At 63.4% G+C, this 84,351-nt stretch carries 77 protein-coding genes and 4 pseudogenes; 36 read left to right on the top strand and 45 right to left on the bottom strand.

Annotation, left to right across the window (positions count from 1 at the left end; translation table 11 throughout):
* The 6 genes and pseudogenes from IB241_RS27625 to gspG all read right to left on the bottom strand — a co-directional run.
* Positions 1-221 (bottom strand): annotated as a pseudogene (locus IB241_RS27625) (hypothetical protein); the annotation flags it as partial.
* Complete coding sequence (gene gspD, locus IB241_RS25485) at positions 218-2,509, bottom strand: type II secretion system secretin GspD (protein WP_192300943.1); 2,292 nt, start codon at positions 2,507-2,509, stop codon at positions 218-220. The pseudogene IB241_RS27625 and the gene gspD, both read right to left, overlap by 4 nt.
* Entirely contained in the window at positions 2,506-3,009 is a 504-nt protein-coding gene (gene gspM, locus IB241_RS25480) for a type II secretion system protein GspM (RefSeq protein ID WP_192300942.1), read from the bottom strand. The genes gspD and gspM overlap by 4 nt, the downstream gene beginning before the upstream one ends.
* Positions 3,002-4,048 carry a type II secretion system protein GspL gene (gene gspL / locus IB241_RS25475; protein WP_192300941.1) on the bottom strand — a complete coding sequence of 349 codons (1,047 nt, stop codon included), beginning with the start codon at positions 4,046-4,048 and terminating at the stop codon, positions 3,002-3,004. The genes gspM and gspL overlap by 8 nt, the downstream gene beginning before the upstream one ends.
* Entirely contained in the window at positions 4,045-4,914 is an 870-nt protein-coding gene (gene gspK / locus IB241_RS25470; protein ID WP_192300940.1) for a type II secretion system minor pseudopilin GspK, read from the bottom strand. The genes gspL and gspK overlap by 4 nt, the downstream gene beginning before the upstream one ends.
* 8 nt (positions 4,915-4,922) lie before the next feature.
* Entirely contained in the window at positions 4,923-5,372 is a 450-nt protein-coding gene (gene gspG, locus IB241_RS25465) for a type II secretion system major pseudopilin GspG (RefSeq protein WP_192300939.1), read from the bottom strand.
* 149 nt (positions 5,373-5,521) lie between these two features.
* On the opposite strand from gspG, the gene gspI reads away from it, so the two are divergent.
* On the top strand, positions 5,522-5,887 hold the full coding sequence (gene gspI / locus IB241_RS25460) for a type II secretion system minor pseudopilin GspI (protein WP_192300938.1): 366 nt from the start codon (positions 5,522-5,524) through the stop codon (positions 5,885-5,887).
* Here the strand turns inward: gspI and IB241_RS25455 are convergent.
* Positions 5,874-6,305 carry a type II secretion system protein N gene (locus IB241_RS25455; protein WP_192300937.1) on the bottom strand — a complete coding sequence of 144 codons (432 nt, stop codon included), beginning with the start codon at positions 6,303-6,305 and terminating at the stop codon, positions 5,874-5,876. The two genes, gspI and IB241_RS25455, sit on opposite strands and share 14 nt — an antisense overlap.
* A gap of 91 nt (positions 6,306-6,396) precedes the next feature.
* Between IB241_RS25455 and gspH the strand changes: the two genes are divergently transcribed.
* Together gspH and IB241_RS25445 are read left to right on the top strand one after the other, a co-directional pair.
* Positions 6,397-6,849, top strand: coding sequence for a type II secretion system minor pseudopilin GspH (gspH, locus tag IB241_RS25450; protein WP_192300936.1), 453 nt, complete (start codon positions 6,397-6,399; stop codon positions 6,847-6,849).
* Entirely contained in the window at positions 6,846-7,571 is a 726-nt protein-coding gene (locus IB241_RS25445; RefSeq protein WP_192300935.1) for a type II secretion system protein GspJ, read from the top strand. The genes gspH and IB241_RS25445 overlap by 4 nt, the downstream gene beginning before the upstream one ends.
* Positions 7,572-7,577: 6 nt before the next feature.
* Here IB241_RS25445 and IB241_RS25440 read toward each other — a convergent pair whose 3' ends face one another.
* Genes IB241_RS25440 through IB241_RS25430 form a run of 3 tightly spaced genes read right to left on the bottom strand, consistent with a single transcriptional unit; the run spans position 7,578 to position 9,710 of the window.
* Positions 7,578-8,504: a FecR family protein gene (locus tag IB241_RS25440; RefSeq protein ID WP_192300934.1), complete on the bottom strand. Its 927-nt coding sequence runs from the start codon at positions 8,502-8,504 to the stop codon at positions 7,578-7,580.
* A gap of 37 nt (positions 8,505-8,541) precedes the next feature.
* Complete coding sequence (locus IB241_RS25435) at positions 8,542-9,087, bottom strand: RNA polymerase sigma factor (protein ID WP_192300946.1); 546 nt, start codon at positions 9,085-9,087, stop codon at positions 8,542-8,544.
* Positions 9,084-9,710 carry a secretin and TonB N-terminal domain-containing protein gene (locus tag IB241_RS25430; RefSeq protein ID WP_225595725.1) on the bottom strand — a complete coding sequence of 209 codons (627 nt, stop codon included), beginning with the start codon at positions 9,708-9,710 and terminating at the stop codon, positions 9,084-9,086. The genes IB241_RS25435 and IB241_RS25430 overlap by 4 nt, the downstream gene beginning before the upstream one ends.
* Before the next feature lie 216 nt (positions 9,711-9,926).
* Between IB241_RS25430 and IB241_RS25425 the strand changes: the two genes are divergently transcribed.
* Together IB241_RS25425 and IB241_RS28050 are read left to right on the top strand one after the other, a co-directional pair.
* Positions 9,927-10,238, top strand: a complete 312-nt coding sequence (locus IB241_RS25425) for a hypothetical protein (RefSeq protein ID WP_192300932.1) — start codon at positions 9,927-9,929, stop codon at positions 10,236-10,238.
* A 156-nt stretch (positions 10,239-10,394) separates the two neighbouring features.
* A pseudogene (locus IB241_RS28050) lies at positions 10,395-10,502 on the top strand (manganese efflux pump); the annotation flags it as partial.
* A 159-nt stretch (positions 10,503-10,661) separates the two neighbouring features.
* On the opposite strand, the gene IB241_RS25415 reads toward IB241_RS28050, so the two are convergent.
* Positions 10,662-11,729 carry an NAD(P)-dependent alcohol dehydrogenase gene (locus IB241_RS25415; RefSeq protein WP_192300931.1) on the bottom strand — a complete coding sequence of 356 codons (1,068 nt, stop codon included), beginning with the start codon at positions 11,727-11,729 and terminating at the stop codon, positions 10,662-10,664.
* 147 nt (positions 11,730-11,876) lie between these two features.
* Between IB241_RS25415 and IB241_RS25410 the strand changes: the two genes are divergently transcribed.
* Positions 11,877-12,695 carry an alpha/beta fold hydrolase gene (locus IB241_RS25410; RefSeq protein WP_192300930.1) on the top strand — a complete coding sequence of 273 codons (819 nt, stop codon included), beginning with the start codon at positions 11,877-11,879 and terminating at the stop codon, positions 12,693-12,695.
* A 59-nt stretch (positions 12,696-12,754) separates the two neighbouring features.
* On the opposite strand, the gene IB241_RS25405 is transcribed toward IB241_RS25410, so the two are convergent.
* The gene (locus IB241_RS25405; protein WP_192300929.1) at positions 12,755-13,150 is read right to left on the bottom strand and encodes a DoxX family protein; all 396 of its coding nucleotides are present in this window, start codon (positions 13,148-13,150) and stop codon (positions 12,755-12,757) included.
* Positions 13,151-13,233: 83 nt separating this feature from the next.
* Positions 13,234-14,109 carry a LysR family transcriptional regulator gene (locus IB241_RS25400; RefSeq protein ID WP_192300928.1) on the bottom strand — a complete coding sequence of 292 codons (876 nt, stop codon included), beginning with the start codon at positions 14,107-14,109 and terminating at the stop codon, positions 13,234-13,236.
* Between the two features lie 112 nt (positions 14,110-14,221).
* Here IB241_RS25400 and IB241_RS25395 point away from each other — a divergent pair, with 112 nt between their 5' ends.
* Together IB241_RS25395 and IB241_RS25390 are read left to right on the top strand one after the other, a co-directional pair.
* Positions 14,222-15,454, top strand: coding sequence for a YbfB/YjiJ family MFS transporter (locus IB241_RS25395; RefSeq protein WP_192300927.1), 1,233 nt, complete (start codon positions 14,222-14,224; stop codon positions 15,452-15,454).
* Positions 15,451-16,437 (top strand): NAD(P)H-quinone oxidoreductase, encoded by a 987-nt coding sequence (locus IB241_RS25390; RefSeq protein ID WP_192300926.1) that lies wholly within the window; start codon positions 15,451-15,453, stop codon positions 16,435-16,437. Before IB241_RS25395 ends, IB241_RS25390 begins: the two co-directional genes overlap by 4 nt.
* 167 nt (positions 16,438-16,604) lie before the next feature.
* On the opposite strand, the gene IB241_RS25385 is transcribed toward IB241_RS25390, so the two are convergent.
* Both IB241_RS25385 and IB241_RS25380 read right to left on the bottom strand, forming a co-directional pair.
* Entirely contained in the window at positions 16,605-17,726 is a 1,122-nt protein-coding gene (locus IB241_RS25385; protein WP_192300925.1) for an alkene reductase, read from the bottom strand.
* Between the two features lie 79 nt (positions 17,727-17,805).
* Positions 17,806-18,483, bottom strand: coding sequence for a type 1 glutamine amidotransferase domain-containing protein (locus tag IB241_RS25380; protein WP_192300924.1), 678 nt, complete (start codon positions 18,481-18,483; stop codon positions 17,806-17,808).
* Between the two features lie 157 nt (positions 18,484-18,640).
* Between IB241_RS25380 and IB241_RS25375 the strand changes: the two genes are divergently transcribed.
* Complete coding sequence (locus IB241_RS25375) at positions 18,641-19,585, top strand: GlxA family transcriptional regulator (RefSeq protein WP_192300923.1); 945 nt, start codon at positions 18,641-18,643, stop codon at positions 19,583-19,585.
* Here the strand turns inward: IB241_RS25375 and IB241_RS25370 are convergent.
* Positions 19,563-20,069 carry a GNAT family N-acetyltransferase gene (locus IB241_RS25370; protein ID WP_192300922.1) on the bottom strand — a complete coding sequence of 169 codons (507 nt, stop codon included), beginning with the start codon at positions 20,067-20,069 and terminating at the stop codon, positions 19,563-19,565. The genes IB241_RS25375 and IB241_RS25370 overlap by 23 nt on opposite strands.
* Positions 20,070-20,247: 178 nt before the next feature.
* Between IB241_RS25370 and IB241_RS25365 the strand changes: the two genes are divergently transcribed.
* Entirely contained in the window at positions 20,248-21,120 is an 873-nt protein-coding gene (locus tag IB241_RS25365; RefSeq protein WP_192300921.1) for an undecaprenyl-diphosphate phosphatase, read from the top strand.
* Positions 21,121-21,270: 150 nt separating this feature from the next.
* Here IB241_RS25365 and IB241_RS25360 read toward each other — a convergent pair whose 3' ends face one another.
* The 5 genes from IB241_RS25360 to IB241_RS25340 form a co-directional block, all read right to left on the bottom strand.
* Positions 21,271-22,233, bottom strand: coding sequence for a Dyp-type peroxidase (locus IB241_RS25360; protein ID WP_192300920.1), 963 nt, complete (start codon positions 22,231-22,233; stop codon positions 21,271-21,273).
* A gap of 50 nt (positions 22,234-22,283) precedes the next feature.
* Entirely contained in the window at positions 22,284-23,102 is an 819-nt protein-coding gene (locus IB241_RS25355) for a sugar phosphate isomerase/epimerase family protein (protein WP_192300919.1), read from the bottom strand.
* Position 23,103: 1 nt separating this feature from the next.
* Positions 23,104-24,303: an NAD(P)/FAD-dependent oxidoreductase gene (locus tag IB241_RS25350; RefSeq protein ID WP_192300918.1), complete on the bottom strand. Its 1,200-nt coding sequence runs from the start codon at positions 24,301-24,303 to the stop codon at positions 23,104-23,106.
* Positions 24,304-24,305: 2 nt separating this feature from the next.
* A complete protein-coding gene (locus tag IB241_RS25345; protein ID WP_017735293.1) occupies positions 24,306-24,626 on the bottom strand; it encodes a MocE family 2Fe-2S type ferredoxin in 321 nt (106 codons plus the stop codon).
* A gap of 75 nt (positions 24,627-24,701) precedes the next feature.
* A complete protein-coding gene (locus IB241_RS25340; RefSeq protein WP_225595723.1) occupies positions 24,702-25,835 on the bottom strand; it encodes a fatty acid desaturase family protein in 1,134 nt (377 codons plus the stop codon).
* A 161-nt stretch (positions 25,836-25,996) separates the two neighbouring features.
* Between IB241_RS25340 and IB241_RS25335 the strand changes: the two genes are divergently transcribed.
* The gene (locus tag IB241_RS25335; RefSeq protein ID WP_192300917.1) at positions 25,997-27,046 is read left to right on the top strand and encodes a LacI family DNA-binding transcriptional regulator; all 1,050 of its coding nucleotides are present in this window, start codon (positions 25,997-25,999) and stop codon (positions 27,044-27,046) included.
* A gap of 24 nt (positions 27,047-27,070) precedes the next feature.
* Here the strand turns inward: IB241_RS25335 and IB241_RS25330 are convergent, their stop codons facing one another.
* On the bottom strand, positions 27,071-29,032 hold the full coding sequence (locus IB241_RS25330) for a sigma-54 interaction domain-containing protein (RefSeq protein ID WP_192300916.1): 1,962 nt from the start codon (positions 29,030-29,032) through the stop codon (positions 27,071-27,073).
* A gap of 186 nt (positions 29,033-29,218) precedes the next feature.
* Here IB241_RS25330 and IB241_RS25325 point away from each other — a divergent pair, with 186 nt between their 5' ends.
* Genes IB241_RS25325 through IB241_RS25315 form a run of 3 tightly spaced genes read left to right on the top strand, consistent with a single transcriptional unit; the run spans position 29,219 to position 31,945 of the window.
* The gene (locus IB241_RS25325) at positions 29,219-30,223 is read left to right on the top strand and encodes a Gfo/Idh/MocA family oxidoreductase (RefSeq protein ID WP_192300915.1); all 1,005 of its coding nucleotides are present in this window, start codon (positions 29,219-29,221) and stop codon (positions 30,221-30,223) included.
* Positions 30,220-30,999 carry a TIM barrel protein gene (locus IB241_RS25320; protein ID WP_192300914.1) on the top strand — a complete coding sequence of 260 codons (780 nt, stop codon included), beginning with the start codon at positions 30,220-30,222 and terminating at the stop codon, positions 30,997-30,999. The genes IB241_RS25325 and IB241_RS25320 overlap by 4 nt, the downstream gene beginning before the upstream one ends.
* A 19-nt stretch (positions 31,000-31,018) precedes the next feature.
* Positions 31,019-31,945, top strand: a complete 927-nt coding sequence (locus IB241_RS25315) for a sugar ABC transporter substrate-binding protein (protein ID WP_192300913.1) — start codon at positions 31,019-31,021, stop codon at positions 31,943-31,945.
* A gap of 156 nt (positions 31,946-32,101) precedes the next feature.
* Here the strand turns inward: IB241_RS25315 and yghU are convergent, their stop codons facing one another.
* Positions 32,102-32,935, bottom strand: a complete 834-nt coding sequence (gene yghU / locus IB241_RS25310; protein ID WP_192300912.1) for a glutathione-dependent disulfide-bond oxidoreductase — start codon at positions 32,933-32,935, stop codon at positions 32,102-32,104.
* A gap of 132 nt (positions 32,936-33,067) precedes the next feature.
* Between yghU and IB241_RS25305 the strand changes: the two genes are divergently transcribed.
* On the top strand, positions 33,068-33,664 hold the full coding sequence (locus tag IB241_RS25305) for a glutathione S-transferase family protein (RefSeq protein WP_192300911.1): 597 nt from the start codon (positions 33,068-33,070) through the stop codon (positions 33,662-33,664).
* A gap of 152 nt (positions 33,665-33,816) precedes the next feature.
* Here IB241_RS25305 and IB241_RS25300 read toward each other — a convergent pair whose 3' ends face one another.
* Positions 33,817-34,584, bottom strand: coding sequence for an SDR family NAD(P)-dependent oxidoreductase (locus tag IB241_RS25300; RefSeq protein ID WP_192300910.1), 768 nt, complete (start codon positions 34,582-34,584; stop codon positions 33,817-33,819).
* A 137-nt stretch (positions 34,585-34,721) separates the two neighbouring features.
* On the opposite strand from IB241_RS25300, the gene IB241_RS25295 reads away from it, so the two are divergent.
* Positions 34,722-35,870, top strand: coding sequence for an aldose epimerase family protein (locus IB241_RS25295; protein WP_192300909.1), 1,149 nt, complete (start codon positions 34,722-34,724; stop codon positions 35,868-35,870).
* Between the two features lie 116 nt (positions 35,871-35,986).
* Here IB241_RS25295 and araH read toward each other — a convergent pair whose 3' ends face one another.
* The 7 genes from araH to IB241_RS25260 all read right to left on the bottom strand — a co-directional run bounded on the left by araH (position 35,987) and on the right by IB241_RS25260 (position 44,375).
* Entirely contained in the window at positions 35,987-36,955 is a 969-nt protein-coding gene (gene araH / locus IB241_RS25290) for an L-arabinose ABC transporter permease AraH (protein WP_192300908.1), read from the bottom strand.
* A 9-nt stretch (positions 36,956-36,964) separates the two neighbouring features.
* Complete coding sequence (gene araG, locus IB241_RS25285; protein WP_192300907.1) at positions 36,965-38,467, bottom strand: L-arabinose ABC transporter ATP-binding protein AraG; 1,503 nt, start codon at positions 38,465-38,467, stop codon at positions 36,965-36,967.
* The gene (locus tag IB241_RS25280; protein WP_192300906.1) at positions 38,464-39,468 is read right to left on the bottom strand and encodes a substrate-binding domain-containing protein; all 1,005 of its coding nucleotides are present in this window, start codon (positions 39,466-39,468) and stop codon (positions 38,464-38,466) included. The genes araG and IB241_RS25280 overlap by 4 nt, the downstream gene beginning before the upstream one ends.
* A gap of 85 nt (positions 39,469-39,553) precedes the next feature.
* Entirely contained in the window at positions 39,554-40,417 is an 864-nt protein-coding gene (locus tag IB241_RS25275) for an SMP-30/gluconolactonase/LRE family protein (protein ID WP_192300905.1), read from the bottom strand.
* Between the two features lie 38 nt (positions 40,418-40,455).
* Entirely contained in the window at positions 40,456-42,036 is a 1,581-nt protein-coding gene (locus IB241_RS25270; protein ID WP_192300904.1) for an aldehyde dehydrogenase (NADP(+)), read from the bottom strand.
* 10 nt (positions 42,037-42,046) lie between these two features.
* Positions 42,047-43,036, bottom strand: coding sequence for an AraD1 family protein (gene araD1, locus IB241_RS25265; RefSeq protein ID WP_192300903.1), 990 nt, complete (start codon positions 43,034-43,036; stop codon positions 42,047-42,049).
* A gap of 16 nt (positions 43,037-43,052) precedes the next feature.
* The gene (locus tag IB241_RS25260) at positions 43,053-44,375 is read right to left on the bottom strand and encodes an MFS transporter (RefSeq protein ID WP_192300902.1); all 1,323 of its coding nucleotides are present in this window, start codon (positions 44,373-44,375) and stop codon (positions 43,053-43,055) included.
* 192 nt (positions 44,376-44,567) lie between these two features.
* Here IB241_RS25260 and IB241_RS25255 point away from each other — a divergent pair, with 192 nt between their 5' ends.
* Positions 44,568-46,304: an IlvD/Edd family dehydratase gene (locus tag IB241_RS25255; RefSeq protein WP_192300901.1), complete on the top strand. Its 1,737-nt coding sequence runs from the start codon at positions 44,568-44,570 to the stop codon at positions 46,302-46,304.
* A gap of 48 nt (positions 46,305-46,352) precedes the next feature.
* Positions 46,353-47,075, top strand: coding sequence for a FadR/GntR family transcriptional regulator (locus IB241_RS25250; protein ID WP_017739605.1), 723 nt, complete (start codon positions 46,353-46,355; stop codon positions 47,073-47,075).
* Positions 47,076-47,197: 122 nt separating this feature from the next.
* On the opposite strand, the gene IB241_RS25245 is transcribed toward IB241_RS25250, so the two are convergent.
* From IB241_RS25245 to IB241_RS25235, 3 genes are all read right to left on the bottom strand, one after another.
* The gene (locus IB241_RS25245; protein WP_192300900.1) at positions 47,198-48,568 is read right to left on the bottom strand and encodes a hypothetical protein; all 1,371 of its coding nucleotides are present in this window, start codon (positions 48,566-48,568) and stop codon (positions 47,198-47,200) included.
* A 127-nt stretch (positions 48,569-48,695) separates the two neighbouring features.
* Positions 48,696-50,831 (bottom strand): TonB-dependent siderophore receptor, encoded by a 2,136-nt coding sequence (locus tag IB241_RS25240; RefSeq protein WP_192300899.1) that lies wholly within the window; start codon positions 50,829-50,831, stop codon positions 48,696-48,698.
* Between the two features lie 212 nt (positions 50,832-51,043).
* On the bottom strand, positions 51,044-52,135 hold the full coding sequence (locus tag IB241_RS25235; protein ID WP_192300898.1) for an NADH:flavin oxidoreductase/NADH oxidase: 1,092 nt from the start codon (positions 52,133-52,135) through the stop codon (positions 51,044-51,046).
* Positions 52,136-52,215: 80 nt separating this feature from the next.
* Here IB241_RS25235 and IB241_RS25230 point away from each other — a divergent pair, with 80 nt between their 5' ends.
* The 5 genes and pseudogenes from IB241_RS25230 to IB241_RS25215 all read left to right on the top strand — a co-directional run bounded on the left by IB241_RS25230 (position 52,216) and on the right by IB241_RS25215 (position 56,504).
* Positions 52,216-52,527 carry an ArsR/SmtB family transcription factor gene (locus IB241_RS25230; protein ID WP_192300897.1) on the top strand — a complete coding sequence of 104 codons (312 nt, stop codon included), beginning with the start codon at positions 52,216-52,218 and terminating at the stop codon, positions 52,525-52,527.
* Positions 52,528-52,612: 85 nt separating this feature from the next.
* On the top strand, positions 52,613-53,503 hold the full coding sequence (locus IB241_RS25225) for a bestrophin family protein (RefSeq protein WP_192300896.1): 891 nt from the start codon (positions 52,613-52,615) through the stop codon (positions 53,501-53,503).
* Between the two features lie 42 nt (positions 53,504-53,545).
* Positions 53,546-54,733, top strand: a pseudogene (locus IB241_RS28045) (cache domain-containing protein); the annotation flags it as partial.
* 345 nt (positions 54,734-55,078) lie between these two features.
* Positions 55,079-55,594: pseudogene (locus tag IB241_RS28040) on the top strand (methyl-accepting chemotaxis protein); the annotation flags it as partial.
* A 94-nt stretch (positions 55,595-55,688) separates the two neighbouring features.
* Positions 55,689-56,504: a DeoR/GlpR family DNA-binding transcription regulator gene (locus IB241_RS25215; RefSeq protein ID WP_192300894.1), complete on the top strand. Its 816-nt coding sequence runs from the start codon at positions 55,689-55,691 to the stop codon at positions 56,502-56,504.
* Positions 56,505-56,671: 167 nt separating this feature from the next.
* On the opposite strand, the gene otnI is transcribed toward IB241_RS25215, so the two are convergent.
* The 5 genes from otnI to ltnD form a co-directional block, all read right to left on the bottom strand.
* Positions 56,672-57,445 carry a 2-oxo-tetronate isomerase gene (gene otnI / locus IB241_RS25210; protein ID WP_192300893.1) on the bottom strand — a complete coding sequence of 258 codons (774 nt, stop codon included), beginning with the start codon at positions 57,443-57,445 and terminating at the stop codon, positions 56,672-56,674.
* Positions 57,446-57,460: 15 nt separating this feature from the next.
* Positions 57,461-58,921 carry an SLC13 family permease gene (locus IB241_RS25205; protein WP_192300892.1) on the bottom strand — a complete coding sequence of 487 codons (1,461 nt, stop codon included), beginning with the start codon at positions 58,919-58,921 and terminating at the stop codon, positions 57,461-57,463.
* Between the two features lie 91 nt (positions 58,922-59,012).
* Positions 59,013-59,657 (bottom strand): aldolase, encoded by a 645-nt coding sequence (locus tag IB241_RS25200; RefSeq protein ID WP_192300891.1) that lies wholly within the window; start codon positions 59,655-59,657, stop codon positions 59,013-59,015.
* The gene (gene otnK, locus IB241_RS25195) at positions 59,654-60,946 is read right to left on the bottom strand and encodes a 3-oxo-tetronate kinase (protein ID WP_192300890.1); all 1,293 of its coding nucleotides are present in this window, start codon (positions 60,944-60,946) and stop codon (positions 59,654-59,656) included. The genes IB241_RS25200 and otnK overlap by 4 nt, the downstream gene beginning before the upstream one ends.
* 10 nt (positions 60,947-60,956) lie before the next feature.
* Positions 60,957-61,931 (bottom strand): L-threonate dehydrogenase, encoded by a 975-nt coding sequence (gene ltnD / locus IB241_RS25190; RefSeq protein WP_225595722.1) that lies wholly within the window; start codon positions 61,929-61,931, stop codon positions 60,957-60,959.
* 196 nt (positions 61,932-62,127) lie between these two features.
* Between ltnD and IB241_RS25185 the strand changes: the two genes are divergently transcribed.
* Both IB241_RS25185 and IB241_RS25180 read left to right on the top strand, forming a co-directional pair.
* Positions 62,128-64,536: a glucose/quinate/shikimate family membrane-bound PQQ-dependent dehydrogenase gene (locus tag IB241_RS25185; protein WP_192300888.1), complete on the top strand. Its 2,409-nt coding sequence runs from the start codon at positions 62,128-62,130 to the stop codon at positions 64,534-64,536.
* 56 nt (positions 64,537-64,592) lie between these two features.
* Positions 64,593-65,858, top strand: coding sequence for a carbohydrate porin (locus IB241_RS25180; protein ID WP_192300887.1), 1,266 nt, complete (start codon positions 64,593-64,595; stop codon positions 65,856-65,858).
* Here the strand turns inward: IB241_RS25180 and IB241_RS25175 are convergent.
* Both IB241_RS25175 and IB241_RS25170 read right to left on the bottom strand, forming a co-directional pair.
* The gene (locus IB241_RS25175) at positions 65,855-66,553 is read right to left on the bottom strand and encodes a lysophospholipid acyltransferase family protein (RefSeq protein WP_192300886.1); all 699 of its coding nucleotides are present in this window, start codon (positions 66,551-66,553) and stop codon (positions 65,855-65,857) included. The two genes, IB241_RS25180 and IB241_RS25175, sit on opposite strands and share 4 nt — an antisense overlap.
* Positions 66,554-66,565: 12 nt before the next feature.
* Positions 66,566-67,126: an acyl-homoserine-lactone synthase gene (locus IB241_RS25170; protein WP_318652613.1), complete on the bottom strand. Its 561-nt coding sequence runs from the start codon at positions 67,124-67,126 to the stop codon at positions 66,566-66,568.
* 199 nt (positions 67,127-67,325) lie between these two features.
* Here IB241_RS25170 and IB241_RS25165 point away from each other — a divergent pair, with 199 nt between their 5' ends.
* Complete coding sequence (locus IB241_RS25165; RefSeq protein ID WP_192300885.1) at positions 67,326-68,039, top strand: autoinducer binding domain-containing protein; 714 nt, start codon at positions 67,326-67,328, stop codon at positions 68,037-68,039.
* On the opposite strand, the gene IB241_RS25160 is transcribed toward IB241_RS25165, so the two are convergent.
* Positions 68,036-69,205, bottom strand: coding sequence for a XylR family transcriptional regulator (locus tag IB241_RS25160; protein WP_192300884.1), 1,170 nt, complete (start codon positions 69,203-69,205; stop codon positions 68,036-68,038). The two genes, IB241_RS25165 and IB241_RS25160, sit on opposite strands and share 4 nt — an antisense overlap.
* A 139-nt stretch (positions 69,206-69,344) precedes the next feature.
* Between IB241_RS25160 and xylA the strand changes: the two genes are divergently transcribed.
* From xylA to IB241_RS25135, 5 genes are all read left to right on the top strand, one after another.
* Positions 69,345-70,661 (top strand): xylose isomerase, encoded by a 1,317-nt coding sequence (xylA, locus tag IB241_RS25155; RefSeq protein WP_192300883.1) that lies wholly within the window; start codon positions 69,345-69,347, stop codon positions 70,659-70,661.
* Positions 70,662-70,850: 189 nt separating this feature from the next.
* Entirely contained in the window at positions 70,851-71,843 is a 993-nt protein-coding gene (xylF, locus tag IB241_RS25150) for a D-xylose ABC transporter substrate-binding protein (protein WP_192300882.1), read from the top strand.
* 5 nt (positions 71,844-71,848) lie between these two features.
* Positions 71,849-73,399: a D-xylose ABC transporter ATP-binding protein gene (xylG, locus tag IB241_RS25145; RefSeq protein WP_192300881.1), complete on the top strand. Its 1,551-nt coding sequence runs from the start codon at positions 71,849-71,851 to the stop codon at positions 73,397-73,399.
* On the top strand, positions 73,400-74,536 hold the full coding sequence (locus tag IB241_RS25140; protein WP_192300880.1) for a sugar ABC transporter permease: 1,137 nt from the start codon (positions 73,400-73,402) through the stop codon (positions 74,534-74,536).
* Between the two features lie 479 nt (positions 74,537-75,015).
* The gene (locus tag IB241_RS25135; RefSeq protein WP_192300879.1) at positions 75,016-75,312 is read left to right on the top strand and encodes a DUF6124 family protein; all 297 of its coding nucleotides are present in this window, start codon (positions 75,016-75,018) and stop codon (positions 75,310-75,312) included.
* Between the two features lie 116 nt (positions 75,313-75,428).
* On the opposite strand, the gene IB241_RS25130 is transcribed toward IB241_RS25135, so the two are convergent.
* Positions 75,429-76,928 (bottom strand): CoA-acylating methylmalonate-semialdehyde dehydrogenase, encoded by a 1,500-nt coding sequence (locus tag IB241_RS25130; protein ID WP_192300878.1) that lies wholly within the window; start codon positions 76,926-76,928, stop codon positions 75,429-75,431.
* Between the two features lie 122 nt (positions 76,929-77,050).
* On the opposite strand from IB241_RS25130, the gene IB241_RS25125 reads away from it, so the two are divergent.
* The 4 genes from IB241_RS25125 to IB241_RS25110 all read left to right on the top strand — a co-directional run bounded on the left by IB241_RS25125 (position 77,051) and on the right by IB241_RS25110 (position 80,761).
* Positions 77,051-77,989 (top strand): LysR family transcriptional regulator, encoded by a 939-nt coding sequence (locus tag IB241_RS25125; RefSeq protein ID WP_192300877.1) that lies wholly within the window; start codon positions 77,051-77,053, stop codon positions 77,987-77,989.
* Between the two features lie 68 nt (positions 77,990-78,057).
* Entirely contained in the window at positions 78,058-79,002 is a 945-nt protein-coding gene (locus IB241_RS25120; protein ID WP_192300876.1) for an ornithine cyclodeaminase family protein, read from the top strand.
* The gene (locus tag IB241_RS25115; RefSeq protein ID WP_192300875.1) at positions 78,999-80,132 is read left to right on the top strand and encodes an NAD(P)/FAD-dependent oxidoreductase; all 1,134 of its coding nucleotides are present in this window, start codon (positions 78,999-79,001) and stop codon (positions 80,130-80,132) included. Before IB241_RS25120 ends, IB241_RS25115 begins: the two co-directional genes overlap by 4 nt.
* Complete coding sequence (locus IB241_RS25110; RefSeq protein WP_192300874.1) at positions 80,132-80,761, top strand: transcriptional regulator; 630 nt, start codon at positions 80,132-80,134, stop codon at positions 80,759-80,761. Before IB241_RS25115 ends, IB241_RS25110 begins: the two co-directional genes overlap by 1 nt.
* A 171-nt stretch (positions 80,762-80,932) precedes the next feature.
* Here the strand turns inward: IB241_RS25110 and IB241_RS25105 are convergent, their stop codons facing one another.
* Together IB241_RS25105 and IB241_RS25100 are read right to left on the bottom strand one after the other, a co-directional pair.
* Complete coding sequence (locus IB241_RS25105; protein ID WP_192300873.1) at positions 80,933-81,709, bottom strand: ABC transporter substrate-binding protein; 777 nt, start codon at positions 81,707-81,709, stop codon at positions 80,933-80,935.
* 104 nt (positions 81,710-81,813) lie between these two features.
* Positions 81,814-82,836 carry a LacI family DNA-binding transcriptional regulator gene (locus IB241_RS25100; RefSeq protein ID WP_225595720.1) on the bottom strand — a complete coding sequence of 341 codons (1,023 nt, stop codon included), beginning with the start codon at positions 82,834-82,836 and terminating at the stop codon, positions 81,814-81,816.
* Between the two features lie 188 nt (positions 82,837-83,024).
* On the opposite strand from IB241_RS25100, the gene IB241_RS25095 reads away from it, so the two are divergent.
* Positions 83,025-83,984, top strand: coding sequence for a sugar phosphate isomerase/epimerase family protein (locus IB241_RS25095; RefSeq protein WP_192300872.1), 960 nt, complete (start codon positions 83,025-83,027; stop codon positions 83,982-83,984).
* The last annotated feature ends 367 nt before the right edge of the window (positions 83,985-84,351 follow it).

Genomic DNA, 84,351 nt, shown 5'->3' with positions numbered 1-84,351 from the left:
TTCCATCTGAATACATGGAGATCCAAATGTGGGAGCGGGCTTGCTCGCGAATGCGGTGTGTCAGTCAACTCATTCATTGGCTGATCCACCGCATTCGCGAGCAAGCCCGCTCCCACAGTTTTGACCCAGTTCATCCCGCCCATTTCGGTCGGCTCTAAGGCCGCCGCGCTCTGGCTTTTGATCTGGGATCGCCCCGTAAAACCACGCTGGCCGACGATCACTGCGGCACCGCCCGAATCACCGCCCGCGGCCCCTGCTGCCCGCCCGGGATCGCCTTCTCCACCGACGGTAACTGCGGCGCCTGCACATCCGGCATCGCCCAACTATGCTCCGGCTGCAACCCACCCTGTGCCCGACGCATGAATTCATAACGGTTCAGCGTGATACTGCGCCCCGCGCCACTGTCACGAATGATGTAAGGCCGCAAAAACACCATCAGGTTGGTCTTGTTCACACTGCGCTTTTCATTGCGGAACAGCGCACCCAACCCGGGAATATCCGACAACCACGGCACCGCATCATTGCTCTGGCTGTAGCCATCCTGCAGCAACCCGCCAAGCACCATGATCTGCCCGTCATCCAACAGGATGCTGGTATCGATCGCCCGCTTGTTGGTCACGGTGCCCGCCTCCACCGAGGCCCGCGAGTCGACGCTGCTGACTTCCTGGTAGATGTCCAGCTTGACCGTGCCGCCTTCGGAAATCTGCGGCCGCACATTCAGCTTGAGCCCGACTTCTTCACGCTGCACGGTCTGGAACGGGTTGTTGCTGGTGCCGCCACCGCCGGTCACATAGCTGCCGGTGACAAACGGGATGGTCTGGCCGACAAAGATGCTTGCCGCTTCGTTGTCCAGGGTCAGCAGGTTCGGCGTCGACAGCACGTTGGTGCCGCCCTTGCTCTTCAAGGCGCGGGCCAGGACCTTGAGGTCGAGCACCTTGCCGATGCCGGGGATGTCCACGCTGCCGTTGACCAGGCCGATGTTCAGGCCCTTGGGCAACACGTCGATGCTGGTCTTGCTGGTGGGCGTGGCGTTCACGCCGCTGCCGCCCAGGTTGACCCCGCCAAAACCGCCCTTGCCCCCCAGGTTGCCGGCCTGCCACTGCACCCCGAACTCGCTGGCATCGTCCTCGCCGACCTCAACGATCAGGCTTTCGATCACCACCTGGGCGCGACGCTGGTCGAGCATGTCGATGACTTCGCGCAGGTTGCGGTATAGCGGGTCCGGGGCGGAAATCAGCAAGGTGTTGGTGGTGGCGTCGGCCTGGATGGTCACACCGCCGGCACTGAAGGCGGTGTCTTGATCCTTGGTAGTGCCGGTGCCGCTGGTTTGTTTGTCCTGGGCATAGCTGGACTGCACGCCACTGCCGGTGGGCGTGCCGCTGCCGTTTTGCGCGGCGCCGCCCTGGGTGTTCTGGCCATTGCCACCCATGGCACTGAGCTTGCCCCGCGCTTCATCGCTGACGCCGGACTCGCTCTCGCCGGTCAACAACCCACGCAGCGACTGGGCCAGCTTGCCCGCCTGGGCATTGCGCAGGTACACCACGTGCATATTGCTCGGGTTGCTCTGGGCATTGTCGAGCTTATAGATCAGGTTGCGCGCCAGCTCGGTGCGCTCGGGGCTACCGGAACGGATGATGATCGAGTTGGAGCGCGGGTCGCCGACCACGTTGATCTTCTGGGTCTGGTCGGCGCCTTGGGTGTCGAGCAGTTCGGCGACCATCGCGGCGATGTCCACGGCGATGCCGTTCTGCACTTTCACCACGTCGGTATCGATGGCGCTGGGGGTGTCGATGCCGTTGATGATCTGCGCCACGCGCGCGAGGTTTTCCGCGTAGTCGGTAATGACAATGCTGTTGTTGCCGGGGTAGGCGTTGATCGGGTTGTTCGGCGACACGATGGGGCGCAGCACCGGGATCAGGTTCACCGCGTTTTCGTACTGCAAGCGGAAGGTGCGGGTCTGCATGCCGCTGCTGCCGGCGCTGTAGATCGGCCCGCCGAGCAATTTGGCATCGGCTTCGGGCACCACCTGGGCGACGCCGCCCACGTCCACCACGCTGAAGCCCTGCATGCGCAGCGCCGCCAGCAGCATGTCGTAGGCCTGGTGCGCCGGCACCTGGCCTTCGCTGACCAGGGTCAGGTTGCCCTTTACCCGGGGGTCCACCAGGAACTGCTGGCCGGTGGCACGGGACAAGGCGCGCACCACCGCCTGGATGTCGGCGTCGACAAAATTGAGCTGCACCGGCTGGTCACCCAGTGGGTTGCGTGCCTTGAGCACCGCCGGGGCATGACCACGGGCGCTGCTGGTGATCGGATGTTGCACGGCGGGCTTGGGCGCCAGCTCGCGCTGGCGCTCCAACGCGCTGTCGCCGCCGCTGCGCCGGGTGTCGGCAAGGGGCTGGCCGAGTTCGCTGTCCACCAGCAACGGCTTGGTCGATGGGCTGTTGCATGCACTCAGGGCCAGCAACAGCAACGGCGCGGCCAAACGGAAAGGGGGGACTGACCACTTCATGAAGCTTCCTTAGCGCCAAGCGCCTGATCCATGCGAACGGTCCCGGACACAGTGCCGGCCGAGTTGTCGAGGGCATCCGGGGCACGCTGTAAACGCGCCGCGGACACCTCCAGGGAAAACGAACGGGGGCTGCCCAACAGCCAGTCCACCACGGCGTCGGCCGGGGCGTTGTCGAAGGTCAGTTGCCAGCCGCCGGGGGCCTGCGCCTGCAAGTGGTAGTGACCTTGCAGACCCGCGCTGTCGAGGGCCTGGCGCAGCGTCGCTTCATCGGCCTGGCGCGGCGCGGCGACGCCTTGCAACAACACCTGCAAGGCTTCGGCCTGGGCGCGCAGCTTGGGGGTTTCGACCTGCCAGTAAGCGATCTTTTTCAACGCTGGTTGGACCAGCACCAGCCAGGTCAACAGGCTCGCCAGCACCAGCCCGGCGCCACTCAGCAAGCGTTTTTCGCGCAGGGCCAGGCCGCTCCAGAACACACGCCATCGAGCCTTCCACTTATTCATCGCTGGCTCCCGCTACGGCCGGGCCGATGCTCCAGCCGTGTTCTTCGCGAGTCGCGGCAAACCCGGCCTGGGCCAGGGCGGCCTGCCACTCGGCCTGGGCTACCGGGTTGCGGGTGTCGGCGAGCAATTGCAGGTACAGGCGGCCCTGTTCAAAGGTCAGGCGCTCGACGCTGGCCACCATGAACGGCAGGTTGCTGCCCGCCAGTTGCAGCAGGCTGGAAAAGCGCTGGCCAGCATCGGCACCCGCGCCGCTCTGGCGCGCCGCCAATTGCTGGCGCGCCTGCTGCAACGGATTGAGCACCACCGGCAACTCGGGAAACGCCTGGCGTACTTGCTGGCTCATCAACGTCTTGAGCCGCAGGCCTTCGTCGACCTGGCGCGCCGCGTAAAGGTTGAGGCCCAAGGTCCAGATCGCGACAGCCAGCGCGACACACGCCAGCGCCCTGCCCCAGCCGCCGCTCGGCGTATGGCTGAGGCCTGCGTGCAAGCCCCAGCCGGGCACGGCGCCGCTCCAGCGTTGCGCGGCGTCCACCAGCGGCCTATCCAACGGTGGCTGGCCCAACGGGTGCACCGCGCCTTGTTGCAGGCTGTCACGTGTCAGCAGGTAGCCTTCGTCCAGCGCCGCCGTGCCGACCGGCAAGGCATAGGGCGCCGGGTACAGGCCGCGCAGTTTCAGTTGCAATTGGGCCAGGCGCTCCAGCCCGGCCTTGGGCAGCCACGCCACCTGCACACCGCCGTCGCTGTCACGCGGGCCGTGGGCTACGTGCATCTGTTCCACCGCACCGAGGATCAACGCTTGCGCGGCGCAGGCCACGGCGGCGGTGGTTTTCGCCGCGGGCAGTGGCGGCAATTCCAGGCGGGTGAGCAGGCTGTCACGAGGATGCAGAAAGCACTCCAGCGCCTGTCGACGATTGCGCAATTCGGCCAGGCTGGCGTAGCCCTCATCAATCACCACGCCACGCTCCAGCCAGGCGAATTTGACTTGGCTGTCGGCACTCAATTGCTCCAGTGGCGGCAAGCCAATGCGCAGGCGCTTCATACGCCCACCCGCGACCAGATCACTTGCGGTTGGCGGTCTTCGGGGCGGTGCAGCAACGCATCGATCGTGACCCGGCGTTGCTCACGCCGCGCCTGGCCCTGCACGCGAAACCACTCGCTGGTAATCCCCACCAACACCGATTCCACAGCGACCTGCGGCAAGTGCAGGCGGTTGACGAAATCCCCCCGGTTGATAAACCAGCGCCCGCTGTCGCGCTCGGCCACCAGCCCCTGGGCCTGGGCCAGGCTCAGTTGCGGCACCACAGCACTGAGCACTTCGGCGCTGGCGGTGTTGCCGTTGACCCAGGTCTGGCCGGGCAACACGCTGATATACGCCTGCAAGCGGCGCAACAGTTGCGGGTCGAGGCCTTCGATTGCGCTCAACTCATCCAGACTGCGCAGCATCGGGTATTTGGCCGGTACTTCATACGAGCCGATCACCCGCTGGCTGATGCGCCGGCTCACGGCAGGGTCGACGCCCAGCGTGCGGCACAGGCGTTCAAAGCCCTGCAACTGCTCGTTATCCACCTGCTGGCGATTGACCAGGTTGCGCAGGTTGAACTTGCCCTGCTCGTCGTCGATGCGCCCTTCGAACACGCCGCCCTGCACCCGTGCCCACGGCTGGTCGAGACGGGTCAGCACATCCTTTTGCCGCGCCTCCCAGAGCATCTGCCGGCTGCGCTCCAGGCTGCCCTGCAACAGCCATGTGCCCTGCAGGCGCAACTGCTCGGCCTCCAGGCTGCGGGTGAACACGGTCTGGCGGGTGAGCATGGCGCCGGCCAGCACCGCCACCACCGCCGCGATCAGCAACGCGCTGATAATCGCCATGCCGCGCTGCTTCGCCGCTGTGGGCGAATGCCGTTTCATGGCGCGCCTTACAACTGCCAGGAGCCGATGTCGGCGTTCACGCCGTCGCCATCCGGTTGGCCATCGGCGCCGAGGGAGAACACGTCGATCTCGCCGTTGGCGCCCGGGTTGAGGTAGTGGTACGGATGGCCCCAGGGGTCGTTGGGCAAACGGTCGAGGTAGGCGCGCCAGCTGCCGTTTTTCGCATCGGCCGGGCGCTCCACCAACACGTTGAGACCCTGGTTCATGCTCGGGTAGGTACCGTGGTCGAGGCGATAGAGTTTCAGCGCCTGCATCAACCCGCCGATGTCCTGCTTGGCGGCTGTGGCGCGCGCCTGGTCCGGACGGTCGAGCACCTTGGGCACCACCATCGCCGCGAGGATGCCAAGGATGACCACCACCACCATGATCTCGATCAACGTGAAGCCACGCTGGCCGCGACGGCTCTGCATCAGGGACTTCAGGGGCGCGATTTCCATCTCGACATTCCTTGGCTTGAGTGCATTTCGAGGCCGCAGTGTTGCAAGAACACATGTCAGTCGTATTGAAAATCCTCGGGAGTTTCGGTCGCCAATCGGTCAACTCGCGGCGTTAGTCTGCGGGCCTGTTTCCCCGGTTTGAGAGCGCCATGCACGGCCGTCGCAACGAGAGCGGTTTTACCCTGATTGAAGTGCTGGTGGCGCTGGCGATCATTGCCGTGGCCATGGCTGCCGCCGTGCGCGTGGCCGGCTTGATGACCCAGAGCAACGGCCTGCTGCGCGACAAGTCCATGGCGTTGCTGGCGGCGCAGAGTCGCCTGGCGGAGCTGCGCCTGGAAGGCGGGCTGCGCAGCGGCAAGAAGACGTTCGAGTGCGATCAGGGCCGCCTGAAGCTGCGCTGCGAGCAAACCATCAATGCCGATGGCCGACTGTTTCAGGTCGCGGTACGAGTGCTCGATGCCAGCCGCGAAGCACCGCCGCTGGCGTGGTTGCAGACGCAGGTCATGGCCGAGTGAGGCGCGGCAACGCGGGGCCGTCCGGCAGCTTTTCGAGGTGGACGCGAACCTTCTCGCCCGCACGTTCGATCTCCACGGCATCGCCCTCGATGGCCGTCAACCGCACGCCGGGGCTGAGGCGTTCACCCAGTAAAAAGCTGCGCGGCGGGCCGTCGTTGAGGCTGAGGATCGCCACCGCACCACGGGCTCCGGCAAGCACGCCGGTGACTTTGACCTGGGGCGTCGTCGCCACATTGGAAAACCACTGCAACGCCGGATTATCGCTGCGTGCGGCCAGCGCCTGGGGTGTGGCCGGTGGCGTGCTGGATTCGGCGGATGTGAGCAGCAGCGGCGCCCAGATGGCGACGCCAGCCAACGCCGCCAACACGCCCAGGGCCTGCACGCCATGGGCGGGTGAAACACGAAGGGTAAATGCCATGGGGGACCTCCTGTTTGTCCGTGGCCTCAGCCTACAGGCCAATTCGCACGTTTTTATTTCACAACCTCGCCAGTTCTCCAGGTGCCGACCGATGAAACAGCAAGGCTTCACCCTGATCGAACTGATGGTGGTGCTGGTGATCATCGGCATCGCCAGCGCCGCCATCAGCCTGACCATCAAGCCCGACCCGCTGCAGCGGCTGCGCAAAGACGCCGAGCGCCTCAGCCAACTGCTGCAAATCGCCCAGGCCGAAGCCCGCGCCGACGGGCGGCCGATCACCTGGCGCGCGGATGCCAAGGGTTATCGCTTCAACCGGCGCAGCGATGATGGCGCGGGCGTGGACGCGTTCCAGGGCGACAGCTCATTGCGCCCGCGCCTGTGGGACAGCACACCGATGCAGATCAACATCGAGCCGCGACAAACCCTGGTACTCAACGCCGAATGGATCAACCCACCCCTGCGCGTAGTGCTGTCGGACGGGCAACACAGCCTCAGCCTGCAACGCGACCCCGCCGGCCTGCTGCGCGTGGTGAGCCAGCCATGAATAATCCTGTAGTGAGCGGGCTTGCCTCGCGCTGGGTGGCGAAGCCGCTCCAAACCCAGGCACCGCGGTATTCCCCAGACGCCGCAGCGCGGGGCAAGCCCGCTCACTACAAAGGCAATTTGTCGGTTCATGCAGCGCAACGGGGCTTCACCCTGATCGAAGTGATGGTGGCGATCATGCTGATGGCGCTGGTCAGTGTGATCGCCTGGCGCGGGCTCGACAGCGTCACCCGTGCCGACCAGCACTTGCAGGCCAGCACTGAACAGACCGAGGCGCTGCTGCGGGCGCTGAACCAGATGCAACGCGACCTCAGCCTGCGCGCCAGCGTCGAACTGACCGCGCCCGAGGCGCCAAAAGCCGAGGGGCTGGCCGCGGTGACTGTGCGCAGCTCCGACAGCAAGGGCTTTCGTCTGGAGGTGATCCGCAGCGCACCGGCGCTGGGGGACGGCCTGCAACGCGTGCGCTGGTGGCTCAAGGGTGACGCGCTGTACCGCGCCGCCGCACCCGCACGGGATCGCTTCCCGCTGCCGGCGGCAACGGATGGGGTGAGGGTGCTGGCGGGCGTCAGTGACTTGCAGGTACGGGTGTGGGAGCAGGACAAGGGCTGGCGGCAGTTGAGCGGCAATCGGCGGGACGACCCATTGGGGCTGGAGATCAGCCTGGTACGCCAGACGCCCCAGGGGGTTGAGCGCTATCGGCAGGTGGTGGGGCCGCTGAAGTAAGGCGGCTCAGCTCAACAACACCACGCCACCCGGCAGTTCCGTGCACTTGGCGCCGTACGCATCGCGAATCAACAAGGCCACCCCGGCCAGTTGCTGCAAGCTGAAGCGGGCCTGCACGCGACGCTGGCCCAGCTGCTTGTTGAGCAGCACCAGCATGCCCGGCCGGTAGCGGTTGATCTCGTCCACCACCGTGGCCAGCGTGGCGTTGTTGAACACCAGCACCTGCTCGCGCCAAGCCACCACAGCCTGGGTATCCACCGCCACCACAGCACCGATCCCCCCTGCGCCATAGGTCAATTGCCGGCCGCTGCCCAGGCTGACGCTGTTGCCGCCCACGTCCACCGACAGCGAGCCTTCGATGCAGGTGACGCACACCGTCTGGTCAGTGTTGCGCACATTGAACCGCGCCTGGGCCGCACTCACCCAACCGGCGCCGGCCTGGACCTTGAGCGGCTGCGCCAGGTGGGCGACCACTTCGACTTCGCCTTCGAGCAATTCAATGCCCGGCCCGATCCGGCTGATGCGTGTCTGCGTATTGAGCTCCAGGCTCACGCCGTCGCTCAACAGCACTTGGCGCTGCTCGCCGACTTCGGTGCGATAGTCCGCCGTGAGCCCGGCAAAGCCGCCCGGCGTCCCCACCCGCACCATCACCACGGCGGCCGAAGCGGCAATCGCGCCACCGAGGAATGCACGGCGGCCGAAGCGACGCGGCTGCGTCGCCTGCTCAAGGGCCGGGGCGAGTTGCTGCCACAGCACTTTGGCCTGCTCGAACGCCTGGGCATGTTCCGGGCTCTGCTCGCGCCAGGCCTGCAAGGCCTTGGCATCGGCCACGGTGGCGCGGCCCGAGGTCAGCAGGAGCAGCCAGTCGCGGGCTTCGTCATGCAGGGGGCTGGCGGATGTTTCCCGGGCGGTGGAGAGGCTAAAAATGTTCAAGCGCGCACATACTCACGGTTTTATCAGGGACTCGACACTAAGACGGTTTTCCGGCCCCGGGACCGAACCGCTGAATCACTTTTCTTTCCAGACGCTTGGCGCAATGGCCAAGGGCGGCCTTGATTTCCTTCTCGACCATGCGCGTGGAGATGCCGAAACGCTGGGAAATTTCCAGGTGCGGCGCTTCTTCCAGGCGGGCGGCGATCAGGATTTTGCGCCGGCGGGCCGGCAGTTCGTAGAGCGCCTTGACCAGGGACTGGATCTCACGCTGGCCCCCCACCACCCGCGACGGGTCCTGGGCTTCGTCGGCGGTTTGCAGCAACTCTTCGACCTCGCTGCCGGTGAGCAGCCGGGCGTCGGCCTGGCGGCGGTCGGCGGCGATGTTCAGGGCCATGCGGTACAGGTAGGCGTTGGGTTGTGCAAGGTTCGGCGGCATGTCCATGCGGTCGACCCGCAGGTAGGTTTCGTGCAGCACGTCGTTGGCCAGGTCCTCCGAACCCAGGCGCTTGCGCAAACGCACCTTGAAGTCCTCATAGGACGCCAGGAACAAGCTGACCATCGTACTGTGCCCGGTATTTTTCATCCGCCCGAGGCTCCCTTCGCTGCTGTGCATTCCATGCGTGTTCCTGTTGTGTCGGGCATCAAAAGTAAAGTCACCGGCTGGCGCAGCGAGCTGGGCGCCGGGCGTTCGACCCGCGCCGCGCCCAGGCTGCGCACCAGTGCTTCATCGCGTTGTGCGTCGCCGGTGGAGCTGACCAGCCGGCTGTATTGGATCACCCCGTTCGGGTTGACCCACACCTGGACCAACGCCCGGAAACTGCCAGGCCGGGTCAGCGGCGAACGGCACAGGCTGGCCTCGATGGCTTGCTGCAAGGCGGTGGCATAACTGTTGTTGATCCGCGCTGCATTCCGCCGCTCGCGGGTGTGACTGACCTCGGGCACCTGCAAGGTGAACGCGTCACTGCGCGCATAACGCGCCATCAGGCCACTCCCGGTGAGCAACATCGCCAGTGCCTCCTGCGCCGTGAAGCGCCCATGCACGCCGATGGAACGCCGACCCCGGGTGAGTTCGCGATCAACCAGCACCGCCATGCCGGTAGCGCGGCTGTAGGCTTGCAGGGCGTGTTCCAAGTCTTGGGGCGGCAGGTCCAGCAGCAACCCTGGCTCTGCCTGTGCGGACGCCGCCCCCGTCAGCAGCAACAGCAGGACCCAGGCGCAAACGGCGCGCCTCCAGCCCCCCTGTTCACCTCCCGCTCTGCATCGCTGCACGGCCGACGTGTCCTCGAAAACCGTCATCCTGAGGCCAGTTTATGAACCTGATGTTACGGTGATAGCAAAAAAAACATCACGGTGACGACAAGCCCGCTGCATTACACTTTCAAACCTAACCGGCCCACCCCTCGGGCCTGCCAGGAGGCCCCGATGAAGCTAGTCCCGACCCTCGCCAGCCTGCTGCTGTGCGCCGCCCTGCCCCTGCTCGCCCATGCCGACAACGCGGCACGCACCTGCACCGAGGTGTCGGTGGATGGTTACAAGGCACCCGACTATGGCTGCCTGAGCCAACAGATGGGCGGTGACACAGACGCGACCAAGGCGGCGAAGAAAAACCGCGAGGCGCAACAGATCCCGATCGAAAAACGCCCGCCGAACGCGGTGGGTCTGGCCACCCCGGCCGCCACGGGCGTGCGCATGGGCAATACCTTCGGCAACTCGGTCAAGCCGCAACGGCCTTGAGCCTGTTGACGAAATATTCATCTTTGCCTGCCTATGATCGCCCCCCTCGTTGAGGAGTAACCGTGTCCACCGACGCCTTCGCGCCGGCCTGATCTTTGGCGTGATTGAAGCCATCACACCGATGGTCGGCTGGGCCATCGGCCATGCCGCCACGCGCTGGGGCGAAAGCTGGGCACCGTGGTGGGCAAGCGTGCGCAGATGGTTGGCGGGGTGGTGTTGATGCTGGTGGGTGCGACGATTCTGTATGAGCACCTGTCGGTCTAAGCAACAGCGCTGAGCAAACATGTGGAAGCGGGCTTGTGTGGGAGCGGGCTTGCTCGCGAATGCGGTGGATCAGTCAACATATCTGTGTCTGATACACCGTCTTCGCGAGCAAGCCCGCTCCCACATTAAGCCCGCTTCCACCTGGGACTTACGGTGTTACTAGGCAGCGTTGCGCTCTTTTTTCAGGCTGTCCATATCGATCACAAAGCGGTATTTCACATCGCCCTTGAGCATCCGTTCATACGCCTCATTGATGCCCTGGATGTCGATCATCTCCACATCCGAGACAATCCCATGCCTGGCACAGAAATCCAGCATGTCCTGGGTCTCTTGGATCCCGCCGATCAACGAGCCCGCCAGGCTGCGGCGCTTGAAGATCAGGTTGAACACCGACGGCGACGGGTGCGGGCTGTCCGGCGCGCCGACCAGGGTCATGGTGCCGTCACGCTTGAGCAGGTTGAGGAAGGCATCGAGGTCGTGGGGCGCGGCGACGGTGTTGAGGATGAAGTCCAGGCTGTTGGCGACCTTGGCCATCTCGTCCGCGTTCTTTGACACCACCACCTGGTCGGCGCCCAGGCGCAGGCCGTCTTCGCGTTTGTTTGGCGAGGTGGTGAACAAGGTCACGTGGGCGCCCATGGCGTGGGCGATCTTTACCGCCATGTGGCCCAGGCCGCCGAGGCCGACCACGCCGACCTTCTTGCCGGGGCCGACCTTCCAGTGGTGCAGCGGCGAATAGGTGGTAATGCCGGCGCACAGCAGCGGTGCCACGGCCGCCAGGTTGGAATCGTCGTGGGAGATGCGCAGCACAAACTTCTCCTTGACCACGATGCTGTCGGAGTAGCCGCCAAACGTGTTTTCGCCACCAAATACCGGGCCGTTGTAGGTGCCGGTGAAGCCGTTCTCGCAGTATTGCTCTTCGCCCTCGGCGCACGACGCGCAGTGTTGGCAGCTGTCGACCATGCAACCGACACCGGCGAGGTCGCCGACCTTGAAGTGCTTCACGCCTGCGCCCACCGCCGTGACACGGCCGACGATTTCATGGCCCGGCACCGACGGGTACAGGGTGTTGTTCCATTCGTTGCGCGCGGTGTGCAGGTCGGAGTGGCAGACGCCGCAATAGAGGATGTCGATCTGCACATCCTCCGCCCCCGGCGCGCGGCGTTCGAAGGTGTAGGGCTTGAGGGCATCCTTGGCGTTCTGCGCGGCGTAGCTGTAAGTCTTGGCCATTTCGTTCACCTGTGTGATCGGACAGTGGAAGTCAGTGGACCAGCATAGACGCTGAACCGTTCAACCGAGCACACCCGTACAAGCCCTTTGTCCGATTTCACGCAATAGTGAACTACAGTTCTCTTCCCACCCACCCAGGAGTTTTCCATGAGCACATTCGTTGCCAAAGACGGCACCCAGATCTACTTCAAGGATTGGGGCAGCGGCCAGCCCGTGTTGTTCAGCCACGGTTGGCCGCTGGATGCGGACATGTGGGAATACCAGATGGAGTACCTGAGCAGTCGCGGCTACCGCACCATCGCCTTCGACCGCCGTGGCTTTGGCCGCTCGGACCAGCCCTGGACCGGCAATGACTACGACACCTTTGCCGACGACATCGCGCAGTTGATCGAACACCTGGACCTCACAGACGTGACCCTGGTCGGCTTCTCCATGGGCGGCGGCGACGTGTCGCGCTACATCGCACGCCATGGCAGCGCCCGTGTGGCCGGCCTGGTGCTGCTGGGCGCGGTGACGCCGATCTTCGGCCAGCAAGCGGATTACCCCCAAGGCGTGCCGCTTGATGTATTTGCCGGGTTCAAGGCCGAGTTGCTCAAGGACCGTGCGCAATTCATCAGTGATTTCAACACGCCGTTCTATGGCCTCAACAAGGGCCAGGTGGTCTCCAACGGCGTGCTGACCCAGACCTTGCAGATCGCGCTGATGGCGTCGCTCAAGTCGACCGTGGATTGCGTCACCGCCTTCTCCGAGACCGACTTCCGCCCGGACATGGCCAAGATCGACGTACCGACCCTGGTGATCCACGGTGACGGCGACCAGATCGTGCCGTTCGAAACCACCGGCAAAGTGGCCGCCGAGCTGATCAAGGGTGCCGAGCTGAAAGTCTACAAAGACGCGCCCCACGGCTTTGCCGCGACCCACGCCCAGCAGTTGAACGAAGACCTGCTGGCCTTCCTCCAGCGCTGAACCAGGGTCAACAGCCTACCTGTGGCGAGGAAGCTTGCGCCCTCGCCACAGGCAATGCGCTACGTGTTGACTGCCGGGCGTTGGCCCAACGCCAGGCGCCCTGGCCCGCTGATCAGCAACGTGGTGAAGATGATCAGCAACAACCAGCCAAACTGCGCCTCGAACAGCGTCCACTCGGGATGCACCACCAGCAACGCGATCAACAGCACCGCAAGAATCGGCAGGCACGCCAGCCGCACCAGCACCCCGGCAATGATCAGCAACGGGCACAGCACCTCGGCGAAAATCGCCAAGGCCAGGGTGATAGGCGCACCGAGGTGGAACGGGTCTTCGATCAGCTTCAACTGCTCGCTGTAGTTGAGCAACTTGGGCAGGCCATGCACCCACAGCAAAAACAACGCCCCGCTGGCCCGCAGGAACAACAGCCCCAGATCCTGATACTTTGATTCGTGCATATGCGCTCCGGTGTGAGTTGACCTTCTGTCGCGGTCGATTCTGTCGACAGGCGCGCGCGCACGCTTGCAAGCCTGTGCTGACCTCACTCCCCCGTGCCGGCAAACGCCGCGACGATTTCATCGATCACCACCCGCACCCGTGCGGTGTGGCGCAGGTCGGCGTGGGTCACCAGCCATACGTCGTAGGGCGTCGGTCGCGTGCGCTGCGGCCACAGGCGCACCAGGCCGTCGCGCTCACCGCTGGCCACCGGGATTTCACCGATGCCGATGCCGGCGGCAATCGACCGGCGCACCAGCAGGCTGGAACTCAAGGCGGCGACAATGCGCCCACGGCCCAGCGGCTCGGACACCAGCGTCAGGTCCTTCTGGTGTTGCAGATAGGGTTGATAGACCACCAGGTCGTGGCCGTCGAACAGGCTGCCGGGCTCGGGCACACCGTGACGCTCGACGTAGCCTTGGGAGGCAAACAAGCCCACCGGCCAACGGGCGATGCGCCGGGCGATCAGGTCGGGGTTGTCCGGGCGCGTGTTGCGCACCGCGATGTCGGCTTCCCGCTTGGCCAGGCTGAGGATCTGGGTGGACGCGTCCAATTGCACGCGTACGTCGGGGTGTTTGTCGTGCAAACAGGCGATGGCCGGGATCAGGAAGTCGATGGCCAGGGAGTCGGTGGTGCTGACCCGCACAGTGCCGGTCAGGCGCTCATCCAGGCCCTGGATCTGGCGTTGCAGATCAAGGGCCGAGCGTTCCATTTTTTCCACCGAGAGCAAGGCCGCCTCGCCAACGGCGGTCAGTGCGTAGCCCTCGGAGGTGCGCAGGAAAAGCGTCGCGCCCAGGGATTTTTCCAGGGCATTGACGCGCCGGCCAACGGTCGCCTGGTCCACCCCCAGCACCCGCGCCGCCCCGCGCAGCGTGGATTCGCGGCAAACCGCGAGGAATACCCGTGCATCGTCCCAATTCATGCGTTTCTCCAGTGCTGCATATATGCATCAGTGTGAAGCTTAATCGCAGCATTATTGCATCGATAATCCTGGCTATGCTGGGCGCCAGAGAAAAATACCCAGGACCGCCCCCATGCATGACCTCCACGCTTGTGCTCGTCGCTCGATCTGGCTGCCGATCTTCGCCGGCCTGTGTGCCAGCCTGGTCAGTATTGGCCTGGCACGTTTCGCCTACACGCCACTGATCCCAAGCCTGATCCAGGCCCACTGGTTCAGCGCCAGCGATGTGGTGTACCTCGGCGCCGCCAACCTGGTGGGCTATTTGATCGGTGCGCTGATCGGCCGGCCCCTCGCCCAACGGACTTCCAACACCACCGCGTTGCGCCTGATGATGGTCGCGGTGACCCTGGCGTTCTTTGCCTGCGGCTTTCCGTTGTCGGTGGCCTGGTTCTTCGGCTGGCGCCTGCTGTCGGGGGTGGCCGGTGGCGCAATCATGGTGCTGGTGGCGGCGACGGTGCTGCCCCATGTCCCGGCAGCGCGGCGGGGCTTGGCAAGCGGTGCGATCTTCCTCGGGATCGGCCTGGGGATTGCCGGTTCAGGCACCCTCGTGCCGCCGCTGTTGCGCCTGGGCCTGCAGCAGACCTGGTTCGGCCTCGGCCTGTTGGCATTGGTGCTGACCGCCGCAAGCTGGTTGGCATGGCCCCACGGCACGCAGCAGGAACCCGCACCACCGGCACACGCGCCGCTGCCCACCCCCGCCGGTGTGTACCTGTTGTTTGCCCAATACGCCTTTATGGCGGCGGGCCTGGTGCCGGCCATGGTGTTCCTGGTGGACTACGTGGCCCGTGGCCTGGGGGATGGCCCGCAGGTCGGCGCGATGATCTGGGTGATGTACGGGCTGGGCTCGATTATCGGGCCGGTCACCTATGGGTACCTGGCTGACAAACTCGGGGCCCGCGCCAGCATTCGCCTGGTCCTGGTGGTGCAGGCGCTGGCCGTCGGGCTATTGCCCTTCGCCGGCTCGTTCACCGCCCTGGCGCTGCTGGCGGTGATCCTTGGCTCGTTCCCACCGGGCATCGTGCCGCTGGCCTTGGCGCGGGTGCATGAATTGCTGCCCGACCATCACCAGCAACAGCTCGCCTGGAGCCGTGCAACGGTGTCGTTCGCGACATTCCAGGCACTGAGCGGGTTTGCCTATTCAGCCTTGTTCAACAGCAGCGGCGGCGACCATGGGTTGTTGTTCATGATTGCAGCCGGGGCGATCGTGGTCGCGCTGATGCTGGAACTGGGTATGTTGCAACTGAACCGCCGACCGTCCGCTACGGTCCCACCCCATACGCTTACCGCTACAGGACTTGCAAAATGACCCTGCCTACCGACATGACCCTGATTGAAATCACCACTCCCGGCGACCCCGAAGTGCTCAAGCCACGCCAGGTCCCCGTGCCCACCCCGGGCGCCGGCGAAATCCTGATTCGCGTGCACGCTGCCGGGGTCAACCGCCCCGACGCCTTGCAACGCGCGGGCAAGTACCCGATGAAGCCCGGCATGAGCCTGATTCCCGGCCTGGAAGTGGCGGGTGAAGTGGTGGCACTGGGCGACGGGGTCAGCGCCTTCGCCCTCGGCGACAAGGTTTGCGCCCTGACCAACGGCGGCGGCTATGCGCAATATTGCGCGGTGCCTGCCGGCCAGGCGTTGCCGATTCCCGAGGGCCTGTCGTGGCTTCAAGCCGCCGCGATCCCGGAAACCTTCTTTACCGTGTGGGCCAACCTGTTTGGCATCGGTGGCGCGCACAAGGGTCAGCGCGTGCTGATCCATGGCGGCACCAGCGGCATCGGCACCACCGCACTGATGTTGTGCCGCGAATTCGGCATCCAGGCATTTGCCACCGCCGGCAGCGCCGAGAAATGCGCGGTCATCCGCGACCTGGGCGCCGAGGCGATCAATTATCGTGAGCAGGACTTCGCCGAAGTGATCGGTGCCCAAGGCGTGAATGTGATCCTCGACATCATGGGCGCCTCGTACCTCAACACCAATCTCAAGGCCTTGAGCATGGATGGCCGCCTGGTGATGCTGGGCTTTCTCGGCGGCACCAAGGCCAATGACGTGGACTTGCTGACCATCCTCGGCAAACGCGCGATTGTGACCGGCTCACTGCTGCGCACGCGGACTGCGGATGAAAAAGCCGCCATCGCCGCACAACTGCGCGAACACGTGTGGCCGGCGCTGTCAGCCGGGCGTTGCCTGCCGATGATCGATCAGGTGTTTGAGTACACCGACGCCGACAAGGCCCATGCGCGGATGGAAGGTGGGGAGCATATCGGCAAGATTGTGTTGAGGGTGATCTGAACCCGCACAAATCCAATGTGAAAAGCAGGCTTGTGTGGGAGCGGGCTTGCTCGCGAAGACGGTGTATCAGACACAGATACTTTGACTGAACCACCGCTTTCGCGAGCAAGCCCGCTCCCACATTTGATCTCCCACATTTGATTTGCTGTGTATTGAAGGCCGCCGTTTTAACGGTAAGTCGGGTAATCGATATAGCCCTGCTCCGAACCCCCGTACATGCCTTCGACCCGCAGCGGGTTCAGCGGCCAGCCATTGAACAGGCGTTGCGGCAGGTCCGGGTTGGCAATGAATGGGCGGCCAAACGCGATCAGGTCCGCCAGCCCCGCTTGCACCAGTTTCTCGCCACGCTCGGCGGTATAGCGTCCGGCGTAGATAATGCGGCCGCTGAAGCTGTCACGCAGCGCACGCCGGAAGCTTTCCGGCAATTGAGGTGCGTCGTCCCAATCCGCCTCGGCAATGGAAACGTAGGCGATGCCCGCCGCTTCCAGCATTTTGACGGCTTCGATGTAAGTGTGATGTGGGTCTTCTTCCACCAGGCCGATGTACACGCGGTCCTGGTCGGTGCCACTGAACAACGGCGAAAAACGCACGCCCAGTCGATCCGGCCCGACCGCATCGCTGACCGCCGCGACAATCTCGCGCAGGAAACGCAGGCGGTTATCCAGCGAACCACCGTATTCGTCATCGCGCTGATTGGAATGGGCCGAAATGAACTGGTTGACCAAATAACCATTGGCCGAATGAATCTCCACCCCATCGAACCCCGCCGCCATCGCGTTGCGCGCGGCCTCGGCATACAAGCCGACCAGGTCCTTGACCTCTTGCGTATCCAACGCACGCGGCACTGGCGGTTGCACCAGTTCACCTGCGCCCGGCGCGGTTTCGATGAACGCCTTGACCTGTTTCGGCTGGATCGCCGACGGCGCCACCGGAGCTGCGCCGCCTGGTTGCAACGCGTGATGGGAGACGCGCCCCACATGCCACAACTGAGCAAAGATCACCCCGCCGTCAGCATGCACGGCGTCGGTGACGGTGCGCCAGCCATCGACCTGCGCCGCGCTGTAGATCCCCGGCGTCCACGCATACCCCTGGCCACGGGGCTCGATCTGCGTGCCCTCGCTGACCATGAAGCCGGCCGACGCACGCTGGCGGTAATACTCGGCCATCAAGGCGGTGGCGATGTCACCGGGTTGGGCGCTGCGCTGGCGGGTCAACGGCGGCAGCACAATGCGGTTGCCCAGTGTGTGCCGACCCAGTTGCAGTGGGGTGTTGAGAATATTGTCTGTCATGTGCGGTTTTCCAAATCCTGGACGAGCAAAAGCCTTGGCGACTCCTCGGGAGCCGCCAATCAAAAGGTAATGAATGAACTTACGCGGTGAGTTTCAGCAGCGCCTTGGCCACATCGCTGGAGCTGCCCGGGTTCTGCCCGGTGACCAGCAAACCATCGACGATCACAAAGGATTGCCAGTCGGCGCCCTTCTCGTACTTGCCGCCGAGTTTCTTGAATTCGTCTTCAACCAGGAACGGCACCACATCGGTCAATTCCACCGCGGCTTCTTCCGAGTTGGAGAAGCCGGTGACGCGACGCCCCTTGATCAGCGGCTCACCGTTGACTGCCTTGACGTGACGCAGCACACCCGGTGCGTGGCAGACGAAACCAATCGGCTTGCCGGCGCGTTCGAAGGACTCGATCAGCGCGATCGACACCGGCGACTCCGCCAGGTCCCACAACGGACCGTGGCCACCTGGGTAGAACACCGTGTCGAAATCGGTGGCGTTGACCGCATCCAGCTTCAACGTATTGGCCAAGGCCTGCTGCGCGGCCGGGTCGGCGGCGAAGCGGTGGGTCTGTTCGGTCTGGAAGTCCGGCAGGTCGCTGACCGGGTCCAGCGGTGGTTGCCCGCCGGCCGGGGATGCCAGCACCACCTCGGCACCGGCGTCCTTGAACGCGTAATAGGGTGCCGCAAACTCTTCGAGCCAGAAGCCGGTCTTGCGGCCGGTGTCTCCCAACTGATCGTGAGAGGTCAAAACCATCAATACTTTCATTGTCGAGTGCCTCGGGATGAGTGTGGGTTGAAGCTTAGGAGCCTGGGTTGCACGGCACAACGTCATATCCGCAAGGTTTTCGGACATGCACGGTGGCGGTTGCCGTTTGCCCGCCGCGCGCGGACAATTCCACCTCCCCTGCCCTTGGAGAGATGCGATGCACAGCGTGGCGCTGCTGGTTTACCCGAATTTTGAGTGCCTGAGCCTCAGTGTCGGCTCGGTGTTCGAGTGCGCGAACCTGCTGCGTGGCGAGCCGGCCTACGAGTTTCACCTGGTGTCGGAGCGTGGCGGCGCGGTGATGACCTCCCAGGGGTTCTCGGTGAACACCACGCCGATCCGCGCCGAAGGCTATGACACGCTGATCGTCGGCGGCTACATGGAGTTCCGCCTGCCGGAGGCCAACCTGCTGGAATTGGTCAAGGCCGCTGCCGTCCAATCGCGGCGTGTTGCATCGCTGTGCATGGGTATTTTCGTGTTGGCCGACGCCGGCCTGCTGGAAGGCAAGCGCACCACCACCCATTGGATTCACGCCCCGGCATTTCGCAAGCGCTACCCGCAGATTCAATTGGAAGAAGACCGCTTGTTCGTGGTCGACGGCCAGATCTGGACCGGCGCCGGCATGAGCGCCGGCGTGGACATGGCCCTGGCCATGGTCGAGAACGACCTGGGCAGCGACCTCGCGCGGCGCATCGCCCGCAAACTGGTGATCGCCCAGCGGCGCGGCAGCGAACAGTCGCAGCTGTCGGCCCTGCTGGAGCTGGACCCCAAGTCAGACCGCGTGCAACTGGCCCTGGCCTATGCCCGCGAAAACCTGACCCACGATCTGTCGGTGGACGCCTTGGCCGATGTCGCACGGCTCAGCCCGCGCCAGTTCAGCCGGGTGTTTCGTGAAGAAACCGGCCAGACCCCGGCCAAAGCCATCGAATCGCTGCGGGTGGAAGCCGCGCGGACGCTGATGGAGACCAGCCGCCACCCGGTGGAAGTGGTCGCCCGCGAAACCGGCTTCGGTGATCGCGAACGCATGCGCCAGGCCTTCCTGCGCGCCTTCGGCCAGCCGCCGCAGGCAATGCAGCAAGCGTTTAATGCAGCGCCACCCGCGTGATCAGGTAGTTCACCAACTGCGGTTCGTCATCCAGTTCAAGCAGTTGCACCGGGCGCGGCAGGTTATCCAGCACCGTGCGCCAGAACGCCTGGGACACTTCGTCCTGGTCATAAAAACGCACCAGCCAGTTGGATGCGCCACTGCACAGCACCTGGGTGGCGATAGCGCGCCCGATGCCTTTGCGCCGGTAGCGCTTGAGGATAAACAGGTCGGCCAGCTCCAGCGCATCAATGCCGGGCAACTCGCTGCCTTCGATCAGCAGGAAGCCGGCGATAAAACCATCCACCAACAACAGGTTGGCGCTCCACTGCGGGTCTTGCCAGTAGCGCGCCAGGTGTTCGTCATGGATGTAGAAACGGCCGTCCCCTTCGACATCTTCCTGTTCCCAGTCCGACGACTCATAGGCGTAGTACTGGTAGAGATTGCGGATCAGCTCGGCGGCTTCGGGGCCGGTCTGGATCAGTTCGACGGTGGTTTCGGACATGGGGCTCTCGGTGAAAAAATGCAGGGCGCCATTGTTCACAAAACCTTCGCGCAGGCCAATACATTGTCCAACCTTTCTGTTTGCTGAACCGATTGCGGATTTACCCTGCCCTGGCCAAATTCCTGAAACATTTAGAATAGACTTCGCGCAAATCCCCCTTTTCTCAAGGACACGCACCGTGACCAACGTCTGTTCCGCCGGCCTGGATGTGGGCTTTGCCTCCCTGGACTACTTGCAGATCTTCATCCTGGGCGTGATCCAGGGCATTACCGAGCTGCTGCCGGTGTCGTCCACCGCCCACATGCGCGTGGTCCCCGCCCTGCTCGGCTGGCAGGACCCAGGCTCGGCGTTTTCGGCGGCGATGCAGCTGGCGGCGCTGGCGGCGGTGGTCAGCTATTTCTGGCGCGACGTGCACCAAGTCACCACCGGCAGCATCGGCGCAGTGCGTCGGGGCGACTACAACGACCGCTGGTTCAAGCTGGCCGTGGCGATTGTGCTGGCGACGATACCCATCGGGATTGCCGGGTTGGCGCTGTCTTCGACCTTGAACGCATGCAACTCGCCGTTGCGTGGGTTGATGGTGATCGGCATTTCCTGCGTGGTCATGGCGGTGCTGCTGGCCGTCGCAGAAGTACGCGCACGCCACACCCGGGAGATGGGTGAGATGCGCCTGCGCGATGCGCTGATCGTCGGCATTGCGCAGATTGGTGCTTTGATTCCGGGGGTATCGCGCTCGGGTTCCACCCTCACCGCCGCACTGTTCCTCAACTTCAAGCGTGAAGAAGCGGCGCGTTTCTCCTTTCTGCTGGGCCTGCCGGCCATTGCCCTCGCCGGGTTGAAGGAGCTGTGGGTACTGCTGCGCGCCGACTTGCCCGCGCATGCCTGGCCGCATCTGTTGTTTGGCCTGGTGGTGGCGAGCGTCTCGGCGTTTTTTGCGATCTGGGGGCTGATGAAGTTTTTGGAGCGGTTCTCGACCTGGCCGTTTGTGATCTACCGGGCGTTATTGGGGGTGTTTCTGATTGTGGCGGTCAGCACTGGCCTGCTGAGCTGACTCCATTGCGAAAGCACATCCAATCCAATGTGGGAGCGGGCTTGCTCGCGAAAGCGGTGGATCAGTCAACCTATTCAGCGACTGGCACACCGTATTCGCGAGCAAGCCCGCTCCCACAAAAGCCCGCTCCCACAGTTGGACTGAGTTGTTTTAGAGGCCGCCGCTTCGATCGGCCAGTTCTTCCAGCAGGTCAGCCGACGGCACAAAAAACAACCCACCCGTCACCGCCGTACTGAAATCCAGCAAGCGGTCATAGTTGCCTACCGGCCGCCCGACAAACATATTCTCCAGCATCAATTCCAGCGGCTGCGGCGAGCGCGCGTAGCCGATGAAATAGGTGCCGAACTCCCCCGCCCCAGGCCGCCCAAAGGGCATGTTGTCGCGCAGGATCTTCACCTCATTGCCGTCCTCGTCGGTAATCACCGTCAGCGCACTGTGGGCGTTGCTCGGCTTGGCCTGGTCATCCAACTCGATATCCGCCAGCTTGGTGCGCCCGATCACCTTCTCCTGGGCCTCCACCGTCAGGCCGTTCCAGGCGTTCATGTTGTGCAGGTACTTCTGCACCAGCACGTAGCTGCCACCGCGGAATTCGCTGTCCTCATCACCGACAAGGGTGAAGCCTTCGGCCTTGCGCCCCACCGGGTTCTCGGTGCCGTCGACAAAGCCGATGATGCTGCGCATATCGAAGTAGCGGAAACCCTGGACCTCGTCCACCACCTTGACGCTATCCCCCAGCGCCGCCATCAACTGGGTGGCCAGTTCGAAACACAGGTCCATCTGCTCGGCGCGGATATGCAGCAGGATATCCCCCGGCGTCGCGACGGCCATGCGCCCCTGCACCCCAAACTCGCGAAACGGATGCAGCGCCGCCGGGCGTGGCGCACCGAACAGCCGGTCCCAGGCATCCGAGCCAAACCCGCAGACACAGGTGAGATTGCCGTCCGGCACGCGCTTGCCCACCGAGCGCACCAACCCGGCGATGTCGGCGCACCAGGCGCGCACCGTATCGACATTGCCGGGCGTCAAGGTGGCGACCATGAAAATTGCGCTGCGGGTGATCGGGTGGCACACCGACTGCGGTTCCAGAGGTGGCAAAACAGAGGATGGGGTCATGGTGAACGTCCAGACTAAAGGGCGAGATTAAACCCGCGCAGATTAGCAGATCATTTCTGACAGTTGCGCCACACCTCGCGGATCAACGCTTGCAGCTTCAAGGCCTCGCTCCAGCGATCACTGATCTCGCGACCGTCTGCGCCGGTGATGGCATACGGCGGCGGGCCCAGCTCGCAGGTGAAGGACAGGCTGTGCGGCGTGTCGGGCCGCGCCAGCCAGTCTTCGATCCCGTAGCGCCACCACTCGGTGAAGCGCTGCACCCAGGGTTGGTGCTGGGGAAAGTCCAGCGAAACCTGCACCTGTTCACTGCTCGCCACACGCCCATGAAACCCCCAACTATGGCGCAGGATCGTGCGGATCTGTTCATCGTCTTCCACGGCACCCGGCTCCGGCAGTTCGCGCCCGACCACGTAGTGGGACAGGTCGGCCAGCAGCTGCAAATCCGGCATTTGCGCGAGCAGATCGAGGGTGAAGTGCAGGTCGTTGGTCAGCCGATAACGGTGGGTTTCCAGCAGCACCGGAAAGTCCACCTGCTCGGCCAGGCGCTGCCAGCCTTCGACCAAGCGTGCCGCCTCGGACTGCGTACGCGGGCGCACGTCGGCCTGCAAAGTGAGATGGTGACAGCCGTAGCGGCTGATCACATCCAGTGCAGCGGCCAGGTCATCCACCGATTGCGGGAACAGTTGGCCCTCGATCTGCAAGCCCCTGGCCGAGGCGGCGGCGTGCAGGCGGGCGACATCGGCGGGCTTGCAGTAGTGGTCGGTGATGCCGTCGAAACCCGCAGCTTTGATGCGGTCCAGTTGCACGTCCAGAGGGCCGGGCTCGGTTTGCATCGCCCACAGGGATTGGAATACCAGGAATTGGCGCATCTCAGCCTCGCAGCAACTGTTTGAGGGACACTTCGGGGTCGGCCAGGCTGGCCGTGTCGAGCGCGATATGCGCGCCGATCAGGCGTTCGCAGAGCTTGATGTCCTTGGCCGCGCCGTTGCCGGGCGCCCAACCGCAAGCGCCTTGCATGCGGGACTCGGCGTCCAGGTAGAACAGCAACAGCGCGCCGCCGGGCAATGGCCGAGTGACCACAGTCGGCGTCATCACGCCCACGGTGAGCAAGCCCCAATCGTACTGGTCGGACCAGAAACCGGGCAGCGCATCGAAGGGCAACTGGCGCCCGAGCAGGTTCAACGCCGCATGCCGGCCCTGGGCTTCGGCGTTGCGCCAGGTTTCCTGGCGCTGGTACAGGCCGTCGAGGCGGAACTCACATACATCGCCCGCCGCATAGATATGCGCCGCGCTGGTGCGCAACTGCGCATCGACACGAATACCCTGCCCCACTTCCAGCCCGGCCGCCGCCGCGAGTTCGATGTTCGGCTGCATGCCGATGCCCACCACCACCAGGTCGCACGGCAACAACTGCCCATCGACCAACTGCACGGCATCGGCCTGGATCGATTCCAGTGCCACGTTCAAGCGCACATCCACCCCGTGCTGGCGATGCAACGCCAACAGCGCCGCCGAGATCACCGGCGGTAATACCCGCCCGGCCAGGCGCGGCCCGGCTTCCAGCAGCGTCACCTCGCAGCCCAGGCCACGGGCGGTCGCCGCCACTTCCAGGCCGATAAACCCGCCACCGACCACCACCAGCCGTGTGCCGGGCCGCAGCGCGCCGCGCAAGGCCAAGGCTTCATCGTGGGTGCGCAGGTACAACACGTTGGCCTGGGCCTGGGGCAAACGCCGCGCCCGGCCGCCAGTGGCCAGCAACAGGCCGGCGTAAGCCAGCCACTGGCCGTCGGCGAGTTGCAGGCGCTGTTGCTCGGGCTGCAAATGAGTCACCGGGTTGGCGGCGATATGTTCGATGTTCAACGCGGCCAAGCGCTCGCGGTCGCACAGGCTGTAGCCGGCCAGGTCCACGCAGCCTTGCAGCAACCCCTTGGACAGCGGCGGCCGTTCGTAGGGCAGGTGCGGTTCATCGCCGATCAGGATCAGGCGTCCGGTGTAGCCTTCTTCGCGCAGGGTCAGCGCCGCACGGCCGCCGGCATGGCCGGCGCCGACGATAATCAAGGGCGCGTTCATCGTCACACCGTGACGGCGAGCAACACCCGCCCCGCTTCGACCCGTACCGGGTAGGTCTTGAGGTTGACGCACACCGGCGCGCCCATGGCTTTGCCGGTACGGTAATCAAAGCGTCCGTTGTGCTTGGGGCATTCGATCACGTGGTCCATCACCAGGCCGTCGGCGAGGTGGATTTTCTCGTGGGTGCACAGGCCGGCCGTGGCAAAAAATTCATTCTCGGCCGAGCGATACACCGCATAAGTGTGTGCGCCATGGTCGAAGCGCAGCACGTCTTCTTCGTCAATTTCGCCCACGGCGCAGACGTCGATCCATTGATCGTTCATGGTAGTTCCTCGTGGTGAACGAGCTTGTTGTAGTGAGCGCGCTTGCTCGCGCAGGGCTGCGAAGCGGCCCGAGGATCAGCTATCGGGATTTGTCTGGAAAAACGCGGGGGCGTCATTGGGGCTGCTTCGCAGCCCAGCGCGAGCAAGCTCGCTCACTACAACAGGCGCGCCGGGAATCGGGCGTTGGATGAAGTAGGTGGGGTCGCTGCGTTGCTTCCAGATCGTCGGCAGGATTTCCTTGTAGGCCTCGAAGAGGTTGGCGTACGGCGGCGGGCAGTCACCGCGGATCTCTGCGTGCAGTTGCTCGAGGGCGTGGTACGGCACCATCGGGTACATGTGGTGTTCGAGGTGGTAGTTCATGTCCATGTAGATAAAGCGCAGCACAGGGTTCATGTAGATGGTGCGGCAATTGCTGCGGTGGTCGAGGACGTCTTCGGCGAGGCCCACGTGCTGGGTCAGGCCGAACAGGTAGCCGAGCCAGGCACCGTAGATGCTCGGCAAACCGATCAGCATCAGCGGCAACCAGCTGTGCAGGTACAGCGCGGTGCCGATGACCACGGCGTAGATCGCCAGCCAGACACGGGCGGCGCGGAATACCTTGGGCCACTCGGACTCAGGAATGAAGTCGGCCTCCTGGGCACTCATCTTGCCGGCGGCGTGACGCGCCACGCCGCTGAAGGTTTTCCAGGCCAGGGGCAGGTTGAACAGGCTCAGGCACATCATCAGAAAGCTCGGCGGGCGCGGCTCGACGATCTCCGGGTCGCGGCCGACGACGATGGTGTCGGTGTGGTGCCGCGCATGGCTCCAGCGCCACACGTGGGGCTCGAAGATGCACATGAAGCTGGCGACCTGATAGAGCACGTCGTTCATCCAGCGGGTCTTGAACGCGGTGCCGTGGCCGGTCTCGTGCCAACGCGGGTTGGACGCCGTGCCGTAGAGCACGCCATACACCATGAAGAACGGCACGCAGGCCCAGGAGCCCCAGAACCAGTAGCCGCCAAAGCCGCTGGCAAACAGCGCGACGAACCACAGGGCGGTGTCGCGCAAGGCCGGGCCGTCGCGGCGTTGCATCAGTTCTTTCATGCGTTTACGGGAAATCGGTGATTGATACCAGCTGGCCGAGACCAGGCCTTTTTCAGCGGCGCGGGCGGCTTCGGGGCCAGTGAGGCTGTAGTCGCGCCGGGCGGTGTGAGCGGTGTGTTCAGGCATTGTTATTGTTCTCCGCAAGCGTGGGGTTCAGGTGCCTTGCCAAACCCACGATAGAGAAGCGCTAAATCGCCCTCAAGGCCTTGAATCCATTCCCTATCAAGCTATCATCCAGGCCCAGCGGGGCTTGATAGTTTTCTATCAAGACGCATCAAGGGCTTGCCATGAACAACCATAAACGCCCAACCATTGCCACCGTGGCCGCTCAGGCGGGCCTCAGCGTGGCCACCGTCGACCGGGTCTTGAATGCGCGTGCGCCGGTCAATCCCGATACCGCCGAGCAGGTGTTCCAGGCGGCCGAAGCCGTGGGCTATTTCGCCGCGCGGCTGATCGGCCAGCGCATTCGCGAACGGCGGCCGACCTACCGTTTCGGTATCCTGCTGCTGGCCACCGCCCAGGCGTTCTACGCCACCCTGGCGCAGTCGATTGCCGAGGCGGCGCAGCAACACGCCGGGGCCAACCTGACCTGCCAGTTCGAGTACATCGTCGAGCGCACACCGAGCGTGATCGCTGCGCAGATCGAACAACTCGCGGTGCAGTGCGACGGCCTCGCCGTGGTCAGCTTCGCCCATCCACTGATCAATGCCACGTTGGCGCAGATCCGCGCCGCCGGCGTGCCGGTGGTGGCGCTGCTGTCGGACATCCACGAACAAGCCCTTGAGCCTTACGTGGGCCAGGACAACCACGTGGTCGGCCGCACCATGGGCTGGTTGCTCGCACGCACCTGCGGCGCACGCAAAGGCAGCGTCGGGATCTTGCTCGGCGGCCACCGTTTCCTCGGCCACCAGGCCCGCGTCGAAGGCCTGCACAGCTACCTTGCCGAACACGCGCCGGGGCTCAAGCCGTTGGAGCCGTTGATCAACCTGGACAACTGCGACATCACCGAAGAGGCCACCCTCGACCTGATCACCCGCCATACCGACCTGCGCGGCCTGTGCGTGGTGGGCGGCGGTGGCGACGGCATCATCAGCGCCCTCGCGCAACTGCCCAAGCGCCCGGCGCTGTGCTGCATCTTGCAGGAGTCCACCGAGCTGTCGCGCCAGGCGTTGAGGCAGGGGTTGATCGATGTGGCGATGGACTCGCAACCAAAGCTGACGGCCACGGCGCTGGTGCAATTGATGGTGGAGTTGCAGACCGCCGAGGCGTTCGATCCGGTGCGGCATCGGGTGCACATACCGCCGCAGATTGTCACTTCGGAAAACATCTGCGCCTGACACACAGTTTGATCGGTGCGAGGCTCAATGATTGCGAAAATCCGCGGCATTCAGGCCGAACCGGCTCATCTTGTTGTACAGCCCGCCCCGCGACACATTGAGCTGCCGCGCCGCCAGGCGGATGTTGCCGCCGGTGCTCTGCAGCGCGGCGACGATGGCGTGCATCTCGAAGCTGCTCAGTTGCTGGGCAGGTGGCGGCTCGGGCAATCGCATAGGCGTGCGCGGGCGCGTGTCCAGGGGCAAATCAATCGGTTGGATCAACTCGCCCATGGCCAGGTTGGTCGCGCGCTCGATGCTGTTTTCCAGCTCCCGCACATTGCCCGGCCAGCTGTAGGCCGTGAGCAACGCCAGCGCATCCGGCGCAAACCCCTGCACCGATTTACGCAATGAGCGAGCGCAGCGCATAAGGAAATGCCGTGCCAGCAAGGGAATGTCTTCGCGGCGCATGCGCAACGGCGGCACGGTCAGGTTCAACACGTTGAGGCGGTAGTAAAGGTCTTCGCGAAATGCGCCTTCGGCCACCGCCTGGCTGAGGTTGCGGTGGGTCGCGGCGATGATGCGCACGTCCACCTGCCGCGAATTTTTCGCGCCGACACGGGTGACTTCGCCCTCCTGTAATACCCGCAACAGGCTGACCTGGGCATCGAAGGACATGTCGCCAATCTCATCCAGAAAAATCGTGCCGCCATCCGCCAACTCGAACTTGCCCGCTGAACCGCCCCTCGTCGCGCCGGTGAATGCCCCTTCGACATGCCCGAACAGTTCGCTTTGCACCAGGTCACGAGGGATCGCGCCGCAGTTGACCGCTACGAATGGGCCATTGTGGCGCTCGCTCGCGTTGTGGATCGCCTGGGCGAACAGCTCCTTGCCGGTGCCGCTTTCACCGAGGATCAGGGTGGTGGCGTCACTGCGACTGGCGATGCGCCCCAGGTGCAGCGCGTCCTGGATCGCCCGCGAGCTGCCCTGGATGGTGTCGAAGGTGTAGCGGGCCTGGGTGCTGATGATGCGCCGGGTGATTTCGCGGATACGCCGGTTCTCGCGCAGCGACACGATCACCCCGCCCTGCTCCAGCGGGCACACCGAGACCAGGCAGGCGAGCTGGCTGCGGTCGTGCAGGTGGAAGGTGCAGTCGAGGTCGCGCACCGGCTCACCCAGGGAGTCGCTCAACTCACTGCGGCCCAGGTGCTGGAACGGGCGGCCGATCAGCTCCAGGCCGACCCCGAACAATTGCCGGGCATAACGGTTGAGCGCCTTGATGCAGCCGCGTTCATCCAGCACCACCAGGCCTTCGTTGAGCACTTCGAGGACGGTTTGCTGTTCTTCCAGCAGCGCTTGCAGGGCCATCTGCCGCGACACGGCTTCGGCCGCCGCTTGCACGGTGCCCAGGGTGTGGAAGTGAAACCAGCCGGGCTCGGCGGTGAGGGTCAGCATGGCCAGGGTTGTGCCCTGGGCATTCTTGATCGGCGCGGCAGCGCAGTGCATGCGCCGCTCGCGCAGGCCGCTGGCGAAATTTTCCTCGGCCAGCACATACACCAGACGATCCTCGGCCAGGGCCAGGCCGGTGCAGTTGGTGCCTTGCACCGACTCCAGCAGGCGACTGCCCACCGGGGTGATATCCAACCCGCAGAAATACAGGGTGGTGCCGTCGGCGTCGGTGAGGTTGATGTGCCCACGCGGGTTGTAGGCCAACAGGCCGTGCATGACTTGCGCGGCGGCGGTGATCAGCACGCGGTGGGCAGCCAATGTGGCGGCCAGGGCGTCGGCGCCGACAAAACGATAGCTGGCGTCCGCCGGGTCGATCCCCGCCGCGACGCTGCGCCGCCACGAATCCCAGATCACCTGCCGTACCGCCGCCGGGCGTTTGCCTTCGCCACCCTGGCAAGCGCGCCACGCCTGCTCCAGCGCCGCGACGGGGCCATCGTTCAGCGCGGCGGGCCCCAGGGCGGTGAGGTAATCGAGGTCTTGCACGCTGAACGTCATGCTCATAGGGAGGGGTCCGTGTTCATAATTTCGACATGTCAGTATAGGCATGTCATTTAAATCAACACATTTTGTTTATTCGCAATATTTAATCGTTATTTATCAAATACTTATAAACTGGCACAGGCTTTGCTCTTACCTCCTTGCCGATCAGGACCGTCCTGAGGCCAACAATAAAAAAGGGGTAATTGCATGACTACACAGAACATCCGCCTGGGCTTGATCGGTGCCGGCCGCATGGGCAGCTTCCACGGCCTGACCGCCGCACGGCACATCCCCGGCGCCAGCCTGGTGGCGATTGCCGATCCGACGCCGGGCCAAGCCGCCCGCCTCGCCGCCGAGCTGGGCGTGGCCAAGGTCTACACAGACCCGCAACAACTGCTCGACGACCCGGACATCGACGGCGTACTCATCGCCGCCCCCGCCCACAGCCACGCCGAACTGGTGATCAGCGCCGCCCGCGCCGGCAAGGGAATCTTCTGCGAAAAACCCATGGCCATCACCCTCGATGAAGCCGACCGCGCCATCGCCGCCGCGGCCGATGCCCGTGTGCCGTTGCAGGTTGGCTTCAACCGGCGCTTCGCCAAGAGTTTTCGCACCGCCCACCTCGATGTCGTCGCCGGCCGTATCGGCACCCCGCAGCTGCTGCGCTCGCTGACCCGCGACCCGGCGCTGAACAACCCGGCGGCCTCGCCGCAGTGGGTGATCTTCCTCGAAACCCTGATCCACGACTTCGACACCCTGCGCTACCTCAACCCTGGCGCCGAAGCCGTGCAAGTGCACGTGATGGCCGACGCGTTGATCGCGCCTGAGTACAAGAGCAAAGGCTTTCTTGACACCGCCGTGGTCACGATCCGCTTCGACAACGGTGCGATTGCCACCGCCGAAGCCAACTTCCAAGCCGTGTATGGCTACGACGTGCGCGGCGAAGTGTTCGGCAGCGCGGGCATGCTGACCATGGGCGGCGTCAACGAGTCCGACCTGGTGCGTTACCTGGCCCAGGGTATCCAGGCCGATACCCAGCGCCTGGACACCGACCTGCTGCGCGACGCCTATATTGCCGAGCTCAACCACTTCGCTGATTGCCTGCGCAGCGGCGCCAAACCCCTGGCCAGCGGTGAAGATGCCCGCGCCGCCCTGGCGATTGCGCGGGCGTGCATCGAGTCGTTCCAGCAAGGCCAGGCGGTGGCGGTATGAGCCCGTTCAAACTGGCGATCAGTGCCGAGATGGTGTTTCTCGAACTGCCCTTCATCGAGCGCGTAAAGCGCATCCATGCACTGGGTTTCAGTGCCGAGATCTGGAACTGGACCGACAAGGACATCAGCGCCCTGGCCGCCACCGGCGCCGACTTCACCTCGATGACCGGCTACATCAGCGGCACCCTCACCGACCCCGACGGCATCCGCCGATTGCTCGACAGCGCCCGCGAATCCCTTGGCGTTGCCGAACGTTTGAAGTGCCCGAGCCTGAACCTGCACGGTACCGGCCTGGGTGACGGCGGCCTGCCCGTGCAGCCGGTCAGCCACACCAGCGGGCGCATGTGGTTGAGCGCCTGCAAGACCCTGGAAAAAATCGCCCGCCTGGGCGAAGACGCCGGCCGCGTGTTTCTGCTGGAAAACCTCAACACCGCGGTCGACCACCCCGGCACGCCGTTCGCCCGCGCCGAGGACACCCTGGCGCTGATCGAGGCGGTGGGCAGCCCGCACCTGAAGCTGAACCTGGACCTGTATCACGCGCAGATCGGCGAAGGAAACCTGATCGAACTGATCCAGCGCGCCGGCAGCGCGATCGGCGAAATCCAGGTCGCCGACGTACCGGGGCGCAAGGAGCCCGGCACGGGTGAAATCCACTACCCTGCGATTGCCAGGGCCTTGCATGCCATGGGCTACCGCGGCGTGGTCGGCCTCGAAGGCTGGGCCAGCGGCGACAGCGAGCTGGCCCTGGAGCGATTCCGCCAAGCGTTCACCCTATAACAATAAAAGGAACACCCCTATGAACCGCTACTCGTTGATTGTTGCCTCGCTGTTGCTGCTGGTCAGCCCCTGGTCATTCGCCGATTACCGCATCGGCGTGAGCATTGCCCGGGTCGACGACAATTTCATGACCTACGTGCGCAACGGCCTGGAAACGGCCGCCAGGCAACAGGGCGTGCAGATCCAGTTCGAAGACGCCCAGGGTGATGTGGTGCGCCAGCTCAATCAGGTCGAAGGCTTCCTGAACCAGAACGTCGACGCAGTGATTGTGCTGCCGGTGGACACCTCCGCCACCGCCAACATGACCCGCGCCGCCGTGGCCGCCCACAAGCCGCTGGTGTACGTCAACCGCCACCCGGATGAGCGCAGCCTGCCCAAGGGCGTGGTCACCGTGGCCTCCAACGACATCGAGGCCGGGCAGTTGCAGATGCGCTTTCTCGCCGAGAAACTGGGCGGCAAGGGCAATGTGGCGATCATCATGGGCGACCTCGCCCAGAACGCGACCCACGACCGCACCGAAGGCGCCAGGCAGGTGCTCAAGGACTATCCCGGGATCAAGGTGGTGGAGCAGCAGAGCGCCGAATGGCAACGCAACAAGGGCATGGACCTGACCAGCAACTGGCTGCTGGCGGGGACGCAGTTCGATGCGATTGTTGCCAACAACGACGAAATGGCGATCGGCGCCGGGATGGCGTTGCAGCAGGCGGGGAAAGCCAAGGGCGAAGTGGCGATTGTGGGGATCGATGGCTTGCCGGATGGCTTGGCGGCGGTGAAGCGTGGGTTGCTGGCGGCGTCAGTGTTCCAGGACCCAAAAGCCCAGGCAGCCAAAGCCGTGGAGTCGGCGATCAGGATGATCAAGGGTGAAGCGATTGAGTCAGAGGTGTGGGTGCCGTTTGAGCTGATCAAGCCCGAACAGGTCGCGATCTACGAGCAACGCTACCAATAGACTGATGTGTGCAGATCCAACTGTGGGAGCGGGCTTGTGTGGGAGCGGGCTTGCTCGCGAAGACGGCGTGCCAGTCAGCGGATTTGTCGACTGATACACCGCATTCGCGAGCAAGCCCGCTCCCACACAAGCCCGCGCCCACCTTTTACAACTGCGTTAATCAAGATCGCTGGCGTCATGGCGCTCGGCCAGTTGCTCGTGCGGCTCACCGGAAACCCGGTTCACCCTACGCCCACGCTGCACCGCCGGCCGTGCATCAATCGCATCGGCCCAGCGTTGCACATGCTTGTATTCATGCACCGACAAAAACTCCGCCGCACCGTACAAACGGCCTTTGACCAAACCACCGTACCAAGGCCAGATCGCAATATCGGCGATGGTGTATTCATCTCCGGCAATGTACTCGCTGACTGCCAGGCGCTGGTCCAGCACGTCGAGTTGACGCTTGGTTTCCATGGCGAAGCGGTTGATCGCGTATTCCATCTTGCTCGGCGCATACGCATAAAAATGCCCGAAACCACCGCCCAGGTACGGCGCGCTGCCCATCTGCCAGAACAACCACGACAGGCACTCCGCCCGGGCCGCCGGTTCAGTGGGGAAGAACGCACCGAACTTCTCGGCCAGGTATTGCAGGATCGCGCCAGACTCGAACACGCGAATCGGCGTGGCGCCGCTGCGGTCCTGCAAGGCCGGGATCTTGGAGTTCGGGTTGAGGCCGACAAACCCGCTGCCGAACTGGTCGCCGTCACCGATCTTGATCAGCCAGGCGTCGTATTCCGCACCGCTGTGCCCCAGGGCTAGCAGCTCTTCGAGCAGGATCGTGACCTTCTGCCCGTTGGGCGTGGCCAGGGAATACAACTGCAACGGGTGTTTGCCCACCGGCAGTTGTTTCTCATGGGTAGCACCGGCGATGGGCCGGTTGATGCTGGCGAAGGTGCCGCCGTTTTCGGTGTCCCAGGTCCATACTTTCGGGGGTACGTAGTCGGTCATGCTGACTGCTCCATAGGCGTTTACGATCAACGAATTCGTAGGCCATCTTACCCATTGACGTCAGATATTGCGCAGGCCTATCACCTGCCCTTACTCTCTTGGGCCAATGACGTAGTGAGCAATGGAGGCTTCATGAAATTGATCGGCATGCTGGACTCGCCGTACGTACGCCGCGTGGCCATTTCCCTGGAGCTGTATGGGGTGGCATTCGAGCATCAATCGCTGTCGGTGTTCAGCACCTTCAACGAATTCTCCCAGATCAACCCGGTGGTCAAGGCCCCTACCTTGGTGCTGGACGATGGCACGGTGTTGATGGATTCCAGCCTGATCCTGGATTACCTGGAAAACCTGGCCCCGGCCGACAAAAAGCTGCTGCCCCTGGCCCCAAAGGCACGCGCCCATGACTTGCAAGTGCTGGGCCTGGCGCTGGCCGCCTGCGAGAAGAGCGTGCAGATCGTCTATGAACACAACCTGCGCCCCGCCGAGAAGTTGCACGCGCCATGGCTGGAGCGGGTCACGGGGCAATTGCTCGCGGCGTATTCGTTGCTGGACAAGCACGTGGCCGACAGTGACGTGCTGAACCAGGCCAGCCTTACGGCTGCGGTGGCGTGGTCGTTCAGCCAGTACACCGTGGCGTCGGTGGTCGATGCCCAGGCATTCCCCAACCTGAAACGCCTGGCCGAGCGACTGGAGCAACACCCTGCCTTCAAGAAATACCCCATCGAATAAACACCCCCTATCCACCTGTAGGAGTGAGTTTGTGTGGGAGCGGGCTTGCTCGCGAAGGGGGAGTGTCAGTTACTGGATTTACCGACTGGTACACCGCCTTCGCGAGCAAGCCCGCTCCCACATGAGTGCTTTGTTGACTGGAAGATTGAGGATCAGACCCACCCACCATCCACGATAAAGTTCTGCGCCGAACACATCGCCGAGGCATCCGAGGCCAGAAACAACGCCATGTCGGCGATATGTTCCGGCAACACACTGCCCGGCAGGCACTGGCTGCGGCTGATCAATTCCTTCGCCGCGTCGTCGACCCACATCGCCAGTTGTTTCTCGGTCATCACCCAACCCGGCACCAAGGTGTTCACGCGGATCCGGCTCGGCCCCAGCTCTCGCGCCAACGCACGGGTCATGCCGTGGGCGGCAGCCTTGCTGGCGGCGTACACGGGGTAGCCGGCCGAGGCCATCATCCAGCCGACCGAACCGAGGTTGATGATCGCCCCGCCGCCCGCGCCTTTCATCATCGGCACTACGGCCTTGGCGGCGAAGAAGGCGTGCTTGAGGTTCACCGAGATGAGCCGGTCGAAAGTGTCCGAGTCGACCTCTTCCAGGGTGTGACGCACGTCATTGGCGGCATTGTTCACCAGCACGGTGATCGGCCCCAGGGAGTGTTCGAAACGCGCGATGGCGGCCTTGTAGGCGATCTCGTCAGTGATGTCGCACTGCACGAATTCCACCGTATGCCCCCGTGAGCTCAACAACGCCGCCAGGCGTTCGCCCTGGCTTTGGGCGCGGTCCACAAAGCCGACCTTGGCACCCTGGGCGGCAAACGCGCGCACCATGAATTCACCAATGCCCGAGGCGCCGCCGGAAATCAGCACGGTCTTGCCTTCTAGGTCGGGGTAAACGGCGTGTGTGGTGGTCATAAAATGCTGCCTCGTCTAATTAGTCTTATTTTATTTTGCAAAAACCTGTTTAAAGGCTATAAATTCGCTGTCCAACAGACAAAATATCGCACATTAGTAGAACTATTCCACTCAAAACAACAAAAGGAAGTTCGACCATGAAGCACCCTCGATACCTGCTCTCGGGCCTGGCCATGTCCATGCTGATCGCCAGTGGCGGCACTCAGGCGGCAGGCCTGAGCAGCGAGCACAAACCCTTCGGTAAAACCAACGACGGCACCGCCGTCGAACAGTACATCCTGCGTAACAGCCATGGCATGCAAGCCACGGTGATCACCTACGGCGGCGTGTTGCAGGCGCTCAAGGTGCCGGACAAACACGGCAAGGTCGAAGACGTGGTGCTCGGCTTCGACGATGTGCAGGGCTACCAGGCCGGCACGGCGTTTTTTGGCGCGACCATCGGGCGCTTTGGCAATCGCCTGGCCGGCGGCGCGTTTGAACTCGACGGCAAGCGCTACCAAGTACCGCTCAACGACGGCCCCAATGCGTTGCACGGCGGCGCCCAGGGCTTTGACAAACATGTGTGGACCGCCACGCCAATCAAGGCCAAGGACTCGGTGGGCGTGACCCTCACCTACCTGTCCAAGGACGGCGAGATGGGCTTCCCCGGCAACCTCAAGACCGAAGTCACCTACCGCCTCAACGACAACAACGAACTGCACATCGACTACAAGGCCACCACCGACAAACCCACGGTGCTCAACCTGACCAACCACAGCTACTTCAACCTGGCAGGCGCAGGTAATGGCGACATTCTCAAGCAGGTCGCCACCCTGCACGCCAGCCATTACACGCCGGTCAATGCCACCCTGATCCCGACAGGCGAACTGGCGCCCGTCAAGGGCACGCCGATGGACTTCCTCACGCCGACGCCAATTGGGCAGCACATCAAGGACGATCATCCGCAGCTCAAGTTTGCCGAGCCCAAGAGCGGTGGGTTTGATTTCAACTGGGCGCTGGATAGCAAGGGCGACGTGAAAAAACTGGCGGCCGAAGTGCGTGATCCTGAGTCGGGACGGCGCTTGCAGCTGTTTACCACGGAGCCTGGGGTGCAGTTTTATACCAGCAACTTCCTCGATGGTTCGGTGAAGGGTAAAGCCGGCAAAACGTATCTGCATTGGAGTGGGTTTACGTTGGAGACCCAGCATTTTCCGGATGCGCCCAACCAGCCGAACTTTGCATCCACCCGCCTGAACCCAGGCCAGACCTACACCCAGAACACCATTTTCAGATTCACCGCGGACTAAAACTGTGGGAGCGGGCTTGCTCGCGAATGCGGTGTGTCAGTCAACACATTTGAATCTGATACACCGCATTCGCGAGCAAGCCCGCTCCCACATTTGGTTCCTCACATGGCTTGGAGTCAGCGTTGTTTCATGCGGTCGATGACGACTGCCAGCAACAGGATCGAGCCACGGATGACGTACTGGTAGAACGTGTCGATGTTCTTCAGGTTCATCGCATTCTCGATGATCGCCAGGATCAACACCCCGGCGATCACGTGACGGATCATGCCCACCCCACCACTCAACGACACCCCGCCCAGCACGCAGGCCGAGATCACGGTCAGCTCGAAGCCCTGGCCAATCATCGGCTGGCCAGAGGTCATGCGTGACGCCAGGATCACCCCGGCCAGCGCGCCGATCAGGCCGTGCACGGCGAAGATGAGGATCTTGGTGCGATCCACGTTCACCCCGGCCAGCAGCGCGGCCTCCGGGTTGCCGCCAATGGCCATGGTGTTGCGCCCGTAGGTGGTGTAGTTGAGCAGCCAGCCGAAGAACAGGAAGCACAGGATGGTGATCAGGATCGGCACTGGCACGCCCAGCAACTGGCCGTTGCCGAAGACGAAGAACTGTTCCTGGGACACGCCCACCGCCTTGCCGTTGGCAAAGATGTAGGCCAGGCCGCGCACGATCTGCATGGTCGCCAAGGTGGTGATCAGCGCGTTGACCCGCAACTTGGCGATGACGATGCCGTTGATCAGCCCGACGACCAGGCCCATCAGCAATGCCGCGCCGATGCCGAGCAACACGCTGTCGGTATCGCGCATCACGATGGCCGCGACCACCCCGGCACAGGCAATCACCGAGCCCACCGACAGGTCGAAGTGCCCCGACGCCAGGCAGAACAACATGGTGCAGGCGGCGATGCCCACCGTGGAAATCGCCAGGCCCAGGCCGCGCATGTTCAGCGGTGAAAGGAAGTTGTCGATAAGCAAGGCGCACAGCAAAAAGATGCTCACCGCCGCCAGCAGCATCGCCCAGTTGTCGAGCAGTGCGCGCACATCCAGGGGTTTGCGTGCCGTGGGCAGCGCGTTGTGTTGAGTGGTCATGGTTCTCTCTCAGTTCGCCAGGCTGCGCGGCAGGGCCAGTTGCAGCAGGTTGGATTCAGTGGCGTGCGCGCGGGTTTGTTCGCCGCGCAGCGCGCCTTCGCACAGCACCAGGATGCGGTCGCTGATGCCCATCACTTCCATCAGGTCGCTGGACACTACGATCACCGCAATGCCCTGGGCTGCGAGGTTATGGATGATCTGGTAGATCTCGGCCTTGGCGCCGATATCGATACCGCGGGTGGGTTCGTCGAGCAGCAGCACCTTCATCGGCATCGACAGCCAGCGGCCGAGAATGGCCTTCTGCTGGTTGCCGCCGGAGAGGTACATGATCTTCTGCTCGGCATTCGGCGTCTTGACCTTCATCGCCTTGATCTGGTGCTCGGCGTTGCCCTTTTCCCAGCCGTCACGCAACAACCAGCCGAACGCCGAATGGGCGCCACGGGCGCTGATGTTGATGTTCTCGGCGACGCTGGACAGCGGGATGATGCCTTCCTTTTTGCGGTCTTCGGGGCACAGCAGCACCCCGGCGGCGATGGCATCGCGCGGTGAGCGCAGTTGCAGCGGCGCGCCGCACAGTTCCAGGCGACCGGCGCTGGTGCGCTCTAAACCGCTGAGCAGACGCAACAGTTCGGTGCGCCCTGCCCCGACCAGGCCGAACAGGCCGAGAATCTCGCCTTTGCGCACGTCAAAGCTGATCGGTTCACGCAAGCCGGGGCCTTGTAAACCGTCGGCCTTCAACGCCACTTCGCCGTGGTCACGCGGGCGGTAATCGTAGATGTCCTGGATGTCGCGCCCGACCATGCACGTCACCAACTGGTCATGGGTCAGCGCGCTCATGTCATCGAAGGTGCGCACGAAGCGGCCGTCCTTGAACACCGTCACCGCGTTGCAGATGCGGAACACTTCTTCCATGCGGTGCGACACGTAGAGCACCACTTTGCCCTCGTCGCGCAGACGCGTGATGATCGCCATCAAGCGGTCGATCTCCCGCGCCGACAGGCTGCTGGTGGGCTCGTCAAACGCGATCACATGGGCGCCACGGGACAGCGCCTTGGCGATTTCCACCAGTTGGCGCTGGCCCAGGGACAGCCGGCCGAGCTTTTCGGCCGGGTCGATTTCATCCGCCAGGCCCTTGAGGCAAGCGAGGGCCTGCTGGCGCAGCAAGCCCCGATTGACCACGCCGAACCGCGACGGCAAATGCCCGAGGAACAGGTTTTCGGCGACGGTCATTTCCGGCACCAGGTGCAGCTCCTGGTGGATCACCGCCACGCCGTTGGCGATGCTGTCGGCGGCGCATTTGAAGGCCATGGTCTGCGCGCCGATGTGCAGCGAGCCGCTGTTGGGAATGTAGGCGCCGCCAAGGATTTTCAGCAGCGTCGACTTGCCCGCACCGTTCTCGCCCATCAGGGCGTGCACCTGCCCCGGGTGGGCGGTAAAGCTGATGCCATCCAGCGCCTTGACCCCGGGAAAGGTCTTGCCGATGCCGTCAAAGCGCAGGGCCGCAGCGGTCATTGCCACAACCCGATTTTGGTCAGTTCTTCCTTGAAGTTGTCGCGGGTGATCAGCGTCACTTCATCCATGGCGGTGTACTTCGCCGGTTCCGTGCCCTTGGTGACCCAGTCGAACATCATTTTCGCGGTGTTGTAGCCCTCGATATGCGGGCTCGGCAGCATCGAACCGAAGAAACCACTGTTCGGCTTTTTCAGCTCGCCGATGGCGTCGGTGCCATTGATACCGATGCCGATCACGTTGGCCGCCTTGAAGCCGGCGCTTTCGGTGGCGCGCACGCCGCCAAGCACGGTGTTGTCGTTCATGCCGCCGATGATCAGGTTTTTCGCGCCACTGGGCAGCTTGACCAGGGCCGAGTTGGTCGCGTCCATGCTACCGGGGACGTCGAGGGTCTTGGCCGCCGTGAACAGGATGTGATCCTTGGGCATGCCGGCCTCTTCCAGGGATTTGACCGAGCCGTCGGTGCGTTTCTTGCCGGTGTCGAGTTCGTTGAAGGTGTTGATCACCGCGTAGGTGTCTTTCCAGTCCCAGCCACGTTTTTTCGCTTCGGCCGCCATGGCCGCGCCCTGTTTCTGGCCAACTTCGAAGGCCGCCATGCCCAGGTACGGCACGTCTTCCATAAAGGCGCCCTTGGCATCGACGAAGCGATCATCCACGGCAATCACTTTGAGGCCGTTGGCCTTGGCCTTGGCGACGATGGCCGGGCCGAGGGACACATCCGGCGGGCAGATCACAAAGCCCTTGGCGCCGTTGGCCGCGAGGCTGTCGATGGCCGAAAGGGTTTTCTCGCCATCGGGCACGGCGATCTTGATCACGGTAAACCCATGGTCCTTGCCGGCTTTTTCGGCGAAGGCCCATTCGGTCTGGAACCACGGTTCTTCAGCCTGCTTGACCAGAAAGCCGATCTTCACTTCTTCAGCGGCCAGCAACAGCCCACTCAAGCTCATGGCCGAGACCGCTACGGCGGCGGCGCACAGGGAACGGATACCACGACGACGATTCATAGGGTGACTCCTTGTTGTTGTTTTTAGGTAGAACGGTTCTTGTGGCGCGGGAGCTTGCTCCCTCACCACAGCTCAGGCTCGCTCGTTATCCGGCGAAACGCGTGCAAGGCTTTCCGGGCACATCCACTTCCATTGCCAGCACGGCACCGTCCAACGGGTGATCCAAAGGGCTGGCGGCACTGGTGATATACAGGGTGGTAAGGTCCGGCCCACCGAACACACAACTGGTGGGACGGCTGACAGGCAGTTCAATGATGCGGTCCACCTCCCCATCTGGCGCGATACGCAGCAGGCAACTGCCATCCCAGCGCGCATTCCACAGGTAGCCTTCAACGTCCATCGCCGAGCCGTCCGGCACGCCGCGTGCGTGGGCGCCGAACCACGCCTGCGCGGGGTCGAGTTGGCCGTCCGGCCGGATTGCAAACTGGTACAGCGTGCGGTCCATGCTGTCGCCGAAGTGCACCAGGCTGGCATCCTCGTTCCACAGCAGGGTGTTGGGGATGCCCAAGCCGCCGAGCAACGGCGTGACCTGCGCATCGGCATCGATACGAAACAGGCCGCCGGAACGGCGCGTAATCGGCAGGTCTTCACCCTGTTCGCCGATGTTGTTCTGCATGGTGCCCAGCCACAGGCGCCCCCGGGCATCGCAGCGCGCCTCATTGCTGCGGTTGCCCGGCTGCGGGTCGGCGACGCACAACAACGTCAGGGCTTCGGTGACCAGATCCAGGCGATACACACCACTGCTCAACGTCACCAACGCATCGCCGCGCTCACACGGGATGAACGCCGAGACATGCTCGGGCAACTGCCACACCTGCAACTGCCCGCCCATCAGGCGCAGCGCCTGCTTGCCGGCGATATTGACCCAGTACAGCGCCTGGGTGGGCACGTCCCAGAAGGGACTCTCCCCCAGTTGCGCACGGTGTGCGGTAACGGCGTGAAACGACATGTTGCCTCCTGGATTGTTGTTGTTCTCAGGTCTGCGTCTTACAGCGGGTCACGCGATGGCGTGCCATCCACCAACCGCTGGATACGCAACGGGTTGGCGTTTTTCAACGCGTCGGGCAGCAGGCTATCAGGGTAGTTCTGGAAGCACACGGGGCGCAGGAAGCGGTCGATGGCCAGGGTGCCGACCGAGGTGCCACGGGCATCGGACGTTGCCGGGTACGGGCCGCCATGTACCATCGAGTCGCAGACTTCGACGCCGGTGGGGTAACCGTTGAGCAGGATGCGCCCGACTTTCTGTTCCAGCAGCGGCGTGAGTTCGGCGAACTGTTGCAGGTCATTCGGCTCGCCGATGAGGGTTGCGGTGAGCTGGCCATGCAGGCCGTGCAAAGCGGCACTGAGCTGAGCCTGATCAGCCACTTCGACAAATACCGTGGTGGGGCCGAAGACTTCTTCCTGCAACACTTCATCGCCGTCGATCAACAGGCGCACATCAGCCTTGAACAGCTGCGGCTGCGCCTGATTGCCCGCCTGCGGGTTGCCCGCCAGATGCTCGATGCCGGGGTGTGCGAGGAGTTTTTCCAGGCCCTTGCCATAACTGCCCAGGGTGCCGGCGTTGAGCATGGTTTGTGCCGGTTGATCGCCGATCAATTGCGCCACTTGTTGGGTGAACGCGGTGAAGGCCGGCGAGGCGATGCCGATCACCAAGCCAGGGTTGGTGCAGAACTGGCCGCAACCCTGCACCACCGAGGCGGTCAGATCGCGGGCGATGGTTTCGGCGCGGGCTTTGAGCGCCTCGGGCAGCACGAGCACCGGGTTGATGCTCGACATCTCGGCAAACACCGGGATCGGTTGCGGCCGCGCCGCCGCCATGTCGCACAACGCACGCCCGCCCTTGAGCGAGCCGGTAAAGCCCACGGCCTGGATCGCCGGGTGCTTGACCAGCGCCTCGCCGACGCCCGCGCCAAAGATCATGTTGAACACACCGGCTGGCATGCCGGTGGCGTCGGCGGCGCGGATAATCGCGTCCGCCACGCGCTCGGCGGTCGCCATGTGCCCGCTGTGGGCCTTGAACACTACCGGGCAGCCTGCGGCCAGCGCAGCCGCGGTATCACCGCCGGCCGTGGAAAACGCCAGGGGAAAGTTGCTCGCGCCAAACACGGCGACCGGGCCCAGGCCGATGCGGTATTGACGCAGGTCCGGGCGCGGCAGTGGCTGGCGCTCCGGCAACGCCTTGTCGATGCGTGCGCCGTAGAAATCACCGCGCCGCAGCACGCTGGCAAACAGGCGCATCTGGCCGCTGGTGCGCCCGCGTTCGCCTTTGATGCGGGCAGCGGGCAGCGCGGTTTCGCGGCAGACCAGCTCGACAAAATCATCGCCCAACGCATCCAGCTCATCGGCGATCGCATCGAGGAACTGCGCACGCCGGGCTGCACTCAATCCACGGTAGGCCGGGTAGGCCTGCGCGGCGGCCTTGGCGGCGGCGTCGACTTCCTGCGCGGTGGCCTGGTAAAAATCCTGGAGCAAGGCTTCGCCGGTGCTGGCGTCGACGCTCTTGAGTGTGACGCTGCCGTTGGCGCTGCGCTGGCCGCCGATGTAGTTGTGGCCGAGAAACTGGGACATGAGGGGCTCCTTAAAGGGTGAGGACGTGGCCGGGTTCGAATGCCGCATCGCTGCTGCCGACGCTATTGACCAACGGCGCGCCGAATTCGGCCTGGCTGATCTCGAACACATCCCCCGGCTGGGTACGTATACCGTCGGCGAATGACAACGTGGCGGTGCCGAAGAAGTGGACGTGCACATCGCCCGGCGTGAGGAACTGGCGGTACTTGAAGTGGTGGTATTCGAGGTTTTCCAGGCTGTGGCACATGTTGGCCTCGCCGCTGAGGAACTCGTTCTGCCAGATCACTTCACCGTTGCGCAGGATGCGACTGCTGCCCGACAAATGCGCGGGCAGCTCGCCGATGCGCAGCTCGGGGCCGTAGCTGCAACTGCGCAGTTTGGAATGGGCCAGGTACAGGTAGTTCTTGCGCTCCATCACGTGGTCGGAGAACTCGTTGCCCACCGCGAAGCCGACGCGATAAGGCCGGCTGTCCGGGCCGATGACGTAGAGGCCGCCGATTTCCGGCTCTTCACCGGCGTCTTCGGCAAAGGGTGGCACCGGGAACGCGGCGCCGGGGCGCACGACGATGCTGCCGTCACCCTTGTAGAACCACTCCGGTTGCACACCCGCCTGGCCGGCAGCGGGTTTGCCGCCCTCCACGCCCCATTTGAAGATGCGCATGGTATCGGTCAGGGCGGTGTCGTCACCGGCCTGGTGCATCTTGTCGCGGGCCGCGGCGCTGCCCAGGTGGGTCAGGCCGGTGCCGCTGATAAGCATGTGAGCGGGGTCGGGGTGATCCAGCGGTGGCAGGATTTTCAGCGCGGCGAGCAATGCCGCGTAATCGTGGCTGGCGCCCAGGCCCAGGCTGTTCACGTGTTGCGCCAGGCCGACGCCGGCTTCGATGGCGGCCAGGGCCAATTCCCGCACGCTGCGGGCGCCCTGCACTTCGCGCAATTGCGCGCCCTGTACCACGCCGACCCGACGCTCACTGTTGTGCACTTCAAACTGAACTAAACGCATGCCTTTTCTCCTTGAATCAAGTACGTGTGGCGCCACGGGCGCTGGCGGCAAATTGGTCGGCGGGCAGCACGTGCTTGCGTTCCAGCAGGCGGTAGACCACGCCGGTCAGCAGCAGGCCGAACACCATCACAGCGGACAGGAAGTACAGGCCCGAAGCGAGGTTGCCGGTGTATTCCTTGAGCGCACCGATCACGAACGGGCCGATATAGCCGCCGAGGTTGCCCACCGAGTTGATCAACGCAATGCCCGCCGCCGCGCTGGCCCCCGCAAAGAAGCGCCCCGGCAAGGTCCAGAACACTGCGGTGCAGGAAAACATCGCGAATGCCGCCAGGCACAGCGCGGCCATTTGCAGCACCGGCACACTGAGCGAGGCGCTGAAGAACAGCCCGATGGCGCCCAGTACGTAGAGCACCGCAAGGTGGCCGTAGCGGTCGTTCAAGCGGTCGGAACTGCGCGGGATGATCAGCAGGCCGATAATGCCGAAGAGGTAAGGCACGGCGGAGATGAAACCCGTGGTGAGGTCGCTGCCGCCGAACTGCTTGATCAGAGTCGGTAGCCACAGGCCCAGCCCGTAGATGCTCAGGGTCACCGGCAGGTAGAACAGCGCCAGCAGCAACACGCGTTTGTCTTTCAAGGCATGCAACGGGTTGCCGTGGCGGGTCTGGCCGTAGGTTTGCAGGTCTTTGTTCAATTCGCCGGTAAGCCAGGCCTTCTCGTCGGCGCTCATCCAGCTGACCTGCTTCGGCCCGTCCGGCAGGAAGCGCAGCACCGGCCAGGTCAACAGGATCGCCGGGGTGCCGATGACGATGAACAGCCACTGCCAGCCGTGCAGGCCGAGGATGCCGTCCATGCCCAGCAAACCACCGGACACCGGGCCGGTGATCATCATCGCGATGGGCTGGGAGAGGATGAACAACCCGAGGATCTTGCCGCGATGGCGCACCGGGAACCACTGGGTGATGTAGTACAGAACGCCAGGGAAGAACCCCGCCTCCGCCGCGCCGAGCAGAAAGCGCATCACATAGAAGCTGTGCGGGCCCTGCACAAAGGCCATGCCGATGGTGATCGTGCCCCAGGTGATCATGATCCGCGCAAACCAGCGCCGTGCGCCGAAGCGGTCGAGCATCAGGTTGCTGGGGATCTCGAACAGGAAGTAGCCAATAAAGAACAGCCCCGCGCCCAGGCCATAGGCGGCGTCGCCGATGCCGACGTCGGCGCCCATGTGCAACTTGGCAAAGCCCACGGCGGAACGGTCCACGTAGGCGATCAGGTACAGCAGGATCAGGAAGGGAATCAGTTTCAGCGTGATGCGCCGAATAAGCCGCAGTTCCTGGCTCATGGGTCGATCTCCGGATTGTTGTTTTTATAGAAGCTCGGGGGACGCCTCTCGCGAAAATCCGCCAGGGTCATACCTCAGTTGAGAAAGACTATATAGTAGGACTATTTGCAAAACAACTCTTCCAAAGCAGCGATTTTGCGCTTATGTTTAAGCACGCATAGAACATATAGTCATACAATAAGAGAATCGATCATGTCTGATAAAAAGCCCGGCCTACGCTCCGCCCAGTGGTTTGGTACTGCCGACAAGAACGGCTTCATGTACCGCAGCTGGATGAAGAACCAGGGCATTGCCGACCATCAGTTCCATGGCAAACCGATCATCGGCATTTGTAATACGTGGTCGGAGTTGACCCCGTGCAACGCGCATTTCCGCCAGATCGCCGAGCACGTCAAACGCGGCGTGATCGAGGCCGGTGGCTTCCCGGTGGAATTCCCGGTGTTCTCCAATGGCGAATCCAACCTGCGCCCTACCGCCATGCTCACGCGCAACCTGGCGAGCATGGACGTGGAGGAAGCGATTCGCGGCAACCCGATTGACGGCGTGGTGCTGCTGACCGGCTGCGACAAGACCACCCCCGCCCTGCTGATGGGCGCCGCCAGTTGCGACGTACCAGCCATCGTGGTCACCGGCGGGCCAATGCTCAACGGCAAGCACAAGGGCCAGGACATCGGTTCGGGCACAGTGGTCTGGCAGCTCAGCGAACAGGTCAAGGCCGGCACGATTACCCTGGACGATTTCCTCGCGGCCGAGGGCGGCATGTCGCGTTCGGCGGGCACCTGCAACACCATGGGCACCGCCTCGACCATGGCCTGCATGGCCGAGGCGCTGGGTACTTCCCTGCCCCACAACGCGGCGATTCCGGCGGTGGATGCGCGACGTTATGTGTTGGCGCACATGTCTGGCATGCGTGCGGTGGAGATGGTGCGTGAAGACTTGAAGCTGTCGAAGATCCTCACCAAAGAGGCGTTTGAAAACGCGATCCGCGTGAACGCGGCCATCGGCGGTTCGACCAACGCGGTGATTCACCTCAAAGCCATCGCCGGACGCATCGGCGTCGAACTCGACCTGGACGACTGGACCCGCATGGGCCGCGGCATGCCGACCATCGTCGACTTGCAGCCGTCGGGGCGCTTCCTGATGGAAGAGTTCTACTACGCCGGCGGCCTGCCCGCCGTGTTGCGCCGCCTCGGTGAAGCCAACCTGATCCCGCATCCGAATGCGCTGACCGTGAACGGCAAGTCCCTCGGCGAGAACACCAAGGACTCACCGATCTACGGCAGGGATGAAGTGATCCGCACCCTCGACAACCCGATCCGCGCCGACGGCGGCATTTGCGTCTTGCGCGGCAACCTGGCGCCGCTGGGTGCGGTGCTCAAGCCGTCGGCCGCCAGCCCGGAACTGATGCAGCATCGCGGCCGTGCGGTGGTGTTCGAGAACTTCGACATGTACAAGGCACGCATCAACGACCCGGAACTGGACGTGGATGCCAACTCGATTCTGGTCATGAAAAACTGCGGGCCGAAGGGGTACCCGGGCATGGCCGAGGTGGGCAACATGGGCTTGCCGGCCAAGCTGCTGGCCCAGGGCGTGACGGACATGGTGCGGATTTCCGACGCGCGCATGAGCGGCACCGCGTACGGCACCGTGGTCTTGCACGTGGCGCCGGAAGCGGCGGCTGGCGGGCCGTTGGCCACGGTGCAGGAAGGTGACTGGATCGAGCTGGACTGCGCCAACGGGCGCCTGCACCTGGACATCCCCGACGCCGAACTGGCGGCGCGCATGGCCGATCTTGCACCGCCGCAGAAGCTGATCGTCGGCGGCTATCGCCAGCTGTACATCGACCATGTGTTGCAGGCGGACCAGGGTTGCGACTTTGACTTCCTGGTGGGCTGCCGAGGGGCGGAAGTCCCCCGGCATTCCCACTAATTGGGATGCTATGATGCGGCGTCTTTAAGCCAGAGCCTCCCCGTCGTTATGGATCACCAGCCGCCCAAGCCGCGCAAGAGCATGCATGCCCAGATCGTTCAGGACTTGGGCATGCACATCGTTTCCGGGCGCTTCAAGCCCGAAGAAAAGCTGCCCCTGGAGGCCACGCTCTGCGAGGAGTACAAGGTCAGCCGCTCGGTGTTGCGCGAGGCGACGCGGGTGCTCAGCGCCAAGGGCCTGGTGTATTCCAAGCCACGGGTCGGCGCGGTGGTACGGCCACGCTTGAAATGGCACCTGCTCGACCCGGACGTGCTGTCCTGGTTGATGCAGTCCACGCCCCACAGCGAATTCTTCAACACCCTGGCCGGTGTGCGGCGCATCCTCGAACCGGAAATCGCCGCCATGGCCGCGACCACGGCTACCGATGAAGACATCGCCACCATCGAAAAAGCCTACCTGGGCATGGAAACCGCGAAGACCCACGAGGAGCTGCTACAGGCCGACCTGGACTTCCACCGCGCCATCGCCGACGCCACGCGCAACGACCTGCTGGCCTACATGTGCAACATGCTGTCGTTGCCGCTGCGCGAATCGATCAACATCACCAACCGCCGCCCCGACATCCAGGGCCTGAGCCTGCCCCGGCACAAGGCGATCCTCACCGCGATCCAGAACCGCGACGCACTGGGTGCGCGGCATGCCTCTCTGGTGCAGCTGGACGACACACGCGTAGCGCTGGACACCGTCATGAACGTCCTCACCCCCCTGTAGTGAGCGGGCTTGCCCGCGCTGGGTGGCGAAGCCGCCCCAAACGGTGCGCCGCGGTGTTTCAGAAAAACCGGGGGGGCTGGATTTGGGGCGGCTTCGCCACCCGGCGCGGGCAAGCCCGCTCACTACGGGGTTTGGTGCAAGCGGTAGGTGTTGAGGACGGTGTCGGCGCCGTAATCCTGCTGGCTCCAGATCACCCGGTCGCTTTTCCCCTCAAACCCGCGCACGCCCATGTAGCCGTCCAACGCCAGGCGTTTCCAGGACTGGCCCCAGTCCTGGGAATAGAACACCGCGTCGGCCGAGATGTTCGCCTCACCCCACCAATACAGCCAACGCGGCGGACGGTGGCCGCTGTAGGTGTTGACCAGCAGGCTGTTACGTCCTACCCACAGCCCGAACGCCTGGGTCTTGGCGGGCAGTGGGGAGAACACGTTGGGTAGCTCGCCCAGGGGTTTCCAGGCCAGGCTGCCCGTGTCCAGCTCGGCGACCAGCGTGCGACCGCCGGAGCCCTGGTCGATCAGCCCGATCACACGACCGGCGCCGTTGTCGGCCAGTTCGGAGATATACAGGCCGTTGTCCCGCTGCAGGCTCTCCACTTGCCACTGCCCAGCCACGCGTTGCACCTGCACACGGGTGGTGACGCTGAACGCCAGGTTATCGCTCTTGCCATCGGGATGGCTGGCCCAATAACGCTGGGACACCCAGATAAACGCACGCTGCGGGCTGACTTGCAGGACGTGGGTGAGTTGGTCGACCGAGTCGCGCCACTCCTGGATGTCCGGGTGCTGGCTGCGCACGTAGTCGGCGGTCACTGCCAGCGGCTCTGTCACCGTGATCGGCGTGCTGTGGGCACCGCCATCGGCGGAGTAAAACACCCCGGACAGCGGCTCGATGTCGTCGGCCCAGCGCCAGGCCCAGACCTCGTCCTTGCCGTAGAAGTACGGCGTGATCGTGGTGGCCGCACCGCTCACGTCAGGGAAAAACCCGTCGCGCAGCCACGCCCAGCTTTTGCCCTGGTCATCGCTGCGAAACACCACGTTCTGGGCGCCCCCATCGTCGGCCCGATAAATGTCCGTCAACAGCACAACCCTTGCACCGTCTGCACTCGTCACCAGGCACGCCGTACCACTGACCTGCGCTACCGGCTTGAACACGCCGTCGGCATCCAGGCGCGCGATAACGCTGGTTTGGGACGTGTCCCGTGGTTTGCCGGCAACCAACCCATTCAGGTCGATGCGCTCGGCCGACGGCGCCAACTGTTCATATTCATTTTCCACGCGCCCCACCAGCCACGTGCCCTGGGCGGTCACCACCACCCCGGTGCAGTCCTTGGCGACCGCCCGTGGTCGCACGCCGGGCAAGGTGCCGAGGGTCTGTTGAGCGGGGCTGGCGCCGCCGATTTGCTGGGTGGCGCTGATGAGAATCCAGCAATACCAGAGCGCCAGGACGACCACCAGCGTGAAAAGCACACGGGCTATCAGGGTTGAACGAGGCATGAGATGTCCATATCCGGGAAAATGGACATGCTTTTCTCATCGAATGGGGGTGGACGTAAATGCTTATCGGCGGGGATTTGTCAGGGGTGTGACGCGGCTTGCAATTGGCTGCAAGCCGCGCGGGGTTTTACAGGGTGTAGGCGATGCCGACCTGGACGGTGCGGGGAGCACCGGGGTAGGCGTAGATATTACCGAACGCACCTTCTTCAAACTCGCGATTGAACAGGTTTTTCACGTCGAGGTTCAGGCGTACTTTGTCGTTGACCTTGTAGTAGCCAAGCAGGTCGACGACGGTGTAGGCATCCATGGCGAACGAGGTGTTTGCCGTCTGGCCTGCGCGCTCATCCACGTATTTGGCACCTGCACCCAGGCCAAGGCCCTTCAGCGTGCCGTCCTGGAACTCGTACACGTTGAGCAGGCTGAAGCTGTTGCGCGGGATGTTCATCAGGCGGGTGCCGGAGCGGAGCGTGGTGTCCTTGGTGACTTCGGCGTCTACATAGGCATAGCCGCCGATGACCCGCCATTGCGGCGTAAGGTTGCCCGCCACGTTGAGATCGAAACCACGGCTGCGCACCTGGCCTGCGGCAACGCTGAAGGCCGAATCCACCGGGTCGGTGGCGAGGACGTTTTTCTTCTCGATCTGATAGATCGCGGCATCGACGCTCAGCTGGCGATCCAGTGCTTCCCACTTCACGCCCATCTCATAGGACTTGCCCTTCTCCGGCTCGAACCCGCCACCGACGCGGGCCGCGCCGGTGTTTGGCTTGAACGAACGCGCAGCGTCGGCGTAGACCGCTACGGTGTCGGTGAGGTCGTAGGTCACACCCACGCGCGGAGTGACCGCGTTGTCCGCGGCGCTCCAGGGTTTGACACCGCTCACATAGCTTTCGTAGTCATGTTCGAAGCGCTCGAAACGCGCGCCGGCCAGCACTTTCAGGCGCTCGGTGAGCGCAACCTGGTCCTGCACGAATGCGGCGTAAGTCTTGAGGTTTTCCTTGTCATGGGTCGGTGTGCGGGTGAGCGGCGGACGTGCCTGGCCGTAGACCGGATCGAAGATGTCGATGGGGTAAGTGCCAGCCGCCGCACTGGAGCGCTGGATGATCGATTTGTAGTCGTAGTGTTCAAATTCGACACCGGTCAGCAAGGTGTGCTCGAAACCGCCTGCGGAGAAATGCCCGGTGAGGTTGAGCTGGGTGTCTTTGTCGGTCCATTCCAGCTTGCGGTAGTTGAAGTTGCGTTGCAGGGTGCGACCGTCGGCGTTCAGGCTGGCGGGACCGTTGGCCTCAATAGCATTGCCCTGCAACGTCCCATCCAACCACTGGAATCCACCGCCCAAGGTCCAGTTCTCATTCAGCAGATGCTCAAAGCGCAACTGCGCCATGCTGTTGTCGTTGTGCAGCTTGCCCACATCCTTGTCGCCCCAGAACGTATCGCGGGACGCGGTGCCTTTTTGATTGGCGAAGCGCGTCAGGCCACGGTCCAGCGGGTGGTTGTTGCGCATGAAGTCGCCTTCGAAGATCACCTTGGTGTCGTCGCTGGCCTGCCAGGTGATCACCGGCGTCACGCCGTAGCGCTCGGTTTCCACATGATCACGAAAGGTCTCGCCGCCCTCGCCCACCACGTTCAGGCGATAGGCCAGGCGGCCTTCGTCATCCAGCGGGCCGGAGGCGTCGAGGGTGCCGCGCTTCATGCCTTGGTCGTTCAGTTGGCTGCCCAGGGTCACGGTGCGCTCGGGCAGTGGTTGCTTGGACACCACGTTGAAGGTGCCGCCTGGGTCGCCACGGCCGTACAGCATAGTGGCCGGGCCGCGCAGTACTTCGAGGCGTTCGATGGTGTTGGCGTCCGGCATGTTCGGGTAGCCACGGTTGATCGGGAACCCGTTGCGGTAGAACTCGCCGGTGGTGAAACCGCGCACAGTGAAGGTAGTGAGGCCCTGGCCGCCGAAGTTGTTGGCACGGCCGACGCCGCCGGCGTAGTCCAGCGCGTCTTGCAGGCGGGTGGCGCCGATGTCTTCGACGGCATCCTTGGTCACTACGCTGATGGATTGCGGGGTTTCATGGATCGAGGTGTCGGTGCGCGTCGCACTGGCGGAACGTGTGGCGAGGTATCCCTTGACCGGGCCTTGGGCGGTCTCGTAGTCCGCGGTGCCGGTGATGGAGGTGGCTTGCAACTCCACGCTGGCTTTGTCGGTCGGGGCGACTTCTGCCCAGGTGAAGGGGGAAAACGCCTGAAGCACACAAATGGAAACCAGGGTACGACGCATGAATGATGAACCTAGTGAATGAGCCAAATGGAGCGGCATAGCTGCCAGATTTTCGCGGCGCGATGCTATACCAACCGCAGATCAATTGATATGCGTTCTCATTCACTATTTTTCGGGTAACCACTTTGTATCGGCTTGACGCGAAGCAACGGTGGGAGGGAGCAAGCCCCCTCCCACCGTTGGATTTTTTCCAGCCTTGGCGTTATCGCCAATCAGCGATAGCGCTCCAACCAATGCGCGTAAGGCGCCGGCAAGGTCCACGACGCCTTCTCCACGCCCAGTTCCTTGGCCGCAAAGTACGCCCAATGCGGATCAGCCAAATGGGCACGGCCGACCGAAACCAGGTCCAGATGCCCGGCCTGCAAGGCTTCTTCCGCCAGATGCGGCGTGCCAAACCCCCACGCCGAAGTCACCGGGATACCGGCTTCGCGGCGCACGCGCTCGGCAATCGGGCCCATGAATGCCGGGCCCCACGGGATATGGGTGTCCGGGATGGTAAAGCCGACGCTGACGCTCAACAGGTCCAGGCCACCGGCCTTGAAACGACGGGCCAGTTCGATGGATTCGGTGAGGGTCTGCTCGTCACGGCCGTCGTATTCGAGCACACCGAAACGCGCGGTCAGCGGCAGGTTTTCCGGCCAGACTTCGCGCACGGCGGCCAGGGTTTCCAGAAGGAAGCGGCTGCGGTTGTCAAAGCTGCCACCGTAGGCGTCGGTGCGCTGGTTGGAGTGTTCGGAGAAGAAACTCTGGCCCAGGTAGCCGTGGGCGAAGTGCAACTCGATCCATTCAAAACCGGCGTCGCGGGCACGGCGGGCGGCGTCGACGAAGTCCTGGCGTACGCGGGCGATGTCGTCCAGGGTCATGGCGCGAGGCACTTGTGGCAGGTTGGCACCAAAGGCAATCGCCGACGGCGCGATGGTTTCCCATGCGCGGGCGTCGGAAGCGGGCATATGGTCATCGCCTTCCCACGGGCGGTTGGCACTGGCCTTGCGCCCGGCGTGGCCGATCTGGATGCCCGGCACCGAGCCGGCAGCCTTGATCGCCTTGACCATCGGCACAAACGCGGCCGCATGGGCATCGCTCCAGATCCCCGCGCAACCCGGGGTGATACGGCCTTCCGGCGCCACGGCGGTGGCCTCGACCACCACCAGCCCTGCCCCACCACGGGCCATGCTGGCCAGGTGCACGTGGTGCCAGTCGTTGACGATGCCGTCATCGGCCATGTACTGGCACATCGGCGGGATGGCGATGCGGTTGCGCAGGGTGACGTCTTTGAGTTTGAACGGTTCGAACAAGGCGGCCATGGGACGACTCCAGCAAGGGGGTGGTTGATTCGATAGTTCGATGGTAATCGAACTATAGTATTCAGCGATAGCCCCCTGTTATGATTCATTTCATGCGAGCCTTCAAACACCCCCTTGTCCAAGACCTCACCCTCGAACGCGTGCTCTACGCGCTGAGCGACCCGGTGCGCCTGGAAATCGTGCGTTGCCTGGCCGGTGTTGCCGAAGCCAGCTGTGGCGAACTGGATGGCGGGCGGCCCAAGTCGAGCATGTCCCACCACTTTCGTGTGTTGCGCGATGCCGGGCTGGTGCAGACGCGCAGTGTGGGGACCACGCACATGAACTCATTGCGCGGCGATGAGCTGGAAACCCGCTTCCCGGGCTTGCTCGCCAGCATCCTCGCCCAGCAATAAGAAACGTTTCAGCAGCGAACCTTTCCCCCCTACCCCGCGTCCGAGCTAAGGCACTGTTGCCCACCGCTCGTCGCGAGGTCGTCGTTTGAAAGCCGCCATCATCAAGAAATACCGCCTGATCATCAAAACCATGGGCTACGTCGGTTGGGCCCTGTTCTGGCTGTTGCTGTGGGACGTCGCCGTCACCGTGGACTTCATGCTGTTCCTCACCTACAAGATCAACCTGCCGCTGATGCCCCTGACCCTGCTCGGCTCGGCGCTGGTGGTGCTGATCAGTTTTCGCAACAGCAGCGCCTATAACCGTTGGTGGGAGGCGCGCACGCTGTGGGGGGCGATGGTCAATAATTCGCGCAGCTTTGCGCGCCAGGTGCTGACGCTGCTGGATGACGCGGACGACGAAGTGAACCCGGTCAAGGCCACCCTGCTGCGTCGGCATGTGGCCTATGTGAATTGCCTGGCCGCGCACCTCAAGGGCCAGCCGTGCCCTGACGAGGTCCGTGCGTTTATCCCCGCCGATGAGTTTGCCCGCAGCGGCGCCACCAATAATTTTGCCAACGACATCCTTACCGGTTCGGCGACGTTGCTCGCCAGGGAGTACAAGGCCGGCCACCTCGACAGCATCCGCCTGGCGCGGCTGGAATCGACCCTGGTGGACCTGTCCAACGCCCAGGGCGGCATGGAGCGCATCGCCAACACCCCACTGCCCTACCCCTACGTGTACTTCCCGCGCCTATTCATCTCACTGTTCTGCCTGATCGTGCCGGTGGGCCTGGTGGAATCCCTCGGCTGGTTCACTCCGCTGGCCTCCACGGTGGTGGGCTTCATGCTGCTGGCCATCGAGCGTATCGGCACCGACCTGCAAAGCCCGTTCTACTCCAGCGAACACCAGATCCAGATGGACACCATCTGCGAAACCATTGAAAAAAACCTGCAATCGATGCAGCGCGATGCACTGGGTGGCGAGCGTATCGGCTAAACGCTGCCCAACGCCTAAAGTGCGTGCCCTGCTGGTCGATATATGGGGGGTACGCATGGGCAATCCCCCCTAAAAACAACACATGCGACGCTCTTCGCTGCTTTTCTCCGCCTTGCCAACTCTAATAAGTACCCTGCGGGAGATGTCATGAATATCAAACACAAGCTGACCTGGGCGTTTGCGACCATCGCATGCGTGCCGGTGATCCTGGTGGCCGTGCTGGTGGTACTGAACCTGCGGGATGCGGCCGTGGCCAACTTCCTCGACAGCAGTAGCCGCGAGATCCGCCAGATCGACAATGGCATGAAGCAATTCTTCGACGGCATCAGCCAGAACGTTGAATATGTGGCCAAGGACCCGCGCGTTGTCGCAGCCAAAGACCTCAAGAGCTACGCCGGTGCCGACGCCGCGCAAATCCCCCTGACCCAAACGAATAAAGAGCTGCTGGCGATTTTCGACCAGTTCGCCAAAAGCCACCCCAGCACCGCCTACCTGTCCCTCGGCCTCGCCGACGGCGGTTACGCCAGCTACCCCGACGACACCAAGCTGAACAACTACGACCCACGCGTGCGCCCTTGGTATAAAGCCGCCATCGCCGCACCGGGCACTACCGTGCGTACCGGGGCGTACTACTGGGCGCCGGACGATGTGGTGCTGATCGGCACCGTGCACACCGTTGCCGACGCCACCGGCAACATCCTCGGCGTGGTTGGCCTGGACGTGTCGCTCAAGCAACTCACCGAACTGGTGCGCAACATCAAACTGGGCGACAGCGGTTACCTGATGCTGGTGGAAGGCAACGGCAACGTGCTGGTAGACCCCAGCGATGCCAAGCACAACTTCAAGCCCTTGGCCGACCTCGGCCCGCAATACGCCGAACTGGCCAAGCGCACTGACGGCGCGACCCAGATCGAGATCGACGGCGTGCCTTACATGGTCAACGTGGTCAGCTCCAAAGACCTGGGCTGGCGCTTCATCGGCCTGATCAAGCGCGACGAGGTGATGGCCGGCGCCTCCAGCCTGACCTGGCTGATCGCCGCCATCGCCGCCGCGCTGGCCGTGGTGTTCGCCCTCGTCGGTGCGAGTTTCGCCAGCATGATCGTGCGACCGATCCGCGGCGTGGCCGATGGCCTGCAGGAAATCGCCGAAGGTGAAGGCGACCTGACGCGTAAACTCAGCGTGCAAGGCAAGGACGAAACCGCGACCCTGGCCGGCTGGTTCAACCAGTTCCTCGGCGCGATTGCGCAGTTGGTGCAGCGTATCGGCAGTGCGTCCAACGACCTGCAAAGCGCCGCCGCCGACACCAGCGACGTCGCCAACAACATGAACCAGGCCGCCGGCCGCCAGCGCGAAGCCGTGGAACTGGTCAGCACCGCGTTCAACGAGATGGTCGCCACTTCCAACGAAGTCGCACGCTCGTGCAGCGCCGCCGCCACCAGTGCCGATGAGGGCTACCGCGACGTACATAACGGCCAGCAACACATCGGCGAAGCCACCGGCAGCGTACTCAAGCTCAGCGAAGACCTGCAAAAGTCGACCCAGACCATGCAGTTGCTGGAGCAGGACAGCCAGAACATCAACACCATCCTCGACACCATCCGTTCGATTGCCGAACAGACCAACCTGCTCGCGCTCAACGCCGCCATCGAAGCCGCGCGCGCCGGCGACCAAGGTCGCGGCTTTGCGGTGGTGGCCGACGAAGTGCGCGCCCTCGCCCGCCGCACCGCCGATTCCACCGGCGAGATCGACAGCCTGCTGGGCAACCTCGCCCGGCGCACACAGGAAGTCACCTTGCAGATGCAGGGCAGCCTGCTGGTTTCGCAGACCAGCGTGGATCGCATCCAGCAGGCCCGCGACAGCTTTGACAAGATCCTGGGCTCGGTGGACTCGATCCGCGACCAGAACACCCAGATCGCTACCGCCGCCGAAGAACAGCACCAGGTGGCCGAAGAGATCAACCGGCACATCGCGCAGATCCATGCCGATGCGCAACTGGTTGAAGGCTTCGCCCACTCGGCGCAGGCCGGTTCAGGCCGGCTTACGGATATTTCGGGGCAGCTCAAGGGGTTGGTGGGCCGGTTCAAATACTAGATAACCTCAGCCTGGGTTCGCCTGCAGGGAGCAGGCGAACGCTGCGTGTATTCGCTACTATGTGCACCAGCCCCCAGACCGACCCGGAACGCCAATGCCCAACCCCAAGGACACTGCTGCCGACAGCAGCACCCCGATGATTCCCGAGCAGCGTCGCGAGCAAATCCTGCGGCAGTTGCGCAAGCATCAGGTGATGAGCGTGCACCAACTGATGGAGATGTTCGACTGCTCGCATATGACCGTGCGCCGCGACATCGCGCTGCTGGAGCAGGAGGGCCGGGCCTATTCGGTCACCGGAGGGGTGCGTATCGCCAGCCAGTTGCACAGCGAGCCGAGCCATCAGTCCAAGGCCGTGGTGGAACTGCCGCAGAAACAGGCCATGGCGCGCCTGGCCGCACGGTTGCTGCACGCGGACATGACGGTGTACCTGGATGCGGGCACCAGCACCCTGGAGATCGTGCCCTATATCAAGGCGCTGTCGGGGATGACGGTGGTGACCAACGACTTCGGCATTGTGCAGGCCTTGATGGATGCGCAACAGGTGACCGTCATCCACACCGGCGGGCAGCTGGACCATGACAACCATTCTTCGGTCGGCGGGCTGGCGGTGGCGACCTTGCGTCAGGTGGTCACCGACATCGCGTTCATGTCTACCAGCTCCTGGGACCTGCACCGTGGCATCACCACCCCCTCGGCGCTGAAGGTCGAGGTCAAGCAAGTGGCCATGCAATCGGCGGCGCAGGTGGTGCTGGTGGCAAGCAGTTCCAAGTACGGCACCTTCAGCATGTACCGGATTGCCGGGTTGGAACCGTTCGACGTGATCATCAGCGACGACGCCCTCGCCCCGGCGGCGGCGGACGGCATCCGCAAGCGCGGCATCGAGCTGATGCTGCCAACCCAACCTAACTGATAAAACCCGTAGTGAGCGGGCTTGCCCCGCGCCGGGGGGCGAAGCCGCCCTAAATCCCGTCACCTCGGTATTCCTGAAACACCGTGGTGCCTGGGTTTAGGGCGGCTTCGCCCCCCAGCGCGGGGCAAGCCCGCTCACTACAAAGCACGTTGCCGAACGCGGGCCCGTTAGAGATCCCGCAACCATTGCAGGCCCGTCGAGGTGTCGCCCCTTGGCCGGTACTCGCAGCCAACCCAGCCGGTGTAGCCCAACTGGTCCATCAGGCCGAACAGGTAGCCGTAGTTCAACTCGCCCGAGTCCGGCTCATGGCGGTCCGGTACGCCGGCGATCTGGATATGGCCGATGCCGTTGAAATCACGACGCAGCTTGGTCGCCACATCCCCCTCGACAATCTGGCAGTGGTAGCAGTCGAACTGCACTTTGAGGTTGCTCGCCCCCACTTCACGGCAGATGGCCTGGGCCTGGTCCTGGCGGTTGAGGAAGAATCCCGGCATGTCGCGGGTGTTGATCGGCTCCAGCAACACCGTCACCCCGACCCGGGCCGCTGCGGCGCTGGCGTAGGCGAGGTTTTCCAAGTACACGGCGTGGTGGCGCTGGCGCAGGTTTTCCGACGGCAACAGGCCGGCCATCACGTGGATGCGGTCGTTGCCGAGCACGGCGGCGTATTCCAGCGCGCGGTCGAAGCCCAGGCGAAACTCGGCCTCGCGCCCCGGCAGCGTGGCGATGCCGCGCTCCCCCGCCGCCCAGTCACCCGGCGGTGCATTGAACAGGGCCTGGACCAAACCGTTGTCGCTCAGGCGCTGCTTGAGCTCGGCCGCGCTGTAGTCGTAGGGAAACAGGTATTCCACCGCATCAAACCCATCGGCTTTCGCCGCGGCGAACCGCTGGAGAAAGTCGTGTTGCGGATACAGCATGCTCAGGTTGGCAGCAAAGCGAGGCATGGGAACTCCTGGAAGTCAGACAAAAGGCCAGATCAGTAGGGTAATCAAGAACCCCAAGGTGCCGAGCAAGGTGGTGATCACCGTCCACGTGCGCAGACCGTCCGCCACGTTGAGCCCGGCGAGCTTGGTGAAGATCCAGTAGCCGGCGTCGTTGATGTGCGACATCGCCAGCCCGCCACCGCCCATGGCCAGGCACAGCAGCGCCAGGTGGTTGGGCGTGAGGTTGAGGGTGACGATCAGCGGGCTGATGATCCCGGCCGTGGTCACCAGCGCCACGGTCGTAGAACCCTGCACCGCACGCAGCAGCATGGTCAACAAAAAGCCCAGGGCCAGCACCGGCAAGCCGGTGGTACGCAGCATGTCGGAGACTACCGCGCCGATGCCGGTGTCCACCAGCACCTTGCCGAACACACCACCGGCACCGGCAATGAGGATCACCATGGCCACGCCCGGCAACGCCGAACCAATCACATCCGATACCTGGCTGCGGCTCCAGCCACGGCGCGAGCCCAATAGCCAGGCGCACAGCAAGGTGTCGATCAGCAGCGCGACCAGCGGCGCGCCGAGCACCGTCATCACTCCACGCAAGGTCGACTCGACCGGCAACAGCGAAGTCGCCAGGGTACCCAACAGGATCAACACAATCGGCAGCAGGATCAGGCTGACAATCAAGCCAAAACCCGGTGCAGGCGCCGCCGGCAGCTTGGCGGCGATGGCGCTGGTGGATTCTTCCAGGCCCATGTGAGACTCGGCCACGGCCGCTTGTTGTACGGCCTGCTGGCCGCCATTGTTCCAGGCCTGCAAGTCGGCGTTGGTCACGTGCGGGCCGTAGACTTCGGCGCGGATGTCATCGGTCATCGGGTAGAAGCGGCGGGTCATGCGCCCCGCCACGCGATAGCCGATGTAGCACAGCAATGCGGTCATCGGCAGGCCGAACATCAGCACCCGCCCCAGGTCCGCCCCCAGTTGGCTGGCGGCCGCCACGGCACCCGGATGGGGCGGCAGGAACGCATGCACGGTCAGCAATGCCGCACACATCGGCAGCGCAAAAATCAGCAGCGGCTTGCGTGCGCGGCGAGCCACGCCATAGGCCAGCGGCATCAGGATAATCACCCCGACTTCAAAGAACACCGGCACGCCGATGATGAACCCGGCAATGGTCAGCGCCAGCGGCGTGCGGCTGTTGCCGAAGCGCTCGATCAGCGATTTGGCCAGGGCCTCGGCGCCGCCGGAGAGTTCGATGATGCGCCCGATCATCGCGCCCAGGGCAATGATGATTGCGATATGGCCAAGGGTCTTGCCCATGCCGCCTTCGATGGTCGCGACCAGGTCGGCGGGTTTCACCCCGGCGACCAGGGCCACCACGATACTCACCAGCATCAGCGCGACAAACGGCTGGAATTTGTACTTGAGGACCAGAAACAGCAGCAGCGCGATACCCGCACCGGCGGTCAACATCAAAATCAGTGGGCTCATTCGAAAATGTCCTGTTGTTATTGTTTTTTACGCAAGCCGGGGCCGTCGAGTCCCTGACCAGGGCCTCGGGGCAACGCGTGCAAAGTTGGGGTTACCAGTGCGCGCCGAACGTCTCGCGCAGTTCATCCAGTGCAGCCTGGTCCAGCGGCGCGGGCCGTGGGTTGCTCATCAACCAGAGCCGCGCGGTTTCTTCCAGTTCTTCCAGGGCGTAGCTGGCCTTGGCCACCGAGCTTTCCCAGACCACCGGCCCGAGGCGTTCGAGCATCACGCCGCGCACGCTGTTGGCCAGTTGTGCAACTTGCTCGGCAACCCTTGGGGAGCCGGGGCGCTGGTAGCCGATCAAGGGAATGTGCCCGACCTTCATCACCTGATACGGCGTGAGCGGCGGCAAGATGTCGTCCGCGCGCCACACCCCGGCCAGGGTCAGCGCCACCAGATGGGTCGAATGGGTATGCACCACACCGCCCACCGAAGGGTTGCGGTCGTACACCTGGCGATGCAGGGCCAGGGTCTTGGACGGCTTTTCACCGCTGACCCACTCGCCTTTCAGGTTGACCTTGGCGATGGCGGCCGGGGTCAGGCGCCCGAGGCAGATATCCGTCGGCGTAATCAGCCAGCCATCGTCGAGGCGCGCGCTGATATTGCCGGCACTGCCCACGGTGTAGCCGCGCTGATAAAGGCTGCGGCCGACCTCGCAGATTTCGTCGCGCTGGGCCTGTTCGTCGATGCCGCTCATTGCGCACCTCCGGCCAGTTGCGCAAGGGCCTTGGCGAAGAAATCGCGACCGCCGAAGTTGCCCGATTTCAACGCCAGCGCCAACGGCTCGGCACCACCGCTGAGGGTAGCCGGCACGCCCGGATCGATCTGCGCGCCGATCTGCAACAGGTTGACGCCCAGCGCCTTGACCACCGCGCCGGAGGTTTCGCCGCCGGCGATCACGAAGCGCCGCACGCCACTTGCGCGCAGGCCGCTGGCGATCTCGCCCAGCGCGTCCTCGACCAGGGCCCCGGCGCGTTCGACGCCCAATTGTTGTTGCACTGCCTTGACCTCGGCCGGGGTGCTGGTGGCGTAGATCAACACGGTGTGCGCGCTGTCGCGGGCAAACGCCAGGGCCTGGGCCACCACCGGTTCACCGGCCGCCAGGGCCAGCGGATCGATGCGCAACGCCGGGCGCCCGGCTTCTTGCCAGGCTGCCACCTGGCCCAGGGTCGCTACCGATGCACTGCCCGCCAACACCACTTCGCCGCCGCTGACCGAGGGCAACGTGGCGACATCGAAGTCACGCAATTTGCCGGCGCGGCGGAAATTGTCCGGCAGGCCCAATGCCAGGCCCGAGCCGCCGGTCAGCAACGGCAAGTCCGCGCAGGCACTGCCCAGGGTGTAGAGGTCGCGGTCCGACAGCGCATCGGCGATGGCGATGCCCACGCCTTGCGCACGCAGTTCGGCGATCTTGGCGCGGGTCGCCTCGACCCCGGCGCCAATCGCGTCGTAACGCAGCAGGCCGACCGGCAGCTGGGTCTGGCTTTGCAGCACACGCACCAGATTGGCGTCGCCCATCGGCGTCAACGGATGATGCTGCATGCCGGATTCGCTGAGCAGTTGGTCCTGCACAAACAAGTGGCCACGGAAAATCGTCCGACCGTTTTCCGGAAACGCCGGGCACGCCAGGGTGAAATCGCTGCCCAGAGCCTTGAGCAAGGCTTCGCTGACCTGGCCGATATTGCCTGCGGCGGTGGAATCGAAGGTGGAACAGTACTTGAAGAAAATCTGCTCGCAGCCCTGTGCGCGCAGCCAGTCCAGTGCGGCCAGGGATTCAGCAACCGCCTCGGCTGCCGGGGTGGTGCGCGACTTGAGGGCGATGACAATCGCATCCGCATCCAGCCCGGCCGCGACTTCGCGACTGGGGATGCCGATACTCTGCACCGTGCGCATGCCACCGCGCACGAGCATGTTGGCAAGGTCGGTGGCGCCGGTGAAATCGTCGGCGATGCAGCCCAGCAATGGGCGCGCGTTGGCAGTCGTCATGACGCGTTCCTTAAACAGAGTCGGGCTTGGCGGTCGGCAGATCGATACCGGGGAAAATCTTGATCACCGCCGAGTCGTCCTCGCGGCCGAAACCGGCACTGGAGGCCTGCATGAACATCTGATGTGCGGTGGCCGACAGCGGCAGCGGGAATTTGCTCGCACGGGCGGTATCCAGCACCAGGCCAAGGTCCTTGACGAAAATATCCACCGCCGACAGCGGCGTGTAGTCCGCCTTCAGAATGTGCGGCACGCGGTTTTCGAACATCCACGAGTTGCCGGCGCTGTGGGTGATGACTTCGTACAAGGCATCGGCGTCGACGCCTTCGCGCAGGCCCAGGGCCATGGCTTCGGCAGACGCAGCGATGTGCACGCCGGCGAGCAACTGGTTGATGATTTTGACTTTGGAGCCCAGGCCATGGACATCGCCCAGGCGATAGACCTTGCCCGCCATGCCGGCCAGCACGGCCTCAGCCTTGGCGTAAGCAGCGTGCGGGCCGGAGGTCATCATGGTCATTTCACCGGCGGCAGCCTTGGCCGCACCGCCGGAGATCGGTGCATCGAGGTACAGCAGGCCCTGCTCCGCCAGGCGCTGGCCGAGGTCAACCGCATAGGTCGGCGCCACGGTGGCGCAGCCGATCAGCAGGCTGCCAGGACGCAGTGCCGCCACCGCCCCGCCTTCACCGAACAACACGGTTTCGGTCTGCTCGGCGTTAACCACCACCGTGATGATCACATCGCAGGCTTCGGCCATCTGCGCCGCAGACGTGCAGGCCACCCCGCCTTCGCCTGCGAACTGCCGGGTGACGGCGTCACGCACGTCACAGGCATGCACATTGAAGCCGGCGCGCAGCAGCGAGCGGGCAATGCCCAGGCCCATCGCGCCCAGACCGACAACACCAACATTCTTATTATTCATGGGGTACTCCAGGGGAAAACGGCGGCTGAGGCCACACCGGCGAGCCGCGTTGGAATTGCTATCGATCATCCACCAATGAACAGATTATGTGAAGTATTTTTTCAATCTAACATTTTTTAACATCGCGTCTTTTCCGGCAAAGCGCCGCGCTCCCTGCTTGAATCATCACATCCCCTGCTACTTACGTCTTATCGCAAGAATGTACTAACCAGTTACTTATCTTGCTAACATTCTCTCTTTGCCATTCACCTTGAGTGCTGTCGACATGAAACAAGCATCACGCGCCACGGGCGCCTCTAGATTTCTCCTGCTGGGATTGGGCGTCATCATCGCCCTGCTCGGCGTGGCGCTGGCCGTTGGCGGCGCCAGGCTGGTCAGCCTTGGAGGTTCCTGGTATTTCCTGATCGGCGGCCTGGCCATGGCGGTCTCTGGGCTGCTGATTGCGCGGCAGAAACCAGCCGGCGCGTGGCTGTTCGCCGCGTTCCTGGTCGGCACGGCGATCTGGGCCGTAGCGGATGTGGGGCTGGTGTTCTGGCCGCTGTTCTCGCGGCTGTTCATGTTCGCGGCCATCGGCATGGTGGTGGCACTGGTTTACCCGCTGCTGGCCGGCAAGCCGGCGCGTGGCGCGTATGGCGTCACCGCCGTGTTGGCGGTCGGCGTGGCGGTGGCGGCGGGCAATATGTTTGTCGCCCACCCCAGCGTCGCGCCGACGGGTGCCGGTCCGGGCATCACCCCGGTGGCGGCGGCCGATGCGCAGAAAGATTGGGCGCACTACGGCAACACCGAAGGCGGCAGCCGTTTCGCCGCGCTGGACCAGATCAACCGTGACACCGTGAACAAACTCAAAGTGGCGTGGACCTACCACACAGGTGACGTCGCCCTCAGCGACGGCAACGGCGCCGAAGACCAACTGACGCCCTTGCAGATCGGCAACAAAGTCTTCATCTGCACCCCCCACAACAACCTGATCGCCCTCGACGCCGACACCGGCAAAGAGCTGTGGAAGAACGACGTCAACGCCAAGTCGGCGGTGTGGCAGCGTTGCCGTGGCATGGCCTACTTCGACGCCACCGCGCCGATTGCCCAGCCGACCCAACCAAACAGCTCGCCGATCATTGCTGCCAGTGTCGCCGCCGGTGCGCAGTGCCAGCGTCGCCTGCTGACCAACACCATCGATGCGCGCCTGATCGCCGTGGACGCCGACACCGGCAAGTTCTGCGAAGACTTCGGCAACCACGGCCAAGTGGATCTGAAAGCCGGCCTGGGCAACGTGCCGGACAGCTACTACCAACTGTCCTCGGCGCCATTGATCGCTGGCACCACCGTGGTGGTTGGCGGGCGCGTGGCGGACAACGTCCAGACCGACATGCCCGGCGGCGTGATCCGTGGCTTCGACGTGATCACCGGGCAAATGCGCTGGGCCTTCGACCCCGGCAACCCACAGGACAAACAAGCCCCGGCCGAGGGCAGCACCTACGTGCGCAGCACGCCAAACAGCTGGGCGCCGATGTCCTATGACCCGCTGATGAACACCCTGTTCTTGCCGATGGGCAGCTCGTCCACCGACATCTACGGGGTTGAACGCACGCAGCTGAACCACAAATACGGCGCGTCGGTCCTCGCGCTGGACGCCTCCACCGGCGCCGAAAAGTGGGTGTACCAGACCGTCCACAATGACCTGTGGGACTTCGACCTGCCGATGCAGCCAAGCCTGATCGACTTCACTGCACCCGGCACCGACAAAGCCGTGCCTGCAGTCGTGATAGGCACCAAGGCCGGGCAGATCTACGTGCTCGACCGCGCCACCGGCAAGCCGCTGACCGAGGTTAAGGAAGTACCGGTCAAGGCCGCCAACATCCCCAACGAACCCTACTCGCTGACCCAGCCTAAATCTGTGGGCATGCCACAGATCGGCGCGCAAACCCTGACCGAGTCGGACATGTGGGGGGCCACCCCGTTCGACCAACTGCTGTGCCGCATCGACTTCAAGGGCATGCGCTACGACGGCCTGTACACCGCGCCGGGCACCGATAAATCCCTGAGTTTCCCGGGCTCCCTGGGCGGCATGAACTGGGGCAGCATTTCCACCGACCCAGTGCACGGTTTTATCTTCGTCAATGACATGCGCCTGGGCCTGTGGATCCAGATGATACCGTCGCAGAATAAGGCCCAGGCCGCGTCCGGCGGCGAAGCGCTGAACACCGGCATGGGCGCCGTGCCCCTCAAGGGCACGCCGTATGCCGTGAACAAAAACCGCTTCCTGTCGGTGGCCGGTATTCCGTGCCAGGCGCCGCCGTTCGGCACCTTGACCGCGATCGACATGAAGACCCAGAAGGTCGCGTGGCAAGTGCCGGTGGGCACCGTTGAAGACACCGGCCCCCTGGGCATCCGCATGCACTTGCCGATCAAGATCGGCCTGCCGACCCTCGGCGGCACGCTGTCGACCCAAGGCGGCCTGATCTTTATCGCCGGCACCCAGGACTTCTACCTGCGCGCCTTCAACAGCGCCAACGGTGATGAAATCTGGAAAGCCCGCCTACCCGTCGGCAGCCAAGGCGGCCCGATGACCTACGTCTCGCCGAAAACCGGCAAGCAATACGTGGTGATCACCGCCGGCGGTGCACGCCAGTCCACTGACCGTGGCGACTACGTGATCGCCTACGCCCTGCCTTAACCCCTCGATCAAGCGCGGTGCCCTCTGCACCGCGCTTTCTGTCTGGAAGAACCCGCATGACCCTCACTTCTCACACGTCCCTGGGGCGCCTGCTGCTCGGCCTGGCCCTGGGCGCCGCCTTGCCCGTACAAGCCGATGACAGCACCCTGACCGGCGACTGGGGCGGCCTGCGTCGCGAGCTCGACGCACAAGGCATCCGCTTCACCGGCGACTACAGCGGCGAGACCGCCTACAACGCCCACGGCGGTATGCACCGCTCGGCGCGCTACTCGCAGAACCTCAAGCTCGGCGTGCAGTTCGACCTGGGCAAGCTCTACGGTTTCAACAACGGCGACCGCATCCAGCTGACCATCAACGACCGACGCGGCAACAGCGCCTCCGAAGACCTGGTGGGCAACCGCCTGCCGATCCAGGAAAACTACGGCGGCCTCTACACGCGCCTCACCGAGTTGAGCTATGAGCGCACGCTGTTCACCCCGGAGCTGAACGTCAAGCTCGGCTACATGGCCATGGGCAACGACCTCGGCGGCCTCGACAGCGGCATTCTGTGCAACTTCATGAACGCCGGTTTCTGCGGGCACCCGCTGAACATGTCCGGCGGCAGCGGCTGGACCAACTACCCGAATGCGCGCCTCGGTGCACGGGTCAAATACGACCTCTCGCCAAACTGGCAACTGCGCGTGGCGGCATTCAACGTCGACCCGCAAAGCAACGGCAACTCCAGCCGCGCCTGGCATCTGACCCCCAAGCACACCACCGGCACCGTGGTGCCCATCGAGCTGATCTACAAGCACGCGGGCACCCTGCCGGGCGAATACAAGGTGGGTTATTACTACGACAGCTCCGACGTCAAACGCATCGGCAGCACCAAGGATGTGAGTGGGCGCAGCGGGCACTACCTGCTGATCGACCAGGCCGTGTGGGCCTCGGATACATCCGCCGGTCGCGTGCTGCATGCCTTTGGCCAATACTCGGCGGCCAGTGAAGCGGCCTCACCGTTCAGCAAGTGGTATGGCGCGGGCATGGTGTTGTACAAACCGTTCGAAGGCCGCCCGCGTGACACCCTCGCCCTCGGCTACGGGCGTGCCGTGCCGAACCCGCGCAGCCGTGAGGTGCAGGAACTGGCGGCGTTCAACGCCGGTACCGATTACCCCAACCTGAACAACGCCGAGCAGTTGATCGAACTAAGCTACGGCTACCAGGCCACGCCGTGGCTGACCTTGCGTCCGGATGTGCAATACATCATCGAACCGGGGGCGTTTTCCGGGGACAAGATCGACGACGCGTTGGTCCTGGGTTTGCAGGTCAAGGCGACCTTCTAAGCCACCGGCAGCGCGTTGTTGATAATCTCGCGTGCGTAGTTCGCCAGTTGCTTGGCGCTCATCGCCGCGACCTCATCCGCCTCGATGGGCGGATGGGCGACGATGCTGACCTGCGTCCTGCGCAAGGCGTTGTAAGCGATATGGTTCACCGCCGGGCTGATCGTCACCGGAACGATCCCCACCCCCATCTCCTTGGCCAGCCGAAAGGCACCGCTCTTGAACGCGAGCATCTTTTCGCCATGGGTGCGCGTGCCTTCCGGGAAGATCCACAGCGACGTGTTGTCGGCCACCACCCGCCTGGCGAGCTTGCGCAACCCCTCGATAGACGCCCGTGGGCTGCTTCGATCGATGAACAGGCTGCCGGTCAACCAATACAACTGCCCTAGCAGCGGCAACCATTTGAGTGAGTGTTTGGCCACAATCACCGTACCGGGGTTGAGCGCTTGCGCCACGATCAGCGCGTCATGGTTGCATTGGTGGTTGGCCACATAAATATAGGGTTGGGTGGTGGGCACGCGGTCAAAGCCGTGCACCTCGACACGCACCGCGCAGATGCGATTGATCAGCGCGTAGACTCGGCAGGCCACGTACAGGTTTCGGTTCTTCGACGGGTTGATCAGCATGTAGAGGCATAAAAACGGAAAGCTCGACACGATCAACAACAGCACCAACAAGGCTCTGGCCAACGCAATCATAAATAACCCGCTTCAGGCCGCGAGGCACAAGGCGCGGGTGGTGGTGTCGTCGATGTCGATCCAGAATGGCACGATGCGTTGGTTGTCGATCAGGTGCGGCGCCGAGATCCGGCGCGTGGTAACGCCCATCCGCTTGAGCAGGCGCTCGTTGCCCACTGCGCTGAACGCAATCAGGCGAAAAGCGCCCTTGGAGCGCGCCACATCAATCACTTCGCGAACCAGTTTTACCGTGTTCTGCCACGATTGCTCGGCGCTCAACACCTGCCCCTTGGGCTGGCTGATGGCAAAGCGTGACAGCTCCCAAATATCCGCCGAGAACGGCGGCGGGCTTTCCCCCATCAGGTGCGGGAACACTTCGCCCAGCAAGTACGGGCCATTGGTGGGCAGCAGGCGGGCGCAACCGAAGATCTCGCGATCACGGTCACAGGCCAGAACGTAGACGGTATCCGGGCGATCAAACGCATCCAGCTCACGCCCCTCTTCGCACGGCAAGGGCCAGCCCAGGGCTTTGACAAATACCTCATACCGATACTTTGCCAGGGCACTCGCCATGCCTGGCAATAGTTCACCCACTGTCCCTGTTACTGCCGTAAGCATGCCAACCACCCAACCAATATTATTGGCCGAGTACAGCAAACCGTTGATTTTGTGAGTAGCTGCCCGAATGGGCAGGTGGACTACCCCCAGAAACTATGCATCCGCCGCCTGGAACAGCCTGTATAATTCGACTCCGCCCAGCTAAGACGGGCGTCGAGCATGGAAGGAACTCTTGGTGAATGACTGGCGCGAAACGTTAGTCGAGGCAGTGTCGGGCTGCACGACCGAACATGAACTATTCAATAAATTGCATGCCATTACGTCCGGCTTGGGCTTTGAATTCTGCTCCTACGGTCTAAGAATTCCGCTGCCGCTGGGCGCACCGCACTATGTCCTGCTGTCGAACTACCCGAGCGCCTGGGAAAGCAAGTACGTCAGCGAGAACTACTTCGTCCAGGACCCTACCGTCGAACATGGCCTGACCCGCTCCATCCCCCTGCATTGGTCCGCCGCGCAACAGCACAAACAATTGGCCTTCTGGGAGGAAGCGCGGCACTACCAGCTGAACCATGGCTGGTGCCTGTCTTCCCAGCGGGGGCCCAACGCGATTGGCCTGCTCTCGGTTTCACGCTCCAGTGAATATATTTCTGCGCTGGAGTTGGAGAGCGTCGAAAACAAGCTGATCTGGCTGACGCAGTTGGCGCACGAGTCCATGACACGCTTTTTCTCTGACAAATACCTGCCTGAAATCGACCGGCCCCTGACCGTGCGCGAGAAAGAAACCTTGCGCTGGACGGCACTGGGCAAGACCTATTTCGAGATCAGCATGATCCTGACCATCGACATCCGCACGGTGAAGTTTCATCTGGTCAACGCCATGCGCAAACTCCAGGCCAGCAACAAGGCCGAGGCGGCCGTCAAGGCGGCCCTGCTGGGGCTGCTTTTTTAACCCTGGCGATACTCTCCTGGCGTGCAACCAAACTCACGACGAAAGACCGTGTGCAGGTACTGGGCCGACTTGAAGCCGCAACGCTGCGCAATGTCGGCAATCGCCAGGCCACGGTTTTCCAGGCCTTTGGCGGCCGCCGCGAGCTTGAAGCGCAGGATCTCGTCATGCACGCTGCACCCGCGTTCGCGGCGAAAGTGCGCCTCGAGGGATGAACGCGATACCCCCACATACGCTGCCACCTGGGCGGTCTTGATGCCCTGGCAGGCGTACTGGCGGATAAACAGCAGCGCCTGCATCACATACGGGTTGCCCAAGGGTTGATGCAGGCTGGAGGCTTGCACATTGATCGCCTCCGGCGGCACCAGGATCTGCTCGGCCTTGCACGGCTTGCCATGCAGCATCTGGTGCAACAGCGCCGCCGCCGTGCGGCCCATGGTTTCGGTGCCCTGGATCACCGAACTCAGCGGCACCCGCGTGAGCGTGCGGGTCAGTGGGTCGTTGTCGATGCCGATCAGCGCGACCTCCTCCGGCACGGCAATCCCGGCGGTCAGACAGGCTTGCAACAACTGCCGCGCACGGGCATCGGTGACGGCGATGATGCCGATGGGTTTGGGCAAGCCCTGCAGCCAGGCGATCTGCTGCTCTACGGCGCTGTCCCACAGCGGTGCGCTGGTGCCCAGGCCGCGATAGATCTCGACGGCCAGGCCGTCGCGCTGCATCAGGCGGCGAAAGGCTTTTTCCCGCTCCTGAGCCCAGCGATTGGCCTTGGCCTCGGGCAGGCTGAAACAGGCAAAGCGCGTCAGGCCCGCTTCGATCAAGTGCTCATAGGCCAGCTTCATCAAGCCGTGGTTATCAGTGGCCACGTAGGGAATGCCCTTCGGATACGCCCGCGCATCCTCATAGGAACCACCCACCGCCACCACCGGCAGTCGGCTCCCGGCCAGCGCCTCGCCAATCAGCGGATCGTCGAAGTCGGCAATGATCCCATCGCCCTGCCAGCGTTCGATGCCCTTGAGGCGGCACAGAAAGTCCTCTTCAAGGAACAAGTCCCAGGAGGCGCGGGTGCTGCTCAGGTAATTGCCGATGCCGGCGATGATGCCGCGGTCGTAGATTTTGCTGCCGTTGAACAGCAAGGCAATGCGGTGCACGGGCGGTAGGGTTTTCATTGTTTTTGTCCTGGGGCCGGTCGGGACAGACTAGACCCCACCACTCAAAATCGCACCATCCCTTGGTGATTTTCATAATCGCCAGCCCCAACACCGTTGCTAGTATCGAGACACCGCCAAGAATAATAAGGAAAACGCCATGCCGTACTTCCCAGGTGTCGAGAAGGTTCGCTTCGAAGGCCCAAACAGCGACGCTCCCCTCGCCTTTCGCCACTACGACGCAAACAAACTGATCCTCGGCAAACCCATGCGTGAACACCTGCGCATGGCCGCCTGTTATTGGCACACCTTTGTCTGGCCGGGGGCGGACATGTTTGGCGTGGGCACCTTCCAGCGCCCGTGGCAGCGCAGCGGCGAGCCAATGGCCGTGGCCATCGGCAAGGCCGAGGCGGCGTTTGAGTTTTTCTCCAAGCTGGGCATCGATTACTACAGCTTTCACGACACGGATGTCGCCCCCGAAGGCAACTCGTTGAAGGAGTACCGCCACCACTTCGCACAGATGGTCGATCACCTGGAACGGCATCAGGAACAGACCGGCATCAAACTGCTGTGGGGCACCGCCAACTGCTTCAGCAACCCGCGCTTTGCCGCCGGCGCCGCGAGCAATCCAGACCCCGAGGTGTTTGCCGTGGCGGCCGCCCAGGTGTTCAGCGCGATGAACGCCACGCACCGGCTCAACGGGGCCAACTATGTGCTGTGGGGCGGCCGCGAAGGCTACGAAACCCTGCTCAATACCGACCTCAAGCGCGAACGCGAACAGCTCGGGCGCTTTATGCGCATGGTGGTGGAGCACAAGCACAAGATCGGCTTCAAGGGCGACCTGCTGATCGAGCCCAAGCCCCAGGAGCCGACCAAGCACCAATACGATTACGACAGCGCCACGGTGTTCGGCTTCCTGCATGAATACGGCCTGGAACATGAGATCAAGGTGAACATCGAAGCCAACCACGCGACATTGGCCGGGCACAGTTTTCATCACGAAATTGCCACCGCCGTGTCCCTGGGGATTTTCGGCAGCATCGACGCCAACCGCGGTGACCCGCAGAACGGCTGGGACACCGACCAATTCCCCAACAGCGTCGAGGAAATGACCCTCGCCACCTATGAAATCCTCAAGGCTGGCGGTTTCAAGAATGGCGGCTATAACTTCGACTCCAAGGTGCGCCGCCAGAGCCTGGACGAAGTGGACCTGTTCCACGGGCATGTGGCGGCCATGGATGTGTTGGCCCTGGCGCTGGAACGCGCAGCGGCGATGGTGCAGAACGATCGGCTGCAACAGTTCAAGGACCAGCGTTACGCCGGTTGGCAGCAACCGTTGGGCCAGGCGGTGCTGGCGGGTGAATTCAGCCTGGCGTCGCTGGCCGAGCATGCGTTTGCCAATGAGTTGAACCCGCAGGCGGTAAGCGGCCGCCAGGAAATGCTCGAAGGCATCGTCAACCGCTTTATCTACCGCTGAACACGTAGTGAGCGGGCTTGCCCCGCGCCGGGTGGCGAAGCCGCCCTAAACCCAGGCGCCGCGGTGTATCAGAAAGACCGAGGCGTCTGGATTTGGGGCGGCTTCGCCACCCGGCGCGGGGCAAGCCCGCTCACTACAAAAACCCGTTTCACCTGAGTCTTTCCAACAACAATAAAAGGACGCATACCCATGAAACGCACACTTATCGCCACCGCCCTGGCCCTGCTCGCCCTGCCCGTCATGGCCGACCCGGCCCACCCGAAAATCGGGTTTTCCATCGACGACCTGCGCCTGGAACGCTGGTCACGCGACCGTGACTACTTCGTCGCGGCCGCCGAAAAACTCGACGCCAAGGTCTTCGTGCAATCGGCCGACGCCAACGAGCAAAAGCAGATTTCCCAGATCGAAAACCTGATCTCCAGGGGCGTCGACGTGATCGTCATCGTGCCGTTCAACGCCACCGTCCTCACCAACGCCGTGGCCGAAGCCAAGAAGGCCGGGATCAAGGTGGTGTCTTATGACCGCCTGATCCTCAACGCCGACATCGACGCCTACATCTCCTTCGATAACGAAAAAGTCGGCGAGATGCAGGCCAGTGGCGTGTTGCAAGCGGCGCCCAAGGGCAACTACTTCCTGCTCGGCGGCGCGCCCACCGACAACAACGCCAAGGTGCTGCGCGAAGGCCAGATGAAGGTGCTGCAACCGGCCATCGACAAGGGCGACATCAAGGTGGTGGGCCAACAGTGGGTCAAGGAATGGAACCCCACCGAGGCCCTGAGCATTGTCGAGAACGCGCTGACCCGCAACGACAACAAGATCGACGCCATCGTCGCCTCCAACGACGCCACCGCCGGTGGCGCGATCCAGGCCCTGGCCGCGCAGCAACTCGCGGGCAAGGTGCCGATCTCCGGCCAGGACGCCGACCTCGCCGCCGTCAAGCGCGTGATCGACGGCACCCAGACCATGACCGTGTACAAACCGCTCAAGCTGATCGCCACCGAAGCGGCCAAGCTTTCGGTGCAGTTGGCGCGCAATGAAAAACCGGCCTACGGCTCGCAATACGACAACGGCAGCAAAAAGGTCGACACCATCCTGCTCACCCCGACCCCGCTGACCAAGGCCAATATCGACCTGTTGGAGAAAGACGGGTTCTACACCAAAGAGCAGATTGCCGGGCAGTGACCGCCATGGCCGACTACCTGCTGCAAATGAACGGCATCGTCAAACGCTTTGGCGGTGTCAACGCCCTCAACGGCATCGATCTCCAGGTGCGGCCAGGGGAGTGCATTGGCCTGTGCGGCGAGAACGGTGCCGGTAAATCCACCTTGATGAAGGTGCTGTCGGCGGTCTACCCCCACGGCACCTGGGACGGTGAAATCCTCTGGGACGGGCAACCGCTCAAGGCTCAATCCATCAGCGAAACCGAGGCCGCCGGCATCGTGATCATCCACCAGGAACTGACCCTGGTGCCCGACCTGTCGGTGGCCGAGAACATCTTCATGGGCCACGAGCTGACCCTGCCGGGCGGGCGCATGAACTACCCGGCGATGATCCACCGCGCCGAAGCCCTGATGCGCGAGCTCAAGGTGCCGGACATGAACGTGTCGCTGCCGGTGTCGCAGTACGGCGGCGGCTACCAGCAGCTGGTGGAAATCGCCAAGGCCCTCAATAAACGCGCGCGCCTGTTGATCCTCGACGAGCCCTCCTCGGCCCTGACGCGCTCGGAAATCGAGGTGTTGCTGGACATCATCCGCGACCTGAAAGCCAAGGGCGTGGCCTGCGTATACATCTCCCACAAGCTCGATGAAGTGGCGGCGGTGTGCGACACCATCGCGGTGATCCGCGACGGCAAGCACATCGCGACCACCGCCATGGCCGACATGGACATCGCCACGATCATCACGCAGATGGTCGGCCGCGAGATGAGCAACCTCTACCCCACGCAACCCCACAGGGTTGGCGAGGTGGTTTTCGAGGCGCGCAACGTCACCTGCTACGACGTCGACAACCCCAGGCGCAAACGCGTCGACGACATTTCCTTTGCGCTCAAGCGCGGCGAAATCCTCGGCATCGCCGGGCTGGTTGGCGCCGGGCGCACCGAGTTGGTGTCGGCGCTGTTCGGCGCCTACCCCGGCCGCTACAGCTGTGAGGTGTGGCTGGAAGGCCAGCGGATCGACACCCGCACACCGCTCAAATCGATCCGCGCCGGGCTGTGCATGGTGCCAGAAGACCGCAAGCGCCAAGGCATCATCCCCGACTTCGGCGTGGGCCAGAACATCACCCTGGCCGTGCTCGACACCTATGCCAAGCTGACGCGCATCGATACCGAAGCCGAACTGGGCAGCATCGACCGGCAGATCGCGCGCATGCACCTCAAGACCGCGAGCCCGTTCCTGCCGATCACCAGCCTGTCCGGCGGCAACCAGCAAAAGGCTGTGCTGGCGAAAATGCTGATGGCCAAGCCGCGGGTGCTGATCCTCGACGAGCCCACACGCGGCGTGGACGTGGGCGCCAAGTATGAGATCTACAAACTGATGGGCGCGCTGGCGGCCGAAGGGGTGGCGATCATCATGGTCTCGTCGGAACTGGCCGAGGTGCTGGGAGTGTCCGACCGCGTGCTGGTGATCGGCGACGGCCAACTGCGCGGCGACTTCATCAACGACGGGCTCACCCAGGAACAGGTGCTCGCCGCAGCGCTCAGCCACAACAACAATAATAATGATCGGAAGACCGCGTAGATGAACCAGGTCAAACAGCTGTTTACTCGCTACAAAATGCTTGCCCTGGTCATCGCCGTGGCGGTGATCTGGGTGTTTTTCAGCTGGCAGACCGATGGCGGCTTTCTCACGCCGCGCAACCTGTCCAACCTGCTGCGGCAGATGGCGATCACCGGGATTCTGGCGTGCGGCATGGTGCTGGTGATCATCAGCGGCGAGATCGACTTGTCGGTGGGCTCGTTGCTGGGGTTGCTCGGTGGCTTGGCGGCGATCCTCGACGTGGTGTATCACGTGCCATTGCTGGCCAACCTGAGTCTGGTGGCGTTGTGCGGGTTGATGATTGGTTTGGCCAACGGCTACATGACGGCCTATCTGCGCATCCCGTCGTTTATCGTCGGGTTGGGCGGGATGCTCGCGTTTCGCGGGATTCTGCTGGGGATCACCGGCGGCACCACCATCGCGCCGGTGTCGCCGTCGCTGGTGTACATAGGCCAAGGGTATTTGCCGCATACGGTGGGTGTTGGGCTCGGGGTGCTGTTGTTTGCGTTGACGCTGTTCCTGACCTGGAAACAGCGCCGCAATCGCGCATTGCATGGGTTGACGGCGCACTCGATGGTGCGTGACCTGGTGCGTGTAGCAGTGATCGGCGCAGTGCTCGCCGGATTCGTCACCACCCTCAACAGCTATGACGGCATTCCGGTGCCGGTGCTGCTGTTGATGGTGCTGCTCGGCGTGTTCAGCTATGTCACCAGCCAGACCGTGTTCGGCCGCCGGGTGTATGCGGTGGGCAGCAATATGGAGGCCACGCGGCTGTCGGGCATCAATGTGCAGGCGGTGAAATTGTGGATCTTCGGGATCATGGGCGTGATGTGCGCGCTCGCCGGTCTGGTCAACACTGCGCGGCTGGCTGCCGGCTCACCGTCAGCAGGCAACATGGGCGAACTGGACGCCATTGCCGCGTGCTTTATCGGCGGCACCTCGATGCGCGGCGGCTCGGGCACGGTGTATGGCGCGTTGCTGGGGGCGTTGGTGATTACCAGCCTGGACAACGGCATGTCGATGCTGGACGTGGACAGTTACTGGCAGATGATCGTGAAGGGCAGCATTCTGGTGTTGGCGGTTTGGGTGGATGTGAGTACGCGGGCTGGGCGACGGTAAGTTCCCCCATTCTCCAAAACACCCTAGAACCCTTGTGGGAGCGGGCTTGCTCGCGAATGCGGTGGTTCAGTCAACTCATTCATTGGCTGATCCACCGCATTCGCGAGCAAGCCCGCTCCCACATTTTTGACTGCATTTCAGCATTAGGGCGTTGGAATTGCTGGCGTTTTGTCATGGTTTGTAAAGGGCCAGCAAGTCGTGTCGCTTTAAATTGCAGGACGTTTCCGAGACAATCCCCGCCGCCTTGTGCCTGCTGGAATCGGTGGCAAGTCTGCGGTCCGTCACTGCCAATTCAGTGACCGGGTTTAGCAGCCTGACTTCAATAGGCACACGGTTCACATCTGCATTTATGGTGGCTGTGCGCGGGGCACCTTCGGGTGCGCTGGTTTTCCTATTGACCGGTCTGCTAACCCGCGTACAGCTACCACCCACGTTTAGCAGCGTTGACGGTAGCTCCCTTGCCCAATAGGAGTTACACCATGAACAAAGCCCGACCCGACCCACCCATCGACCCCGCCAAAGACCGCGCCGCCTTCAACCGCGCCATCGATCACTACCTGCCTACCAGAGGCTTCCACTCGGTCAACGAAGACCTGAGTTTCGAAGACGCCCTACTCTACACCGCCAGTTTGCTCGACAGTGCTTCGGCGACGGCGCTAGATTGTGGTGAGCAGCTGGAAAGCCTGGAGCGGGCGAAGATTTTGGCCGTGTGGCACCTGCTGGAAATTGCCAAGACCACCGTGGACCGCTCCATCAACTGCCTGAAACACGGATAAAAAAATGTGGGAGCTGGCTTGCCTGCGATAGCGGTGTATCAGTACTCGATGTGCTGACTGACACCACGCTATCGCGGGCAAGCCCGCTCCCACAGTTGACCGTGTACTGGCTTAAGTTATTTGGAGACCGGCATGGCGAACTCGGCGCCTTGCTCGATGCTCTCCGACCAGCGCTGCATGATCGACTTCTGCTTGGTGTAGAACCGCACACCCTCAGTGCCGTAGGCATGCATGTCGCCAAACAGGCTTTTCTTCCAGCCGCCAAAACCATGCCACGCCATCGGCACCGGGATCGGCACGTTGATGCCGACCATGCCCACTTCAATGCGCCGGGCAAATTCGCGGGCGATGTTGCCGTCGCGGGTAAAGCAGCTCACGCCGTTGCCGAATTCGTGTTCGTTGACCAGTTTCACCGCTTCGCCGAAGTCGCTCACGCGCACGCAGGCCAGCACCGGGCCGAAGATTTCTTCGCGGTAGATGCTCATCTCTTTGGTCACGTGGTCAAACAAGGTCGCGCCGAGCCAGAAGCCGTTTTCCAGGCCCGCCTCGGTCGGCACGTAGTCGCGCCCGTCGAGCAGCAGTTGTGCGCCGGCCTGCACGCCTTGCTCGATATAGCCGCTGATGCGTTCCAGGGCAGCACGGGACACGATCGGGCCCATCTCGGCTTTCAGGTCGCGGCCGTCGGTGATGCGCAGTTGCTTGGCGCGCTCGGTCAGCGCGGCGATGACCTTGTCCCCCACGTCGCCCACCAGCACCGCCACCGAGATGGCCATGCAACGCTCGCCGGCACTGCCGTAGGCCGCACCCATCAGGGCGTCGACGGTTTTTTCGATGTCGGCGTCGGGCATCACCACCATGTGGTTTTTCGCGCCACCCAGGCCTTGCACGCGCTTGCCGTGGCGGGCGCCGGTTTCGTAGATGTATTGCGCAATCGGCGTCGAGCCGACGAAGCTCACTGCCTTGACGTCCGGGTGTTCGATCAAGGCGTCGACCGATTCCTTGTCGCCCTGCACCACGTTGAACACGCCTTTGGGCAGGCCGGCTTCATGCAGCAACTGCGCCATGAACAACGACGCACTTGGGTCAGTCGGGCTTGGCTTGAGGATGAAGGTGTTACCCGCCGCGATGGCAATCGGGTACATCCACATCGGCACCATCACCGGGAAGTTGAACGGCGTCACGCCCGCTACAACGCCCAGCGGCTGGCGCATGGTCCAGTTGTCCATGCCACGGGAAACCTGGTCGGAATACTCGCCCTTGAGCAGGTTCGGAATACCGCAGGCGAACTCCAGAATGTCGATACCACGGTCCACTTCGCCCTGGGCGTCGGTGAACACCTTGCCGTGTTCGGCAACGATGATGCGCGCCAGGTCGTCCTTGCGTTCACGCAGCAGGTGCAGGTACTCGAACAGCACGCGGGCGCGGCGGATCGGCGGGGTGTCGGCCCAACCGGCGAAGGCGGCCTGGGCAGCGGCGACGGCTTCGGACACGGTCTGGCGGCTGGCCAGCGCGACGCGCCCGGTCTTTTCGCCGGTGGCCGGGTTGAAGACGTCCTGATAGCGATCATCGCGGGACACGCGCTGGTCGTTGATGTAGTGCTCGATTGTAGTTGTCATGGCAGTAGATCCCAGGTGGGTAGCATGCAGGTCAGTAAGTCAGACACACGATAGGCTTTCGCTTTGTTCCTAACCAGAGCAGAATCCTGAACTTATTGTCCACATATGCGAACAATCCCATCATGGAAAAGGCTGAGATCGAAGGGCTGTGGACCCATATCCACTGGCTGTCAGTACTGGAAGAACACGGCACCTACACTGCCGCCGCCGCCCGCCTGGGTGTGAGCAAGTCCGCTGTGAGCCAGCGCATTTCCGACCTGGAAAAGGCCACCGGCACCCGCCTGGTCACCCGCACGACACGCAGCGTGCGCCTGACAGACGCGGGGTTGTCGCTGACCCGCGAAGTGCGCAGCGCCTACGCGCAAATCGCACGCAGCTTCTCGTCGGTGCGCGACTCGGTCGGAGAGATTCGCGGGCTGGTGCGTCTGACCGCGCCGGTGGCCTTCGCCCGTCAGCAACTGGTGCCGCATCTGTCGGATTTTTTGCAGCAATACCCGCAGGTGCGTATCCAGCTGGACGTATCCGACGCCCTGAGTTCACTCGCTGCCGAAGGCTACGACCTGGCGGTGCGCCATGGTTTCCAGGTGCCGGAAACCCATGTGGCGTGGAAGCTGTGCGACACCACTTCGGTGTTGGTCGCGACCCAAGACTACCTGCAACGCCACGGTGAACCCCGCGAGCCGGGCGAGTTGTCCGCGCATAACTGCCTGTTCTACCCACGCGGCACCGACCAGCCCGCCTGGACCTTCGAGCGCGGCACAAAACACCTCGAACGCCTCACGGTGCCAATCTCCGGCAGTTTCGCCACCAATAACAGCGAAGCCCTGCGAGACTCGGCCCTCAATCACCTGGGCATCGCCCTGCTCCCGGATTTCAGCGCGCATGCCGCGCTGGCCAGCGGCAAGTTGGTGCAGGTGCTCAAGGACTGGACGCTCAAGGGCGCGTTTGCCGATGAGATTTACCTGATCCGGCCGTATTCGCCCCATGTGCCGAAGTCGGTGAGTGTGTTGGTCGGGTATTTGAAGGACAAACTGTCGGGCGGATTCAGGTTCACAGGCTGAGGTTTAGCGCTTGCCGGATAGAACCAATAGTCCATAATGGACAAATTAGTTTAGTCACGGAGCATCCCATGCCCAGCACGCCTCAAGTGATCAACCAAACCCAGGCCCGCGAGCTGCTCGCCCAAGTCGATGTACCGCAGATCCTGCACAAGCTGTTCCGCGACCTGGCCGCCGGGCAGGCGGTGCAGCCGGCGCAACAGTTAGTCGAATTTCCACAGGCTGCCGGCGACTTCATCAACTACCTGGGCGTGCTGGCCGAGGAAGGCGTTTATGGCGTCAAGACCTCACCGTACATCGTGCGTGAACAGGGGCCGCTGGTGACGGCGTGGACGCTGTTGATGTCGATGCACACCGGCCAACCCCTGCTGCTGTGCGATGCCGCCGAGTTGACCACCGCCCGCACGGCCGCAACGACCGCGTTGGCGGTGGAGGCGTTGGCGCCTCTGTCGGCACGGCGCCTGGCGATTATCGGCAGTGGCAAGGTAGCCCAGGCGCATCTGCATTACGTGAAAAACCTCCGGGACTGGCAAAGCATCCGCGTATTTTCGCCAAGCCTGGGCGCAGCTGCACCGCAGGCCATCGCCCACCTCAACAGCCTGGACCCACGGCTGACCATCGCGCCTACGTGCGATGCGGCTGTGGACGACGCCGACGTGATCCTGCTGTGCACCTCATCCGCCGGGCCGGTGATCGATCCAAGCCGCCTGGGCAAGCCGGCATTGATCACCTCCATCAGCACCAACGCCCCGCGCGCCCACGAAGTACCACCCGAGTCGCTGAACGGCATGCAGGTATTCTGCGACTATCGCCAGACCACCCCAGGCTCGGCCGGGGAAATGCTCATCGCCGCCGAGCAGCACGGCTGGGACAAACGCCACATCGTCGGCGATCTGCCCGAACTGCTCAGCGAACACGTACCGCGCCCGTCCTACGACCGTCACGTATTCTTCCGCTCCATCGGCCTGGGCCTGGAAGACATCGCATTGGCCAATGCACTCTGGAGACACTTATGAGCCACGCAGATTTCATCATCATCGGCGGCGGCATTGCCGGCGCGTCCACGGGTTTCTGGTTGTCGCCGCACGGCAAGGTGCTGGTGCTGGAGCGTGAAAGCCATCCGGGTTATCACTCCACCGGGCGTTCGGCGGCGCTCTACACTGCCGCCTATGGCACCGCGCAAGTGCGCGCGTTGACCCTGGCCAGCCGCGCGTTTTTCGACAACCCGCCGCCGGGTTTCTGCGAACACCCGCTACTGACGCCACGGGGCGAAATCACCGTTGACTTTATCGGCGACGCGGCCGAATTGAACGCCCAGTACCTGAGCGCCAAGGCCACCGTGGCACAGGTTGAACTGCTCAGCGCCGACGAAGCCTGCGCGAAAATGCCGATTCTGCGCCGCGAAAAAGTCCACGGCGCGCTGTACGACCCGACCGCCAGCGACATCGACACCGACGCGCTGCACCAGGGCTACCTGCGTGGCATCCGCCGCAACGGCGGCGAGGTGCGCACCGACAGCCACGTCATTGGCTTGAGCCGTGACGCCGCCGGCCTCTGGCAGGTGCAAACCGGCGATACCACCTACAGCGCGCCCATCATCATCAACGCCGCCGGTGCCTGGGCCGACAGGCTCGGTGCGCTGGCCGGTGCCGCGCCTATCGGCCTGCAACCCAAGCGCCGCTCGGCCTTCATCTTTGCCGGCCCCGAAGGCGTCGACAGCCACCACTGGCCGATGCTGGTGGCGCTGGACGAATCCTTCTACATGAAACCCGACGCCGGCATGTTCCTCGGCTCGCCGGCCAACGCCGACCCGGTCGAACCCCAGGACATCCAGCCCGAAGAGCTGGACATCGCCATGGGCATCTACCAGATCGAAGAAGCCACCACCCTGACCATCCGCCGCCCGACGCGCACCTGGGCCGGGCTGCGCAGCTTTGTGCAGGATGGCGATTTGCTCGCAGGTTTCGATCCCGTGGTGCCCGGCCTGTTCTGGGTGGCCGCCCAAGGCGGGTATGGCATCCAGACCTCCCCGGCCATGGGCCAGGCCAGCGCGGCGCTGGTGCGCGGGGCGCCATTGCCGGAGCCACTGACGCGGTTCGGCCTCGACGCTGGTATGCTCTCCCCCGCACGCCTGGAGCCCCATTGATGAACAGCGCCGAACAAGAACAGATCATGCAGAACTTCCGGGCGATGGCCGACGCCATCGCCACGCTGTTCTTTCCCCACGCCGAAGCAGTGCTGCACGATTTGCGCTCGCAAAAGGTCGACTACATCGCCAACAACCTGTCGAAACGGGCAATTGGCGACGACTCGGCGCTGGAGGACATGCTCAGTGACGACATCAGCGACGTCAATATCGGCCCGTACGAAAAGCTCAATTGGGATGGTCAGAAAATTCGCAGCCTGAGCACCGTGCTGCACGACCACACAGGTCGGCGCCTGGCGGTGCTGTGCATCAACCTGAATATTTCATTGTTTGAAAACGCCAAGGCGGCGCTGGACCTGTTTCTCTCGCCGAGCAAACTGATCCCACAGCCGGACTCGCTGTTTCGCGATGATTGGCAAGAGCGCATCAACACGTTTTTGCATGCCTGGATGCGCGAGCGGCAACTGAGCCTCAACCTGCTGACCCGCGACCACAAGCGCGAACTGGTGCTGGCGCTACATGCCGAGGGCGCGTTCAAAGGCAAGAGCGCCTCGAACTACGTGGCCAACGTGCTGGGCATGGGGCGGGCGACGGTCTACAAACACCTCAAGGAATTGAAGGGCCATTGAGGCACCTCGGTCGTAGTGAGCGGGCTTGCCCCGCGCTGGGTGGCGCAGCCGCCCCAAACGATCCACCGCGGTGTTTCAGGAAGACCGAGGTGCCTGGATTTGGGGCGGCTGCGCCACCCAGCGCGGGGCAAGCCCGCTCACTACAATAGGGGGCGCCGGGTTGTGTGGGCATCAATCGCCGTAGATGTCGGACTTGAAGTACTGCTGCGAAATCTTCTGGTACTCACCGCTCGCCCGAATCCCGTCAATCGCCGCGTTCAATTGCGTGACCAACGCCTCATTGCCCTTGCGCACCGCGATCCCCGCGCCCTCGCCCACGTATTTCGGGTCCTTCAGCTCGGGCCCGACAAACGCATAGCCCTTGCCCCGAGGCATCTGCAGGAAGTCATTCAGCGGGATGGTGTCGGCAAAGATCGCATCCAGCCGACCGGCCGCCAGGTCCATGTAGATTTCTTCGTTGTTGCTGTAGCGCTTGACGGTGATGCCCTTGGGTTCAAACACCTCGGTGGCATAACGGTCGGTGGTGGTCGCACGCTGCACGCCGATGGTCTTGCCCTTGAGGCTGGCGTAGCCGTCATCCACCACCGCGCCGTCCTTCATCACCAGCCGCGACGAGGTGAAATAGTACTTGTGGGTGAAGTCCACCGACTTCTTGCGGTCTTCATTGATGGTCATGGACGACAAGGCCATGTCGATTTTCTTCACCTTGAGGGACGGAATCAGACCATCGAACTCACCTTCGACCCACACACACTTGACCTTCATCTGCGCGCACAGGGCGTTGCCAATGTCGTAGTCAAAACCGACGATCTCGCCTTTTTCCGTCTTGGAGGCAAACGGCGGGTACGCCGCTTCAATGCCGATGCGCAGGGTTTTCTCGGCTGCCATCAACGGGCAGGACGCAAGCAGGCCCAAGGCCAGGGCGGTGATGAGGGGGAGTTTCTTCATGATGAGGTTCTCGCGGGTTGTTGTTGGTTTGGCAAGAGAGAAGAAAGCGCTGCTGTAATTGTTTTGTACTTATAATTCCATACTGGACTTTTACGTCTTTTCCGTCAATCGCAGTTGTAGCGCGTGTGCACCAACACCCGGGTAAACGCCGGCGCTGCCCGCGCCCCTTCCCGCGCACCGCGAATCCAGCGCACCGCCGCCGCCAGTTCGCCGACGACATCATGGGACACCACGTAGTCCATCACCCCGGATTCGAGCATCGCCCGCGTATGCCCGGTCAACTCGTGGCCGACGAATACCGGGCGCTGCTCGGCAGGAATCGTGCCGATGGCCTGGGCCACGCCACGGTTGGCGCCGGCCACGTTGTAGATTGCCGCCGGGTAGTCGTGCTTGGAGAAATAGCGCAGCAACTGCTCGGCGGTGGTCTGCGGGCTGTCGTCGGACATCATTCGCTCGTCGATTTTCAAGTGCGGGAACTCCGCGCGCAGCACCCGTCGAAAGCCCATCTCCCGCTCCTGCTGGCAGCGAAACGCCATGCTCGTGACCAGCAGGATCTTGGCCCTCTGCCGCGCCAGGCGATTGCCGATCAACAGCCCGGCGACGCTACCGGCCGCGTATTGATCATTGCCCACATAGGCACTGCGCCCCGAGTTGGGCAGGTCGGTGGTCAGGCAGACCACGGGGATCGCCTGGCGACACAAGGCGCGGATGGCACGATTGATCGCCGGGTGTTCGCGGCACACCACAATCACACCGTCGGCCGTGGCGCCGTCGGCCTGCACCTGGTCGGCCAATGCCGCAGGATCGACCTGATTGCTCGGCACGTAGCTGCCGTGCACCACCACGCCGGGGGTCGAACTGTTGATCTCCTCCTGCGCACTGGCCAGCGTGGCGTTGAAGGTTTCCCCCGACTCACAGAACAGTTTGATATGCAGGGTGGCCGTGCCGTTGGCCAGGTCCTGCTTGAGCTTGTCCAACGCCGCCAGCACCTTGAGCCGGGTATGTTCGCGCACCCCGGCGCGGTTATTGAGTACGCGGTCCACGGTAGCGACGCCGACCCTGGCAACCCTGGCGATCTGCTCCACGGTAGGGCCCTTCCAGAGTTGCGTGGAGCTTTGCTGAGGCATGGCGGCGCATCCTGAATGATGTAAATGCCCTCCGTTATAAACCGCAAACCTCTATTTACGCAGTTTTTTAAGCGTCCTTATTTGATGGTTTTCACATCAGATTTTGCCCTTGCTCATCCTTGAACACGGCGTGGTCGCTGCGAATAATCGCCTCACAACAACCACAACACTCCGTCAGGAATCGCGCTATGAAACTGGGATTTGTCACCGACACCCTGGGCAACCTGCCCTTGGGCGATGTGCTCAAGCACGCCGAACGCATGGGCCTGTCCGGCCTGGAAGTGAACACCGGCGGCTGGTCCACTGCGCCACACTTGAACCTCAAGCAAATGCTCGACAGCAACGCCGCCCGCCGCGATTTCACCCGCAGTTTCGAGCAGCACAACCTGGAAATCATCGCGCTGAACGCCAATGGCAACCCGCTGCATCCGACCCAGCCGGAGCAGGCGCAGTGCCTCAAGGACACGATTCGCCTGGCCGGTGAGTTGGGGATCAAGACCGTGTGCACCATGTCCGGCCTGCCCGAAGGCCAGGCCGGCGACCGCATGCCCAATTGGGTCGTAGCCTCGTGGCCGCCAGAGACGCAAACCATCCTGCGCTACCAATGGGAAGAGCGCCTGCTGCCGTTCTGGAGCGAGATCGCCGACCTGGCCAAGGCCCACGGCGTGGAGCGCATCGCCCTCGAATTGCACGGCAGCCAGTGCGTGTTCAACGTGCGCTCGCTGCTCAAGCTGCGCAACGCCATCGGCCCGGTGATCGGCGCCAATCTCGACCCGTCGCACCTGTTCTGGATGGGTGCCGACCCACTGGCCGCCGCCGATGCCCTGGGCGATGCGCTGTACCACGTGCACGCCAAGGACACCCTGCTCAACACGCCGGTGCAGGCGGTGGATTCGCTGCTGGAAAACGGCTCGCTGATGGACGTGTCGGCACGCAGTTGGTCCTACATCACCCTCGGTTTCGGCCATGGCGAGCAGTGGTGGCGACAGTTCTGCTACCGCCTGAAAATGGCCGGCTACGACGGCTGGCTGTCCATCGAACACGAGGATGTGCTGCTCAACAGCCTCGAAGGCCTGGAGAAATCCGTGGCGCTGCTGCAAGGGGTGATGCCGGTGGCGGCCAGCGATTTCAAGCCTCAGGCGATCTGAGCCCGCTCACTGCCGTTTGGCGATGAAGTCAGCCTTTTTCTTCAGTACCGCCTGGTTGCTGTATGAGGAGTTCTCGCCGGGGCTCAACAGCACCGTGTGAAAACCTGGCCAGTGTGGGAGCTGGCTTGCCTGCGAAAACGGTGGTTCAGGCAACTTCTTTACCAACAGTGCCGCCGCCTTCGCAGCCTCGCTAAAGCTCGACAGCTCCCACAGAGGATTGGCGTTGTTTGGGAGATCTGTAGCCGGACGCGTTCTGCCGAACGACACCGCTCAAATGTGGGAGCTGGCTTGCCTGCGAAAGCGGTGGTTCAGCCAACACTTCTACCAACAGTGCCGCCGCCTTCGCAGCCTCGCTAAAGCTCGACAG

Origin of the sequence: Pseudomonas sp. PDM05 (genome assembly GCF_014851685.1) — a bacterium.
Lineage (GTDB): Bacteria > Pseudomonadota > Gammaproteobacteria > Pseudomonadales > Pseudomonadaceae > Aquipseudomonas.
This window is presented reverse-complemented; position numbering and strand designations above follow the sequence as displayed.

Bases quoted from the DNA above. Each gene is read 5' to 3' on its own strand.
- gspD (WP_192300943.1), bottom strand. From the start codon at position 2,509: ATGAAGTGGTCAGTCCCCCCTTTCCGTTTGGCCGCGCCGTTGCTGTTG.
- gspM (WP_192300942.1), bottom strand. From the start codon at position 3,009: ATGAATAAGTGGAAGGCTCGATGGCGTGTGTTCTGGAGCGGCCTGGCC.
- gspL (WP_192300941.1), bottom strand. From the start codon at position 4,048: ATGAAGCGCCTGCGCATTGGCTTGCCGCCACTGGAGCAATTGAGTGCC.
- gspK (WP_192300940.1), bottom strand. From the start codon at position 4,914: ATGAAACGGCATTCGCCCACAGCGGCGAAGCAGCGCGGCATGGCGATT.
- gspG (WP_192300939.1), bottom strand. From the start codon at position 5,372: ATGGAAATCGCGCCCCTGAAGTCCCTGATGCAGAGCCGTCGCGGCCAG.
- gspI (WP_192300938.1), top strand. From the start codon at position 5,522: ATGCACGGCCGTCGCAACGAGAGCGGTTTTACCCTGATTGAAGTGCTG.
- IB241_RS25455 (WP_192300937.1), bottom strand. From the start codon at position 6,305: ATGGCATTTACCCTTCGTGTTTCACCCGCCCATGGCGTGCAGGCCCTG.
- gspH (WP_192300936.1), top strand. From the start codon at position 6,397: ATGAAACAGCAAGGCTTCACCCTGATCGAACTGATGGTGGTGCTGGTG.
- IB241_RS25445 (WP_192300935.1), top strand. From the start codon at position 6,846: ATGAATAATCCTGTAGTGAGCGGGCTTGCCTCGCGCTGGGTGGCGAAG.
- IB241_RS25435 (WP_192300946.1), bottom strand. From the start codon at position 9,087: ATGAAAAATACCGGGCACAGTACGATGGTCAGCTTGTTCCTGGCGTCC.
- IB241_RS25425 (WP_192300932.1), top strand. From the start codon at position 9,927: ATGAAGCTAGTCCCGACCCTCGCCAGCCTGCTGCTGTGCGCCGCCCTG.
- IB241_RS25415 (WP_192300931.1), bottom strand. From the start codon at position 11,729: ATGGCCAAGACTTACAGCTACGCCGCGCAGAACGCCAAGGATGCCCTC.
- IB241_RS25410 (WP_192300930.1), top strand. From the start codon at position 11,877: ATGAGCACATTCGTTGCCAAAGACGGCACCCAGATCTACTTCAAGGAT.
- IB241_RS25405 (WP_192300929.1), bottom strand. From the start codon at position 13,150: ATGCACGAATCAAAGTATCAGGATCTGGGGCTGTTGTTCCTGCGGGCC.
- IB241_RS25400 (WP_192300928.1), bottom strand. From the start codon at position 14,109: ATGAATTGGGACGATGCACGGGTATTCCTCGCGGTTTGCCGCGAATCC.
- IB241_RS25395 (WP_192300927.1), top strand. From the start codon at position 14,222: ATGCATGACCTCCACGCTTGTGCTCGTCGCTCGATCTGGCTGCCGATC.
- IB241_RS25390 (WP_192300926.1), top strand. From the start codon at position 15,451: ATGACCCTGCCTACCGACATGACCCTGATTGAAATCACCACTCCCGGC.
- IB241_RS25385 (WP_192300925.1), bottom strand. From the start codon at position 17,726: ATGACAGACAATATTCTCAACACCCCACTGCAACTGGGTCGGCACACA.
- IB241_RS25380 (WP_192300924.1), bottom strand. From the start codon at position 18,483: ATGAAAGTATTGATGGTTTTGACCTCTCACGATCAGTTGGGAGACACC.
- IB241_RS25375 (WP_192300923.1), top strand. From the start codon at position 18,641: ATGCACAGCGTGGCGCTGCTGGTTTACCCGAATTTTGAGTGCCTGAGC.
- IB241_RS25370 (WP_192300922.1), bottom strand. From the start codon at position 20,069: ATGTCCGAAACCACCGTCGAACTGATCCAGACCGGCCCCGAAGCCGCC.
- IB241_RS25360 (WP_192300920.1), bottom strand. From the start codon at position 22,233: ATGACCCCATCCTCTGTTTTGCCACCTCTGGAACCGCAGTCGGTGTGC.
- IB241_RS25355 (WP_192300919.1), bottom strand. From the start codon at position 23,102: ATGCGCCAATTCCTGGTATTCCAATCCCTGTGGGCGATGCAAACCGAG.
- IB241_RS25350 (WP_192300918.1), bottom strand. From the start codon at position 24,303: ATGAACGCGCCCTTGATTATCGTCGGCGCCGGCCATGCCGGCGGCCGT.
- IB241_RS25345 (WP_017735293.1), bottom strand. From the start codon at position 24,626: ATGAACGATCAATGGATCGACGTCTGCGCCGTGGGCGAAATTGACGAA.
- IB241_RS25340 (WP_225595723.1), bottom strand. From the start codon at position 25,835: ATGCCTGAACACACCGCTCACACCGCCCGGCGCGACTACAGCCTCACT.
- IB241_RS25335 (WP_192300917.1), top strand. From the start codon at position 25,997: ATGAACAACCATAAACGCCCAACCATTGCCACCGTGGCCGCTCAGGCG.
- IB241_RS25330 (WP_192300916.1), bottom strand. From the start codon at position 29,032: ATGAGCATGACGTTCAGCGTGCAAGACCTCGATTACCTCACCGCCCTG.
- IB241_RS25325 (WP_192300915.1), top strand. From the start codon at position 29,219: ATGACTACACAGAACATCCGCCTGGGCTTGATCGGTGCCGGCCGCATG.
- IB241_RS25320 (WP_192300914.1), top strand. From the start codon at position 30,220: ATGAGCCCGTTCAAACTGGCGATCAGTGCCGAGATGGTGTTTCTCGAA.
- IB241_RS25315 (WP_192300913.1), top strand. From the start codon at position 31,019: ATGAACCGCTACTCGTTGATTGTTGCCTCGCTGTTGCTGCTGGTCAGC.
- yghU (WP_192300912.1), bottom strand. From the start codon at position 32,935: ATGACCGACTACGTACCCCCGAAAGTATGGACCTGGGACACCGAAAAC.
- IB241_RS25305 (WP_192300911.1), top strand. From the start codon at position 33,068: ATGAAATTGATCGGCATGCTGGACTCGCCGTACGTACGCCGCGTGGCC.
- IB241_RS25300 (WP_192300910.1), bottom strand. From the start codon at position 34,584: ATGACCACCACACACGCCGTTTACCCCGACCTAGAAGGCAAGACCGTG.
- IB241_RS25295 (WP_192300909.1), top strand. From the start codon at position 34,722: ATGAAGCACCCTCGATACCTGCTCTCGGGCCTGGCCATGTCCATGCTG.
- araH (WP_192300908.1), bottom strand. From the start codon at position 36,955: ATGACCACTCAACACAACGCGCTGCCCACGGCACGCAAACCCCTGGAT.
- araG (WP_192300907.1), bottom strand. From the start codon at position 38,467: ATGACCGCTGCGGCCCTGCGCTTTGACGGCATCGGCAAGACCTTTCCC.
- IB241_RS25280 (WP_192300906.1), bottom strand. From the start codon at position 39,468: ATGAATCGTCGTCGTGGTATCCGTTCCCTGTGCGCCGCCGCCGTAGCG.
- IB241_RS25275 (WP_192300905.1), bottom strand. From the start codon at position 40,417: ATGTCGTTTCACGCCGTTACCGCACACCGTGCGCAACTGGGGGAGAGT.
- IB241_RS25270 (WP_192300904.1), bottom strand. From the start codon at position 42,036: ATGTCCCAGTTTCTCGGCCACAACTACATCGGCGGCCAGCGCAGCGCC.
- araD1 (WP_192300903.1), bottom strand. From the start codon at position 43,036: ATGCGTTTAGTTCAGTTTGAAGTGCACAACAGTGAGCGTCGGGTCGGC.
- IB241_RS25260 (WP_192300902.1), bottom strand. From the start codon at position 44,375: ATGAGCCAGGAACTGCGGCTTATTCGGCGCATCACGCTGAAACTGATT.
- IB241_RS25255 (WP_192300901.1), top strand. From the start codon at position 44,568: ATGTCTGATAAAAAGCCCGGCCTACGCTCCGCCCAGTGGTTTGGTACT.
- IB241_RS25250 (WP_017739605.1), top strand. From the start codon at position 46,353: ATGGATCACCAGCCGCCCAAGCCGCGCAAGAGCATGCATGCCCAGATC.
- IB241_RS25245 (WP_192300900.1), bottom strand. From the start codon at position 48,568: ATGCCTCGTTCAACCCTGATAGCCCGTGTGCTTTTCACGCTGGTGGTC.
- IB241_RS25240 (WP_192300899.1), bottom strand. From the start codon at position 50,831: ATGCGTCGTACCCTGGTTTCCATTTGTGTGCTTCAGGCGTTTTCCCCC.
- IB241_RS25235 (WP_192300898.1), bottom strand. From the start codon at position 52,135: ATGGCCGCCTTGTTCGAACCGTTCAAACTCAAAGACGTCACCCTGCGC.
- IB241_RS25230 (WP_192300897.1), top strand. From the start codon at position 52,216: ATGATTCATTTCATGCGAGCCTTCAAACACCCCCTTGTCCAAGACCTC.
- IB241_RS25215 (WP_192300894.1), top strand. From the start codon at position 55,689: ATGCCCAACCCCAAGGACACTGCTGCCGACAGCAGCACCCCGATGATT.
- otnI (WP_192300893.1), bottom strand. From the start codon at position 57,445: ATGCCTCGCTTTGCTGCCAACCTGAGCATGCTGTATCCGCAACACGAC.
- IB241_RS25205 (WP_192300892.1), bottom strand. From the start codon at position 58,921: ATGAGCCCACTGATTTTGATGTTGACCGCCGGTGCGGGTATCGCGCTG.
- IB241_RS25200 (WP_192300891.1), bottom strand. From the start codon at position 59,657: ATGAGCGGCATCGACGAACAGGCCCAGCGCGACGAAATCTGCGAGGTC.
- otnK (WP_192300890.1), bottom strand. From the start codon at position 60,946: ATGACGACTGCCAACGCGCGCCCATTGCTGGGCTGCATCGCCGACGAT.
- ltnD (WP_225595722.1), bottom strand. From the start codon at position 61,931: ATGATCGATAGCAATTCCAACGCGGCTCGCCGGTGTGGCCTCAGCCGC.
- IB241_RS25185 (WP_192300888.1), top strand. From the start codon at position 62,128: ATGAAACAAGCATCACGCGCCACGGGCGCCTCTAGATTTCTCCTGCTG.
- IB241_RS25180 (WP_192300887.1), top strand. From the start codon at position 64,593: ATGACCCTCACTTCTCACACGTCCCTGGGGCGCCTGCTGCTCGGCCTG.
- IB241_RS25175 (WP_192300886.1), bottom strand. From the start codon at position 66,553: ATGATTGCGTTGGCCAGAGCCTTGTTGGTGCTGTTGTTGATCGTGTCG.
- IB241_RS25160 (WP_192300884.1), bottom strand. From the start codon at position 69,205: ATGAAAACCCTACCGCCCGTGCACCGCATTGCCTTGCTGTTCAACGGC.
- xylA (WP_192300883.1), top strand. From the start codon at position 69,345: ATGCCGTACTTCCCAGGTGTCGAGAAGGTTCGCTTCGAAGGCCCAAAC.
- xylF (WP_192300882.1), top strand. From the start codon at position 70,851: ATGAAACGCACACTTATCGCCACCGCCCTGGCCCTGCTCGCCCTGCCC.
- xylG (WP_192300881.1), top strand. From the start codon at position 71,849: ATGGCCGACTACCTGCTGCAAATGAACGGCATCGTCAAACGCTTTGGC.
- IB241_RS25140 (WP_192300880.1), top strand. From the start codon at position 73,400: ATGAACCAGGTCAAACAGCTGTTTACTCGCTACAAAATGCTTGCCCTG.
- IB241_RS25135 (WP_192300879.1), top strand. From the start codon at position 75,016: ATGAACAAAGCCCGACCCGACCCACCCATCGACCCCGCCAAAGACCGC.
- IB241_RS25130 (WP_192300878.1), bottom strand. From the start codon at position 76,928: ATGACAACTACAATCGAGCACTACATCAACGACCAGCGCGTGTCCCGC.
- IB241_RS25125 (WP_192300877.1), top strand. From the start codon at position 77,051: ATGGAAAAGGCTGAGATCGAAGGGCTGTGGACCCATATCCACTGGCTG.
- IB241_RS25120 (WP_192300876.1), top strand. From the start codon at position 78,058: ATGCCCAGCACGCCTCAAGTGATCAACCAAACCCAGGCCCGCGAGCTG.
- IB241_RS25115 (WP_192300875.1), top strand. From the start codon at position 78,999: ATGAGCCACGCAGATTTCATCATCATCGGCGGCGGCATTGCCGGCGCG.
- IB241_RS25110 (WP_192300874.1), top strand. From the start codon at position 80,132: ATGAACAGCGCCGAACAAGAACAGATCATGCAGAACTTCCGGGCGATG.
- IB241_RS25105 (WP_192300873.1), bottom strand. From the start codon at position 81,709: ATGAAGAAACTCCCCCTCATCACCGCCCTGGCCTTGGGCCTGCTTGCG.
- IB241_RS25100 (WP_225595720.1), bottom strand. From the start codon at position 82,836: ATGCCTCAGCAAAGCTCCACGCAACTCTGGAAGGGCCCTACCGTGGAG.
- IB241_RS25095 (WP_192300872.1), top strand. From the start codon at position 83,025: ATGAAACTGGGATTTGTCACCGACACCCTGGGCAACCTGCCCTTGGGC.